105 protein-coding genes, 1 tRNA gene and 2 riboswitches (2 of these 108 only partly in view) are annotated in these 115,343 nt (G+C 52.7%); of the genes, 68 read left to right on the forward strand and 38 right to left on the reverse strand.

The genetic code is table 11. From position 1 onward, the window contains the following. The 4 genes from MHI43_RS03210 to MHI43_RS03225 all read right to left on the reverse strand — a co-directional run. Window positions 1-139: the 5' end (the start) of a Gfo/Idh/MocA family oxidoreductase gene (locus MHI43_RS03210; RefSeq protein WP_009591335.1), read on the reverse strand. Its footprint begins 944 nt before the window's first position; 139 of the gene's 1,083 nt are visible here — the first part of the coding sequence; it begins with the start codon at window positions 137-139; its stop codon lies off the left edge, out of view. Between the two features lie 150 nt (window positions 140-289). Beyond that, window positions 290-1,237, reverse strand: a complete 948-nt coding sequence (locus tag MHI43_RS03215; protein ID WP_036664640.1) for an AraC family transcriptional regulator — start codon at window positions 1,235-1,237, stop codon at window positions 290-292. A gap of 281 nt (window positions 1,238-1,518) precedes the next feature. Beyond that, window positions 1,519-2,103: a TetR/AcrR family transcriptional regulator gene (locus MHI43_RS03220; protein ID WP_009591341.1), complete on the reverse strand. Its 585-nt coding sequence runs from the start codon at window positions 2,101-2,103 to the stop codon at window positions 1,519-1,521. 7 nt (window positions 2,104-2,110) lie between these two features. After that, window positions 2,111-2,860: an alpha/beta hydrolase gene (locus MHI43_RS03225; protein ID WP_036664638.1), complete on the reverse strand. Its 750-nt coding sequence runs from the start codon at window positions 2,858-2,860 to the stop codon at window positions 2,111-2,113. A 221-nt stretch (window positions 2,861-3,081) separates the two neighbouring features. Here MHI43_RS03225 and MHI43_RS03230 point away from each other — a divergent pair, with 221 nt between their 5' ends. The 3 genes from MHI43_RS03230 to MHI43_RS03240 all read left to right on the forward strand — a co-directional run bounded on the left by MHI43_RS03230 (window position 3,082) and on the right by MHI43_RS03240 (window position 7,365). Further along, entirely contained in the window at window positions 3,082-5,061 is a 1,980-nt protein-coding gene (locus tag MHI43_RS03230; protein WP_036664637.1) for a U32 family peptidase, read from the forward strand. Window positions 5,062-5,170: 109 nt separating this feature from the next. Then, the gene (locus MHI43_RS03235) at window positions 5,171-6,469 is read left to right on the forward strand and encodes an aspartate aminotransferase family protein (RefSeq protein ID WP_036664636.1); all 1,299 of its coding nucleotides are present in this window, start codon (window positions 5,171-5,173) and stop codon (window positions 6,467-6,469) included. 20 nt (window positions 6,470-6,489) lie between these two features. Beyond that, window positions 6,490-7,365, forward strand: coding sequence for a UbiA-like polyprenyltransferase (locus tag MHI43_RS03240; protein WP_036664635.1), 876 nt, complete (start codon window positions 6,490-6,492; stop codon window positions 7,363-7,365). Window positions 7,366-7,431: 66 nt separating this feature from the next. Here MHI43_RS03240 and MHI43_RS03245 read toward each other — a convergent pair whose 3' ends face one another. Then, window positions 7,432-9,180: an alpha-glycosidase gene (locus MHI43_RS03245; RefSeq protein ID WP_012818819.1), complete on the reverse strand. Its 1,749-nt coding sequence runs from the start codon at window positions 9,178-9,180 to the stop codon at window positions 7,432-7,434. A 343-nt stretch (window positions 9,181-9,523) separates the two neighbouring features. Between MHI43_RS03245 and MHI43_RS03250 the strand changes: the two genes are divergently transcribed. Both MHI43_RS03250 and MHI43_RS03255 read left to right on the forward strand, forming a co-directional pair. Further along, complete coding sequence (locus MHI43_RS03250; RefSeq protein WP_012818820.1) at window positions 9,524-9,784, forward strand: metal-sensitive transcriptional regulator; 261 nt, start codon at window positions 9,524-9,526, stop codon at window positions 9,782-9,784. A gap of 96 nt (window positions 9,785-9,880) precedes the next feature. Beyond that, entirely contained in the window at window positions 9,881-10,894 is a 1,014-nt protein-coding gene (locus MHI43_RS03255; RefSeq protein ID WP_012818821.1) for an NADP-dependent oxidoreductase, read from the forward strand. A 170-nt stretch (window positions 10,895-11,064) separates the two neighbouring features. Here MHI43_RS03255 and MHI43_RS03260 read toward each other — a convergent pair whose 3' ends face one another. The 3 genes from MHI43_RS03260 to MHI43_RS03270 all read right to left on the reverse strand — a co-directional run bounded on the left by MHI43_RS03260 (window position 11,065) and on the right by MHI43_RS03270 (window position 12,957). Continuing rightward, a complete protein-coding gene (locus tag MHI43_RS03260) occupies window positions 11,065-11,556 on the reverse strand; it encodes a cytochrome c biogenesis protein CcdC (RefSeq protein WP_009595968.1) in 492 nt (163 codons plus the stop codon). A 109-nt stretch (window positions 11,557-11,665) separates the two neighbouring features. Further along, window positions 11,666-12,241, reverse strand: coding sequence for a TetR/AcrR family transcriptional regulator (locus tag MHI43_RS03265; RefSeq protein ID WP_036664634.1), 576 nt, complete (start codon window positions 12,239-12,241; stop codon window positions 11,666-11,668). Next, window positions 12,238-12,957 (reverse strand): MBL fold metallo-hydrolase, encoded by a 720-nt coding sequence (locus MHI43_RS03270; protein ID WP_036664633.1) that lies wholly within the window; start codon window positions 12,955-12,957, stop codon window positions 12,238-12,240. The genes MHI43_RS03265 and MHI43_RS03270 overlap by 4 nt, the downstream gene beginning before the upstream one ends. Before the next feature lie 227 nt (window positions 12,958-13,184). Between MHI43_RS03270 and MHI43_RS03275 the strand changes: the two genes are divergently transcribed. The 3 genes from MHI43_RS03275 (at window position 13,185) to MHI43_RS03285 (ending at window position 15,439) form a co-directional block, all read left to right on the forward strand. Further along, window positions 13,185-13,376: a hypothetical protein gene (locus MHI43_RS03275; protein ID WP_009595964.1), complete on the forward strand. Its 192-nt coding sequence runs from the start codon at window positions 13,185-13,187 to the stop codon at window positions 13,374-13,376. 142 nt (window positions 13,377-13,518) lie between these two features. Next, window positions 13,519-14,049 carry a sigma-70 family RNA polymerase sigma factor gene (locus MHI43_RS03280; RefSeq protein ID WP_012818824.1) on the forward strand — a complete coding sequence of 177 codons (531 nt, stop codon included), beginning with the start codon at window positions 13,519-13,521 and terminating at the stop codon, window positions 14,047-14,049. Beyond that, window positions 14,042-15,439, forward strand: coding sequence for a DUF4179 domain-containing protein (locus MHI43_RS03285; RefSeq protein WP_036664632.1), 1,398 nt, complete (start codon window positions 14,042-14,044; stop codon window positions 15,437-15,439). Before MHI43_RS03280 ends, MHI43_RS03285 begins: the two co-directional genes overlap by 8 nt. A gap of 2 nt (window positions 15,440-15,441) precedes the next feature. Here the strand turns inward: MHI43_RS03285 and MHI43_RS03290 are convergent, their stop codons facing one another. From MHI43_RS03290 to MHI43_RS03305, 4 genes are all read right to left on the reverse strand, one after another. Beyond that, a complete protein-coding gene (locus MHI43_RS03290; protein WP_036664631.1) occupies window positions 15,442-15,651 on the reverse strand; it encodes a hypothetical protein in 210 nt (69 codons plus the stop codon). Window positions 15,652-15,828: 177 nt separating this feature from the next. Then, on the reverse strand, window positions 15,829-16,239 hold the full coding sequence (locus MHI43_RS03295) for a hypothetical protein (protein ID WP_012818827.1): 411 nt from the start codon (window positions 16,237-16,239) through the stop codon (window positions 15,829-15,831). Between the two features lie 137 nt (window positions 16,240-16,376). Then, window positions 16,377-16,763, reverse strand: a complete 387-nt coding sequence (locus MHI43_RS03300; RefSeq protein WP_012818828.1) for a hypothetical protein — start codon at window positions 16,761-16,763, stop codon at window positions 16,377-16,379. 162 nt (window positions 16,764-16,925) lie between these two features. After that, complete coding sequence (locus MHI43_RS03305) at window positions 16,926-18,086, reverse strand: copper amine oxidase N-terminal domain-containing protein (protein WP_012818829.1); 1,161 nt, start codon at window positions 18,084-18,086, stop codon at window positions 16,926-16,928. Window positions 18,087-18,323: 237 nt separating this feature from the next. On the opposite strand from MHI43_RS03305, the gene MHI43_RS03310 reads away from it, so the two are divergent. After that, entirely contained in the window at window positions 18,324-19,397 is a 1,074-nt protein-coding gene (locus MHI43_RS03310; protein WP_012818830.1) for a lactonase family protein, read from the forward strand. A gap of 156 nt (window positions 19,398-19,553) precedes the next feature. On the opposite strand, the gene sleB is transcribed toward MHI43_RS03310, so the two are convergent. Then, window positions 19,554-20,213 carry a spore cortex-lytic enzyme gene (gene sleB, locus MHI43_RS03315; RefSeq protein ID WP_081746344.1) on the reverse strand — a complete coding sequence of 220 codons (660 nt, stop codon included), beginning with the start codon at window positions 20,211-20,213 and terminating at the stop codon, window positions 19,554-19,556. A gap of 360 nt (window positions 20,214-20,573) precedes the next feature. Between sleB and MHI43_RS03320 the strand changes: the two genes are divergently transcribed. The 4 genes from MHI43_RS03320 (at window position 20,574) to MHI43_RS03335 (ending at window position 23,785) form a co-directional block, all read left to right on the forward strand. Beyond that, a complete protein-coding gene (locus tag MHI43_RS03320) occupies window positions 20,574-21,650 on the forward strand; it encodes a sulfate ABC transporter substrate-binding protein (protein WP_036664629.1) in 1,077 nt (358 codons plus the stop codon). Window positions 21,651-21,688: 38 nt separating this feature from the next. Next, entirely contained in the window at window positions 21,689-22,537 is an 849-nt protein-coding gene (gene cysT / locus MHI43_RS03325) for a sulfate ABC transporter permease subunit CysT (protein WP_012818833.1), read from the forward strand. A gap of 14 nt (window positions 22,538-22,551) precedes the next feature. Next, the gene (gene cysW, locus MHI43_RS03330) at window positions 22,552-23,418 is read left to right on the forward strand and encodes a sulfate ABC transporter permease subunit CysW (protein ID WP_036664627.1); all 867 of its coding nucleotides are present in this window, start codon (window positions 22,552-22,554) and stop codon (window positions 23,416-23,418) included. Window positions 23,419-23,563: 145 nt separating this feature from the next. Continuing rightward, window positions 23,564-23,785: a YezD family protein gene (locus tag MHI43_RS03335; protein WP_009595967.1), complete on the forward strand. Its 222-nt coding sequence runs from the start codon at window positions 23,564-23,566 to the stop codon at window positions 23,783-23,785. A 237-nt stretch (window positions 23,786-24,022) separates the two neighbouring features. On the opposite strand, the gene MHI43_RS03340 is transcribed toward MHI43_RS03335, so the two are convergent. Then, the gene (locus MHI43_RS03340; protein ID WP_036664625.1) at window positions 24,023-24,934 is read right to left on the reverse strand and encodes a hypothetical protein; all 912 of its coding nucleotides are present in this window, start codon (window positions 24,932-24,934) and stop codon (window positions 24,023-24,025) included. Window positions 24,935-25,082: 148 nt separating this feature from the next. Between MHI43_RS03340 and MHI43_RS03345 the strand changes: the two genes are divergently transcribed. Continuing rightward, the gene (locus tag MHI43_RS03345; protein ID WP_036664622.1) at window positions 25,083-26,066 is read left to right on the forward strand and encodes an alpha/beta hydrolase; all 984 of its coding nucleotides are present in this window, start codon (window positions 25,083-25,085) and stop codon (window positions 26,064-26,066) included. A 21-nt stretch (window positions 26,067-26,087) separates the two neighbouring features. Continuing rightward, entirely contained in the window at window positions 26,088-26,840 is a 753-nt protein-coding gene (locus MHI43_RS03350) for a MerR family transcriptional regulator (protein ID WP_036664619.1), read from the forward strand. A gap of 382 nt (window positions 26,841-27,222) precedes the next feature. On the opposite strand, the gene MHI43_RS03355 is transcribed toward MHI43_RS03350, so the two are convergent. After that, the gene (locus tag MHI43_RS03355; protein WP_012818838.1) at window positions 27,223-28,116 is read right to left on the reverse strand and encodes a hypothetical protein; all 894 of its coding nucleotides are present in this window, start codon (window positions 28,114-28,116) and stop codon (window positions 27,223-27,225) included. Window positions 28,117-28,481: 365 nt separating this feature from the next. Between MHI43_RS03355 and MHI43_RS03360 the strand changes: the two genes are divergently transcribed. Further along, window positions 28,482-29,114: an NAD(P)-dependent oxidoreductase gene (locus tag MHI43_RS03360; protein WP_012818839.1), complete on the forward strand. Its 633-nt coding sequence runs from the start codon at window positions 28,482-28,484 to the stop codon at window positions 29,112-29,114. A gap of 69 nt (window positions 29,115-29,183) precedes the next feature. Beyond that, the gene (locus tag MHI43_RS03365; protein WP_036664616.1) at window positions 29,184-30,932 is read left to right on the forward strand and encodes a bifunctional ADP-dependent NAD(P)H-hydrate dehydratase/NAD(P)H-hydrate epimerase; all 1,749 of its coding nucleotides are present in this window, start codon (window positions 29,184-29,186) and stop codon (window positions 30,930-30,932) included. A 67-nt stretch (window positions 30,933-30,999) separates the two neighbouring features. On the opposite strand, the gene MHI43_RS03370 is transcribed toward MHI43_RS03365, so the two are convergent. Next, complete coding sequence (locus MHI43_RS03370; RefSeq protein ID WP_036664614.1) at window positions 31,000-31,455, reverse strand: hypothetical protein; 456 nt, start codon at window positions 31,453-31,455, stop codon at window positions 31,000-31,002. A gap of 56 nt (window positions 31,456-31,511) precedes the next feature. After that, entirely contained in the window at window positions 31,512-32,420 is a 909-nt protein-coding gene (locus MHI43_RS03375; RefSeq protein ID WP_036664611.1) for an SDR family oxidoreductase, read from the reverse strand. Window positions 32,421-32,631: 211 nt separating this feature from the next. Between MHI43_RS03375 and MHI43_RS03380 the strand changes: the two genes are divergently transcribed. The 9 genes from MHI43_RS03380 to MHI43_RS03420 all read left to right on the forward strand — a co-directional run bounded on the left by MHI43_RS03380 (window position 32,632) and on the right by MHI43_RS03420 (window position 40,731). After that, window positions 32,632-33,447: a VanW family protein gene (locus tag MHI43_RS03380; protein WP_012818843.1), complete on the forward strand. Its 816-nt coding sequence runs from the start codon at window positions 32,632-32,634 to the stop codon at window positions 33,445-33,447. A gap of 356 nt (window positions 33,448-33,803) precedes the next feature. Beyond that, entirely contained in the window at window positions 33,804-34,349 is a 546-nt protein-coding gene (ssuE, locus tag MHI43_RS03385) for an NADPH-dependent FMN reductase (RefSeq protein WP_012818844.1), read from the forward strand. Between the two features lie 60 nt (window positions 34,350-34,409). After that, window positions 34,410-35,000 (forward strand): AAA family ATPase, encoded by a 591-nt coding sequence (locus MHI43_RS03390; RefSeq protein ID WP_012818845.1) that lies wholly within the window; start codon window positions 34,410-34,412, stop codon window positions 34,998-35,000. Between the two features lie 283 nt (window positions 35,001-35,283). Next, on the forward strand, window positions 35,284-36,027 hold the full coding sequence (locus MHI43_RS03395) for an AAA family ATPase (protein ID WP_012818846.1): 744 nt from the start codon (window positions 35,284-35,286) through the stop codon (window positions 36,025-36,027). Window positions 36,028-36,403: 376 nt separating this feature from the next. After that, entirely contained in the window at window positions 36,404-36,775 is a 372-nt protein-coding gene (locus MHI43_RS03400) for a MarR family transcriptional regulator (RefSeq protein WP_341283282.1), read from the forward strand. Window positions 36,776-36,858: 83 nt separating this feature from the next. Next, a complete protein-coding gene (locus MHI43_RS03405; protein ID WP_012818848.1) occupies window positions 36,859-38,277 on the forward strand; it encodes an MDR family MFS transporter in 1,419 nt (472 codons plus the stop codon). 306 nt (window positions 38,278-38,583) lie between these two features. After that, a complete protein-coding gene (locus MHI43_RS03410) occupies window positions 38,584-39,381 on the forward strand; it encodes a DUF817 domain-containing protein (RefSeq protein ID WP_012818849.1) in 798 nt (265 codons plus the stop codon). Between the two features lie 139 nt (window positions 39,382-39,520). Beyond that, the gene (locus MHI43_RS03415) at window positions 39,521-39,655 is read left to right on the forward strand and encodes a hypothetical protein (protein WP_012818850.1); all 135 of its coding nucleotides are present in this window, start codon (window positions 39,521-39,523) and stop codon (window positions 39,653-39,655) included. 134 nt (window positions 39,656-39,789) lie between these two features. Then, complete coding sequence (locus MHI43_RS03420; protein WP_036664608.1) at window positions 39,790-40,731, forward strand: GNAT family N-acetyltransferase; 942 nt, start codon at window positions 39,790-39,792, stop codon at window positions 40,729-40,731. Between the two features lie 105 nt (window positions 40,732-40,836). Here MHI43_RS03420 and MHI43_RS03425 read toward each other — a convergent pair whose 3' ends face one another. Together MHI43_RS03425 and MHI43_RS03430 are read right to left on the reverse strand one after the other, a co-directional pair. Next, window positions 40,837-41,868 carry a ribonucleotide-diphosphate reductase subunit beta gene (locus tag MHI43_RS03425; RefSeq protein ID WP_012818852.1) on the reverse strand — a complete coding sequence of 344 codons (1,032 nt, stop codon included), beginning with the start codon at window positions 41,866-41,868 and terminating at the stop codon, window positions 40,837-40,839. A 633-nt stretch (window positions 41,869-42,501) separates the two neighbouring features. Next, on the reverse strand, window positions 42,502-44,835 hold the full coding sequence (locus tag MHI43_RS03430; protein WP_012818853.1) for a ribonucleoside-diphosphate reductase subunit alpha: 2,334 nt from the start codon (window positions 44,833-44,835) through the stop codon (window positions 42,502-42,504). 192 nt (window positions 44,836-45,027) lie between these two features. Next, window positions 45,028-45,261: riboswitch (cobalamin riboswitch) on the reverse strand. A 361-nt stretch (window positions 45,262-45,622) separates the two neighbouring features. Between MHI43_RS03430 and MHI43_RS03435 the strand changes: the two genes are divergently transcribed. Together MHI43_RS03435 and MHI43_RS03440 are read left to right on the forward strand one after the other, a co-directional pair. Next, window positions 45,623-45,928: an MTH1187 family thiamine-binding protein gene (locus MHI43_RS03435; protein WP_036664605.1), complete on the forward strand. Its 306-nt coding sequence runs from the start codon at window positions 45,623-45,625 to the stop codon at window positions 45,926-45,928. Between the two features lie 108 nt (window positions 45,929-46,036). Then, window positions 46,037-46,108, forward strand: a tRNA-Thr gene (locus MHI43_RS03440). Window positions 46,109-46,190: 82 nt separating this feature from the next. Here MHI43_RS03440 and MHI43_RS03445 read toward each other — a convergent pair. Further along, on the reverse strand, window positions 46,191-46,748 hold the full coding sequence (locus MHI43_RS03445) for a dihydrofolate reductase family protein (protein ID WP_036664601.1): 558 nt from the start codon (window positions 46,746-46,748) through the stop codon (window positions 46,191-46,193). A 167-nt stretch (window positions 46,749-46,915) separates the two neighbouring features. On the opposite strand from MHI43_RS03445, the gene MHI43_RS03450 reads away from it, so the two are divergent. Beyond that, window positions 46,916-47,140, forward strand: coding sequence for a hypothetical protein (locus tag MHI43_RS03450; protein ID WP_036664598.1), 225 nt, complete (start codon window positions 46,916-46,918; stop codon window positions 47,138-47,140). A gap of 544 nt (window positions 47,141-47,684) precedes the next feature. On the opposite strand, the gene MHI43_RS03455 is transcribed toward MHI43_RS03450, so the two are convergent. Further along, entirely contained in the window at window positions 47,685-48,230 is a 546-nt protein-coding gene (locus MHI43_RS03455; protein ID WP_012818864.1) for a cupin domain-containing protein, read from the reverse strand. Between the two features lie 551 nt (window positions 48,231-48,781). Here MHI43_RS03455 and MHI43_RS03460 point away from each other — a divergent pair. From MHI43_RS03460 to MHI43_RS03470, 3 genes are all read left to right on the forward strand, one after another. Further along, window positions 48,782-49,744, forward strand: coding sequence for a bile acid:sodium symporter (locus MHI43_RS03460; RefSeq protein WP_012818866.1), 963 nt, complete (start codon window positions 48,782-48,784; stop codon window positions 49,742-49,744). A 168-nt stretch (window positions 49,745-49,912) separates the two neighbouring features. Continuing rightward, the gene (locus MHI43_RS03465; protein WP_012818867.1) at window positions 49,913-50,008 is read left to right on the forward strand and encodes a hypothetical protein; all 96 of its coding nucleotides are present in this window, start codon (window positions 49,913-49,915) and stop codon (window positions 50,006-50,008) included. A gap of 675 nt (window positions 50,009-50,683) precedes the next feature. Further along, on the forward strand, window positions 50,684-51,412 hold the full coding sequence (locus MHI43_RS03470; protein ID WP_012818869.1) for an N-acetylmuramoyl-L-alanine amidase: 729 nt from the start codon (window positions 50,684-50,686) through the stop codon (window positions 51,410-51,412). 255 nt (window positions 51,413-51,667) lie between these two features. On the opposite strand, the gene MHI43_RS03475 is transcribed toward MHI43_RS03470, so the two are convergent. Continuing rightward, window positions 51,668-52,000, reverse strand: coding sequence for a hypothetical protein (locus MHI43_RS03475; protein ID WP_009591801.1), 333 nt, complete (start codon window positions 51,998-52,000; stop codon window positions 51,668-51,670). Window positions 52,001-52,342: 342 nt separating this feature from the next. Between MHI43_RS03475 and MHI43_RS03480 the strand changes: the two genes are divergently transcribed. From MHI43_RS03480 to MHI43_RS03505, 6 genes are all read left to right on the forward strand, one after another. Beyond that, the gene (locus MHI43_RS03480; RefSeq protein WP_036664595.1) at window positions 52,343-54,088 is read left to right on the forward strand and encodes an ABC transporter ATP-binding protein; all 1,746 of its coding nucleotides are present in this window, start codon (window positions 52,343-52,345) and stop codon (window positions 54,086-54,088) included. Then, window positions 54,085-55,881 carry an ABC transporter ATP-binding protein gene (locus tag MHI43_RS03485; RefSeq protein ID WP_036664594.1) on the forward strand — a complete coding sequence of 599 codons (1,797 nt, stop codon included), beginning with the start codon at window positions 54,085-54,087 and terminating at the stop codon, window positions 55,879-55,881. Before MHI43_RS03480 ends, MHI43_RS03485 begins: the two co-directional genes overlap by 4 nt. Before the next feature lie 142 nt (window positions 55,882-56,023). After that, window positions 56,024-56,581, forward strand: a complete 558-nt coding sequence (locus MHI43_RS03490; RefSeq protein WP_036664962.1) for a hypothetical protein — start codon at window positions 56,024-56,026, stop codon at window positions 56,579-56,581. 207 nt (window positions 56,582-56,788) lie between these two features. After that, window positions 56,789-57,064, forward strand: a complete 276-nt coding sequence (locus MHI43_RS03495; RefSeq protein WP_119850149.1) for a phage holin family protein — start codon at window positions 56,789-56,791, stop codon at window positions 57,062-57,064. Between the two features lie 108 nt (window positions 57,065-57,172). Next, complete coding sequence (locus tag MHI43_RS03500) at window positions 57,173-57,700, forward strand: DinB family protein (protein WP_235201857.1); 528 nt, start codon at window positions 57,173-57,175, stop codon at window positions 57,698-57,700. A 192-nt stretch (window positions 57,701-57,892) separates the two neighbouring features. Next, window positions 57,893-58,048 (forward strand): hypothetical protein, encoded by a 156-nt coding sequence (locus MHI43_RS03505; RefSeq protein ID WP_006208027.1) that lies wholly within the window; start codon window positions 57,893-57,895, stop codon window positions 58,046-58,048. Between the two features lie 54 nt (window positions 58,049-58,102). On the opposite strand, the gene MHI43_RS03510 is transcribed toward MHI43_RS03505, so the two are convergent. Beyond that, the gene (locus tag MHI43_RS03510) at window positions 58,103-58,333 is read right to left on the reverse strand and encodes a hypothetical protein (protein WP_009591802.1); all 231 of its coding nucleotides are present in this window, start codon (window positions 58,331-58,333) and stop codon (window positions 58,103-58,105) included. Next, window positions 58,330-58,905, reverse strand: coding sequence for a hypothetical protein (locus MHI43_RS03515; protein ID WP_012818875.1), 576 nt, complete (start codon window positions 58,903-58,905; stop codon window positions 58,330-58,332). The genes MHI43_RS03510 and MHI43_RS03515 overlap by 4 nt, the downstream gene beginning before the upstream one ends. Window positions 58,906-59,193: 288 nt before the next feature. Here MHI43_RS03515 and MHI43_RS03520 point away from each other — a divergent pair, with 288 nt between their 5' ends. From MHI43_RS03520 to MHI43_RS03530, 3 genes are all read left to right on the forward strand, one after another. After that, a complete protein-coding gene (locus MHI43_RS03520; RefSeq protein WP_036664589.1) occupies window positions 59,194-61,446 on the forward strand; it encodes an excinuclease ABC subunit UvrA in 2,253 nt (750 codons plus the stop codon). A gap of 198 nt (window positions 61,447-61,644) precedes the next feature. Beyond that, entirely contained in the window at window positions 61,645-63,321 is a 1,677-nt protein-coding gene (locus tag MHI43_RS03525) for an alpha-glucosidase (RefSeq protein ID WP_012818877.1), read from the forward strand. Between the two features lie 39 nt (window positions 63,322-63,360). Then, window positions 63,361-64,422, forward strand: a complete 1,062-nt coding sequence (locus tag MHI43_RS03530; RefSeq protein ID WP_012818878.1) for an NAD(P)-dependent alcohol dehydrogenase — start codon at window positions 63,361-63,363, stop codon at window positions 64,420-64,422. A gap of 117 nt (window positions 64,423-64,539) precedes the next feature. On the opposite strand, the gene MHI43_RS03535 is transcribed toward MHI43_RS03530, so the two are convergent. Then, window positions 64,540-65,388 carry a hypothetical protein gene (locus tag MHI43_RS03535; protein WP_012818879.1) on the reverse strand — a complete coding sequence of 283 codons (849 nt, stop codon included), beginning with the start codon at window positions 65,386-65,388 and terminating at the stop codon, window positions 64,540-64,542. Beyond that, a complete protein-coding gene (locus MHI43_RS03540; RefSeq protein WP_012818880.1) occupies window positions 65,385-65,903 on the reverse strand; it encodes a sigma-70 family RNA polymerase sigma factor in 519 nt (172 codons plus the stop codon). The genes MHI43_RS03535 and MHI43_RS03540 overlap by 4 nt, the downstream gene beginning before the upstream one ends. Window positions 65,904-66,263: 360 nt before the next feature. On the opposite strand from MHI43_RS03540, the gene MHI43_RS03545 reads away from it, so the two are divergent. After that, window positions 66,264-67,514, forward strand: a complete 1,251-nt coding sequence (locus MHI43_RS03545; protein WP_036664587.1) for an MFS transporter — start codon at window positions 66,264-66,266, stop codon at window positions 67,512-67,514. A gap of 332 nt (window positions 67,515-67,846) precedes the next feature. Here MHI43_RS03545 and MHI43_RS03550 read toward each other — a convergent pair whose 3' ends face one another. Next, entirely contained in the window at window positions 67,847-74,629 is a 6,783-nt protein-coding gene (locus MHI43_RS03550; RefSeq protein ID WP_341283225.1) for a WIAG-tail domain, read from the reverse strand. 88 nt (window positions 74,630-74,717) lie between these two features. Between MHI43_RS03550 and MHI43_RS03555 the strand changes: the two genes are divergently transcribed. Both MHI43_RS03555 and MHI43_RS03560 read left to right on the forward strand, forming a co-directional pair. Beyond that, the gene (locus MHI43_RS03555) at window positions 74,718-75,437 is read left to right on the forward strand and encodes a hypothetical protein (RefSeq protein ID WP_144374197.1); all 720 of its coding nucleotides are present in this window, start codon (window positions 74,718-74,720) and stop codon (window positions 75,435-75,437) included. 329 nt (window positions 75,438-75,766) lie between these two features. Continuing rightward, complete coding sequence (locus MHI43_RS03560) at window positions 75,767-77,272, forward strand: HD domain-containing phosphohydrolase (protein WP_012818883.1); 1,506 nt, start codon at window positions 75,767-75,769, stop codon at window positions 77,270-77,272. Window positions 77,273-77,454: 182 nt separating this feature from the next. Here the strand turns inward: MHI43_RS03560 and tatC are convergent, their stop codons facing one another. Further along, a complete protein-coding gene (gene tatC, locus MHI43_RS03565; RefSeq protein WP_012818885.1) occupies window positions 77,455-78,225 on the reverse strand; it encodes a twin-arginine translocase subunit TatC in 771 nt (256 codons plus the stop codon). Between the two features lie 23 nt (window positions 78,226-78,248). After that, window positions 78,249-78,500 carry a MerR family transcriptional regulator gene (locus MHI43_RS03570; protein WP_012818886.1) on the reverse strand — a complete coding sequence of 84 codons (252 nt, stop codon included), beginning with the start codon at window positions 78,498-78,500 and terminating at the stop codon, window positions 78,249-78,251. A 284-nt stretch (window positions 78,501-78,784) separates the two neighbouring features. On the opposite strand from MHI43_RS03570, the gene MHI43_RS03575 reads away from it, so the two are divergent. The 8 genes from MHI43_RS03575 to MHI43_RS03610 all read left to right on the forward strand — a co-directional run bounded on the left by MHI43_RS03575 (window position 78,785) and on the right by MHI43_RS03610 (window position 84,654). After that, complete coding sequence (locus MHI43_RS03575) at window positions 78,785-80,389, forward strand: flavin monoamine oxidase family protein (RefSeq protein ID WP_081746343.1); 1,605 nt, start codon at window positions 78,785-78,787, stop codon at window positions 80,387-80,389. 22 nt (window positions 80,390-80,411) lie between these two features. Continuing rightward, complete coding sequence (locus tag MHI43_RS03580) at window positions 80,412-80,963, forward strand: RidA family protein (protein ID WP_009593031.1); 552 nt, start codon at window positions 80,412-80,414, stop codon at window positions 80,961-80,963. A gap of 86 nt (window positions 80,964-81,049) precedes the next feature. Further along, on the forward strand, window positions 81,050-81,271 hold the full coding sequence (locus MHI43_RS03585) for a twin-arginine translocase TatA/TatE family subunit (protein ID WP_036664551.1): 222 nt from the start codon (window positions 81,050-81,052) through the stop codon (window positions 81,269-81,271). Window positions 81,272-81,514: 243 nt separating this feature from the next. After that, complete coding sequence (locus MHI43_RS03590; protein ID WP_009593042.1) at window positions 81,515-81,718, forward strand: CsbD family protein; 204 nt, start codon at window positions 81,515-81,517, stop codon at window positions 81,716-81,718. Between the two features lie 32 nt (window positions 81,719-81,750). Continuing rightward, window positions 81,751-82,026 (forward strand): hypothetical protein, encoded by a 276-nt coding sequence (locus MHI43_RS03595; protein WP_036664548.1) that lies wholly within the window; start codon window positions 81,751-81,753, stop codon window positions 82,024-82,026. Window positions 82,027-82,172: 146 nt separating this feature from the next. After that, entirely contained in the window at window positions 82,173-83,459 is a 1,287-nt protein-coding gene (locus MHI43_RS03600; protein ID WP_036664546.1) for an MFS transporter, read from the forward strand. Window positions 83,460-83,530: 71 nt separating this feature from the next. Continuing rightward, complete coding sequence (locus MHI43_RS03605; RefSeq protein WP_036664543.1) at window positions 83,531-84,205, forward strand: NAD(P)H-binding protein; 675 nt, start codon at window positions 83,531-83,533, stop codon at window positions 84,203-84,205. A 68-nt stretch (window positions 84,206-84,273) separates the two neighbouring features. Further along, on the forward strand, window positions 84,274-84,654 hold the full coding sequence (locus MHI43_RS03610; protein ID WP_036664541.1) for a RidA family protein: 381 nt from the start codon (window positions 84,274-84,276) through the stop codon (window positions 84,652-84,654). Between the two features lie 106 nt (window positions 84,655-84,760). Here the strand turns inward: MHI43_RS03610 and MHI43_RS03615 are convergent, their stop codons facing one another. The 3 genes from MHI43_RS03615 to MHI43_RS03625 form a co-directional block, all read right to left on the reverse strand. Next, window positions 84,761-85,525, reverse strand: a complete 765-nt coding sequence (locus tag MHI43_RS03615) for a tryptophan-rich sensory protein (protein WP_012818893.1) — start codon at window positions 85,523-85,525, stop codon at window positions 84,761-84,763. Window positions 85,526-85,622: 97 nt separating this feature from the next. Further along, entirely contained in the window at window positions 85,623-87,239 is a 1,617-nt protein-coding gene (locus MHI43_RS03620) for a response regulator (protein ID WP_012818894.1), read from the reverse strand. Between the two features lies 1 nt (window position 87,240). After that, window positions 87,241-89,025 carry a histidine kinase gene (locus tag MHI43_RS03625; RefSeq protein WP_036664540.1) on the reverse strand — a complete coding sequence of 595 codons (1,785 nt, stop codon included), beginning with the start codon at window positions 89,023-89,025 and terminating at the stop codon, window positions 87,241-87,243. Between the two features lie 153 nt (window positions 89,026-89,178). Here MHI43_RS03625 and MHI43_RS03630 point away from each other — a divergent pair, with 153 nt between their 5' ends. From MHI43_RS03630 to MHI43_RS03640, 3 genes are all read left to right on the forward strand, one after another. Next, window positions 89,179-90,060, forward strand: coding sequence for a sugar ABC transporter permease (locus MHI43_RS03630; protein WP_009593034.1), 882 nt, complete (start codon window positions 89,179-89,181; stop codon window positions 90,058-90,060). Further along, window positions 90,060-90,896 carry a carbohydrate ABC transporter permease gene (locus tag MHI43_RS03635; protein ID WP_012818896.1) on the forward strand — a complete coding sequence of 279 codons (837 nt, stop codon included), beginning with the start codon at window positions 90,060-90,062 and terminating at the stop codon, window positions 90,894-90,896. Before MHI43_RS03630 ends, MHI43_RS03635 begins: the two co-directional genes overlap by 1 nt. A gap of 139 nt (window positions 90,897-91,035) precedes the next feature. Continuing rightward, the gene (locus MHI43_RS03640; RefSeq protein WP_012818897.1) at window positions 91,036-92,325 is read left to right on the forward strand and encodes an ABC transporter substrate-binding protein; all 1,290 of its coding nucleotides are present in this window, start codon (window positions 91,036-91,038) and stop codon (window positions 92,323-92,325) included. Between the two features lie 91 nt (window positions 92,326-92,416). Here MHI43_RS03640 and MHI43_RS03645 read toward each other — a convergent pair whose 3' ends face one another. After that, window positions 92,417-92,629, reverse strand: a complete 213-nt coding sequence (locus tag MHI43_RS03645) for a PLDc N-terminal domain-containing protein (RefSeq protein ID WP_012818898.1) — start codon at window positions 92,627-92,629, stop codon at window positions 92,417-92,419. Window positions 92,630-92,950: 321 nt separating this feature from the next. Here MHI43_RS03645 and MHI43_RS03650 point away from each other — a divergent pair, with 321 nt between their 5' ends. The 3 genes from MHI43_RS03650 (at window position 92,951) to MHI43_RS03660 (ending at window position 97,940) form a co-directional block, all read left to right on the forward strand. Further along, complete coding sequence (locus tag MHI43_RS03650) at window positions 92,951-96,052, forward strand: DEAD/DEAH box helicase (protein ID WP_036664539.1); 3,102 nt, start codon at window positions 92,951-92,953, stop codon at window positions 96,050-96,052. Window positions 96,053-96,131: 79 nt separating this feature from the next. Beyond that, the gene (locus MHI43_RS03655) at window positions 96,132-96,875 is read left to right on the forward strand and encodes a hypothetical protein (RefSeq protein WP_036664538.1); all 744 of its coding nucleotides are present in this window, start codon (window positions 96,132-96,134) and stop codon (window positions 96,873-96,875) included. Between the two features lie 186 nt (window positions 96,876-97,061). After that, window positions 97,062-97,940 carry a M15 family metallopeptidase gene (locus MHI43_RS03660; protein WP_036664536.1) on the forward strand — a complete coding sequence of 293 codons (879 nt, stop codon included), beginning with the start codon at window positions 97,062-97,064 and terminating at the stop codon, window positions 97,938-97,940. Between the two features lie 171 nt (window positions 97,941-98,111). Here the strand turns inward: MHI43_RS03660 and MHI43_RS03665 are convergent, their stop codons facing one another. After that, window positions 98,112-98,480, reverse strand: coding sequence for a hypothetical protein (locus tag MHI43_RS03665; protein WP_012818902.1), 369 nt, complete (start codon window positions 98,478-98,480; stop codon window positions 98,112-98,114). A 376-nt stretch (window positions 98,481-98,856) separates the two neighbouring features. On the opposite strand from MHI43_RS03665, the gene MHI43_RS03670 reads away from it, so the two are divergent. The 7 genes from MHI43_RS03670 to MHI43_RS03700 all read left to right on the forward strand — a co-directional run bounded on the left by MHI43_RS03670 (window position 98,857) and on the right by MHI43_RS03700 (window position 108,810). Continuing rightward, window positions 98,857-99,687: a zinc ribbon domain-containing protein gene (locus MHI43_RS03670; protein WP_036664534.1), complete on the forward strand. Its 831-nt coding sequence runs from the start codon at window positions 98,857-98,859 to the stop codon at window positions 99,685-99,687. A 97-nt stretch (window positions 99,688-99,784) separates the two neighbouring features. Further along, window positions 99,785-100,696, forward strand: coding sequence for a TrmB family transcriptional regulator (locus MHI43_RS03675; RefSeq protein ID WP_012818904.1), 912 nt, complete (start codon window positions 99,785-99,787; stop codon window positions 100,694-100,696). A gap of 223 nt (window positions 100,697-100,919) precedes the next feature. Further along, window positions 100,920-101,231 carry a hypothetical protein gene (locus MHI43_RS03680; RefSeq protein WP_009593441.1) on the forward strand — a complete coding sequence of 104 codons (312 nt, stop codon included), beginning with the start codon at window positions 100,920-100,922 and terminating at the stop codon, window positions 101,229-101,231. A 115-nt stretch (window positions 101,232-101,346) separates the two neighbouring features. After that, window positions 101,347-102,444 (forward strand): metallophosphoesterase, encoded by a 1,098-nt coding sequence (locus tag MHI43_RS03685; RefSeq protein WP_186326545.1) that lies wholly within the window; start codon window positions 101,347-101,349, stop codon window positions 102,442-102,444. Between the two features lie 228 nt (window positions 102,445-102,672). Further along, window positions 102,673-106,428: a stalk domain-containing protein gene (locus MHI43_RS03690; RefSeq protein WP_235201853.1), complete on the forward strand. Its 3,756-nt coding sequence runs from the start codon at window positions 102,673-102,675 to the stop codon at window positions 106,426-106,428. Window positions 106,429-106,592: 164 nt separating this feature from the next. Next, window positions 106,593-106,693, forward strand: a riboswitch (purine riboswitch). A gap of 146 nt (window positions 106,694-106,839) precedes the next feature. Next, entirely contained in the window at window positions 106,840-107,409 is a 570-nt protein-coding gene (locus tag MHI43_RS03695; protein ID WP_009593434.1) for a xanthine phosphoribosyltransferase, read from the forward strand. A gap of 39 nt (window positions 107,410-107,448) precedes the next feature. After that, window positions 107,449-108,810 (forward strand): nucleobase:cation symporter-2 family protein, encoded by a 1,362-nt coding sequence (locus MHI43_RS03700; RefSeq protein WP_012818907.1) that lies wholly within the window; start codon window positions 107,449-107,451, stop codon window positions 108,808-108,810. Between the two features lie 126 nt (window positions 108,811-108,936). On the opposite strand, the gene MHI43_RS03705 is transcribed toward MHI43_RS03700, so the two are convergent. From MHI43_RS03705 to MHI43_RS03720, 4 genes are all read right to left on the reverse strand, one after another. Beyond that, on the reverse strand, window positions 108,937-109,275 hold the full coding sequence (locus tag MHI43_RS03705; protein WP_009593435.1) for a hypothetical protein: 339 nt from the start codon (window positions 109,273-109,275) through the stop codon (window positions 108,937-108,939). 99 nt (window positions 109,276-109,374) lie between these two features. Then, window positions 109,375-111,339 (reverse strand): hypothetical protein, encoded by a 1,965-nt coding sequence (locus tag MHI43_RS03710; protein ID WP_036664529.1) that lies wholly within the window; start codon window positions 111,337-111,339, stop codon window positions 109,375-109,377. A 63-nt stretch (window positions 111,340-111,402) separates the two neighbouring features. Beyond that, window positions 111,403-111,681 (reverse strand): hypothetical protein, encoded by a 279-nt coding sequence (locus MHI43_RS03715; RefSeq protein WP_009590511.1) that lies wholly within the window; start codon window positions 111,679-111,681, stop codon window positions 111,403-111,405. Window positions 111,682-111,846: 165 nt separating this feature from the next. Next, the gene (locus MHI43_RS03720) at window positions 111,847-112,884 is read right to left on the reverse strand and encodes a serine hydrolase (protein ID WP_036664526.1); all 1,038 of its coding nucleotides are present in this window, start codon (window positions 112,882-112,884) and stop codon (window positions 111,847-111,849) included. A gap of 377 nt (window positions 112,885-113,261) precedes the next feature. On the opposite strand from MHI43_RS03720, the gene MHI43_RS03725 reads away from it, so the two are divergent. From MHI43_RS03725 to coxB, 3 genes are all read left to right on the forward strand, one after another. Then, entirely contained in the window at window positions 113,262-113,450 is a 189-nt protein-coding gene (locus MHI43_RS03725) for a hypothetical protein (RefSeq protein ID WP_006208082.1), read from the forward strand. Between the two features lie 257 nt (window positions 113,451-113,707). Continuing rightward, window positions 113,708-114,457: a type I methionyl aminopeptidase gene (map, locus tag MHI43_RS03730; protein ID WP_036664524.1), complete on the forward strand. Its 750-nt coding sequence runs from the start codon at window positions 113,708-113,710 to the stop codon at window positions 114,455-114,457. Window positions 114,458-114,892: 435 nt separating this feature from the next. Continuing rightward, window positions 114,893-115,343 carry the 5' end (the start) of a cytochrome c oxidase subunit II gene (gene coxB, locus MHI43_RS03735; protein WP_036664519.1) on the forward strand. It continues 599 nt past the right edge of the window, so only the first 451 of its 1,050 coding nucleotides appear in the window; it begins with the start codon at window positions 114,893-114,895; the stop codon falls past the right edge of the window.

The raw sequence follows: 115,343 nt of genomic DNA on the forward strand, positions 1-115,343 counted from the left end.
CGACGGCGGCATCGGCCCGGTCCTTCAAGATATCGCAGAAATATTTGATCTCGGCATCTTCGTTGGCCATGTAGGCGGGGATATGGGCACTGTTCGCAATCGTGCCGCAGCCAATCACGGCAATTGTAATTTTGTTCATCGGTTCTCCTCCAAAATCGTGGATTGATGATGCAGTGATGACATGAGCCTGTCGCTTGATTCTTCGTTATTGCTTGCCCCGAGTATAGCATGTGAGCGATCGCTTCGATTTCACTATCGTGTTTATTTATTGGATTATCGTACCGAGGCGCTAGTCCACGGTTTTAAAAGCGTTCTTCTTATAGTAAGCGGGGGTCGTGCCCGTGTATTTCTTGAAAATGCGGCAGAAGTATGGAAGCTCGTTAAACCCTACCTTGAAGCACACGTCGGTTACCGTCAGCTCGGGCTCCGTCAGCAGCCGCATCGCCATTCGTATCCGGTAGTTGGCCAAGTACTGGCTGAAGGTCCAGCCTGTCACTTCCTTGAAACGTCGGCAAAAGCTCGTCCGGGACATCATCGTCCGCGCGCAGAGATCCTCCAGCCACAGGGGCTGATCGAAGTGGTCGTGGATATATTGAACGGATTCCAATATGGGCTCTCGATACGGGGCGCTGCCCGCGGTTACCGATATATGCTTGCTTTGCTCGGCATGCTCGCGGTTCACGATCGCCAGCAGCTTCAGCAGATTGGCCTTCAGCAGAATATCGAAGAAGGGGCCCCGGCCTCCGAACTCGTTCAGCATTTCGGTCAGGAGTTCCTTAACGACTAGGTCACTGCCGCCGGTCAAGGTGATTTTGAGCGGGACGCGGTCTTCGGTCGTGACAAAAGGCTTGATGAAGGAAATGTCGAACAGCTGCGGCTCGTCCGGCATCCCCTCCAATCGTTCGTTAATGAAGGCCGGCATGAATTCGCACCCGAGCACCTCCAGTTCTTTCCCGGGGACCATCTCCACGCGATGGACGCTGTAAGGAGGGAGCACGAATATATTGCCCTGGACCATCCGGTATTTTTGGCCATAGAGCGTATGGATGAATTCGCCTTTGCTGACATACCAGATTTGAAGATAGTCATGCATATGATCGGATAAACTCCCGAACTTCTCGGTAATGCGGTACATTTTGCAGGGCAGGCCATTCGCCATCTCCAGCTCCGACGTAAAGTAGGCGATTCCTCTTCGGGTGCATTCGGCGATATCCGGTTCCAGCCAGTGAATAGCCATCGTTTCTTTCCTCCTCGTACGTTTCGATCCTGTTATTCATAGCATAACTGATTAAGGACATGAAGGAAGAGAAAAAGTTGAAAAAAGTGAGCTGTTTATGCGCATTCCGTCCATGATGATGTGATGAGGAGTCCCAGGGTAAGAGTACGGCAAGAGGAACGTTAGACAGTACGAAGAAAGTGGAGGCATTATTTATAAATATCCAACAGTATGCATGGACAGCGTGCAGCGTAAAGAGCCGAGGTATCCTGAAACACAGGATTAACCTCGGCTTTTTTGCGTTACGGGCAAAACTCCTTCAGCATCTGCTCCTTCACTTCTTCAATGGGGAAGTGCAGGGGATAGGTGGATATCATCAGCATGATGCCCTGAAGGGTAGAAGAAAAGTACAAGGAGCGCTTGCGCGGCTCGGGTACTCCGAGACTTTCGAATATGCGGCATTGAATCTCAAATTGCCGTGCAGCCTCTTCCACAAGACGCTTGCTGTAGGGAAACAGCTCTTGATCCGCTTCAGGTTGTGTTTGAAGATGCAAGTAAAAACGGAATACTTCCGGCTGCTGATAGACGTTGTCGATGGCTTGCTCCAAAATATATTTCAGCTGATCCGCAGGTGCTTGGAGTGAAGCGGAATTCTCCATGACTTCGGCAACGCTTGCGATTCGCTCCTCGACCATAGCGGCAAGCAGTCCTTCCTTGCCTGAAAAATAATTATAGAGCAGCCCTTTGGATGTGCCGGCTTTCTTGGCTACATCGCTAATGGAAGTGGCATGGTACCCCTGATGGATAAACAAATCCATGGCGGTTTCCAAAATCTTCTCTTTCGCCATCTGGCGTATGCGTTCGTTCTCGCTAGGTGAGCGTGGCATGAAATCTTCATTCCTTTACGAATGGGGTGATATGAAGGGATAACTCCTCCGGATGCGTTAGCGTGACCATGTGATCCGCTCCCGCGATGGTGGCAAATCGAATGCCCGGAACCCTTCGAAATTGTTCTCCTACCTGCTGGTTATCGGTCAGTTCATGATCTCCTATGATGAACAGCGTTCTGGCCGAGATATCCTGTAATCGGTCCATCGCCGGCGGCTCCGGCCAAACCGAGTCAAAGGTGGACCAGGTAAACGTCCGCTCGAAATGGTGGCGAAGCATTTGGACCATCAGCTCCCGCTCGGCGCGGTTCCTTGTAATTTCATAAGAAGGCGGCTCAATGCACAGCTCGATCATTTTCTCGATATCAGGGGCAGCGGCGCTTACCCCGAGCATGTAAGTTTGCATTTCCTCAGAATAAGGAAAACCGGACAGGGCGGGTGCAATGACAATCAGTTCCGATACTCTATCAGGATAATGGATCGCGAACTCCGTGGCAATCCGGCCGCCCATAGAATGACCGACAATCGCAGCTTGCGAAATATCCAGATGATCAAGAAGAGATAACAAATCTTCAACATAATTCGGCGGCTGAGCGGGAGAGGGAGAGCGCCCGGCTCCGCGACCGTCAAAGGCTATGACGCAAAAATGCTCCGCTAAAAGAGGGACAAGATAACTCCAGTCCCGCAGATCGGCTCCACCGCTGTGAACAAGGACGATAGGCTTACCGTTTCCATGAACTTCATAGTGCAGATCCAATAGAATACCTCCATTCGATTATCAATGATGTGCAGCGCTTGATGAACATTATTTTATTATTGAATGAACGTTTGGTCAATATAAAATCGACTCGTATCTTGATTTTCTTTTCAAAGCTGGGATCCTACTGTGAATATCGCTGTGAATTAATTCACTAATCTTATTTGTGAATTATGTTACAATCGAAAAAAATATATTTTTGGGAGTAGGGGGAACGGACTGTGGCTCGTTATTTTAACGGTAAAGAAGTGGAACTGTTGGCTCCAGCCGGAACATTCGAGATATTCAAGACCGTCATTGACGCAAACTGCGATGCCGTATATTTCGGGGGGCCATCGCTGAACATGCGCATGATGCGCAAGGGATACAACTTAAGTTATGAGGAGGTCGGCGAGGCCGTCCAATTGGCGCATGACCGCGGGAAACGTGCCTACATTACAGTGAACAACCTGATGAATGAAGAGGACTTGGAGGAAGCGAAGCGCTACTTCGCCTTTCTGAACGAGATCGGCCCGGATGCCATTATCGCGCAGGACCTGGCCGTGTTTCCCCTGATCCAAGAGATGAATTACACGAATATTCCGGTTCACTCCTCGGTCATGATGAACGTGCACAACCTGGAAATGATCGAAGCGCTCAAAGCATTGGGCGTTTCCCGCATCGTGGCTTCCCGCGAAATGGACCTGAAAACGGCAGAGGTGCTGCAGGCCAGGAGCGGGATGGAGTTCGAATATTTTGTGCACGGCGACATGTGCACGGTTCACGGGGCCAACTGCCTGTACAGCTCGATGCTGTTCGGCAACAGCTCCAACCGCGGGCGCTGCATGAAGCCTTGCCGCTGGGATTACCGGGTGAAGAAGGACGGCTATCTCTATCCGACCGAGTATCCGCTCGCGGCGAAGGATATGTACATGTACGAGAGCATTCCTGAGCTGATCAAGTCCGGCATCACCAGCTTCAAAATTGAAGGACGCATGAGAGACACCGAGTTTTTGCTGATGGTCGTGAATTCGTACGGAGACGCCATCGATCGTTATATTGCGGATCCGCTGGGCTACAATCGCGAGGCGGGGGCGGACACGCTGCATAAACATCGCAAGCGCGATTTCACGACGGCTTATGCCTTCGGCAAGCCGGGACTGGGCTTCATTAATCGCCGCTATGAGGGAACAGGCAAGTTTTACAGTACGGGGAAGGTGTTCAGTACGCCTACCGCCGAACGCGAGACGAAGGAGGAACGGGTGCTCCAGGTGAAGGAATCGCTTCGCCATGCGAAGCGGGAACGGCCGGACACGTCGATTCCGCAAATTACGGTGCATGTCAACACGGTAGAGCAGGCCCGTGCGGCATTAGAAGAAGGAGCAGGCGTCATTTACCTGACGGGGGACGTATTCCAGCCGGATCGTCCGTTTGGCCGCGAAGACATCGAAGCCTTGACGGCGGATAAAGGGGACGCGGAGATTGTCCTTGGCATGCCCCGCATGATGAATGAGCTTCAGATGGAGCAGTACCATCAGTTTCTCAGCGCAGGCAAGGAGTTTAACCATTATGGTCTTGACGGCCTGCTTGCAACCAACATCGGCGCGATGCACAAGTTTCAATCCATCGGGCTGCCGCTGATCGCCGATTTCAGCCTGAACATCTACAACCATATGGCGGCTTCGTTTTATCAGGACCATTTTGGCATATCCCGAATCAATCCGTCCCTTGAGCTTCAGCTCCATGATTTGACGAAATTGCTGCGTCATCCGGGGATTCCCCTTGAGATCATCGTTCACGGCTCGCCAATCGTCATGTATCTGGAGCATGATTTATACGCCAATGCCGCAGAGTTCGAGCCCATAGCGGAAGAGGACAACCGTTTCGTGGATAACCGCCATCTCGTGCTGCTTACGGATAAAGGGGAGAACCCCGTTTACCGGGACGCCGCAGGGCGCAACCACTTGGCGCTGGCGAAGGAGCTGTGCTACATGCCGATCCTGAAGGAGCTGTATGAAGCCGGCGTCGATCATTTCCGCATCGAAGGAAAAACGTATACGACCGAGCAGCTTCGCAGCCTGGTGCGGTTATATCGTCAAGCTGCGTCGAACCTGGATGCGTGCGGCAGGCTGTATCAAAGCATGGCACCGGTATACGCCGGGTTCACGCTCGGTTCGCTCCAGTTCGGCCATTCCCTGGAACTTGAGCTGACGGAAGCATGAGATCCCTTAGAGACGGGGCAGGAAGATGATCCGATGCGAGGCACCGTTTTCCTCAGTCTCTATCACGGAACATGGAAAAACGGAAATAATCGAAAGAGGGGGAGCATCCATGAAACATGATGGCCATAACCATATCGGTCCGGAAGCCGTCGCTGCCAAGCGCCGGCGGTACGGCTATCCTTGCACGGCGCATTTCTACAGCGAACCGCCCCAGATCGTCGGCGGCAAGATGCATACGCTTTACGGCCATGACGGCAAAGCTTATGTCGACTTCTTCACGGGCGTGTCGGTCGTTGCCTGCGGCCATTGCAATGAAGCCATTACGGCGAGAACGATCGAACAGCTGCAGACGCTGCAGCATACGTCAACCATTTACCTTACCCAGCCGATGGTGGACCTGGCGGAGCGGTTGGCGAACGGCGTTTTGCCCGGCAACTTAAAGCGAACGTTCTTTGTGAACAGCGGCTCCGAGGCGAATGAAGGCGCGCTGCTCGCCGCGCGTCTGCACACGAAACGCCGCAGCTTCCTGGCGCTGGAATACGGCCTTCATGGGCGCACCTTCCTGACCATGAACGTGACCGGCATCCCGATGTGGCGTGCCGACGATTTCCTGGATGAAGACGTGGCTGCGTTTATTCCACGACCTTATGATCCTGGCATGGATCAGGATGCCGCTGCCCGCCGCTCCCTGGACGCCTTGGCGAGCGTGCTCGCTGCGAAGGGAGACAGCTTTGCTGCCATGATCGTAGAGCCGATCCAAGGCAACGGGGGAATGATCGCGCCGCCGGATTGGTATTTCCGCGAGCTGAAGGCGATGCTGGAGGAGCACGGCATTCTCCTGATTGCCGACGAAATCCAGACAGGCTGCGGCCGCACCGGACGCATGTTCGCGATCGAGCATTACGGCATCGTGCCCGATATTCTCACCATGGCGAAGGCCTTGGGCAATGGCGTGCCGATCGGCGCGTTCTGCACGACGGATGAGATCGCCGCCAGTCTGAATCGGCCTTCGGCTTCGACCTTTGGCGGCAATCCGGTGTCATCGGCGACGGCGCTTGCCGTATTGGATTACATCGAGCAGGAAGGCTTGGTCGAACGTTCTCTGCGCGTTGGCGGGCGGCTCATCGAAGGCTTGAGGGAGCTGCAGGGCCGGTACGAGCTTATCGCTGATGTCCGAGGCAAAGGGTTTATGGCCGGAGCCGAAATCCGGGGTGCGACCGACGAGGAGAGCGCAGCATGGACGGATATTATTCTGGAGCGCATGAAGGATGAGGGCTTTATTATCGGCAAAAATGGGGTGGGCCGAAACGTGCTGGCCTTTCAGCCCGCCATGATCATCCCGGAGGAAGAGATCGAAGCGATGCTCCGTGCCTTGGATAAGGTGCTGGCAGGGTTATCGCAAACATAAACGAATGAGGTTGGATCCGGATGCAGATGATGTATAAAGTCGTTCATAAGACCAAAATGTTCGGAGAACTGGTGATGTTCTCCCACACGCTGTTCTCGCTGCCCTTTGCGATCATATCCATGGTCTGGGCCGCCGGCGGCGTGCCGTCATGGCATGTCATGCTGTGGTCGTTGATTGCGCTGGTGGCCGCCCGCAACGGGGCCAATGCCTTCAATCGCGTCGTCGATTTGAAGTTCGACGCGGCCAACCCGAGAACGGCGGACCGCCATATGCCAAGAAAGCTTCTGCTGCCTCGCGAGGTGTACGTATTTGTGGTCGTTAACTTTGCCGTCTTTATTCTCGCGGCAGGCATGCTGAATCCGCTCTGCTTGGGGCTATCACCGGCAGCGATTGTGCTGATCTGCACGTACTCGTACACCAAGCGCTTCACCTGGCTGTGCCATCTGTACCTGGGCTTTACGATCGCTTCGGCTCCGATCGGGGCATGGTTTGCCGTAACGGGGGAGTTGGCCTTCATTCCGTTTATCATCGGCACGGTCGTGATGCTGTGGATTGCGGGATTTGATATCATCTACGCCACGCAGGATATCGAATTCGATCGCAGCACCGGCTTATGGAGCATTCCCCGCGCGTTTGGATTCGAAGGCGGACTGCTCATTTCCAGAATGCTGCACGGGATTATGGTCATGCTGCTGCTTTCCCTTTACTTTATCCAAGGTTTGGACTGGCTCTACTTGACGGGAATTGCCATCTCGGTGCTGCTGCTGGCCGTGGAGCATCGCATGATCAAGCCTTCCAGCCGCAGACGGATGCAGCTTGCCTCCTACAATCTGAATCAGGTGATTAGTCTGACGATTCTGCTGTTTACTTTGGCGGATCAGTTTTTGCTCGGATAAAAAAGACTCCCTTCGACTGCCGGCCCGCATACTCGGGCTCGATGGCATTCAAAGGGAGTTTCGTGTTTATTGCCCGGCTTTCAAGATCGCAAAGCCGTAAGCAGGCAGCTTCACGGTCAGCTGGCCTTGCTTCGCGCTGAGGCCTTCGCCGTTCCACAGGTTCGTCCACTGGCGGTCCAGCACAGGGAGGGTCATCGTGTTGCCCGCCTTGTCGTTGTTGACGGCAATGAGGATCGTTTCATTGTCGTCCTCGCGCAGGTAAGCGATTTTGCCCCCGTTCTTCTCGGCCTTCAAAAATTTGAAGGTTCCCGTGCGGAGAGCGGAATGCTCTTTGCGGAGCTTAATGAGCGTTTGGTAGAAATGGAAGAGGTCTTTGTCGTGTTTCGACTCGTCCCACTCCATGCATTTGCGGCAGCCCGGATCGTGCCCGCCGTCCATGCCGATTTCGTCGCCGTAATAGATGCAAGGCGTGCCGAAGTACGTGAACTGGAACATGGCGGCCAGCTTCATCAGGCGTTTGTCGCCGTTCGCCTGCGTTAACAGTCTTGCGGTGTCATGGCTGTCCAGCAGGTTGAACATCACTTCGCTGGCCTGTCTTGGATAGCCGGCAAGCTGCTTGCCGAGCATGAAGGAGAACTTCTCGGCATCGGCGGTACGGTTGATGAAGAAATCCAGTACGGCATTCGTGAACGGGTAGTTCATGACGGCGTCGAACTGGTCGCCTTCCAGCCAGATGGAGGATTCATGCCACACTTCGCCAAGGATGTAAGCATCCGGGTTGGCTTTTTTTACGACTTGGCGGAATTCGCGCCAGAAGCTGTGTCCCACCTCGTTGGCTACATCCAGGCGCCAGCCGTCGATGCCCGTTTCCTTGATCCAGTACTCCGCCGCCTTGAGCAGATAAGCCCGGACTTCCGGATTCTCCGTATTCAGCTTCGGCATCAGCGGCTCGAACGCAAACGTATCGTAAGTCGGAATGCCGTCCACCACTTCCAGCGGCAAGGAGCGGACGTAGAACCAATCCTTGTATTTGGAGTTCAAACCGTTCTTCTGCACGTCGACGAACGGGGCAAACGTTCTGCCGGAATGATTGAAGACCGCATCCAGCAGAACGCGGATTCCGCGCGCGTGGCACAGATCAACGAGTTTCTTCAGCGTGTCCTTGTCGCCGAACTGCGGATCGATTTCCATATAGTCTTCGGTATCGTATTTATGGTTTGTCGTTGCCGTGAACAGCGGCGTGAAATAAATCGCATTGACGCCGAGCTCGCTTAAATGGTCGAGATGGTCGATAACCCCTTGCAGGTCACCGCCAAAGAAGTTCTTCGGCGTCGGTTCGGCGCTGCCCCAAGGCAAGGCGCCTTCCGGGTCATTGCTCGTGTCCCCGTTCGCGAAGCGTTCCGGGAAAATTTGATAGAAAATCGCGTCTTTGACCCATGCCGGCGGATGAAAAACGTCATCCGGATTGATGAACGGGTATTCGAACAGGCGGTCCGGATTGGCCGGCGGCTCCGTCAGGAAATCATATTCGGTCATCCAGCGCTTCTCGTCGCCCTGCTGCAGCAGGAAGCCGTATTTCAAGCGGCGGTATGGAGGAGTTGCCTCACACTCCCAATAGTCGAACATTTCATCCGAGGACAGCTTGGTCATCGGAATGTATTCCATCGTTTGATCCCACAGGTACTTGTCGCCTGCAAGGGCATACACTTCGGTAAGATCGTCCTTTTTGGTGCGGATTCTGAGATGGATGGTCGTGCCGTTATAAGCGTAAGACCAGTTTTTGCGCGGGCGGTGATAGATGGCTTCCAGAAACATCGATAATTCCTCCTTAAATAGTAAAATAAAAAAAAGGCACAGCCAGGACTATGAATAGCCGAGGTTGTACCTTTGTAAGATAACATTGCCTTTAAATTATGAGGTTTGAATCGGGTTGCTTATGAATTCATTAGCTGATTAAAAATATACCACGCGCTCTGAGCGTATTCAAGCCCTAAGTACAAGCGGCAGATCTCCATGCTGCATCGAAGCCGGAACGACCAGGTTCTCAGCGAGATCTTGCCGGGAGGGGCAGTCAAGAGGAAAGAGCCGGCGTTTGTTGTATAATAAAGGGATAAGGGCAAGCCTGACAAGCAGATACGCAATGAGGAGGACAACATATATGCAATACGACGATCAGATGAAAAACCGGATCAAGCGGATTGAAGGACAGCTTCGCGGCATTTTGAAGATGATGGAGGAAAACAAGGACTGCAGGGAGGTCATCACGCAATTATCCGCTTCGCGTACGGCAATCGACCGGACCATTGGCGTTGTCGTAAGCTCCAATCTGGTGGACTGCGTGCGCAAGGCCGAAGCGAACGGCGAGGATACGGAGAAGCTTGTGCAGGATGCCGTTAATTTGCTCGTAAAGAGCAGGTAGGGGATGAAGGACGGGCGCGGCAAAGGCTAGGAAATTGGTAAACGGACAAAATGGGTAAAGATAAGATGACGGCTTTACTAAAAGGAGGGTACTCAGATGTCCGTGAATGAACGAATTTTACTAGCCAAGCGGCCGCAAGGCATGCCGGAGGAGTCGGATTTTACGTTTGAGGAGCAGCCTTTGCCCGTACCTCAAGCCGGAGAAGTCCTTGTACGGACCGTGTATTTATCGGTAGACCCGTATATGAGGGGCAGAATGAGCGATGCCAAGAGTTATGCCAAGCCATATGAGGTAGGGCAGGTTATCGCCGGAGGCGCAGTAGGGCAGGTCATGGAATCGACGGATCCGACCTATCGGGAGGGCGATTTTGTTGCAGGCACCTGGGGCTGGCAGCGCTTTGCCGCCGTACGCACCGGGACGCTGCGCAAGGTCAACCCGGATCTGGCACCCGTCTCGACCGCGCTGGGCGTGTTGGGGATGACCGGTTTGACGGCTTATTTCGGACTCCTGGATATCGGTCAGCCGAAGGAAGGGGAGACAGTGGTTGTATCGGGCGCCGCTGGCGCCGTTGGCATGATTGTCGGGCAGATTGCCAAGATCAAGGGAGCCCGGGTGGTCGGTATTGCCGGTTCTGACGAAAAGACCGGATACCTGACCGGGAAGCTCGGCTTTGACGTTGCGATCAATTACCGGACCGAAGATGTGGCTTCGGCTTTGGCGGAAGCTTGTCCGGGCGGGGTTGACGTCTATTTTGACAATGTCGGCGGCGAGGTGTCGGATGCGGTTCTGCGCCTGATCAACAAAAATGCGCGGATCCCGATTTGCGGCCAAATCGCGCTCTATAACCTGGAGAAGCCGGATACGGGCCCAAGAATCCAGAGCCTGCTGCTGACCAATACGGCACTGATGAAGGGCTTTCTGGTCGGCGATTACGCCAGCAGGTACAATGAGGCACTGCAGGAGCTGGCCGAATGGCTAAGGGATGGCAAGATTCAGTACACCGAGAATATCGCCGACGGCTTCGACAAGACGATTGAGGCGTTTCTGGGGCTGTTCTCCGGAGAAAATCTCGGGAAACAGCTGGTGAAGGTAAGCGAAGAACAAAGCTGATCCTTTGACATACAAAAAATAAAAGAGTGTCGATTTCACGACTTCGCAAGTCTCCTCTGAGGGAGCTTTGCGGCCGGAAGGGCAATTGCCTCCCGGATGGCGTGATCATCGGCACTCTTCTTTTTGCGCTTAACTAAGTTTCATGACTGGTTTACGTTGGAACATGTCCGCTATATCGCCGCCTCCGGCGTCATGAACTGCTGATACTGGCGGTACATCGAAATGCGCCAATGGACAATCATGCCGTAAGCGAGCATGAAAAACAGCGCCGCGGTCTGCGGAATGGAAATATGCTGTTCAATATATCCATGGAGCAGGAGCCTGACGGCCAGCAGGCCAAGCAGAATATACACGAAGCTTTTCGATCTCTGCATGAAGATCTGGCCGTCGACCTTCTCGAATTTGGTGCTGCGGATCAGTGGGTACGAGAAGATGAACCAGCCTACCAAAAAGGCGATTCCCGCCCACCATAAGGGGATGCGTACCTGCGGCTCAACGAACATCAGGAATCCGGTGCTCATCGCTACGGGAGGGATGATAATCTTCTTGACGGTTACGGGACGGTTGCTCGCTTTCATTCGAATGAAAATAACGGCCAACGCCATAACCAGCATCGCGATCGTAGAGCCTATCTGAAGAATTGGGGAATCGAAATTAACCACAATTCAGACCTCTTTCCATAAATAAAATGACATCACAATGTGCTGCCTTATGATTATAGCACATTCTGATGCCAGGCAAAATCAGGCAGGCGCAGGAGGTACGGCCCTTCTAGCGCCGTCCGTCTTGTAGATGGAGCCCGGTGACGAAACTCCGGATCATGAAATCCAGGCTGTCGTCAACACTCAGATCCATGGCGAATTGGCCTGCGCGTTCCAGGGAAGAGAAGCCGTGGCATAGGCTGCGAAGGGTCCGTACGGCATGCAACGCTTCCGCCTCGCTGAGCTGGTAAGGGGCCAGGATTTGAAGCAGCAGCTCGACAATCTGATTCCCTACTTGCTGCGTTTCCTGCTCTTCGGGACGGACCGGCTGCAAGGCGGCTTCGTACAATCCGGGGTGTGTTCGAGCAAAGTCGACATAAGTAAGGCATACAAGGCGCAGGGCATCTTCGCCCGACCGGCCGGCGGCAGCCTTCAGCAGTTGGTCATGGAGCGTCTGGAGGCCATGCCGCATCAGGGCGGCATGCAGACCGGAAAGCCCGTCTACGTGGTTATACAGGGAAGGGGAGCGAACGCCCAGCTTGGCTGCAAGCGCAGCCAGGGTCACCGCGTGAAGTCCCTCCCGATCCGCTAATTCGGCAGCGGTTTGAAGCAGTTGAAGCCGATCGATGCCTGGTCTTGGACTCATCGTGCATTCCTCCTCAACGTTGATTCGGCTTCCGCAACGGCCTGCTGCATGGCACCCGCCGGATTTCTCAGCATCCGTCCATGGCCGACAGCCAGAACGGCGGGCTTGAGCGCGGTAAGCATTCCGGCGCTTTCCAAGGCCTGCTCCTTGCTCCAGGTGGCCATGGCAGGGAACGGAAACCATGGTTTCATGACGCCCGATACGGCCAATCCGCCACGCGTCTGCCAAGCATCGCCGGCGATCAGGATGCCGCTGCGCTCATCGAGAAACGCCATATGCCCCGGCGTGTGGCCTGGAGTCGCGATGACCTTGAGGGAACCAATGGAGTCCCCGTCCTCCAGAAGAACGTCCGGAACGGTGGTAATGTTCTTCGGGATATCCCCGCGTATCGGCGTTTGCGGCTCTCCGGGCTGGAGCTCGGCATTTCCTTTCAACAGCAGCGCATCGCGCCTCGAGATGCAGACCGAGGCATTCGGAAGCTCCTTCTTTAACCCGTCGAGCGCACCGACATGGTCGCCGTGGGCATGGGTCAACACGATCCGTTTAATGGGTTTTCCGATATCGGCCGCAGCCTGCAGGATTCCCTTTTGGGAAAATGACATCCCCGCATCGATGAGGGAAAACCCGTCGCTTTCTTCTACAAGGTAAACATTGATCGGAAAAAGGCGAGGAAGAAAAGAAATTTGAGTCACCTGTTCAATCGTCGTTCTTAACATAAAGCCGTACCCCTTTCGCCTAAAACTAATGTTATTAGTATAATAACTAATGATATTAGTTTTAGCAAGCCTGATTTTAACATTTTCATGAATAGAGCCTTTGAACCACTAAAATTTTTATATATTTACCAAATTTTGAGTGCAATTTTCGTCGGTTTGCGTTACCATAAAGATAGATATACGGAAAAAAATGTAGGTTGTTTAGATAAGGGTGAGGAGCGGACGATATGGATATGTTCAAACGCATCGTACTTCTGATGGTGATGTATGCCTTCTCCGCAGTTCTGTTATACGTAGCCAGCCAGCACACGCCATATCTGCTTCCTGTCATCTGGATCTCCGCTCTGATGCTGCTGTTATGCGGCATCGGTTATCTGGGATACCATTATTTCTTTAAAGGACGCAGAAGACGAAGTTAATTGGGACTGACATACAAGTCTGCCTTGCCCGGGCGGGCTTTTTTTGTGCATAAAAATAAAAAAACCGTTTGATTGGCTTCGCAGTCTTTATATAGAGTGAAGTAAACAGCGAGGCAGGTCGAACGAGGGGAAGGTATATCGGATGTTGGAAACTAAAGAGCTGGCGGCTGCGGCATGCAGGGGAGACGAGGAAGCGTTCTATGCACTCGTCACGGAGCATCGGAGGCGCCTATATGGAATTGCGTACAGTTATCTGCATAACGAGAGCGACGCTTTGGAGGCATTGCAGGAGACGGTATGCCGGGCGTGGATGAAATGCCGGAAGCTGAAGCATCCGGAGGCGTTCGTCCCTTGGCTCATTCGGATATTGATTAACTGCTGCGTGGATGAACAGAAACGGAAAAAGCGCATGCTTCCCGTAGAAGAAGTGCGCAGCCGGGAGACGGCTGCGGAGATGGTCAGCGACAGCAAGCTGGATCTGGAGCGCGCGCTGAGCCGCATGAAGCCCAAATATCGCCATGTGCTGATCTTGAAATATTACCAGGACATGACGATCAGCGATATCGCGCATATTCTCGATGTACCGGAGGGAACGGTCAAAACCCGGCTGCATCAAGGATTAAAGCTGCTTCGGCAAAAAATCGAGCCAGGAGGTGCCGTATTCCATGTTTGAGAAGGAAGAGCGGATGCTGAACGAGATGAATAGGGATGCGGGGATCTACACGGCGGTTGTGTCCGATGAAGCATTGGATGCGGCCGTTCGAAGCGGAATGCGGAGAGGACGGCGCATGCAGCGGAGCCGGAAGCGGATGGCTGCCTTTTCTGCCGTGATCGCCACCGTAGCTGCCGCACTGCTGTTCGTGGTATGGGGCGGAGATGGAGGCATCGTGGAGCCGAAGGAGCAAATGGCGGCGCAAGGGCCGTACCCGCCATTGACCGGGTTTGATCTCGGAGAAGATATTACGCTGAATACGGCTAACCAACACGGCATGATCCAGCCGGTGAATCAATCGGTGACCCGGGGGGATTATACGGTAACGCTGAACGGGATACTTGTCGGCTCCCAGCAGATGGAGGTGTTTTATACGATCCAAAACGATGCGGAGTATCACGCGGACCTAAAGCGGGTCGAGATGAAACGTAAGGGCTCCAGCCAGTCGCTGCCATACAGCATCGGGTCGTCGGGTGGAACCCAGATTAAGCCCGGCCAAACATTCCGTTCCCGATCGGACATTCATATGGGCGAGAACCAATCCGTGCCCGAAGAAATGACGTTATCTTTTAGCATCGCCCCCTATTCAACGAATACGGTGCATCAATCCTCGGCAGAGGGCGAGCAGGTTCTCGATATCGACGTATCCGTTGATATGGAGACCGTCCAAAAGTTTACCCGCACGATTCCGCTCAACAAAATGCTGCAGATTGAGAGTCAAAGGTTCTATTTGAAGGAAGCCGTGTTATCCCCTGCCGGCATCGTCTTGAAAGCGAACATCCCTTCGACCAATACGATGAAGGTATCCGGTTTATGGGACGTGTATTTGGAAACTGTGGTTAACGGCGAGCAGATCCGATTGAACAGCGATTCCGCATTTTTGCCTGGTGCGGGAGGAGGGGACATGACGTACTTCTTCGACAGCAATATATTGGAGAATCCGGATTCGATCACGCTGAAAGCGAGCGGATTCCAAGCGGTGGACCCCTCCGAGATGAAACTGGTGATCGATACGGATAAGAAGGAGATTCTCCGTGCACCGGACGGCGATCTTCGGTTCGGAGCATACACGGGACATACGCTGACAGTGGAATACGAGGAGCGGGCTGACCGGCATATGGGCAGCGTATCGATTGAGCCGGAGTTCGTGGACGGGGAAGGGAACAAGCATACGATCAACGAGGACGCAGGGGGACTCAGTTCCTCGTCCCGATCTTCTACGGATACCGGAATAAGCCTCATCACGCAGTATATCCACCTTAAACCCGGGGATTACCCGCAGCCGCTCACGTTTACGTTAAGCAGCTACCCTGGCGTTATGGAGCATGCATTCGAGGTACCGATTCGATGAGATTAGAGATGCTGAAAGCTCATCAGAATGACCAATGCGCCGAACGCCAAGGTTACTGTACCCATAAGTTTTAAGTACCATATTCTCAGATCGCTGGGTTCCGTGTCATCTCTCGTTCTTCTGAACCACCAAGAGTACGGGTTGCGGATGGCATATAGGCCGATCCCGATGAGTGCCAGACCCATGAGCAGCACAGAAATGAAATCGAACATTTGATCAGCCCCTCTCTTAAGAGTTACTACGAATGGATTAAGCAGTAAGTTCCGTTACATGAAAAATAGGATGGTCCGAAATTTAGGACACGAAAAAGGAACCGTCCCCGACCATGAAGGCCGGAGGACGGTTCCTTTTTCTCTTTTATATAAATCCTGGATCATGGGTCGATGCCGCTATTCCCTGCGCTCGGTAGGGGAGCTTCCTGCCGGTCCTTTAGCATCCAGCAGCTCGATCAGAGCTTTGGGCACGCCGTTGAGGATCAGCCATTGGCGAAGCGTTTCGATGGCACGGATATGGCCGTTGCCTTCATCCCGCCAGGTCAGCAGCTCGACGACCTTAATGACGAGGAGCATCAGCTCCATTTTGTCATGCTCGGTTTGGTCTGCGCGGACTTTTTGGAATACGGCTTCTTTCTCCCAATCAAGCAATATCTCTTCCCCGATGGTCGGTCGCATGAGTGAATAGCTGTAATCGCACTGCGGGCAGTGAACCGTGGTGAACTGTTCGGATGTGAACGTAACCCCGATTTCCGTTTGACACTGGCGGCAGTGGAATTGGACTTGAATTGCCGAGTTCGTTTCCATGTCTATGTTGCCTCCTTCAAAGAGAAAGGTATCTACTTTTACCCAATAGTCGGTAACTGTGACCCATCTTCCCTTAAGGAGCAGTTTGAAACATGAAAAAGAATCGTCCTCAATAGGCGATTCTTTAAGGAAAAAAGTCAGCGTTTCCTTCTACTCTGCGAGCTCTTCACATGGGTGAACACATTATAGAGGAAAGCGAGAACGCCCAGCGTTACCAGAACGCCTCCCACGGCAATGACCGGCTCTACCGATTCGATGCCGCTCATCAGCAGGGCAAGACCGATCATCATGACGGGAAGACCGATATTGTGCAGCCAGAAATGCACTTTGCCGGCAGTGGACTCCCCGGCAGCCGGGAACAGAACATAAATAACGCCTGCAAGAGCCAGGGACGCCCAGCCCAGAAGATTGACGTGTGCGTGAACCGAGGCGTAATCGTAGCTGTGGGTGATCGACATGTACATGCCGAGCAGCACCCCGAGCACAAAGTAAACAGCAGCGATTTTGATTAATTTAATCCCCATAAAACCCCTCCTTTATGGATTACTATTATGATATATGTCACCTGGGGCGAAGTAGACCTAGACGGAGGAGGATTTAATTAAAGAAGATGCAAAAAAAGAAACCGCGAATTTCCCTTGCCGGGAATTCACGGTTATTTCGTAAGCTTTCATGATATCCGCAATCTATTCAAGCTCCAGCACGTCATAGATCAGCCATTTGCCTTCGGTTTTCTTGAGCCAGTAGAGCGACGTCGAATAAATCGTTTCGCCGTCCGCATCATCGCTTTCTTCGGCATAAACGACGGCGTCTTCACCTTGGAAGAAGACCGTCCGGAGCTCCTCCGATTTGAGGTTGAAATTCACCTCATCGAAGATGCCTTCCTCAATGCTGGTTTGGAACATCTCGTGGAAGACCGAGTCCGGGTGAATGACGGACATGAGCAGCGGGCCATTCTCCTCATTGAAGCCCTTGTACTGAATGTCGATAGACTCCAGGATGGCTTTCAGCTCCGCTTCCGGCACTACGGGACGAGCTTCAAGCAGTTTGTCTCCGAGGAAATATTCTGTCTCGTACAGGTTCAAATCATAGATTTTCCATGCGCCCGACGCATCCTTCTTCAGGAGATTCTCGTAATGGAGCGTAACATCCCATGCAAACGGCCCGCCGATGCGGTCTAGGCTCACACTGGTGTAGGCGTGGATCGACGTTCCGGCTACCGCTACATCCCATACGTCCGCGGATACATGTTTATCGTTCTTGAATTGATCCTGATAGTTTTGCTTAACCTCCGCAAGAACGGGAGATTCGGGGTGGAATACGCTCATAACTTCGTCCAGTTTCTTGGCGCTTCCAGCCTCTTCAATGATATGGTAAAGCTTCTTCACCTCGTCTTCGGCTTTGGCGGTCGCACCCTCGCGGTCAATCTTGACGGTACGCGCCTTGGAATCCCACTTTACCGGGAGTCCAGTGGCCTCAGCCACAAAACGAAGGGGAACCAGCGTATTGCCGCCTTGAGTGAAAGGAGCGATCTGCAGCGTGGTTTTTGCGCCATTGACATAGGCGGTCTTCTGCCCGATCGTCATCTGCAGCTTCTGATCGAGATATGTACCCGTCACCTGCTTGTTCGCGCCGTTCCAATGGACCTTATAATCCAGGGCTTGGAACAAAGGGCGGAATTGAACGAAAGTGACTCCGTTCTTCATGATCGGCGCCGCCGCAAATTGAATTTCCTGGTTATCGAGATAGACCCGGATTTTCCCTTGATCCTTTGCCGGAGCGGCTTGGGCCGCGCTTGCGAACAAGAACAAGAAAGCGATAGCCAGTAGGCTGATTTTTTTCTTCAATGTGCTGTCATCTCCTTCAACGAATGATAGAATAGAGAGGTAATTGTGGTAATCGTACATGATAAAACCAATGGTAGCAATACATTTCTTTGCGTGCAGTAATTGGTAGAGACAGCGCGGTGACGGCTTGCCGGAACGACTTGAAAAAAGGCGGTAGGCATGGGGCTCCGATGGGTAATACATAGTAAGAATCAGGCCGGGCCACCGGATCATTCATCAGACAAAGGAGTGGATCACATGACAGCAGGACAGGAACTGATATTTTACATAGGAACCTATGGTTCGGAAGAAGAGAATCGCATTCATTGGGGGGCGATGGATCGGGCTACCGGGGAGCTGCGCCTGTTAGGCGGTACGGCAGGCATCGAGAACCCGACCTATCTGGATTTCGATGACTCGATTTCCGTATTGTATGCAGCGAGCGAGAAGGGCGAAAGCGATGTGTCGGCTTATTCGGCCAATCTGGTCACCGGCGAATTGACGCTGCTGAATGTTCAGTCTACCGGCTCGTCCGGCGCGTGTCATGTATCCCGCACAACGGACGGGAAGCATCTGCTTACGACAGGGTACGGCGATGGACAGATTTCGGTGCTGGCATTGGAGCAGGACGGACGGGTCGGCGAGCTGGCCTCCAAGATCAAGCACAGCGGACGCGGCCTTCGCGATGACCGACAATCGGAGGCGCATCCCCATTCGATATTCCAAGACCCGGTCAACAAGTATATCCTGGTCAGTGACCTGGGGATGGATGACGTGATTGTGTACCGGCTGGAAGACGGAAAGCTGGTGACCCACCGCGAGATCAGCCTGCCGCCAGGCTCCGGCCCGAGGCATGTGGCTTTTCATCCGTCTGGCAAGTGGGTATACGGCACAAACGAGCTGAACAGCACGGTAACGGCATACGCGAACGACGCAACGTTCGGGGATCTGAAAATATTGCAGCATATCTCGACCTTGCCGGAGGACGTCGTGATGGATAGCAATACATCGGCCCATCTGCTGGTATCTCCTTGCGGCCGTTACCTGTATGCCTCAAATCGGGGACATGACAGCATCGTCCAATATGTAATCGACCAGGAAGCCGGTACGCTCCGTGCCGTCAACTGGGTGTCTTCCGGCGGCAAAACGCCGCGCCACTTCAATATACTGCCGGATGGCTTCCTGCTTACGGCGAATCAGGATAACGGATTGATCGCAAGCTTCCGGATCGACCCGGATACGGGGAATCTGGTCTCTACGGGCTATACGTTGGAAGTCACGCGCCCGGTGTGCATTTGTCCCGTGGAGAAGGCAAAAGCAAACAAACGTTAACTTATATGAAAGAAGAAGCAGCTTGAAGACCCGGGAAGGGAATCAAGCTGCTTCTTTTATGCGTCTCTCCTTGCCCGCAGCGACGGACAAGGAACAAGGCGTCGAAAATTCTGTCTTCGTTTGTTTCAGCTAATGAAAGATTAACTGAATGAATCCTTAATGAGCAAAAATATGATTGCCGATCTGCAGCACTTGCGGCCTGGACCAGATCCAGTCGCTGGTCGCGGTTTTAGGATTGAAATAATACAGGGATTCGTAAGTCGGATCCCAGCCGCGAACGGCATCCAATGCGGCAAGATAGGCGGAACGGTTCGGCGTCAGCCAGTATTGTCCGTCATCCACGGCCGTAAAAGCCCCTTTTTGAAAGACGACGCCCCGAATGTCATTCGGAAATTCGCTGGATTGAATGCGGTTCATGACAACGGCCCCGACCGCAACCTGCCCTTTGTACGGCTCACCGCGGGCTTCGCTGTAAATGACTTTGGCCATGACGTCCATTTCGGATTGATTCAACGTATATTTTTTCAGCTGTCTCCAGGTTTGCGCACCGGTAATTCCATCGGCTGGCACGCCGTATTCTTTTTGAAAACGGCTAACGGCTGCTTTCGTGTTTGCGCCATATTTGCCATCCAGCGGCTGCGTGTAGAAGTCCAGCGTTTTCAGGCGATATTGAAGGTCCCAGACATCCCCGTTTTCACTGCCGGGCTTTAACGTCGGAGCGGCCTCCGTCGTTTGGGCGAATGTCGGCAGGATCAGAAGAACACTAAGGAAAAAAGCGGTTATGATTTTCCGTATTGGCTTTCTTATCGTGATCAACTCCTTTGGGGTAGAATTATAAGGTTGGAAACGGGTTCATACAACCATCAGTAAATGGAAAACCGCGCCGTGACTGCGTTTGTTGTACCAAAAATGGTTCTATGGTCCGAATGGTCCTAAACTTGAAATTTTTTGAAAAAAAGGTTTGACAGCAGAAGGGGGACTTATTACAATAGCAACATAACATACTAAACAGGTAGGAATTATAATATATTGTTCTCACCGTATCGACGGAGGAACGCTCGAAGAACAAGGGCAGGCACGGTTGCAAACCGGCTTGACTCTGTTCCGATGAGCCTTCCTCCGTCTTTTTTTGCCATGGGGCCTGTTTAGTAGAGAAGAATAGGGGGAGTGATCCATATGAAAAAGGTGTTGAAGCAAGGGGTTCTCATCGGATTAACAGTCATGCTGACGGCGGCGCTTACGGCTTGCGGCTCACAGAAAACAGAAACGGCCGCAACCGCCGGCGAAGCAACGCCTGCTTCGGGTTCAAGCAAGCCGAGTGTGGAACTGCTTAATGTTTCTTACGATCCGACCCGGGAGTTATACGATCAGTACAACAAGGCATTCGCGGCGCATTGGGAGAAGGAACAAGGCCAGAAGGTGACGTTTAAGCAATCGCACGGAGGTTCGGGCAAGCAAAGCCGTTCGGTTATCGACGGTTTGGAGGCGGATGTGGTGACACTGGCCCTCGGATACGATATCGATGCGATCCGTCAAGCCGGATTGATCAATGAAGGCTGGGAGAGCAAGTTTGAGCATAACAGCGCGCCTTACACCTCGACCATCGTTTTCCTCGTCCGCAAAGGAAACCCGAAAGGCATCCAGGATTGGCCGGATCTGATTAAGGAGGGCGTGGAGGTCATCACGCCGAACCCGCAGACCTCCGGCGGTGCACGGTGGAACTATCTGGCGGCATGGGGTTATGCACTCAAGGTTAACAACAACGACGAAGCGAAAGCACAGGAATTCGTGAAAGAGCTGTTCACCCATGTGCCGGTGCTGGACAGCGGCGCACGGGGAGCGACAACCACCTTTGTGGAACGCGGAATCGGGGACGTGCTGCTGGCTTGGGAGAATGAAGCCTATCTCTCGATTAACGAGCTGGGACCGGATAAATTCGAAATCGTGAACCCGTCCGTCAGCATTTTGGCAGAACCGCCGGTTGCCGTCGTGGATAAGAACGTTGACAAGCGCGGCACCCGGGAGGTGGCCGAAGCCTATCTGGAATACCTGTACAGCGAAGAGGGGCAGACGATTGCGGCGGAGAACTACTACCGTCCGACGCTTGCCAGCGTAGCCGACAAATACAAGGAGAAATTCCCGGCCATTGAATTGTTTACGCTCAAGGACGTGTTTGGAACATGGGAAGAGACGCAAACCAAGCATTTTAATGACGGCGGCATCTTTAATCAGATTTACGTGCCAGGCAGCTGATCGGCATAACCGCCGAAGGCAGGAAAGGATGAGTGGATATGACGGTACTCCCCGTACGGAAGCAAGGCAGAAATCATCGCAGGGTGCTCCCGGGTTTTGGAGTCGGCATGGGACTGACTGTCCTTTATATGAGTTTAGTTGTGCTCGTGCCGCTGTCGGCGCTGCTTCTTAATCAAACCGGATTGACCTGGGAGAAGTTCTGGTCGGTTGCAACCGATCCGAGGGTTCTGGCATCCTACCGGGTTAGTCTGACGACGGCGGCGCTGGCCGCATTGGCGGATACGATACTGGGGCTGCTGCTGGCCTGGGTGCTGGTGCGGTATGATTTTCCGGGCAAAAAATGGTGGGATGCCCTGATCGACCTGCCCTTCGCCCTGCCAACGGCCGTGGCGGGGGTGGCATTAACCGCGATCTATTCCGCGAATGGCTGGATCGGATCGCTGCTGGAGCCGCTTGGCATTAAGGCGGCGTTCTCTTCCTTGGGCATCACGCTGGCCCTAATGTTCATCGGCATACCGTTCGTCGTGCGGACGGTACAGCCGGTGCTGGAGGACGCGGAGCGGGACACGGAAGAGGCGGCAGCCACGCTAGGGGCAGGCCGGTGGCGCACGTTCCGCACCATCATTCTGCCGACTCTGATTCCGCCGCTGCTGACCGGGTTTGCGCTCGCTTTTGCCCGGGGGATCGGAGAATACGGCTCCGTCGTCTTCATATCGGGAAATATGCCGATGAAGACGGAGATTGCGCCGCTGTTGATCATGACGAAGCTGGAGCAGTTTGATTATGCCGGCGCTACGGCGGTTGCCTTGATTCTGCTGCTCATTTCTTTCGCGCTGCTGCTCGGAATCAATCTATTACAACACTGGACGCGGAAAACCGCGCGCTAGGGAGGGGGAACTATATGGCTGGAACCGTACCCACTGCCGTCCCGGCAGGGAAACGAGGTACATCGCCCTCTCCGGCTGCAGCGGAGAAAACCTGGGTGAAATGGACCTTCATTAGTTTGGCTGGCCTTGTGCTTCTGTGGCTTATTGTGCTGCCGCTCGTTACGGTGCTGTCCGAAGCGCTAAAGAAGGGATGGGAGGTTTATATCGCGGCCTTGTCCGATCCCGATGCCTTGTCCGCGCTGCGGTTGACCTTACTGGTGGCGGCGATTGCGGTACCGCTGAATTCGATATTCGGCGTCATCGCGGCTTGGACCATAACGAAGTTCCGCTTTAAAGGCAAAAATCTGCTGATTACGCTGCTGGATTTACCGTTCGCGGTATCGCCGGTTATCGGAGGCCTCATCTTCGTGCTTATTTTCGGCCGTCAGGGTTGGTTCGGCCCTTGGCTCGAAAGCCATGATATCAAGATCATATTTGCCGTGCCCGGCATCGTTCTGGCTACGTTATTCGTTACGTTTCCTTTTGTGGCCAAGGAGCTGATTCCGCTGATGGAGGACCAAGGGACGAAGGAAGAGGAGGCGGCTGTAACGCTCGGCGCCAAGGGCTGGCAAATCTTCTGGCGGGTCACCCTGCCCAATATCAAATGGGGACTGCTGTACGGCATCATTCTGTGCAATGCCAGGGCCATGGGCGAGTTTGGGGCCGTGTCCGTCGTATCCGGCCATATCCGCGGAGAGACCAATACGCTGCCCCTTCATGTCGAGATTTTGTACAATGAGTATCAGTTTTCGGCATCGTTCGCGGTGGCCTCCTTATTGCTGTTGTTAGCCGTGATTACGCTGCTGCTTAAAAATTGGTTTACGCGAAAAAATGCCCATTGACAGTCGTTTCCAACCCATGCTAAGGTTAATTCATACTATATAGGTTGGAAAAGAATGAATAATGATCGTTTAGATTGTGAATGTGTCTTCGGCTGATGAAGATGAGTGAATAAATGAGGGCTTTGCCCGGTGAGGAGGCGTATCCATGGCTAAACCATTAAAAGTGGATGAAATGTGGCTCGAGCGCATAGCAAGCCTGCTGAACGACATGGAATTCGGTTCGCTGCAAATCGTAGTGCATGAGGGTCAAATCGTTCAGATGGAACGAACGGAGCGCAAGCGTTTCGAGAATACGGCCTCCGGAGCGGTCAAGACGTCAGGATCGTCCCGGGCATCCGGCCAACAGCGAAGAACGAATACAAGATGATCAAGCAAAAGCTATCAGGTACCTTAAAAAGAACTTCCGCCAGATAACGTGAAGTGCAGCCTGTCCAGTCGACATGGAAAAGACACCAGGGGTGTTGACCAAGTAGACTAGGGGAACGCGCTTCGGTCATCATGCGGGAGTTCTTTTCTATTAGAGATAGAGTATATGAATAATACAAACAGCCCGGCCGTTGAATCGGCCGGGCTGTTTGTCAATCGTATTCAAGTCGCAGGCATCTTATCGCGACCGGAGCGGGCTGCTGCCGATCTCCGGCTCGCCTGAGCCTGTTGTTTCGCTTAGAGGATCGTGATCCCCAGCAGGATGAAGGAACTGCTCCATCAGCTCCGGATGGCCGGCGTAGGGCCGCTCACGCCGCTTACGGGTGGCCGTTACCCGGAAACCCGCCAGATAGAGCAAGCATTGGGTAGCCAGAACGTAAGGCGAGGCTTCGCCGCCGATCAGATTAAATAAGGCCGAAGCCACAATCAGCAGATGCAGCACGCTATAAATCATGCCATGCGTTTTTCTTCTCGAATCCATCAATAAACGGTAGAAAGAGATCGTGGCAATGATATTGGAGAGCCATAAACACCAAACCTCGGGGCTTGCCCAGGCCGATGTTTGCCTGAGTTCCTCCGCAAGGACCGCCGTCCATAGGAGTGCGGCACCCAGTGAAAGGGCAGGTACGGCAGGTTTTAGGAGCAGCCACAAGCCCATCCCCCAGCCGGGCTTCTCCAGCCGTCCAACCAGCTCGTCGCGCTCCTTCATGAGTCTGTTGATCTCGCGTTCCAGCAGCTTGTGAAGCGTCGCCAATCGGGATTCATCGCGATCGCTTAGAAAGATATCCATTTGTTCGTGGAGCTCACGCGTCAACAGGTCAGCGGATTTGCATTCCTGCAGAAGCCGGATCAGCAGATCCTCGGGGACGGCCGTCCGGGTCGGTCGATGGATCAGCGTGCCGAGAAGCCCTGCCAGCCTGGTGTAGACCGTCAAGGTCTGACGAATGCGAGCGAGCGAATCCTTTCGTGCACCGAGCAGCCGGGACGCACTGTATATGTACAGGCCCGCAAATACCGCAGTGGCAAGAAGCGCGGCCACGAGCCCGTCCAGCGAGCCAAAGATATCAACCATCCATTCCGTAAGGGACAAGCGGATCCCTCCTTCAATATTCTACCTTTCACTATTGCACAAGAAGGAAGGGATTTCAAGCCGATTCGGTAACAGGCAGCTATAGAGCGCATGGGGGTTGCGTATAACGTTACGTCATAGCTTATAGTCGCCTTAGGAGGGGATTAAAGTGAAACGAAGAAAAGGATGGATTATCTTGGGTAGCATTCTCATTGCGATACTAGCTATACTGACGGTAGTAGGCTTTCTATTAAGAGATGACGGGTCGTTAAGCGGTTTTGTTACAGAGGATGGAAAGAAGGAATATGCGGCGGCTTATGAGGAGGCGATGAGTCACTTGCCAGAACCGGTTGAGTCGATCAAGGTTCATACCGATTTTGGCGTGGTTCAGCTCTACAAGTTCCAGGGGAGCGATACACCGCACAAAACGCCTTTGTTGCTGCTTCCCGGAAAGGGATCTGCTACACCCATGTGGGAGGCCAATCTTAGCGGCTTTTTAGAACACCGGCCTGTATACACCGTTGATTTGATAGGAGAACCGGGTTTAAGCACAGAAACCAGACGGATTGAAACCGCTGCGGACCAAGCAGCATGGTTAGGGCAAGTATTGGATCAGCTGCCGGAATCAGAGATCCACCTATTAGGGCTGTCGTTCGGCGGGTGGAGTGCGGCGAATCTGGCGCTCAAGCATCCGGAGAAGATTCACTCGCTCTTATTGCTGGACCCTGTCTATGTGTTCGGCCCCATCCCATTGAACATGATACTGGCCTCCATTCCGGCGACTGTGCCCATGGTGCCCAAACCGATCCGGGAGAAAATGCTCAGCTATATATCCGGCGGGGCTGAAGTCGATGACAGCGATCCGACCGCCAAATTAATCGAAACCGGTATGCGGACATTCAAGAGCAAGCTGCCCATGCCGGAAGCCATCCAGCCGGAACAATTAGCTGAGCTGACGATACCGGTGCTCGGTATTTTAGCTGGACAATCGACGATGCACCATGCTGAAAAGTCGTATCAAACGGGGATGGATGCCTTGAAAGACCCTAATAGCGAGATGGTTTTATTTGAAGAGGCCTCGCATGCGATTAACGGGGAATACCCTGAAGAGTTACTGGAAACGATAGAAGCTTTTTTAGCGAAAATCGAGTAAGGGACAGGAAGGGATGGGTTCATGGGGGAAAAATATTCCGTAAAAGAAATCAGCCAATTGTCGGGAATAACACCGCGAACCATTCAGTACTACGATAATGAAGGGATTCTTAAAGCGGAGCGAGATGAGCTGGGGCATAGAGTATATTATGATAAACAGCTGTATGTACTTGAGCAGATTATGTTCTATAGAGCCATCGGTTTCTCTTTAAAAAAGATCAAAGAACAATTGATTGTGGGCACCGAGGAGCAGGATATCGAGAACATTCTAGATTACCAGGCATCGGTCCTTTATTCACAGAAAGAGAGCATCCAAGCCAAGCTTGACGGATTGCATGTGGCAAAGGAAATGATGAAAGAAGGGTACAACGTACCCTGGGAGCTGTTAGCCCTTCTTATGCGTTCGTTGAATGAGGTCGATATGTCGGCTTGGAAAGAATACGAATTTTCGGAGGAAGACGCGCGGCTGTTTCAAAAAGTATTTGACTCTGAGCAGGCGGTATTGGATTTTTACAATACGTTCAGAAAAATATCGCTGCAAGCTGCAGCTTATAAGGCCTCAAACGTCCCCATCGAGTCCCGTTTAGCCGGGGCCTTAGCCCAAGAATGGCAACAGATGGTTCAACGTGTGACCCATGGCGACGAACGGATTCATGCTGCTTTTTTAGCGGTCGATAACAATCGGGATCAATGGAACGCCGGAGAGCGTCAGCTTGTAATGGAAGCAGAACAATATTTGCAGGACGTCATAGAGCACTATGCTGATCGTAAATGAGCCGCATGCTGCCCGGGTTCGCTTCCAGAGCAGGAAGCTTGATCGTATGCTACTGTTCACATGACGGATCGGTTTTTCTCTTGGTAAACAATGTTTCCTCGAGGTAACATAAGGGGCCGAGCCGCATATAGTATATGAATAAGACATCGAAGAGAGGGAGGGGCCGGGGTGATGGAAGTGCAGGTAAAAAAAGCGCCGCTTCAACGCGCGAAAATGACGGTCGGTTATGTACTGCTTCTCATGTTGACGGTTTGAAAGCGATCAGGCCTTTTACCCAAAGGATAGGATAAGTTCCTTCATTAAACATAAAAGATGGCGCCAGAGGACACACCCTCTTGAAACGCCATCTTTTTTTTAATGCCATAATGTAAGGATCGCAACGTTATCGATCGGAGTCATAAAGTTCCTTCCAGTACCTGTAGTCGTGAATGCCGAACCCGGAGAAGGAAGGGTGCTTTTCCGCCTTGGTGCATACCTTGCTCAGCTGTTCCTCCATATAGGACGTGCCTTCCTCGAAAAAGGTAATGTAAGCCCCCTCATTGCTGGACTTGGTCTCCACGGCAATCAGGGCCTCCTTGCCGAGTTCGTCGGCTTCCTTTAGCTCGGTTGCGGCGAGGTTGTATATGTTATCCGCTTGATCGCGATAGGCCATAATGACGATCTGGTCGAACTGCTTGATCATCCAGCGGCTGATCGACATCGACTGATCCGGCAGCTGGTAGGTATGCAGCCAGAAGGTCATGTCGGAGCCGATCGGCAGATTCAGCTTGTGCGCTTCATCGACCAGATAACGGACGCTCGCTTGCCACTGCTTAACGACCGAGGACTGGTTCGTTTTCCATTCGGCCAACACATGCGGCTCGATATCGACATGGATGCCGGTGAAGCGCTCATTCGGGGCAGCGGACGCTTGATATTCGGCGGTCCATTGAATAAACGTCTCCAGCCGGTGACGTTCCGATTCCAGCGCCCAGTTCGGCGCCCCGCCGAGGACGTGAACCTCGATCCCTTGCACTCCTGCCTGGCGGATAAAGCTGCGGTAATACTCGGGACGGACGTCGCGGTTCATCTGCAGGTAGAGCACGTTCACTCCCTGGCTGCCGGCAAAGCTCAGAATGTCATCGGCGGAGTCTTTGATTTGCGGGGTATCCCAGAACCAGGTTGCCTTCTGGCTGGGTTTCGCTTCCGCGGCATCAGGATGAAGCGACAAACTGCTTAGCAGCAGCAGGCCGCCAGCGAGACAGAGAGCCAGCAAGCGGACATATTGTTTTTTCATAGGATGGATGTTCTCCTTTTCATTACGATTTAAACATAAGCATTAGGACAATCTTCGACAAGCGTATACCATTAGTATTGCGTTAGAAGTCATTACGCCAAATATATATTTTCATAAATGTGCACTTATGTATTCTATCGGTGAAAACAATATCTTGTTTCATAGGTCTAAAGATCTAATGTTTTGAGGAAAAATGAATAAGTGGAGTTTGAAGAGGTCTGCAAGGGGATAAGTAAATAGGAGGTGCGATCGGCCAAGTATGGCTATACGCGGCACCGGGTGTTCATACTACTACTTAAGATATAAGAGAACCCTTCCCCATCCTGGGTGATGTAGTATAATTTTTAAACGAAGGAGCGATGAACATGAAGGTAGCATTGATTGGAGCAAGCGGGACGATCGGGAAACGCATTACGGAAGAAGCGCTGCGCCGGGGACACGAGGTAACGGCGGTGCTGCGTAATCCGGATCGCCTTGAAGCGGAGCATGAGCGATTACAGAAAGTCAAAGCGGATGTGATGGATCCTTCGTCATTGGAAGAGGCTGTTCAGGGACACGATGCCGTGATCAGCGCTTTCGGTCCGAAGTTCGGACAAGAAGAGGAGCTTGTAGCAGCCGCGCGGACCATTGTGGAGGGAACGAGACGCGGCGGCGTAACCCGCCTGTTGATCGTTGGCGGCGCAGGCAGCCTGATCGCCGACAGCGGGGTACCGCTTATGGAAACCCCGGAATTTCCGGAAGAGATCAGACCGCTTGCCCGTGCGCATGCGGATGCTTACGATCTTTATAAGGAAAGCGATTTGGAATGGACGTATATCAGTCCGGCGGCTATCATCGAGCCGGGGAAACGTACCGGACAATTCCGGATCGGCATGGACCGCCTGGTGACGGATGAGAGTGGAAGCAGCCGGATCTCGGTTGAAGATTTTGCGGTAGCCGTGATTGATGAGCTGGACGATCCGCAGTTCATTCAGTCCCGTTTTACCGTTGCTTATTAATCGACAGGCATCAAGCGAAGTCGTCAGAGCGTTTGGGTAGGATATATCGAAGCAAAGGGGAGAGCTTGGATGTATGTTGTGACGTCCGAACAGATGAGGGCACTCGATAACTACACGATTCGCCGCATCGGCATTCCGGCCATCGCGCTTATGGAAAATGCGGGTAAAGCGATTGCCGAGGAAGTCCTGAAATTATGCCTGGAGCGTAATGGCGCGAGCCAGTTACCGTCCACGGCGGTCGCTCGGACATCAGGGAGCGATCAAGCCTACTTGCCGGAGGATGAGAGGTGCGACCGGCCGACTTCCTTATTGGGATATTCGGCAGCGTCAGAGGGCCCTTTCACCGGAAATGAGCGGGTTATCGAGATGAGCCGCCCGTCGCCTGTCATCGATGGAGACGCTCGATTGCCCACCGCGCTGGCGGCGCAGGAACGCTGGCTCATTCTGGTGGGCAAAGGCAATAACGGCGGCGACGGCGTGGTCGCCGCACGGCATTTGCGTGACGCCGGCATAAGCGTCACGCTGCTCTACGCCGCCGAGCCGTCCGCGCTGGCCGGCGAGGCGACGGTGCAGCGGGATGCCGCGGCAGCGCTCGGCATCCCGGCTCTGGTCCACGGCCGTGCCGCCGTGGACTACGGCGCGTACACCGGCATCGTGGACGCGCTGCTCGGGACGGGCGCGACGGGCGCGCCCCGCGGCGCTTACGCCGCGCTGATCCAGGCCGCGAACGACAGCGGCCTGCCGATTGTGTCCGCCGATATTCCGAGCGGACTGGACGCCGATACCGGCGCGCGGCACGAGCCGTGCATTTCGGCCGCGGTGACGGTATGCCTCGCCTTCCTGAAGCGAGGCTTGGTGCAGTACCCCGGCGCCGGGGCCGCGGGCCGGGTGGTGGTCCGCTCCATCGGCATTCCGGCATCGCTGTGCCGGGAGCAGGGCGTCAGCACGCATCTGCTTACCCCGCATGTCCTTCGGACAGAGCTGGGCGCCGACGTATCGCGCCGCCGGGCGCCGGACGGACATAAGGGCACCTACGGCCACGTCCTGACCGTAGGAGGCAGCCGCACGATGAGCGGCGCAGGCCTGCTCGCTTCCCGGGCGGCGCTCCGCGCGGGCTGCGGCCTGGTAACCTGGGCGCTCCCTGCCAGTCTGGTGCTGCCGCTGAGCGGAGCCGCGCCCGAAGTGATGCTCGCCCCTGCGACAGAGGAGGAGAGCGGCGGCTACTGGAATGAGGCCTCCGCGGAGCAGGTCCTGGCCCTCGCCAAGTCCCGCGATGTGCTGGCCGTAGGTCCGGGGCTTGGCCGCTTTGAAGGAGACGCCAGGTGGCTCCGCCGGCTGTGGGAAGAATGGGAAGGGCCGCTGGTGGTGGATGCCGACGCGCTGAATATGCTGTCTGCGGCTGGCGATTTCAGCGCCTGGAAGCCGCGTGCCGCGGCCACGGTGCTGACCCCGCATCCCGGGGAGATGTCCCGGCTGCTGGGCATTCCTACTGCCGAGCTGCAGCGGGACCGGATCGGTGCCGCCGCAGGGTTCGCGACCGGGCACGGGGTTACCCTCGTGCTCAAGGGGGCGCATACCGTCGTGGCTTCGCCGGACGGACAAACCTACATCAATACGACCGGCACCTCCGGCATGGCGACCGGAGGCACCGGAGACGTGCTGACCGGCATCATTGCCGGCCTGCTGGCGCAAGGGCATGCCGGTCCGTCTGCAGCCGCGCTTGGCGTGTGGCTGCACGGCCGTGCCGGCGAGCGGGCGGCGCGGCATCGGGGGCATCCCGCCTCGGTCATCGCCGGGGATGTCATCGAAGCGCTTTGAAACAACGAGCCAAGGGCCCTCATCAGAGGGCCCTTTTTCCATAGGAAAGAGGCTATAGGCTCTTGAATCAGATCAACCAGCACAGCAGGGGAACGGCCAGGGCAAAGAACGGGGTGGCCAGCGAATTGCTGGAGAATGCATGCTTTCCCCACAAGAACAGAAGCAGCGTCAGGGTTCCGGCAGCGGCACGGAGCCAGAGCTGCTCCGGATGACCGCCCGTGAACAAGGCGAAGAACAGGAAACCGACCGCTCCATACACGGCAGCCTGTTTCCCCTTATGCAGCGAAGGCAGGAACGCGAGTATGGCATCGGCCGCGAGAGAGGCCGTCAGCGCGTAACCGTACACCCAGTGTTCTTGCGGCATGTAAAGGCCTAACCACTCCGAGGCCTGATCCGCGCCGGACGGCCACGCCCAATCCAGCAGACTCAGCAGCAGCACGACGATACCGGCGCTGGCCAGCTTGTTTAATGCATAAAACCCCATGTCCATCCGGGCGGACCGTTTGGGAATTCCGGTGTTCATTGTACACATCCTCTGCACGTTATTCGTGGAATCCTCGGATGCTTGCGGCATCCATGCTAGCTGGTTACCATCTGCCCTCCGTTGACGTGAATAGCCTGACCCGTGACAAAAGAAGAAGTGATGGACGATGCCAGGTAAACATAAGCGGGTGCCAGCTCATAAGGCTGTGCGGCTCGCTTCATCGGCGAATTCGTTCCGAATACGGCAACCTCATCGGCGGAGAAGCTGGAAGGGATGAGCGGCGTCCAGACCGAGCCTGGCGCGACGGAGTTGACGCGGATGCCCTGATCGACCAGCGAAAGGGCCAGGGATCGGGTAAGGGAAACGATGGCGCCTTTGGTTGAGGAATAGTCGATGAGCTCCTTTAAACCGTCATAGGCCGTAATAGAGGCCGTGTTGATGATCGATGCCCCTGCTTTCATATGGGGCAGCGAAGCCTGGATCATGAAGAAGAACGGAAAGATATTCGTCTGATAGGTGTGATGCAGCTGTTCTTCCGTAATGTCCAGAATGCTGCGCTGCACATACTGGACGGCATGGTTGTTCACGAGAACATCCACTCTGCCGAAGCAGGCGATCGTCTCGTTAACCACGGCTTCGCAGTTTTTTTTGTAGCGCAGATCGATCTTCATTAAGAGGCATCGTCTGCCGAGTGATTCAATCCGCTGCTTCGTCACTTCCGCATCCGAAGTCTCATATAAGTATGGGATGACCAGATCGGCACCTTCCTTGGCGAAGGCAATGGCGGCCGCTTTGCCGATACCGCTGTCCCCCCCGGTCACAATGGCGATTTTGCCATCCAGTTTACCGCTGCCCCGGTAGGCGGGATCTTCGCTGATCGGACGCGGCGACATTAGGCTTTCAAGGCCCGGCTGGCAGTTTTGATGCTGGGGAGGGAAAGCGATGGGCTGCTCTTTGCATTCGGTTTTGGAGCCTACGTATGGAATGGGCTGTTGGGGATTCATTTCATTCCTCCTTTGGTATACGGGATGTTATTCATGGAACGTCGATGCTTTATCTCTATGCATTCGCCCAGTCCAGGGTGCCGGTTGTGAACAGAATAGGTGAAAGGTCGTGCGCAAATGCGCGGGTTACGGATTTTTAACGATGTCCTTTGGGCTATTGTGGTAAAATATTTCCAATTACATCAATACGGCCAAGGGGGAACGGTCACGGATGAAACCCGTCAAGCGTTCAAAATTCCGCCTGTGGGCAGGCAAGCAGTATTTTACGTACCGGCGTTATTGGGAATGGATGAAGAAGGGAGGCGGCATCGCCCGTACGCAAAGTCCTGAGCCGCTGCGATATTCGGTGTTCACACACCAAACCCCGCTGAAACGCCAGCTCAAGGACGTTGATATGTGGTATCAGCATCATAAGGTGATCAACCTGCGTCTGGCCGTGCGCCATCTGGATGGATTGCTGGTTCGTCCGGGAGAGACGCTGTCCTATTGGAGGAGCATTGGACGCCCGACCCGCAGGAAAGGGTATGTCGACGGCATGGTCCTGTTCTATGGAGGCTTTAAGGCCGGCGTGGGTGGAGGGCTGTGCCAGCTGTCCAACCTCATATACTGGATGACGCTGCACACCCCTCTGGAAGTGAAAGAACGGCATCGGCACAGCTATGACGTATTTCCGGATGCGAACCGGACCCAGCCGTTCGGGAGCGGCGCTACGTGCGCCTATAATTATTTGGACCTTCAGATTTATAATCCGACGAACGATACATACCAGCTGTCGGTATATGTATCAGAGGAGGATTTGATCGGGGAATGGCGATCCAGCGCCGCTCCGCTGCATCGCTATGAAGTATATGAGCGGGACCATCGCATTACCCAGGAAGTTTGGGGAGGATATGCGAGGCATAACGTCATTGGCCGCAAAGTGTTCAACAGGGAAGGCGAACGGATTCGGGATGAGTGGATTACCGAGAACCATGCGCTCATGATGTACTCGCCGCTGCTTGCCGAACAAGGAAGCGGGACGTCCTGATCAAGGGAGGGACTTGGTGTCGATCTTAAACCTTATTCGCTTGGGGGACCTGGTTCGTGATCGGTTATATGATGCGAGCAATAAGGAAACGTCGGTTTGACGCGTCTGCCGCATTGACAAAAGCGCGGACACATTGATACGATGATACTAATTCTGACAAGTTTGCTCTGATTTATGCTGATTGACGTCGGATGTTAGAGCGACTGCTGACCGGAAGACTTTGCCGTATCCTGTAAAGTCTTTTTTTTCTGAGATACAGGCTATGGCGGTCTGACTCTATATCGAGAGGACCCTACATAGCGATCTGAAGCATGCATGAAATGGTGACATTATAAGATAAGCTGAGGTGAATGATTATGGCGAAAGCTGTTATTATTAATGGGAGCCCTACAGCCGGATCCCGATTGAATGCGGTTATGGATTTTGCGGAGCAGGCACTAGCTGCGGCCAATTTCGAGGTGAGCCGGATCGACGTGGCCGGGCTGCCCCCTGAGGATTTGATTCATACGAAGTTTGAGAGCGAACATATCGTCAAAGCCAACGGGCTTGTGGCTGAGGCCGATGCCGTGATTGTGGCAAGTCCGGTTTATAAAGCTTCGTTTACCGGCGTGCTTAAGACGTTTTTGGACCTGATTCCGCAAAAAGGCTTGGCTGGCAAAATCGTGCTTCCGATGTTCATTGGCGGCAGTCTCGCGCATTTGCTGGCGATTGATTATTCGCTCAAGCCCGTGCTGTCCTCGATCGGGGCCCGGCATATTCTGGGCGGCGTGTACGCCGTGGATGCCCAGGTGGCGCGTACCGAGGATGGCGGGTTTGACGTAGCGGAAGTGCTTCAGGAGCGTTTGGCCTCCGCGATGGAGGAATTGATTGAAGAAACCCGTTACCGGACAGAACGCGCATAGGGATAGCGTGAGTGACGGCAGGGGTGTTCTAGCGATATAGATCATATGGAGGGATACCATTTGCAAAAGCTAGTGTTTTTTGTCGGCGTGGCCGGCACAGGCAAGACAACCGTAGCGAAGAAGCTTGCAGTCCGCATACCGGCTGCATTCCTCGACCGTGATACGGTGGGGGGACGGTTTGTCGAGAAGTTCCTGGAGAGCAACGGACTGGATCCGAACGACCGCGATTCTTCCTTCTATAAAGAGAATCTGCGCGATCTGGAATATGATACGACCAAGGATATTTGCATCGAGAACCTGGGTGCCGGGCAAAATGTCTTTATGATCTCGCCGTTCACGGCGGAGCTCAAGAACCGCGAATGGATTGAAGAGGTCATCGCATCCGCGGGATTAACGAAGAACGACGTTGACGTGAAGGTCATCGTGGTTGCGCTCAAGGACATGGATTTGCAGAAGGAACGGATCATTGACAGACAGACCGAGCGGGATCAGTGGAAGCTGGATCATTGGGACGACTTCAAGAAGCGCGTCGATTTCGTTCCGGAAGTGAACTGGGATATTCCGCAAACGTCCATCAAGGTGTTTGATAACAGCGGCGATCTGACGGAAGAGAAGGTCGAGGAGCTCTATGAATTTATCGTAAGCGAATAGCATATCGTACCAACTGATTCAATATCGGATGAAAAAAGTGCGTCATTCCAGGTGCCGGCATGCCCTGTGATGGCGCATTTTTTTGAATATCAGGGCATCCACTGCGTGAAGGAGCTTCCTACCTGTTATCGACAGAGCAGCAGGGCTTCCCGGGTTCATTCCTTCAGGAATGCGTCGTAGAATGCAGCCTGCATCGGGCGATGATCCTGAATTGGAACCGAAGCTGGAATGTTATATAGTAGACTATAACTATAGGGTTCCGTATATCAAGGAGGGAAAGCGCTTGGATCACACGGCTATGCTTGCCTATCTTCGCAGCGTTGCGTTGATGAGGGATCGTGTTCCGACATTTCATGAATATCCTTTTAATTTGCCGGCCGTAGCAGCTATGGACGGTCTTCATTTTCATCCCAAGGTTACTTATATCGTAGGCGAGAATGGCATGGGCAAATCCACGCTGCTGGAGGCGATTGCCGCGGCCCTCGGGTTTAATCCGGAAGGAGGCACCATCAATTTCTCTTTTTCTACGGCGGAGACGCATTCTGTGCTGTATCAATATATCCGTACGGTTCGAGGAGTCCGGAAGCCGCGGGACGGCTTCTTTTTCAGGGCGGAAAGCTATTATAATGTGGCCTCCGAGGTCGATTCGCTGGGGCTTTGGCAGTCTTATGGCGGAAAGTCGCTGCATCATCAATCCCATGGGGAATCCTTCTTTGCGACGTTTCTGCACCGCTTCGGCGGCAACGGGTTGTACATCATGGACGAGCCGGAAGCGGCCTTGTCGCCATTTCGCCAAATGGCGCTGCTGAGACGCATCCATGACCTGGTTCATGAAGACTCGCAGTTTATTATTTCCACGCATTCGCCGATTGTCATGGCTTATCCGGATTCGATCATCTACAAGCTGACATCCGAAGGCGTGGAAGAGACGAGCCTGGAGGAAACGGATCATTACATGATCACGAAGGAATTCGTGAATCGCCGGGAAGCCATGCTTCATGAATTGTTTGCAGATGATGAGGAATAAACGGGAAGGATAAGGGCTCGCGGATCGCTAGATCTTGCGAGTCCTTTTTGCATTTGTCCTACCTATTATTGTACTGAACGTTTTTTGCTAAGGAATGAATGAGAGATTTTTCTCCTTAGATGCTTCTGATTTTAAGAATTAGAATGGTTCAATTTCTCGAAATAAACTTTGAACGATTTAAGTAATTATTCAGTTACACCTCTATAATTGGGATGAATTAGAATGAAAATCATGAAAATGGTGTTTACAAGTTAGAATGATTGAACTAAAATAGGAAACGAGGTGAAAAACTCTGGAGAACGGAAGAGAAGCAAGCGTGGAGAGACTCATGGACATGTATCGTGAGTTATCGGATAAAATGACGAGGCATCGTGTCGTGTCTTTCTTGAGTCATTTGAGAAAGAACGATTTGACGATGAATCAGTATAAAATCCTAAGTTTGATCGAGCAGGAGGGACCGTGGCTCCCCAACCGGTTGGCTGAACACATGGAGCTTAAAGCTGCAACGATTACCTATTTGGTCGATGCATTGGAACAGCGGGGATTGGTGATTCGAACGCCGAATCCGAAAGACGGACGCAGCCACTATGTCAATTTTACGGCAGAAGGGCGGCAGCTGGTACTCGACGCGCGCAGCGAGGGGGACTATGCCGTTATGGAATCCTTCAAGCAGCTGGATGAGGACGAGGCGGATAACCTGTATATTTTGCTGCGATTGCTTGGCCGAAAGTTATTTCCAACGGAGTAAATGATAATATTATGTTTAAGTAATCCTGCCACCAGTTCTGTTCATCAGATCCGGGCGGGGTTACTTTGTTTAGGAGGCTTCTTGTGAACACAGACGAAAAATCTTCATTTTGGCTAATTATGAGCGCCGTGTTTTTCGGCAATTTTCTCGCGGTGCTGAGCATTACCACTATCAACGTAGCCTTTCCGGTGGTGATGGAACAGTTTCATGCCACGCTGAGCACAACCCAATGGCTGATGGCCGGGTATTTGCTGGCAACGGGGATCGTGGCCCCCATCGTAGGCTACATGGGGGACCAGTTAAGTTATAAAAGGCTGTTCGTACTTGCATTGACGGGGTTTACCCTCTCGTCGCTGCTATGCGTTGTCGCCTGGAACATCGAAACATTGATCGCATTCCGGATCACGCAAGGCGTTTTCGGCGGGATGATCATCCCGATTACGATGACGATCATCTACCAGGTGTTTCCGCGCGAGCGGCAGGCCTATGCCATGGGCCTGTGGAGCCTGGCTTCCATGCTGGCGCCGGTGATCGGGCCGACCCTGGGCGGATGGCTGGTGCAATACTTCGGGTGGAAATCGATCTTCATCCTGAATGTCCCTATCGGCCTGATATCGATCGTCATCGTAAGCAAATTCATTCCTTTTTATCGACTGACCGGGAAGAAGACTTTCGATCTCCTCGGCTTCTTGACGGTGGTGGCGGGCAGCTCCTGTTTGCTGCTCTCCTTCAGCCATGGCAACGATTGGGGCTGGGGATCCTGGAAGACGATCTCCTTGCTCGTCGCCGGAATTCTGCTGCTGCTGTTCTTCATTAAGTGGGAGCTGCGTATTTCGTCCCCGCTATTGCAGCTGAAGGTCTTCAAATTTCCCCGATTCCGGTACAGCTTGATCTTGAACTGTATCGTGACGATCTCCCTCTATACGGGAACCTTGCTAGTGCCGCTCTATTTGCAGACCGTGCTGAAGCTGTCCCCGATGGATACCGGATTGATCATGCTGCCGGGCGCGATCGTCATGGCGGCGGCATCGCCGATTATCGGCAAATTTTATGACCGGATCGGTCCGTTCCGGCTGGTCATCACGGGTGTCCTTATCATTGTGGCCGCTACGCTGGCTTTCAGCGGGATCGGCACGAATACGTCGGTTCTGTACATTTCCATGCTGCAGCTGGTTCGCTGCCTCGGCATAGCGCTGTGCAACATGCCGTTAACGAACGCCGCGATGAGCGCGGTGTCCAGCGAGTACTCAGGCCATGCATCGTCCATTACGAACTGGGCGCGCCAGGGACTGGCTTCGTTATCCATCGGCATTTTCAGTGCGCTGGTGGTAACCAGAACATCCTATTACATGGGCGCCGGAACTGTGACTCCGCGTGCGGCAACAACCATGGGCATTGATGACGTGTTCATGATCGGCACGATGGTGGCGGTGGTAGCCATACCTCTTACATTTTTGTTACGGGTCAAAAAGAAAAAATCGACTCGCCATGTCGCTCTCTGACCGGGCATGCCCCGGCTGTATGAAGAGGATGAGCCTTCAGGCTGTTGAGACCGGCGCAAGATGCCGGGAACCCGAATATAATCTAGCGATTGAACAGGGTTGAACCTAAGAGCATGCATGACGCATGTATAACCTTAAGGATCGTCGGATAGGCCGTTAACCGATGAGAGAGCAGCTGTAGGGGCTGCTCTCTTATTTTGTTTATCCGCTCCATGGCTTGGATGAAATATGACAAAGCTGTTCTTTTATTCAATTCGCGGTCTGTGGTAGGGTGAAGTATACGATTGTAGGGGCTAGGAGGAGCTTATGGAATTTATACGGAAGCTGTGGGTTTTCGGTTATCAGCAGGCTTTGTCCTGCCTATTTCCGGTGATTATCTTCGGCGCGCTGGGACTGACCAAGGTGGTTGAGATTCCGGGTTTGCCGCGGTATGATCTCATTCTTCTCATCTGCGTCTTGGCGCAAATCGGGATGCTGGTGAGCAAGTTGGAGACATGGGATGAACTGAAGGTTATCTGTGTCTTTCACGTCATCGGATTGATGCTGGAGCTGTATAAAGTGCATATGGGCTCATGGTCTTACCCGGAGGAGGGCTGGAGCAAAATCGGCGGCGTTCCGCTGTACAGCGGCTTTATGTATGCGAGCGTAGCCAGTTATATCTGCCAGGCTTGGCGGCGAATGAATTTGCGCATCACCGGCTGGCCGCTGCCTGTGCTGACCGTGCTGATCAGCGCGGCGATCTACGCCAATTTCTTTACCCATCACTACGTATGGGATGCGCGCTGGCTCCTGACCGCATTGTTGTTCGTGGTGTTTGGCAGAACCATGGTGTATTTCGACGTTGACGGAAAAACCTTGCGCATGCCGCTGGTGCTGTCGTTCCTGTTGATTGGTTTTTTTATTTGGATCGCTGAGAATATCTCCACGTTTCTCGGGGCCTGGACCTATCCGGGACAGGAACGGACATGGAGTCTGGTGCATATCGGAAAAATCAGCTCGTGGTTCCTGCTGGTGGTCATCAGCGTCATCATTGTGGCCCAGCTGAAGCATATCAAGCAGGGGAGAGGCCCGTCCAAAGGCAATCCGAAGGGAACGGTCATGTGAATGTAGCTTAGCGGATTTGATCCTTCATGCAGATTCATGTATCCTATGGGTAATCGAGACGATGGAATTAGCGAGCCATAAGGCAAGATACTTGTTATGAACATAGATGGTTGAAATCTTGGCAGGGAGGAGTATTCACATGAAAAAAAGATCATTGGCGTCGTTGTCCAAAGGCATGGGATACTCCACCGCTGTTTTCTTTGATCGGTCCGATGACGGGAGAAGTCTGTCCAAAATCGGATATTCGGCGATCAAGGATCCTTCATGCTATTGACTGAAATGAGGGAGCAGTGGAATTAAAAACACCACAGGTCGCTGGCTTGTGGTTGCATAGATCGGCATGTACACCACAGGTACGCTGTGGTGTTTTTTGCGTTTCTAATGATACGAGCAAAGGAGAGGTAGACCATGTTCATGCAAGGAAAACAGATCTATGTCAAGTCGGTAGAGGAATCGGATGCGGAAGCGCTATGGAAGCTCGAGGTGGATAACCGGGATTTTTTCCAACGGTTCACGGGCTTAAGGGACGACGAATTCTATACCTTTGAGGGACAACTCGAACGGATTCGAAAGGCCCGGGAATCCAGCAAGGCGGATCAGGCGTATCTCTATATGATTGGACTGCGGGATACCGAAACGATCATCGGCGAGATCATGCTGACGGAAGTGGTGCGGGGGAATTTGCAGAGCTGCTGGATCGGTTATTTTCTGGACCGGGACCATAACGGAAAGGGGTACATGACCGAGGCCGTTCAAATGGTGGTGAGGTTTGCCTTTCAGGAATTGAAGTTTCACCGGATTGAAGCGGGCGTGATGCCGCATAATTTAGGCTCGATCCGAGTGCTCCTGAAATCCGGCTTCCATAAAGAAGGCATCGCCAGGAAAAACGTGAAGATTAACGGGAAGTGGGAGGACCATCAGATACTGGCTTTGTTGAATGAAGAGGATGAGGAGGCCTCGCCCCCGATTCAGCGGTTCAATCCGACCGTCATCGCCCCGCCGATCGGTCCGTATACCCATGTAACCAAGGTTGCGAGAGGGGCGGAGCTGCTGGTGTTCTCCGGCCAGGTGGGGACCGACAGGGAGGGGAATCTGCCGGCGGATATGAAGGAGCAAGTAGAGAACACCTTGGCGAATATTCAGCGGGTATTGGCTTCGGAAACCATGTCGGCGGATCATATCGTCAAAATCAACATTTGGGCGGTTCAGGAGGTCGACTGGGATCATTTCCACCGGGTATGGGAGAAATTCCACGGGGGAAAGGCGCCGTCCATGACGATGGCCTACGTGCCCGCGCTGGCGATGCCGTCCCTTCAGGTGGAGATTGAGGTCTGGGCCGCGAGGGGGTAACGCTTGATGTAGAGGAACGGATTGCAGCCGTCATATAAAGGCATAAAAAAACCTCCGGGATCCCTGTTTAGGGGACCTCGGAGGTTTTGTGTATATGAAGGAAACTTATAGATCGTCAAAGCCGTTGTCGTCGCCCACTTTGCCGTAGTTACGGGATTTGGCTTCGAAGAAGTCGGTTTTCGTTGCGTTGAGGGCTTCGTCGGAGAAAGGCTTGATCCATGGCATGCAGTTGACGTCCACGCCTTCGTAAGCTTTTTCCAGACCCATCATGGTGATGCGACGGTTCGCGATGTACTTGATGTAATCGCTCAACTCGTTCAGATCGATGCCGCGCACATTGCTGAGCGTGTAGTGGGCCCAGTTGGTTTCGAGCTCGACGGCACGGTCAATGGTGCGGTACAGGTAGTCGATGTTCTCTTTAGTGTTCAGCTCAGGGAAATCCTTGAGCAGCTGCTTGAACACTTCGGCGAAGAAGTAGCAGTGCTGGTTCTCGTCACGCTGAATATAGGAGATCATCTGGCTGGTTGCCATCATCTTCTGGTCACGGGCCAGGTTGTAGAAGAAGGCAAACGTGCTGTAGAAGAAAATCCCTTCCAGGATCAGGTCGGCGACCATGGCTTCGAAGAAGGATTGCGGCGACGGATTGTCGCGGAAATTCTGGTAAATGTTCGAGATGAACTGGTTGCGCTCCAGAAGTACCGGATCATGCTTCCAGTATTCGAAGATTTCCTTCTGCTCCTGCTCCGACACGATGGAGGAAAGCACGTAGGAATAGGATTGGTTGTGAACCACCTCTTGCTGACCGATGATGGCCGAGATGGCTTCGAGCGACGAGTCGGTGAAGTAACGCTTCACATCGCTGACAAACATCGTCTGCATGGAATCGAGCACAGCCAGCAGGGAGATGTTGATTTTGAAGGTGCGCTGCTCTTCAGGGTCCAGGCGCGGGAACTGCTGCGCATCCTTGGACATCGGGATTTCATCCGCGATCCAGTGGTTCAGCAGCAGAACCTTATACAATTTATACATATGAGGCATCCGAATGTCGTTCCAGTTCAGGATCCCGGAGCATTCACCTTCAATGACGCGAGTGGAGCGGTTGGGTGCTTCGGTGTTAAATATCTTTTGCATTTGCATGCCGATTTTCTCTCCTTGTATTTCATAATAGGGCGGCGCAGAGGCGAAGCCGAGGGAAACCTCCCAGCATATTCATGGGACGGGTATTCACACCGGGACGGGTATCCATCTCCAGCCGCTGTTGTCCGCCCTTTGCCTGAATGTATTGTAAAGGTTGCAAAGGGCTCCCAAAGGCGGACGTAAACTCTTCCGATTGGATACCCTTACCCTTGTAGTCTTTTAGTTAGAAAGCTAATTCCCGCCTGCAATGCGTGAACCCCCGCATGCAGCTGTTCGATGCTTGTATTGAACCAAGCCTCCAGCGATTCCCGTAGGGAAAGCGCTCCTAGCAAGATGTAACTCAACAAACGCTCGAAGTAACTCAATGGTCCCCGCACCGCATGAAAAGCGATTCCCAAGGGGAGAGCGGTCCCAGCAGACAGTAACTCAACAAATGGCACGAAGTAACTCAGAAGTCCCCGCGCCGCATTCCAGCGTTCCCGCAGGGAGAAAGCGCTCCTAGCCACTAAAGTAACTTAAGAAGCGCCTCATTCACATCTTACCCACCTTGCGGGTGTCCAGAGGGCAGAGCCCTTGGGGCCCTCCCTTGGAAGGGAGGGTTTGGGTGGGTTCGAAAAAGGTTAATCTAAACTCTTAGCTTGCGCACGACTCACACTCTTCAATCGTTAACGCACGGCTGCGTACATAGTACGTGGATTTGATACCGGCTTTCCAGGCATGCAGATGCAGCTCCAGGAATTCCGAAGCCCGGATATCAGGGCGGACGTACAGGTTAAAGCTTTGCGCTTGGTCAACGTGACGCTGACGTGCGGCAGCCATTTTGATGGACCAATGCTGGTCGATCAAGAAAGCCGTTTTATAGTACCAGATCGTTTTCTCGGACAGATCCGGAGCAGGGTTCGCCACTTTATAAGTGGTTTTTTCTTCATAAGACAGAAGTTCGTACAATGGATCGATGCTCGCCGTGGAACCCGCGATGATCGAAGTGGAGCCGTTCGGCGCGATGGCAAACAGCCATGCGTTACGGACGCCGTTCGCTTGCACTTCCTGCTGCAATTCACGCCACTGTTCGGTGGTCACGAACTTGCCTTCATGCTCGCCGTCGGTATAACCGCGGAACGTGAAGTACTCGCCGCTCTCCCAGTCGGAGCCTTTGAATTTCGGATAGTGGCCTTTTTCCTTGGCCAGCTCCATGCTGGATTTGACGAGCAGGTAGTTGATGTGTTCGTACAGATTGTCATTATAGGCAACGGCTTCGTCGGATTCCCAGCGGATGCCTTCCAGCGCCAGCAAGTGGTGCAGACCGAAGGTGCCGAGACCGACCGCGCGATATTGGCTGTTGGTGTATTGAGCTTGCAGAACTTCAATATTGTTAATGTCGATGACGTTATCCAGCATGCGAACCTGGATCGGAACGAGACGCTCCAGCACACCGGCAGGTACGGCACGAGCCAAGTGGATGGAGTTCAGGTTGCAGACAACGAAATCGCCAGGGATTTTGGAAATCACGATCCGGGTTTGGCCGTCTTTCGTAACCAGCTCCTCTTGCTCAACGACCGTCGGAGATTGGTTCTGCATGATCTCCGTGCACAGGTTGGAAGAGTAGATCATGCCATGAGCCGAGTTCGGGTTCGCACGGTTGACCGTGTCGCGGTAGAACATGTACGGCGTACCGGTTTCAAGCTGGGACTTCATGATGCGCTTCATAATGTCGATGGCTTGTACGGTAATGCGCGGCAGCAGCGGGTTCGCTACGGCTTCCGCGTATTTTTGGCGGAATTCGCCTTCGCCTTGAGTATGGTCATAGAAGTCCTCCAGACCTAGCGGACGGCCGTTCTCGTCTTTCCAGCCCATGATTTTCTTCACTTCATGCGGACAGAACAGGCTCCACTCTTCACGAGCTTCGACAGCCTCCATGAACAGGTCGGGCAGACATACGCCATGGAACACGTCATGCGCTCTCATGCGCTCGTCGCCGTTGTTCAGCTTCAGATCCAGGAAGGACAGGATGTCTTTGTGGAACACATCCAGATAAACCGCGATGGCACCTTTACGAGTTCCCAATTGGTCAACGCTAACAGCGGTGTTGTTCAGCTGGCGAATCCAAGGGATGACGCCGGAACTGGTATTCTTGTGACCACGGATGTCAGAGCCGCGTGCACGGACTTTACCGAGGTATACCCCGATGCCGCCGCCCATTTTGCTGAGACGGGCGATGTCCGTATTGGAATCGAAGATTCCTTCCAGGGAGTCGTCCACGGTATCGATGAAGCAGCTGGACAGCTGGCCGGCTACTTTTTTACCTGCATTGGACATGGTCGGCGTAGCCGCCGTCATGTACAGGTTACTCATGGCCCAGTAGGCTTCCTTGACAAGGTCAAGACGCTTGTCGGCAGGCTCGTTATGCATGAGGAACATCGCGATGACCATGTAGCGTTCTTGCGGAAGTTCCATGACGCGACCGTCAAAGTCGTTTGCCAGGTAACGCTCAGCCAGCGTCAACAGACCGATGTAATCAAACAGCAGATCGCGGCTTGGATCGATGCATTCGCCGAGTTCTTCGATTTGTTCTTTGGTGTAGCTGGTCAGAAGGTCCTCGCGATAGATGCCTTTCTGTACAAGCTCCGTAATGAGCGGGTAGAAGGCACCGTATGGTTCTTCCGGGTATGCTTTGTATCGGCGGTTGGTAGCCGCTTTTTTATATAAAGAGGTCAGAAACGAACGCGCAGCCGCAAACTTCCAATTCGGCTCCTCTTTGGTTACAAGCTCAAGGGCGGACATCGTGAAGGCGCTGCTGATTTCTTCGCCGGTAACTTGCTCACCGCGCAATTTGGCATTGACGCCGCGAAGCAGACGCTCCTTATCGAGCATGTCCAATCCTTTCAGAGTCCGGTCGGCATAGACGGAGAGGCGAATTTCATCAAAGGCGAGCTGACGGTTGTTCGGTTTAACTACGAGCTGGGGCATGAATAAATTCCTCGCTTTCTTCGGGGGAAATATGAAAAAGGACATCAAAAAAACATTTTCTAAAACCCGCGGGCAGGCTTGAAAATGTCCGTGCGCTGTGATCGGAAATGACGTTTGACATAAGCCCTTGAACGGGCATGATGTTATGTACAGACGCAAGTTTAACGAACACTTACCTAAAGCCCCGTAGGTTGGTGTCTGCTGTATATAGGCAGGTCTCTGACTCGGGCTTCTGCCTTCCGGCGGTACCTTCCGAAAACCTTGATCCGATTCTTCGGTGGCTATGCCGTATGAGGAAGGCTGAAAAAATGATGAACAGCCTAAGAGCCCTTACAGTGGCGGGACCGTGATGGATTTACACCATGCTTCCCTATTAAGCCGGACTGCCTTATGGGTTGATCCGGCACCTATATACACTATATTTGGTTGTTGTTAATCTAATTTAACCCAATATATTGTGTTTGTAAACCATATTCTTAAAATTGAACGCAAAAAGAATTATAGCAAACGAGCGGTCATTGTGCCAGTTAAGAAACTGTCAAAAGGCGATAAGATTTCCTGGATTGTGACCAAATGCGACCTTTTCTGCGCAGATACCGCGTATATTCTCGTTTTGACAAAATAGGATATTACCGTATGGATGAGGCGGGCAGGATACACTATATCTTGTGTGAAGCTAAAATTGAAGGGCTTTGATATGGCGGACCGAAATTGGTATGATATCCGTATCCGGCATTGGAATTGAAGGGTCTTACATGATTGAGATATGACGAGGGAGGTTGTTCAGATGGCAATAGCAGAGGTAACGGTGATTCCGATCGGAACCGCAACCACGAGTTTAAGCGCTTATGTCGCCGAGATGCAGCGAATATTGAAACAGCAGGACGGGATTTCCTATGAGCTGACATCGATGAGCACGATCATCGAGGGGGAGCTTAACATGATCTGGCGGGCGATTGAGGCTTTGCATGAAGCGCCTTTTCTGTCCGGGGCAAAGCGCGTATCGACTTCCGTTAAAATTGACGACCGCAGGGACCAGGTCTCCTCGAGCAAACAGAAGATCCAATCCGTTCAGGAGAAGTTAGGCGGGTAATGCCACCAAATTCGGTGGATATTCCCGTTAGAATAGGACTTGCATTTTGCTGCCGAAGTATTATAATAATTTTTGTTGTTTCGAGAGGAATATCATCGAACCACATGTGCTGGTGTAGCTCAGGGGTAGAGCAACGCACTCGTAATGCGTAGGTCGGGGGTTCAATTCCCTTCACCAGCATCTTCATAAAGTCAATAACGGCGCGGCTTTCCGTCATTCGGGAACCGGGCCGTTATTTGTACGTGTTGGCGAATGCACAATATTATTCGTTCCCATCAAAATGATAAATTAGTTGCACAACGCCTGAGGAGAACGTTCTTGTATTCACCATTTTTAAATTCAACCTCTGTTTTATATCGACAAACAGCGGTTTTCCTTCTCCCAAAACGACAGGGTGAACGGATAATCGATATTCATCAACAAGCCCTAAATTGATAAAAGTCGTAATAAGACTTGCTCCACCGTACAGCCAGATGTCTTTACCAGGCTTATTCTTTAATTTATTTACTTCTTCAAGAATGCTATCATTTATGAATATTGCGTTATGATCAGTCCCCTTTTGCGTCCTGGAAAATACATACTTTTCTTTGCTGTGAACCAATTCCCAAAATTCTTTTTCAGAATCCGTATGTCCAATTTCCGGAGTGAATTGCCCCCATAAATCATAGCTTTTTCTTCCATATAGAATGGTGTCGATTTGATTTAAAAAATGATTAAACCCCATCTCAGAGTCCATAATGCACCAATCAACTTCACCATGTTTCCCTTCAATAAAACCATCCAAAGTAACCGCTAAATCTAAAATTATTCTTCGTGTCATGATGTATTGCTCCTTTCGTTACGTTTATCTACATCCAGTATAGACCTCAAATACGTCACCTTATGTCATAATCTGCCCAACCTCGTTAAAATGGCCTTGTTCTTCCTCTCTAGTAAGTACGATGCTCTTAAAGAGCGAAAAAATAAAAGAAATATTTAGGAGGTTTCATGAACAAACTAAAAATTGTTATTGGTTGTATTTTGTCATTTTTGATTATGATTTTATGCTTAAGGGCAGGTTATTTAAGTCTCAATCCGCCTATTCCGGAGACTGGACCAGTAGGTGAGAATCTACCGATACCTAATGGAGGAAATGCCTTTTTATATTTTCTAGCTTCTGGGCTTTCATTAATTGCATTGATCATTGGTATTTATAGATTCCTTAAGAAGTAGAATACTCAAAATAATTTGCAAGTAGCTATCTGTAAGTTAATATAACAAGCTATAGCTAAGTCTTTTCATGAGCACTGTGCCGTTACCTTAAGGCTGTTTGATGAGTATAAAGAATATAGAGTTAACAGATATTGTCGTACTGATCGGCAAGTCCAGACGTGAGATTAAAGTGTCTACTGGAGAAGGTGAATGCAACTTTTTCTTAGGTGATATTTTGGGCGATAGACCATTTAAAGCTTTGAGATATATATTCACGTGGATAGCTTTTATTTTTGTTATATGCGTTTGGTTCAGTTCTCACAAAACGTTATATTTAGGGTTTGTAACTCTGTCTGTAAGTGCCGGATACCTAATGCACATTGTAGGAGTGAAAAGAGGGGAAAGTGAAGATAGCAAACTGTTCTTATCCATCATTTCGTGTTGTTTATGTTTTTTTGTCTCGTTATATATTTTTAGTATAACACTTTAGCCCGCCAGCATTAAGCTGACGGGCTTCAGTTTTCTAACGGCATATAAATTTGCAAAATCCTAAGAATAACAAATTCTAATCAGCAGACATGGCCTCTGCTTTTGTTTCGTGGACCGTGCCAAATGGATGCTCTGGAGGGGCATATATCACGTATATTTTTAGCGGTACGCTGCCCATATTGGTTACATTGTGCCATTTTCCAGCAGGTATCATGATGGCATAGCCATTATAGGCCATTTGTTGAAAATCTAAATTATGTTTGCTATCGCCCATTTGAACAAGCCCTTGACCTTGTTCAATGTGTATGAATTGGTCGGTTGTGGGGTGAACCTCTAATCCAATGTCATCTCCAACATGAATGCTCATTAGGGTCACTTGTAAGTGCTTCCCAGTCCATAAGGCGGTTCGGTACGTATTGTTTTGTTTCGCAGCTTGATCAATATTCAGTACAAGTGGTCCTCGCCCATAATCCGTTATTTGAATATCTTCATCATCACGATTCCAACGGGCATCATACCAACTGAAATAATGAGGATTCAAGTTATGAAGCCGGTTGTAATCGTTCCAGTATGGATATCTTGGATCAAACACTTGATAAGGGTAACATAGATCGCGGTACATGTTCATTCTCCTTTTATCGTTTCATCATTTTCCGATTATCCTATGCTGCTGCCTAATTAAACGATTCGAAAATGGGCTAGGGCCTATAACTTAAGACAAGCGGTAAGCTAAGACATGGATATCGTCTTGGACTGCCGCTTTCAGATTTTAAGTTACCTTGCGCCTGAAATGGAAACAGAAATATAGCTGAAAACAAAATGGATGAATCGCCACTAACAACGCCTAACAACAAATAAGCCAATATTATGGTTAGGACGCCTTTAATCCCTTTCAGATTAAACCTCTTATAAATGGCGCTATCAATCATAGGTGATAGTATCAGACCTAATATGATAAAAATAAAAAAGTTTGGTACGAAATTGAACGCAAAGATGCCGCTATAAGAAGAATAATCAACGTAAGGAACCCTTTCAGAGATGGGTGTGTATATTCTCCAAGAGCTAAATAGGGTATATGCAATGACTGAGAGCAGCGCTGCCCCCAAAGCGGTATTTAGCCGTACCGTGCTGGTCCCGTGATATAATTCGGATAAAAAAGCGGAGCGTGGGCAGATGCTTAGACTGGAGAGTGTAGAGAAGAATCAAATAGGCGTTTATGCAGCAGCCTTGATATCAGGTGCAGTAATGGGCTTATTAAGCCCCGCCATAGGCATGTTTGTTGAGCCTGCCATATCATTCATGATTGCGATTCTTCTTTTCAGCATGTTTTGTCAAATTCCATTTCTTAAGCTGAGGGAGGCTTTAACCAACGGGCGTTTTATGGGGGCTTTATTGCTTGTGAATTTTGTTCTAACACCGGTTCTCGTCTATATTCTAACCTCGGTATTTCCTCAACCGGCTCCCGTTTTACTTGGTGTTTGCCTTGTGCTTCTGACGCCATGCATTGATTATGTTATTGTTTTTACACAGTTAGGAAAAGGGAATGAGCGATTGATTCTTGCGTCCACACCGATCCTTTTTGTAGTACAAATGATTATGCTTCCGTTTTACTTGTGGCTTTTCCTTGGCTCGGAAGCAGCAGAAATGGTCAAGGTGGGCCCATTTGTCGAGGCATTTATCTTCTTGATTATCGTCCCGTTGCTTCTTGCTTTGGCTGCACAGTTCTGGGCCAAGAAAAGTGCTAAGGGTTCAAAATCGTTGCAATTAACCGCATGGCTCCCAGTACCCTTTATGGCGTTTGTTCTTTTTGTAGTCATTGCTTCACAAATCGGGAGGGTGTATGAAGACCTTAGCGTTATCATAGCGGTTGTTCCCATTTATGTTCTATTCCATATCATGACGCCGTTTATTTCACGGGCGACTTCGGCGTTTTTTCGAATCGGACCCAAGGATGGGAGAGCGCTTATATTTAGTGCAGGGACACGGAATTCATTAGTCGTGCTTCCTTTAGCACTTACCCTGCCTGAGGAAATGGCTACGATTGCAGCAGCGGTAATCGTCACTCAAACCGTGATAGAGCTAATTGCCGAGCTTGTTTATATACGTATCGTGCCAAATTTGATTTACCGGGATTGAAAATAAGTTACCGCCTGACTGAACAGGAAATATCGTCGCTGAATGACACTTCGGTCGCCGACAGAGGCTGGTTGGGTTATTTTTTTGTCTATGAGCAGTACGTGCGCCCTGACACTTCATGAATTATTGAATACGTTATATCGTATCGTAAGCAAAGGAGGGAATCTCATGGGCGAAGTTGGATACGGCGGGTATAACTCTGTCGGAGCGATTCTTGTTCTCTTCATCTTGTTGGTCATCATTACTGCTTCTTTCTGGGTATAATTTCGTTTCTTTCGCGTAACAAAAAGCCCTGCCGACTCATGTCGGCAGGGCTTTTTAAATCCTAAAGGGATGATCGGTAATGGGGCTCAAAATATAACCATCAGGATCCCGAATACGAGTACGATCGATCCCAGAACCACCAGAAGAATCCCGCTGGATTTTATATAGCGAATGTAGTCGGAATCAGGCTCCGACCCATACTTTATGTTCCACATTTTATATAAGGACCCCCATGTGGGTTTGCGTATCCTCATGACACCACGAATGATAAAAGCTGCAGCGAACACGATAAGTACAAATCCAGACATATAACCCGTCTCCGATCGGTTAGAATAGAAGTAACACGGATGAAATCACCGCCTTGCCAAACATGAAGGCAATCTCCGGGAAAGTTCCATTGTATGCATAATATCAGGGATTCCGGATGAAATGAAGCTTGGGCCTGGGGCACAAGAGGTCAGCTCAAAACCGTAACCGGGCCATTCGATATAGGCTCCAGCAAACACCGACCGTACCCCATTGGAGTATCTTATATATTATACTCGTCCTTGCAGTAGGATCTATAGTTGCCTTGCCTAGTAAACGTGGAAGCATGAGCGGAAGGAAGGGACGCGGCCCACTTCGCTGTATTTAGCCACCAGGCTATTCAACAACCTACAAAGGCGGTGAATGATCGTGAAAAAGGTTTGGATTGACGCAGGACATGGCGGAAAGGATGCCGGAGCCACCGGAAACGGGCTGCAGGAAAAGGATATCGTATTAGCGCTGTCCCTAGCCGTGAAAAAACGATTGGAAGCCGAATACGACGGCGTTCAGGTAAACCTCTCCCGATCTTCCGATGTGTTTCTGGAATTGGCGGAACGGACCAATAAGGCAAACGCCGCCGGTGCCGATATCCTGGTAAGCATCCACTGTAACGCAGGCGGCGGTGCAGGGGGCTTCGAGTCATATCGATATACCTCCCCAAGCCCTGGTTCGGTAAAACTCCAGAGTGTTATTCATTCGGAGGTCATGAGCGCGATTACATCCTACGGAGTAAGCGATCGAGGACAGAAGGCGGCTAACCTGCATATGGTCCGTGAATCTAAAATGCCTGCGGTGTTGACCGAGAACCTGTTTATCGATGTGGCAGCGGATGCAGCCAAGCTGAAACGGCCGGACGTGCTGGACGCTCTGGCGAGAGGCCATGTCAACGGCATTGCCAAATACCTGGGACTTCAGAAGAAAGAGGGGGCTGCTGCGGTGAGCGATAAGGTCAATGTCATTGTAAACGGTAAGCAGATCGAAGATGGCAAGCTGGAGAATGGCGTGACCTATGTACCGCTCCGGGCCATCGGTGAGGCATTAGGCGCCAAGGTGGAATGGGATAACAAGACCAAGACGGCTACGGTGACGACCGAATAGACTCAAGTCCGGTGACTTTTAGATGAAGTGCCTTCCTCGCCGTACCTTGATGCAGATGCACAAGGATGCGTTCATGTTGAACAATTTATGTCTCTTTAATCGTAATTTAAGCTCCCCTTAATATTTCGGGCATAAGATAAAAGCACCCCTTTTAAAAAAATATATCAGAAGCCCCTCTAACATCGGTTAGAGGGGCTTCTTTGGTTGTCTTCCCTTATTAGAGGAAAGACCCGGGGTACGGTACTGATGGAATATTTACAATCCCAGCCATTTCGTAATATAAGCGGATACGGCTAATTCCTGAAAATCCTGCCAGCTGCGAAATGGGGTATGCTCAACGATAAACGGGTTAATCGTGCGACCTTGTATGAATTCGTCAAAATCTTCATCGGTGCTTCCCTCGTATCCAGCGGCCTTCAGCAAGTGATCGATGGAAGAAAACTTCGTATGTCTTTGAATGAATGATTCCGAGAACAGTTCTTCCACGGGCACCTCTTGTTTCATGTCCGAGAGCCTTGCGGCATTTTCGCGAATTTCTGATAGCTTCTCTTCATCCAGTCCGTCTAATCCACTGATCCCAGTATTCATTATGCCCACCTCCAAAAAGTTGCACGTCACTCTATTATACATATACGAGTATGCTGAATTATCGGATTCGCTTTTTTTTGAAGCGGGTATTGACTCGCTAGATTTATATAGAAAGAAAAGACGGAAGCGGCTCCTTCAATTGTATATAATCGCAGAGAGGCCGTGCAGTTGTGCGGTTTATTCTTTATGCACTTAAGAATAAACGATCATCACATTATAATTATTCTTTACCTAGGAATGATCGGGGTTTTCATGTAGACTGGTAATGATTTACTGCCGGGCATGCCTGTGTTTGGGGAATGACGGTCCGTACATACTTGCTTGCATATGGGGGTGGGCACTGTGCCCAAAAAAGAAAAGGTATCCATGTCATGGCTGCTGCGGTATTTGAAGCCGGTAAAAGGACGGCTGATCCTGCTGCTGGCCATGCTGCTGACGTCGACCGGCTTGCAGCTGCTGAATCCGCAGATTGTCAAACGCTTTATCGACACGGCAGCCGGCGGAGGCGTGATAGCCACGCTGATCCAGCTTGCGGGATTATTCCTGGTCGTGGCTGTGTTGAACCAGCTGATTACCGTAGCTGTCAGTTATCTGGGGAATGATATTTCATGGCGCGCGACGAACCGGCTCCGCGGCGATCTTTTGAAGCATTGCTTACGGCTGGATATGCGGTTTCATAATGTGAAAACGCCCGGCGAGATGATTGAGCGGATTGACGGAGACGTGACGAATATCTCGAATTTCTTTGCGATGTTCATCGTGCAGGTGATCGGCAGCTTCGTGCTGCTTGCCGGCATATTGGGATTTATGTTTACGGTCAATTTGCCCATCGCGATCGTTATGACGGTGTTCACGCTGCTGTCCATTCTGTTCATGGTGTTCATCCGGAATATGGGCGTCAATTCCTCCAAGAACGAACGGGAAGCCAGCGCTTCGCTGTTCGGATTGATTGAGGAACGCATCGCCGGCATCGAGGATGTTCAGGCGAACGGCAACGTGCCGTACGTCATGAACCGGTTTCACCGCTTGATGCGCAGCGTGTTCCTGAAGGGGAGAAAAGCCTGGATGCTCCGCGTCGTACCCTGGAACACCACGGTGATCCTGTTTGCCCTAGCGGTTACCGCAGTCCTGTTACTGGGGGTACGCTATTATTTGATCGATGAAATTACGCTGGGAACCCTGTTCCTGATCTATCAATATACGCAGATGTTAAACGATCCGATCGAGATGCTGGGCGACCAAGTGCAGGAGTTCCAGAAAGCGAAATCCGGCATGCTGCGTTCCAGAGAGCTGCTGTCCAACAAGAGCGAGATCGTGGACGGGGAGCAGGAAGAGCTGCCCGAAGGCGCGCTCGGTTTGGAGTTTGAGGGCGTCAACTTCAGTTACAACGCGGATAAACCGGTATTAAAGGACATTAACTTCGAAGTGAAGCCGGGTGAACGCCTGGGGATCATCGGACGTACCGGCAGCGGGAAGTCGAGTCTCAGCCGCATTCTGCTTCGACTGTATAACATCGACAGCGGGGTCATCCGCGTCGGAGGCACGGATATCACGAAGCTGAAGCTGCCCGCGCTTTATCGCCGGGTGGGGATGGTTACGCAGGATGTGCAGCTGTTCGACGGCTCGCTGCGCGACAACCTGACGCTGTTCGATCACGGCGTGTCGGACGAATTCATCCTGGAAACGACGGAGCGTCTCGGGCTTCGGCAGTGGATCGATGCGCAGCCGGAAGGTCTGGATACGCATCTGACCACCGGCGGGGCCTCGTTGTCCGCCGGGGAAGCGCAGCTGTTTGCGTTAACCCGGGTATTTTTGACGCAGCCGAGCCTGGTGATTCTGGATGAACCCTCTTCACGCTTGGACGCCGCAACGGAGACCATGCTGCAGGCAGCCGTCGATCAGCTGATGAGCAGTTGTACGGGCATCATCATCGCGCATCGGCTGGCTACCCTGGAGCAGGTGGATAAAATCATGGTGCTGGGTGACGGACGGATTCTGGAATTCGGCGCACGGGAAGCACTTGCGTTAGATCCGGCATCGCATTATGCGAGACTGCTGAGCACAGGCAGAGAGGAGGAGCTGGCGTGACCATCACGGGTTTTATAGGGCGGCTGTTTCGATTTAGGCCCTCATTATTTTTAATCAACGGTTTATTGTGGTGCATCTTTCATTCGCTACCGTTATTGATCGGGCTCGGAATGCAGTGGTTTTTCGACCGGGCCACATCGAATTCCACGGATTATGTATGGCTGGCCGTTCCTTTGATTTTTATTGCCGTTGTAAGGGTCGCGCGGGTGGGGACGTTCTTTGCAGCCTTCTATCAATGGGTAACGTATATTTATCATATCCAGGCTATCTTGCGCACTAACATGCTGGCGGGGATCATGCGCTGGCCGGGACGGAATTTGCCGGCTTCTCCAGGGGAGGCGATGAGCCGCTTCCGCGATGACGTGGATGAAGTTGTGGAATACGTGGAGTCCTGGGTGGATTTTTGGGGACGTCTTGTTTTTGCGCTCGTATCCGTTGTCATCATGGCAAGCATTAACTGGAAAATCATGCTGGTGGCCGTGCTGCCGCTCGTGGTGGTCACGCTCCTGAACAATTTATCCGGCAACCGCGCACGGCGTTACGGCCTGAAGAACCGGGAAGCTACGGGGCGCATCACCAGCTTCATTGCCGAAACCTTCGGCGCGGTTCAAGCCTTGAAGCTCGGGCAGGCCGAAGATCATGTCCATGAACGCTTCACGAAGCTGAACGAGGACCGCCGGCAGGCAGCGCTGAAGGATAATCTGTTCAAACAATGGATGCGGTCCCTGAACCAGCATGTGCTGAGCATTTGTACGGGACTGATCCTGTTGATGTGCGCAACCGAGATGCAGGCCGGGCATTTCACCGTCGGGGATTTCGCGTTGTTTACGACGTACCTGGCCAATATCGGGTTCAGTATTTCCTTGTTCGGATATATGGTGTTTCAGCACAAACGGCTGAAGGTTTCCTTTGACCGTATGCGCTCGCTGTTCCGCCCCGGCGAGGAGGACCGGATTATTGAAGCGAGGGAAACGTATCTGAACGAAGATCCTCCGGAACTGCCTCTCATTCGCAGGGAGCCGGGGGAGAAGCTCAAAGAGCTGGAGGTAAAGAATTTATCCTATCATTATCCGAATTCGGAGAATGGGATATCGAATATCAACCTCCGCCTGGAGCGCGGCAAGTTTCTGGTGGTGACCGGCCGAATCGGGGCCGGGAAGTCGACGCTTGTCCGGACCCTGCTGGGGCTGCTGCCCAAGCAGGCGGGCACGATTCGCTGGAACGGGGAAGAAGTCGATCCGGCTACCTTCCTGATGCCCCCTCGGGCGGCTTATACCCCGCAGGTTCCAAGGCTGTTCAGCGATCCTTTGAGAGAGAACATCGTGCAAGGGAAGAAAGAGCGGGCCGAGGAAGCGCTGGAACGGGCCGTCCGGCTGGCCGTCATGGAGAAGGACATCGAGAATCTGGATCAAGGGTTGGAGACGTTTGTCGGCCCGAGAGGCGTCATGCTGTCGGGGGGACAGATCCAGCGCGCGGCCACGGCGCGCATGCTGATGACCGGCGCGGATCTGTACATCTTCGACGATCTATCCAGCGCGCTGGACGTGGAGACGGAGCAGCTGGTATGGGAGGGAATGTTCAAGGAGCGTGACGTCACCTGCATTGCAGTATCGCACCGCAGGGCGGCTCTGTCCAAGGCCGATCATATCATCGTCATGAAGGATGGACGGATCGAAGCGGAGGGAAGCTTGGCGGAGCTGCTCGCCACGAGCGAAGAGATGCAGCTGTTATGGCAGGGTCAGTCCACGACCGAGGCCGCGGTAGCGGATGAAGCCGAGGTTAGCAAGGTATAACATTCAATGTGGTTTGGAATTGGGGATGCTTGAACAGGTTTAAGAGCAAGGCAGCTTCCGTTGGTGAGGAGGCTGCCTTGTTTTGTATAATGATGGGTGGAATATATTGGAATTATATCGGTCATATAAGGGAGAGTTCCGCATGAAGAATCGCAAGTTCTTGATCACTTTCGGTCATAACCTGGACCATAGCAACATGGATGATCTGGTGTCAGATCGCCTTTCCCGTCATAAGGGTCGGATACAGAAGGATTACTTCGATCCGGTGCTGCGCAAAGGGGCTGCGTTTATTCTAAACTATCAGATCATCGACACGAATGCGGACAGAGTCTCGCAGCGGTATTACTTGGATGACTACCACATAACGGAGGCCCAGCTGCAAGGCTTTCTGTACTCATTGAACAAGCTGAAGGGCACGCATGTGTTGTGCAATCCCAGGAGGCAGGGACATCACTGGACCGTCATCGACGAAATCGAGTACAGCTGTTATGCCTATCAGACATTGGACGGAAGGGATCTTCGTTTTATAGAATACCAAAATGATACCAGGGCGGATGCCGTCATGAAGAAGGGGATACCCCGGATTCCCGAGCATCAGCACTACCTTGCCTTTCCAACGGACTGCAGTCAGGAAGAGAAGGATCGGCGGTTGACCGATTGGATCTGCGGGATCATTGAAGCGGCAGGCAATGACCTTTAGTTTCAACGCCACTTCAAAGAATACCTTCGCGTATTCCCTCCACCCGGGAATACGCGATTGGCGCTTCGTCTGCCCATCCATGAACCTATCATGAATTCCATCGGCAGATTCTATTATTTTGCCTGCGGGAATAAGGATATAAGTACAAGCCGATCGATAGGCTCTAGGAATGGGATGTAGAAAATGAATGGAAAGGGTGGGTTTGTCATGGAATGGAGCGTCATTTTTCAACTGATCGATCCGCGGCTGTTCATGGTCGTTGCCGCTTGTTGGGTGATCGGATACGTGCTGAAGCAAACGCCTAAGGTTCCGAATTGGAGCATCGTATATGTGGTTATGGTCGTATCCATCCTGTTGACAACCGGCTTGATCGGCTGGAGCGTGGAGAATATCATCCAAGGCATCCTTGCGGGGGCGTTCGCCGTATTCGGGCATCAGGCCGTTAAACAAACGGCAGAGGCGATTGCGACCAGAAAGAAGTAAGAACGGCTGCAATGGGCCCCAGGATCATTTTGGTCTAAACCGAACGTTACCTTGTAGCCTGCGTCTCCCGCCTGTTATCCTAAAGTGCATGAGATCATGAGAGGGAGCGTGAAAGACTTGCAAAGGAAAACGTTGACCGTTGAGGCGCTGCCTGGGTTTGAGCCGGAGATCGGCCGCTGGATATGGGGACTCGAGGACGTGCGGCGGACGATATTGAAACGGCTGGCCGGGATCCGATATGAGCATCTGAATCATAAGGCGGCCGGCCGGCAATCCATCGGTTCACTGCTATACCATATTGCCTTAATCGAAGCGGACTGGCTGTACGTCGAGGTGCTTGAATCCGATTGGGACCCGAAAATAAAGGCATGTTTCCCCTGGGATCACCGTACGGAGGATAACCGTCTTTCCGAAGTGCCGGATCAGCCGCTCGCTGAGCATCTCCACCGTATGCACATGGTTCGTCAGGAACTGGTTGCCCATTTCCGAGGCATGGACCTTTCGGACTGGAGAAGACCCAGACAACTGGAGGCGTACGATGTGACGCCCGAATGGGTCATCTATCATCTGATTGAGCATGAGTCCCATCACAGGGGACAGATATTTCAGCTGTTAAGGGAATTGGAGCAAGCGTGAGCATCGTCCCGACGCTGGGAAGCTTCGGCTTCTTCGCGGAGCCGCGCATCGCGGCATTTTAAGCGAATGTGCCTATAATTTTTATAACCACGCAGGGCAGGGAGCATTCCTTGCTCTTTTTGCGCATATCCTGCAACGTTTCATTCCGCCATACGTATAAAGCCAGATAGAATGCGGTTCGGAGGGGATACGATGAATAACGAATTTTACGTGGGATGGGGAACGCTGGCGCTGATCAATGCCGGGCTGGCCCAAGGAAAGAACAGAACTGGATTAAACTGGTTTCTGTTATCACTGTTGTTAGGCCCGCTCGCAACCCTGTTTCTAGTCTTGTCGGCTAAAAGGTAAATCGGGCAATAAAAAGAGCCGCCTCCCGGCAAGGGAAGCGGCTCTTATCGTATTTTACATCCGCTGAAACATCGCGGTATCACGGCTGTAGTGCGTCAAATAACCTGTTTCTTCGTTGCGGATGCGGACGACATCCGGCGTGTAGCATTCAATGTAACCTCGCTCGATCTCCACGTATACGCTTGCGGGGTCTTCCTCCCACACGGAAACCAGCGTTTCCGACAGCGCGGCAGCGAAAAAATGGATGTCTTGCGATAGGTACCGGCTATTGCGGTCTATATTCATTTCATTTCCCCTTGATGATTAGAATCGGATAACATGCGGTCTACTAACTCGTTCATTCCCTTCCAGGAATCCTTCAGAATAAATTCATGCTGAATATGCGCATTCCATGGGCGCGGAATCAGGATGGTCTGTTTTCCGGCTTTTCTCGCAGCAATCGCATTATGGGGACCATCGTCAATCAGAAGGTCAAACTCCACCAGGTCCTTGCGCTTGGCCACGAAAAAATTCTCGAACGGAATAAAAGGCATATGCCTCTGGAGCCATCTCCATTTCTCGGGCACCGAGGAGGGTCGGGCTGCGGTAACGACAATGACATCATAATCATGTGTCATTCTGTGAACCTCGTCAATCGTATATTCGTCAAATAGTTCGAGCTCTTCATACAAACCGGGCTTTCCGAAGAAAAATTCTTCCGAGCATTCAGGATGCCAGATTTGGTGCAGGTTGTAATCGGTAATCTGATCGAGCGTAAGCTGGGGATCCTTGTACTGCAAATTGTGATAATGGATGGCTTTGGGAATCAGATGGCAGATCGTATCATCCATATCGATGGCGACTATTTTTTTGCTCATATCGTCATTACTCTCCTGTAATCATGAAATCTTCGAAAGATGATGTTCCGTAAATTGTAATGGACAGGATGCATATTGGCAAACCAAAATCAAAAATGGAAGGATGTTGCATTTCTTTCCCCTGACTCATTATAAACTAAGTATAACATTAATAGGCCGGCAACCCTTCTGATATTTTCCCGGCGTGGGTTCGACCGGAATCATAGCACCTTTCCTTCATTATGACAGTACATGTCATGAATGCCCTTTTATAATAGGAGCACTACAGGGCACAAAGGAGGAACGGCCATGCCGCAAGAATATATCCGCATTCGCGGTGCCAGGGAGAATAATCTAAAGAATGTTTCGCTCCAAATTCCAAAACGAAAAATCACCGTCTTTACCGGCGTATCCGGCTCGGGCAAATCGTCCATCGTGTTTGATACCATCAGTTCCGAGGCCCAGCGATTGCTGAACGAGACGTTCACCGCTTTTGTCCGGAACCGGCTTCCCCGGCATAGCCGCCCGGACGTGGACTCGCTCGAGAATTTGTCGACCGCCATCGTCATCGACCAGAAGCGGCTGGGAGGGAACTCGCGTTCCACGCTCGGCACGATCACCGATCTGTACGCCGTTCTTCGACTGCTGTTTTCGAGGGTGGGGCAGCCATTCGTGGGTTACTCCAATGCATTTTCTTTTAACGATCCGCAGGGCATGTGTCCGGAATGCCAGGGAATCGGGAAGAAGGTGGAGCTGGATCTGACAAAGCTGCTGGATACGACCAAATCCTTGAATGAGGGAGCGGTCCGGTTTCCGATTTTCTCGGTGGACAGCTGGTATATGAAGAACTACACCATGTCCGGTTTCTTTGATAACGACAAGAAGCTGGCCGATTATTCCGAAGCGGAATGGAATCTCTTCCTGTACGGCAAGGAGGGGAAAGTGACCTTCCCGTCCAAAGGCGGACCGGTGCAGTCCGACTTCGAAGGCCTCGTGCTGAAATTTAACCGGCTGTATATTCAGCGAGACAGCAGCGAATTGTCCGAACGAACCTTCAATCACGTGAAAAATTTCATTACGCACGGCACATGCCCGTTATGCGAGGGGACACGGCTCAGCCAAGCTGCGTTAAGCTGCAGGATCAACGGATTCAACATCGCCGAGTGTGCGGCCATGGAGATCGGGGACCTAAGAGCGTTCATCCTGGATATCAAGGAGCCGATCGCTGCCGGCATGGTAGCCAGCTTAGCGGAGCGGCTGCAGCATTTGATGGATATGGGACTGGATTACCTGACACTGAACCGGGAGACGACCACGCTCTCCGGAGGCGAGTCGCAGCGGGTCAAGATGGTCCGGCATCTGGGCAGCAGCCTGACGGACATGATGTATGTTTTTGATGAGCCGAGCGTGGGCTTGCATCCGCGGGATGTTCACCGTCTGAACGGCATGCTGAGGAAGCTTCGCGACAAGGGCAACACCGTGCTGGTCGTGGAGCATGACCGTGACGTGATTGAAATTGCCGACCATGTGGTGGATGTGGGGCCGAATGCCGGTACCCGGGGAGGGGAAATTGTCTTCGAAGGGACGGTCGAGCAGCTGTGCGACCAAGCTTCCACCTTAACCGGGCGGTATATGAAGCGGTGGATGCCGATGAAGGAACAGTTTCGCGTACCTACAGGGCATATGCGCATTGCCAATGCGAATCATCATAACCTGAACAATGTGACGGTGGATATCCCGGTAGGCGTATTGACCGTGGTCACGGGCGTAGCGGGATCAGGAAAGAGCTCGCTCATACACCATGCCTTCCTGTCCCAGCATCCCGAGGCTGTTGTCATCGACCAGTCCGCCGTCAGCGCCTCGATCCGTTCCAACCCTGCCACCTACACGGGGATCATGGATGACATCCGGAGCATGTTCGCCAAGGCGAACGGTCAGAGTCCATCCCTGTTCAGCTTCAATTCCAAAGGGGCCTGCCCCGACTGCCACGGGCTCGGTTTCATCTATACGGACCTGGCTTTCATGGAAGGCATCAAGTCGCCGTGCGATACCTGTGACGGCAGACGTTTTAAGGATGATGTGCTCCAGTACAAGCTCCAGGGAAAAATGATCACCGAGGTGCTGGACATGACGGTGCTGCAGGCGCTGGTTTTTTTCGAGAAAAAAGAAATCAAGCGGCGGCTGGAAGCATTGCATGACGTGGGCCTGCACTATCTGACCCTCGGACAGCCGCTGAGCACCCTGTCCGGGGGCGAAAGCCAGCGCATCAAGCTGGCCAGCGAGCTGCACAAGCAGGGTCAGATTTACGTCATGGACGAGCCGACGACGGGGCTGCATATGTCGGATGTCGGGCATCTGCTGGACATGATGAATCGGCTCGTCGATAACGGCAGCTCGGTGATCGTGATCGAGCACAATCTGGACGTGATTCGTCAGGCGGACTGGATCATCGATCTCGGGCCCGAAGGCGGCAGCAGGGGAGGGAGGGTCATATTCGAAGGAACGCCCGCCGAACTGATCGCGGCGGAACACTCCCTGACCGGTAAATACGTGAGAGGATAGACTTAGAATGGCTGTGCCGCATATCCCCGCGGCATGGCCATTCTATGGTTATCAGGCTTATATGATCGTTTAAACGGCAATACTGTATGCTGCCACAGACTGCGGCTTAGGCAGGAGTCGGTTAATAAGAATGTATAAACGACTAATGTCCGTATACCGCGATGGGCAGCATTTTGATTGTAAACGGGGGATCAGGCAATGCGGAAAGCATGGTGGAAAGAAGCCGTTGCGTATGAGATCTATCCGCGCAGTTTCATGGATTCGAATGAAGACGGCATCGGGGATCTGCAAGGGGTGATATCCCGTCTGGATTATTTGAAGGATCTCGGGATTGACGTCATATGGGTATGCCCTATCTATCGATCCTCCAATAACGACAACGGCTATGATATCAGCGATTATCAGGATATTATGACGGAATTCGGCTCGATGGCCGACTTCGACCGGCTGCTGGCCGAAATCCATAAGCGCGGCATGCGCCTTATCATGGATCTGGTGCTTAATCATACCTCGGATGAACATCCGTGGTTTATGGAAGCCCGCTCCTCCCGAACGAATCCGAAGCGGGATTATTACATCTGGCGGGATCCGAGGGACGGGGCCGAGCCGAACAATTGGGAATCGGTGTTCACCGGTTCCGCTTGGGAATACGACGAACTAACGGGTCAATATTATCTCCATCTCTATTCGAAAAAGCAGCCTGATCTAAATATGGAGAATCCGGCGGTCCGGGAAGAGCTGGTGCGGATGATCCGCTGGTGGCTGGATAAAGGGATCGACGGCTTTCGCGTGGACGCGATCACCCATATTAAGAAGCTGCCGGGTTTGCCCGACATGCCGAATCCAAACAACCTTCGATATGTCGATTCAAATCCCGGTCACCGGAATATCGCGGGAATTCATGAATTTCTACAGCAATTCAAACGCGAAGCGTTCGCCGATTATGACATTATGACGGTGGGCGAAGCCAGCGGCATTCCGATCGCCGAAGCAGACCGCTGGATCGGGGAGGAGAACGGGGCGCTGAACATGATTTTTCAATTTGAGCACGTCAATCTCGATTTCGGACTCGAAGGGCGCTGGGATTACGCCGTCTGGGACTTGGCCGAATTGAAGCAGATCATGCATAAATGGCAGACGGGCCTGGAAGGGACAGGCTGGAACGCTCTCTATATGGAGAACCATGATCAGCCGCGCTCCGTATCCCGTTTTGGCGATCCGGTCCACTATCATAAGGAATCGGCCAAGATGCTGGCTACTTTTTTTATGCTGATGCAAGGGACGCCGTTCATTTACCAGGGGCAGGAAATCGGGATGACGAATGTCGAGTTTCCGGAGCTGAGCGATTATCGGGACGTGGAGATCTACAATTATTACCGCGAGCGGCTGTTGGACGGAAAAGACGTGTCCGAGACGATGCGCAGAATCGCGTACCGGGCCCGGGACAATGCAAGAACGCCGATGCAGTGGGATGGCACGCTTTATGGCGGTTTCTCATCCGTCGTGCCGTGGATTCGGTCCAATCCGAATTATCATGAGATCAACGTGGAGCATCAGCTGGCCGATCCGGATTCCATTCTGAATTACTATAAGGCCTTGATCCGTCTGCGCAAGTCCACCGAGGTGCTGATCTACGGAAAATACGAAGCCGTGCTGGAGGAGCATCCGGAGATCTTCGCTTATTCCAGATCATTAGGGAACGAGGTATATCTGATCGTATTGAACTTTTACGGCAGGACGCCGGAGTTTCAGTTTCCAGCGGAATGGAGCGGCCGTCATCCGGAAGTGGTGCTCACCAATTACGAGCGGTCGGACCGGAGTTTCGGCCAATTCACCTTAAACCCTTATGAAGCGATAGTTTATCGTGTAAACTAAGTGGGTAAGCGATTTCTTGAAATGAGAGGTGAATGCAGCTTGTCGCAGCCTAATTTGATGTCTGCCGCCGTTCTTGATCGTCCTTTATCCATTGGGGTGAAGCAGGTGCCCATTCCGGAGCCGAAGCCAGATGAAGCCTTGATTCAGGTGTATTGCATCGGCATCTGCGGTTCGGACGTGCATTATTATGAGCATGGACGGATCGGAAGGTATGAGGTGAAAGAGCCGTTGATTCTGGGACATGAGCTGGCTGGAGTCGTTGTGAAAACGGGGGAGAAGGTGACGAATGTCTCCGTCGGTGACCGCGTGGCCGTGGAGCCGGGCGTTACGTGCGGGCAATGCGCCTATTGCAAAAGCGGACGCTACAACCTGTGCCCGGACGTGGTGTTCATGGCGACTCCTCCGGTTGACGGTGCCTGGGCCGAATACGTTGCGGTTCGCAGCGACTTCCTGTTCCGGCTGCCGGATGAAATGTCCTTCGAGGAGGGCGCATTGCTTGAGCCGCTGTCCGTTGGCCTTCATGCCGTACGCCGCGGGCGTATCCGGCCGGAGGACCGGGTGCTGGTGCTCGGTTTGGGCCCGATCGGCCTGCTTGCCATGGAGGCAGCCAAAATGTCCGGAGCTTCACAGGTATTCGGCAGCGACGTCGTGGATTACCGGCGCAATCTGGCCCTTCAGATGGGAGCCTCCGGCGTGATCAATCCCATGGACGAATCCGTGCCCCAGCGATTGGTCGAACTTACGGGCGGCAAGGGAATCGATCTCATCATCGAAACATCGGGCAATGCCGGGGCCATCGCGGATTCCATCGGTTATGTGAACCGCGGGGGCCGCATCGTGTTTGTAGGCTTGCCTGCAAAGGATGCCATTCCGGTGGATATCGGCGCTTTGGTTGACGCCGAGCTGGATGTATACGGTGTGTTCCGCTATGCGAATACGTATCCGGCCGCTATTCAGATGCTGCAGAACAAGGGCAGCCGCATACGGGACATCATCACCCACCAGTATTCTTTGGATCAGATCGAGGAAGCCGTGGAGCTTGCCCGCACGCAAAAGGACACCAGCGTCAAAGTCATGATCTATCCTCATCAAAACGCATAACGTTTCTTCGCGGCAGGAAGAGCTGCTTCCGGAGCTGGCGGTACAATCGAACCTGAATAATATGATATCAAAAAGCACCGCTCCAACACTTGTCGGAGCGGTGCTTTTTTCAACCGGTTAGTCCGGGCGCTCATTGCTCATCCAGCTGTCGATGCGAAGATCATCGCCGTAGGTCTCGCGCGACGAAATTTCGCCGAGCTTCTGCTCGGCAGCCTCGCGGGTATCGAATCCGCCGATGACCGCGATAAAGTCCCCGCCGGCCGCCTTAATGAAGGTCACGTCGTCTTCCAAGTAAATCTCTTCAAGAATGGCAAGGGATTCCCCTTGCGGCATCGTCTCACTGCGGATATAGAAGACTTCGCGCGGAGTTACCGGCTCGCCGGTGGAAGTAAGCCTCAGCTCCAAATAGCCGGGATCTTTATATTCCGATACGGAATGCTTCACGCCGTCCTTCAGCTCAACGACAAAACGCATGGCCGAATCGTCCAGAATCACATTTTCATAAACATCCTTCACCAGCGGAAGCGCCAGCATGTCTTTCTTGATGGTATCATAGTCAAAATATCGAACCCCGTTAAACGTGAAAATAAGGCGGTTCGGGGCATCTCTATGGTCGACGGTATAGGCAGGCACGCTGGAAACGGACTCGCCTTCCTGATCAAAATGAATCTTGAATACATCCTCGGAAGCTTCCGTTCCTACGGTAACGCCGTCGGTCCGCTCGCCGCCGCCCCCGAATTGCAGCACCTGAACGATGCTGCCCACCACGGGTACTTTGGATAAGGCATTGGCTACCGTTGGGATATTGACCACGAAGAGCAGGGCAGCGGCCGCTGCAACAACGGAAGAATACCTCATCATGCGTTTGGATCGTTTACGGATGGCCGCCTTTTTCTGCGCAGCATCTATGACGCCTGTTAACTGAGCGGGAATTTCAATGTGTTCGTAGCGTTCTTTTCCTGTCATAGGCTATCGACCTCTCCCTCGATTAAATAAGATTTCAATTTTCCGATAATGCGATAAAACCTGGTTTTGACGGTGTTCTCGGACAATGACAGCACATCCGCCATTTCCCTAAAGCGCAGGTCCTCAAAAAACTTCAAAATCATGTAGGTTTTCTCCTCCGGCGGCAGTTTGTCCAGCGCATCGTACAGATCCATTTTCTCCTCCAGCGGGACCGCATGCTCTGCAGCCGCGTAGTCCTGAGCCTGGTCTTCCATATAGGTAAACCGCTTCTTGCGACCGAGATGGTCGATGGCAGTGTTAATGACGATCCGGGTCATCCAAGAATCAAAATACTGCGGCGCGTTCATCCGCTCATAAGCGAGGTATCCCTTATAGGTCGCTTCCGAGACGATGTCCAGTGCCTCCTGCTCGTTTTTGACATAGCAATAGGCCACCCGGTATAACTTGTTCTTGCATTTCTCGATATGTTCACTGAACTGTTGTTGCTTCGATTCTTTCGCTCTCAGTTCACTCACTCCTAACTACTAGCACTAGTATACATGTCATGGCACGAATTCGTTGATCTGTTCATTCATTGGCCGGATTGATGGGATCAACTCAAGTACTTGAGTGCGCTTGACTGATCATTAGACCGTGGAGAGGGCCAAATAGTTTTAGCCCGGGATAAAAAATAGACGAATGGAGGGATATACCAGGCCGATTACGCCGTATGTGCGAATCCAAGGCTGAAATGAGGAGGGATTGAAAAATACCGAGCAGCTTAACAGAAGACATGAAGGATGTTACTATATGAGTCATATGAAGTGAACGGAGGCCAGAACATGTAGGTTTTTCTACCCAACCCGCACAACTAAATACAGAATTGGGGTAGAAAGATGAAACGGAAATCCTTTCGATATCTCTGGATAGGCCAGGCGCTCGCCAATAGCGGCGATTTATTTTACATTGTCGGCCTGATGGCTATGATCCATGGGATTACGGGATCCGCCATGTTGATGGCCATGATCCCTTTCATTACGACGACGACACGGTTTATAAGCGGGAGCTTTGCGCCCGTTTTAATGGACAAATACAGCCTCAAGTCGCTGCTTGTTTCGTCTCAGATCGGAAAAACGGTCGTGCTGTTCCTGTTGATGGTAACCTGCTATGCACTGGGAGAGCAGGAGGCGACGGTCTATGTGATTCTCGGATTCGTATTTCTCATCTCCTTGCTCGATGGCTGGGCTGCACCTGCCAGCCATGCCATGCTGCCGCGTCTGGTGGATGCCGCCGAGTTAACGAAAGCAAACAGCTTTGTTGCCATCGTGGATCAGATGATCCAACTGGGAGGCTGGGCGGTTGGGGGACTGCTGGTCGCAGTCTTGGGCGGAAGCAGCGTGATAGGACTGACCTTTGCGCTGTCCCTGGCAGCGGCAGTCTTCATGAAACTTATAGAGGATCGGCATGAAGCCGCCCCGGAACCGAAAGAGAAGACGCGCGTTTCGAAAGGGCGCTCCATTCAAGAAGGCTGGGCACTCATTTGGAAGCAGCCTTCCCTTCGGGCGATTCATGTGATTTATGTATTGGAGACGATGGCAGGCGTGATCTGGATCGCAGCGATCATCTACGTGTACGTGGCTGATGCGCTGCACAGGGAGGAGGCGTGGTGGGGATATATCAACGCAAGCTTTTTCCTGGGACTCATGCTGGGCGGACTGTTTGGAATGAGAGGCGGGGGGCTGATCGACCGCAATATTCGCAAGTTCGTCATCTGCTCTTCCTTCGGCATCAGTCTGATGACGCTCGGTTTTGGATTGACCTCGGTGCCTTGGCTGGCCCTTATGTACTCGGCAGGCTTCGGCGTTTTTGAACAGCTGAAATCCGTCTCGCTGCAGACCACTCTGCAGCGGAGCGTATCCGTTCATCTGTTGCCGAAGGTGTACGCGGCTCAAAGCGCGATGGTTTCGCTGGTATTTGGCCTATCCACGCTGCTGTTCGGGTTCATCACCGACGAATACGGCGTCCGGACTACGTATATCATTGCAGCTGCGGTGTTGTTCATCTCGGGCTGTTACGCTGCAATCATACGAACGAGGTGGCCGGGGGCAGGGGAAAGCGCAGCACAAGGAGGAGGACGCGCGGTATAATTGGCATATAGGTTAATCCTCCCGCCGGACTTGATGACTGCAAGTTTCATACATGCAGACAATTTCGAAAATAAAAAAGGCGAGCGTTAAGCTCGTCTTTTTTATTTTTGAATACTACGGGGACTCGCGTTATGAACAGGCGTTTCATCCATATCCTTATGCAAGGCTTTAATTTCGTAAGCCGTATTTGAAACAATCCACGCCCTTTTCCTTCGGAAACATAGGCTGGTAGAGCATACGATTCATTAGAATTAGAATGACGATGGCATGAATAACGTGTAAGCGGCTCTCCTATCGCTATAGGAGAGCCGTTTTTGGGCTTGATATTCTGGTTACAGTGAAGGGCCAAGGGCAATCCAGGACACGAAGCCGTAGGAAAGGCTGCAATTCGGCTGGCGGATCACTTCCAGAACTGCTGCATCCTCGCGCTGGGATTTCAGTGAGATCTGGAAACCAGGATTGTTGCTCATCCCCACGATAACATAGTTAATGCCGGCATAAGGTTCATCGAATAGGACGGTTACCTCGGTCTGAGTGCCGGCCCCTGTCAATACAAAGGGGGTCATTCCAAATTGCTGAAGTTTCGGCTTCCCGCTTGAGCTGCGCACCGGCGTGAAGGCCAGATGCTGTGCAGTGACTGCTGATTCAGCCAATTGCTGGCCGGTAACAGCCCCGTCGGAAATATGAACGCTAGCGACAGCCGACTTGCCTAATTTGTCGCCGTCAATGCTGCCGTCAGCGAGTGTAAAGGTATCAAAAGCGTCCGGTCTAAGATGTCTTCTCTCGATGGTCCCGTCAGCGATTTGGTTTCCGGTAACAGCCCCCTCGGCCAAGGTGAAGGTATCAAAAGCATCCGGTCCAAGGTGTTTACTCTCAATGGAACCTTCGGCGATCAGGGAACCGTTTAAAGATCCCTCAGCCACGTTCGCGCCAGTGATAGTACCTTCAGCGATCTGGCTTCCTGTAACAGAACCGTCAGCTAGGGTAAAGTTATCAAAGGCATCCGGTGCGAGGTGTTTACTCTCAATGGATCCCTCGGCCAAGATGAAGTTATCAAAGGCATTCGGACCAAGGTGCCGGCTCTCGATGGATCCCTCTGCTATCTGTGAGCCGTTCAAGGACCCGTCGGCCACGTTCGCGCCGGTGATAGTACCTTCAGCAATTTGGCTTCCTGTTACTGAACCATCGGCCAGGGTGAAGTTGTCAAAGGCATCGGGTGCGAGGTGTTTGCTCTCAATGGACCCCTCGGCCAAGGTGAAGTTATCAAAAGCATCCGGTCCAAGGTGCCGGCTCTCGATGGAACCTTCGGCGATCTGGGAGCCGTTCAAGGATCCCTCGGCCACGTTCGCGCCAGTGATAGTCCCTTCAGCGATCTGGCTTCCTGTTACTGAACCATCGGCCAAGGTGAAGTTATCAAAAGCATCCGGTCCAAGGTGTTTACTCTCGATGGATCCCTCGGCGATTTGTGAGCCGTTCAAGGACCCGTCGGCTACGTTCGCGCCGGTGATAGTACCTTCAGCAATTTGGCATCCTGTTACTGAACCATCGGCCAGGGTGAAGTTGTCAAAGGCATTGGGTGCGAGGTGTTTGCTCTCAATGGACCCCTCGGCCAAGGTGAAGTTATCAAAAGCATCCGGTCCAAGGTGCCGGCTCTCGATGGAACCTTCGGCGATCAGGGAGCCGTTCAAGGATCCCTCGGCCACGTTCGCGCCAGTGATAGTACCTTCAGCAATTTGGCTTCCTGTTACTGAACCATCGGCCAAGGTGAAGTTATCAAAAGCATCCGGTCCAAGGTGCCGGCTCTCGATGGAACCTTCCGCGATCTGGGAGCCGTTCAAGGACCCGTCGGCTACGTTCGCGCCAGTGATAGTGCCTTCAGCAATTTGGCTTCCGGTAACAGAGCCGTCAGCCAAGGTGAAGTTATCAAAAGCATCCGGTCCAAGGTGTTTACTCTCGATGGATCCTTCGGCGATTTGTGAGCCGTTCAAGGACCTGTCGGCCACGTTCGCGCCAGTGATAGTCCCTTCAGCGATTTGGCTTCCGGTAACAGAGCCGTCAGCCAAGGTGAAGTTATCAAAGGCATCGGGTGCGAGGTGTTTGCTCTCAATGGATCCCTCGGCGATCAGGGAACCGTTCAAGGATCCCTCGGCCACGTTCGTGCCGGTGATGGTGCCTTCAGCGATTTGGCTTCCGGTAACAGAGCCGTCAGCCAAGGTGAAGTTATCAAAGGCATCGGGTGCGAGGTGTTTGCTCTCAATGGATCCCTCGGCCACGTTCGTGCCGGTGATAGTACCTTCAGCGATTTGATTTCCGGTAACAGAGCTGTCAGCCAGGGTGAAGTTATCAAAGGCATCCGGTGCAAGGTGTTTGCTCTCAATGGATTCCTCGGCGATCAGGGAACCGTTCAAAGATCCCTCGGCCACGTTCGCGCCAGTGATAGTACCTTCAGCGATCTGGCTTCCTGTTACTGAACCATCGGCCAGGGTGAAGTTATCAAAGGCATCCGGTGCGAGGTGTTTACTCTCGATGGAGCCTTCAGCAATTTGGGAACCATTCAAAGACCCGTCGGCCACATTCGTGCCAGTGATGGTCCCCTCAGCGATTTGGTTTCCTGTTATTGAACCATCGGCCAGGGTGAAGTTATCAAAGGCATCCGGTGCAAGGTGTTTGCTCTCAATGGATCCCTCGGCGATCAGGGAACCGTTCAAGGATCCCTCGGCCACGTTCGCGCCGGTGATGGTACCTTCAGCGATCTGGCTTCCTGTAACAGAGCCGTCAGCCAGGGTGAAGTTATTAAAGGCATCCGGTGCAAGGTGTTTGCTCTCAATGGATCCCTCGGCGATCAGGGAACCGTTCAAAGATCCCTCGGCCACGTTCGCGCCAGTGATAGTACCTTCAGCGATCTGGCTTCCTGTTACTGAACCATCGGCCAGGGTGAAGTTGTCAAAGGCATCCGGTGCGAGGTGTTTACTCTCGATGGAGCCTTCAGCAATTTGGGAACCATTCAAGGACCCCTCGGCCACGTTCGCGCCAGTGATAGTACCTTCAGCGATCTGATTTCCTGAAACAGAGCCCTCGGCCAGAATGAAGTTGTCAAAAGCATCCGGTGCGAGGTGTTTACTCTCAATGGATCCTTCGGCGATCAGGGAACCGTTCAAAGATCCCTCGGCCACGTTCGCGCCGGTGATGGTCCCCTCAGCGATTTGGCCTCCTGAAACAGAGCCCTCGGCCAGAATGAAGTTATCAAAAGCATCCGGTCCAAGGTGTTTACTCTCAATGGATCCCTCGGCGATCAGGGAACCGTTCAAAGATCCCTCGGCCACGTTCGCGCCGGTGATGGTTCCCTCAGCGATTTGATTTCCCGTAACAGAGCCCTCGTCTAAGGTGAAGTTGTCAAAAGCATTCGGTGCAAGGTGTTTGCTTTCGATGGAGCCCTCGGCAATCTGCTCCCCGTTCAGTGAGCCGTCGGCTACGTTCGCGCCAGTGATGGTTCCCTTAGCGATTTGTCTTCCGGATACAGATCCGCCGGCCAGGGTGAAGTTAGCAAAAGCGTCGGGTCCAAGGTGCTTGCTTTCGATGGAGCCCTCGGCAATCTGCGCCCCGTTCAAGGAGCCGTCGGCTACGTTCGCGCCGGTGATGGTTCCCTCAGCGATTTGATTTCCCGTAACAGAGCCCTCGTCTAAGGTGAAGTTGTCAAAAGCATTCGGTGCAAGGTGCTTGCTTTCGATGGAGCCCTCAGCAATCTGTGCCCCGTTCAAGGAACCGTCGGCGACGTTCGAGCCGGTGATGGTTCCCTCAGCGATTTGATTTCCCGTAACAGAGCCCTCGTCTAAGGTGAAGTTGTCAAAAGCATTCGGTGCAAGGTGCTTGCTTTCGATGGAGCCCTCGGCAATCTGCGCCCCGTTCAAGGAGCCGTCGGCTACGTTCGCGCCAGTGATGGTCCCCTTAGCGATTTGCCTTCCGGATACAGATCCGCCGGCCAGGGTGAAGTTATCAAAAGCGTCCGGACCGAGGTGGCGGCTTTCAATGGAGCCTTCGGCGATCTTCGAACCTTTCAGGGACCCATCGGCGACGTTCGCGCCCGTGATGGTACCTTCAGCAATTTGACTTCCCGTAACAGAACCCTTTCCTAAGGTGAAGTTGTCGAAAGCATCCGGTGCGAGGTGCTTGCTCTCGATGGAGCCTTCGGCAATCTGCGATCCGTCTAAGGAGCCTTCGGCGATGTTCGCGCCGGTGATGGTTCCCCCAGCAATTTGACTTCCTGTTACGGAGTTTTCGGCTAAAGTGAAGTTATCAAAAGCGTCCGGTGCGAGGTGCTTGCTCTCGATAGAGCCCTTGGCAATCTGGGACCCGTTCAAAGCACCAGCCGCAATGTTCGCACCCGTGATGGTTTCCTTGGCGATTTGGCTCCCCGTAACGGAGCCGTTAGCCAGGTTGAAGTTATCAAAGGCGTCCGGACCGAGATGCCGGCTTTCAATAGAGCCCTCGGCTATTTTCGAGCCGTTCAGAGAACCTGCCGCAATGTTTGAGCCGGTGATCGTTCCATGGGCAATTTTTGCTCCTGTAACCCCGTGATCCTGAATAAGCTCCGTTGTAATCGCACCGGCTTCAATATGCTTCGTGTTGATGCTGTGCGTCTGCAAATGATGGGGAAGCACGGCACCTTCTGCCAATTGTCTTGATTTGACGGACCCAGGCTGCAGCTGATCGACTCCCACACTATCCGGTTGCAAGTGGACATGGCCGACAGACTGATCCGCCAGATGGGCCATGTTGACGGAGTAAGGGGCGAGATGGTGACTTTGAATAGAGAATAATTCTATATGCTTGGATGCCACAGCCCCTTCACTGAGATGGTTTCCATGGATCGATTCTCCGGCAATATGCTCGGAAAGAACGGCACCGTTCTCGATGTGCGACGATTCAATGCTTTCGTTCTGGATATGCTTTGCGCTGATCGAGCCTGACGCAATATGCCGATCGGTTACAGCGATATCCTCAATATGCTGTGATTTGACCACTTCCAAACCAAGATGGTCCGAAAGGACGCTCGCTTCTTGCAGATGCACTGCCGAGATGGAGAGCGGTTTGATTTTTTCTCCGCTAACGGCGTTTGTTTTCAATACGGTCCCCGACACAGATGAAGGGGTAAGGTGGTCTTCCGTAATCGATTGCGATTCAAGCTTCGCTCCTGGAATGCTTCCGTCGGCAAACAGCATATCGGGCGATCGGCTCTCGTCAGCCAAATGGTTTAGCGTGATGGATTTCTTTTTCAAATGGTAGCCGTGGATTGCTTCCTGAGTGATATGTTTGCCCAAGATGGATTCCAGTCCAAGATGCACTCCCTCAACCGACTGCTGGGCAATTTTGTCTGAGGTAACGGCTCCATTCTGAATGGCTTCCTTGGCGACGGAATGGGTTGACAGGTGGGTGGAACGAATGGCTTGGGATGCTATTTTGTCACCAGTGATGCTGCCTTCGGCAAGTTTGGACGACGTAACGGAAAGATCCGCCAGCTTGTCGGTCGACACGCTTTCCGGTGACAGTTTCAGGGACGTTACAGCATGGTCTGCCAGATGCCGAGGTGCAATAACGCCTTCACCGATAGAAGATTCGATTACGCTGCCTTCGGCAATTTTGTCGCTTGTTACCGCTCCGCGTCCAAGCGCTTCTGTCCCTACGCTCTCGGTCTGTAAATGGCAGCTGGCAACCGAGCCGTTGGTCAAATGCGATGATTGGATCGCCCCGTCTTGTATTGCATGTGCTCCGACGCTGTCCGCAGCCAGATGCTGCTGCAGAATGGATTGGCTTGCGATATTGCTGGAAGTCACGCCACTCTGCCTAATGATGCTGCCGCCAACCGAGCCCAACGCCAGCTTGCTGCCCGTTACACTTTCGGGTGCAAGCTGTTCTTCCCCAACCGATTCTCGCTGAAGATGCTGTCTCGCGATGGAACGGTCCGCCATGTGCTGCTCTCCAATCGTTCTGGAATGGATTGCCGCACCGAGCACGCTTTCAGGAGCAAAGTGCTGTGGCAAGATGCTGCCGATTGCGATATGTTTTGCTTTCACTGCATCTTGAGAGAGATGCCGGGCTTGAACAGCCTCCGAAGCGATTTGGGATGATTCTACGGCCCCTTTAGCCAAATGACGGGTTTGTACAGCTTCATTGGCAATCTTACTCGGGAGAACACTCTGATCAGCAATTTTTGAGGCCGTAACAGCCTGCTCGACCAGTTTGGCTGTATGGACTGACTGATCGGCAAGTTTGGAGCTCGTTATACTGGAATCGCTCAAGTGCCGGGTGGACACGGCGCTGACGTCGATCTGTTCGGGACCGATGGAACCAGGCTGAATTTGATCAGGCCCTATTGCACCGTCTTCCAGATGGCGGGCGCCCAGCGATCCATTCTGAATATGGTCGGCGCCAATGCCTCTAACAGCAATTTGGTCGGGGCCGATGCTTCCCTTGGCAATATGCTCCGATGTCACGGCCCTGCTGACGAGATGGTCGCTGTTAATGGATTTCTGCTGTATATGGGAGCCGTCTACGGCGCTATCCGCTATTTTGTTTCCGGTGATGGCGCCATCGCGAATTTTGGATGACGTGACGGCATTGTCGGCAAGCTTGGAAGTGTGAATCGCCTCATTGGATATATGCCGGGTTTCTACGGCGCTTGATGCGATTTTTTCTCCAATGACAGATTGGTCGTCCAGCAGCTCCGTCGATACGAGCAGCTGCTCGAGGTGCCTTGCTGTAATAGCTCCGTCGGCTATTTTCTTCCCTTCAACGGCATGGTCCGCCAGCTTTTGGGTGGTTATGCTGCCATCCTTGATTTTGCTTGCGTTGACCGAGCCGTCCCTGAATTTGCGCGTCGATAAAATTCCATCCATGAGATGCTCGCCCGTGACTGACAATGGAGCAATTTTGCTTGAGGTCACGGCTTCGTCTGCAAGATGAAGGCTGGAAACGCTATAGTCTTGCAGTGCTTCGGGACCGACCGCTCCACGAGCAAGCTTGGAAGCCGTAACCGACTTGGAGGCGATCCGGTTCTCGGTTATGGCATATTCACCTATGTCCTCTGTAAATATAAATGCTCCCTTAATTTCTGGCATTTCCTTTTCAAGAATCAACTGCTCCGGCTCGATTTCCGTGTTAGGCAGAGGATCGGAAGATAGCGTCAAATGGTCAGAAGACAGTGTCATGGAAGAATCTGCAGAAGACAGTGTCACGGAATCCGTAGAAGATAATGTTGTGGAGTCAGTTGCTGCCGCGGCGGAGTCGGAATTTACCGTCACGGCATCAGAAAATGCAGTAGCCTCTGTTGATACAGAAATAGCTTCGTCTGATATTACGGGTTTGATGACTTCTTCTCTTTCTTGCTGCCTTAATTCGAAAATGCCGATGAGATCCTCTTCCGGATCCGCGAGAGGTAATGTTGAAAGAATGCGGGCTTCTTTTTCTTGTTCTGTTTCTGTTTCTTTTTCTTTTTCAGGACTGCGTCCATTACCGCGCCCCAACAGGTCGAGTTCCCTGGTACTAGGGTCGACTCTGAAGGGTTGGTTAGAAGATGTTGACGAGTTTTTTTTCTTTTTCTTCAAAACTGCACGCTCCTTCCGAATACTGATCGTCTCCGGTATCATATGCAGCCGTTTAGGCGGCTGTCACTGGTCTTTTGGGATTCGAAGAATCGAAATGGCGGCGCATCCATGGAAAAAGGACCCGGCAAAGGCCGAGTCCTTCATTGTGCGCTTAATAGCGCTTATAAAATTTAACCCCTGGCGCCTTTACGGCTGCACAGTCGGTTCCGTATTTGAAGTTTCTTCAAGAATCTTTGCTTCTAAAACGACAAAAGCCCTGCCTCTCTTTCGTCCTTGCGGCTCCGATGACCGCTCCAGTGTGAATCAGAAAACCGTTCCATAAAACTCATACTTTTAGGGTCATAAAATAGGAATTTGCACTTCAACAGAGATGTAAATAACCATGTTTCGAGGAACTTACGGGGTTAAACTTCGTGTAACAATTACTAATTATAGCACAGCTGCATGTAATAAGCAAAGATATTCAAACGAATATTAGAATGAGATGCAAAAACGCTTGATTTTTTCCTGAAATCCTACGATATTCATATTAACAGTTTTTTCTTGCGAATTCTGCTGCCGAGCTCTTAAACTTGTAGCATCATGTCGAATACGTTCGGATTGCATATGCCTTGCCGATATTTATTATCCGTTAATGAAAGTAGGCGTTCCATGCAACTGTATAAGTCTTTTCTTAAGCAGCTAATCCGGAACTATATGATCGGGTCCATTGCAGCTGTGCTTGTTGTGGGTGGCGTATTAATGGTAACGACCCTCGAGATTCCCACCTCTGAAGGCGTGCGTCTAATGCTCATATTGGCCATTTCGTTCATGGTAATGGTCGCATCGGAGCTGACGGTCTTTCTTCGCCATTTACGGCCGATTCACGCGGGATTTAATGAAGGCCATACGGATTTGGAAACGTTGGAAAAAGCGTATTTGAGCATTCACCGTATGCCGCGTTTGGCGGTATATCGCATATTCGGACCGCATCTGCTCGGTTTATCGCTTCCGGCCATTCTGCTTACCGTTTGGATGATGGAGCAGGGGAAGCTGAATTTCCCGCCGTTCTACATATGGCTGGCTTGCCTGGGGGCGGTCCTGCTGGCCAGCTGTCATGCCATGATCGAATTTTTCCTGACCATAGCCGCCATTCGCCCTTTGATCAAGGAAGTTCGGCGGCAGGCGCTGTCGCGTTATGGCGTGGATTTCTCTCTTGAGGGCCATGTGTTCATGGCGATTCGGACGAAATTTCTGCTGAGTACGATGCTGATCGGCACCTTTCCGCTATTTCTGTTCAGTTTGGCTGTGCAGATCCGGTTGGAGGGGCTTAGTCAGATTGTAGCTCAGCAGTATTGGGGCTGGGCCGGATTTATATTGCTGCTTGGGGTCGGATTTGCTTATATCGGCGCCTGGCTCTTGACCCAGGATTTGCAGCGCCCCATCCGTCAGCTGTACCGGGCGATGAATGAGATCAAGGAGGGCCGTCTGATTCAGACCTCCAATCTCTACTCCGATGAATTTTCCAATTTGATCGCGGGTTTTAATATGATGGTCCGCGGGCTGCAGGTGCGCGAGGAACGGAACCGCAAGCTGCTGGACAGTTATTTTGCCGCTTTGGCGGCGGCGCTGGATGCCAGAGATCCATACACGGCCGGCCATTCGCTTCGAGTAGCGGAATATTCGGTGTTGATCGGCCGTCTGGCCGGACTAAGCGAAGAGCAGGTTGATCTTTTGCATAAGACGGCATTGCTGCATGATATCGGCAAGATCGGGGTCAGGGACAACATTTTGCTGAAGGAAGGGAAACTGACGGCAGAGGAGTTCGATCAGGTAAAGGCTCATCCGGCGCAAGGGGAGAACATTCTGCTGCAAATCGAGCCTGCCGATGCGATGGCTCCTTACCTGGAGGGGGTGCGATCCCACCATGAGCGCTATGACGGAGGCGGGTACCCTGACGGGCTGAAGGGAAAGGAAATTCCGCTGTTCGGCAGGATTATTGCGGTGGCCGATGCCTATGATGCCATGACGTCGGATCGGCCGTACCGCAGCGGCATGAAATCCGCGGATGCGTTGAGCATATTGGAAGCCGGTAGGGGAACCCAGTGGGATCCCGATTATGCGGGCATGTTCGTGAAATACATGAAAGCGGAGAAGAAGGTCATTACGATCCGTTAGCGGGGGACCGGCCAAGGAACGCAGCTGCACGGATTCTTTGATGAGCAAGTAAGAGGCCGTACCTGTGCAGGTATACGGCCTCTTTTTTGTGGGGATGTCGTCTACATGCTGCCAAATGCTCCAGTCCAGCACGTTTATCATGCTGATTCATTACAGGAGCCGACAGGAAAAAAACAAGGATATCAGATCATCTGGTGAGCCGTATCGATTTCCGTACCTTCTTCATGCTCTGCATGCTTCCCCTTGCGATGCATCCAGCCTGCCAGCCATGTGCTGATTTCATATAGACCGATGAGCGGGACGGCAACCATTAGGTGCGATACGAGGTCAGGCGGCGAGATCAGCGCCGCAACGATAACCAAAACGACGTAGGCGTAGCGCCTCATGGTATGCAGGATAGCCGGGCTTAATATTCCTATTCGCGTCAGAAACAGGACGATGACAGGCAGCTCGAAGGCAAGAGACAGCGGGATGATGATATTGAACATGAAACCGAAGTACTGGGCGACGCCGTACGTCTCGACGAGGTCCATCTGACTGTTGATCCCCGTCGTAAAAGCGAGGCTCATCGGAAAAACGACAAAGTACGCAAACGCGACCCCTATGAGAAAACATAACGCAGAGAAGGGGATAAACCGAAGGGCTGCTTTCTGCTCGCGGCCGTTCAGTCCCTGATTGACAAACAGCCAGATTTGATGCAGGGCGAACGGCAAGGTAGGAAGCAGAGACAATACGATGCTGATGCTCATATAGATGCGGAGACCGTCCCAGGGCGAGAATACGTTCCAGGTTACCTGAAAGGCCGGCGAATGATGCTTTAACATGGATAACACATGGGGTGCGGCGAACAGGCCTGCCGCCATGCTTAGGAGAAAGACGGCGGCTACCAGAAGGATTCGCTTTCTAAGTTCGGCGATGTGCTCGAGCAGCGTCATGGTATTCTTGAACTCCATAGACTTCGTCACTCCTTTGGTCATCATCGGAAGATCGGCGTGCAGCGCTGTTTTTTCGATTTATTCAATTCCTTCAGTTCAAACGTATTAAATCCCTCCTGCATTTTTTGATGGATTTCCTGAATGCTCTTCACATCCTCAAAGGAATATCTGCGGTTTCCTCCCTTCGTTCGCTCCGGAAATATGAGCTTGCGTTCCTCGTAATACCGGATTTGCCTTTCCGTCAATCCGGTCAGTTCGCAAACAACCCCAATACTCATCACCTTACTCTCCATGCTCTTTACCTCCTATGTAAGTATTGTTAACCCTGAGCTTTTGTTAATGGCTTGGGATTAAAACCAAAGAAGATAAAACGGTAATAATTTGGGTGGGTTCATTCCTTTTTGGAAGGATTTATGACATGATTTTATGAAAAAGAAAGTGAAAAAGCAATCATTTTTCAAAAAATAAAAAAAATGTGTGAGGAATTCTAACAAGGTTTAAGTCAAACTTTGTTTTCTCTGCTAAGATCGGCTCATGAATCCAATCCAATCCCAAACTAGCGAAGGAGTGAACGAGGGTGGCTACAAAAGAACAACCAAAAGAGATGACCCGGAGACAATTTCTGACGACCGTTGGCAAGGTGGGCGGATCTGTCGCCGTCTTCAGCTTGATGGGTACGATGGGGCTCCTTACGCCGGAAACGTTGAAAGCCGCGGAATATACTCCACCCGGAAAGAATGATCTGCATCTCAGCGGCCGGGGCGGCAAGAAGATTGTTATTCTCGGCGCAGGGATCGCGGGCCTGACGGCAGCGTATGAGCTTGGTCTGGCAGGTTACGACTGCACGATATTGGAGGCAAAAAGCTTTGCCGGCGGGCGTAACTGGACGATCCGCAAAGGAACCTCCGTGTCGGAGATCGGATCCGGCCGTCAGACTTCCCGTTTTGATAACGGACTGTATTTCAATGCAGGCCCGATGCGGATTCCGCAGTTTCACGTCACGCTGGATTATTGCAAGAAGTTTGGCGTAGCCATCGAGCCCTTCAACAACGTGAACGAGAGCGGCTATTACTATAACGAGAACGTGGGGGCTTTGTCCGGACAGCGCGTCCCCAAGCGTGCAGCCAAAGCCGACGTACGCGGTTACGTGGCCGAGATGATGGCCAAAGCCGTGAATCAAAATGCGCTGGATCTGCCGCTGACGGCGGAAGAGAAGCTGAAGCTGGTGGATTATCTGAAGGCCGAAGGAGATCTGAATCCGGACCTGTTCTACAAGGGATCGGAGCGCGGCGGGTATAAGGATGAACCGGGAAGCCGCCTGGATGCCGGCGTGCTCCGCGATCCGTTCGATTTAAAGGCCATCATCAATTCCGGCTTCGGCAAATATTTCAGCAACGAATACGGTTACGACCAGCAGATGATGATGTTTCACCCCGTAGGCGGCATGGACGCCATCATCAAGGCATTCGAGAAACGGGTAGGCAGCCGAATCAAGTACCGGGCCGAGGTGAAGGAAATTCGCCAGTCCTCCTCCGGCGTGCGAATTGTGTATGTGGACGGCCATTCCGGCAGAGAGCAGGAACTCCGCGGCGATTACTGCATCTGCACCATACCGCTGACGGTACTGAAGAAGATCCCCGCCGACTTCTCGCCGGAGATGTCCAAAGCCATCGGCAGCGTGGGCTACGCCTCCGCAGGTAAAATCGGTTTGCAGTTCAAGCGCCGTTTCTGGGAAGAGGACGAGTATCTGTACGGCGGCAGCAGCTTGACGAATATGGACATTACGCAAATCTACTATCCGCCGACAGACTATTTCGGGAAGAAGGGGATCCTGCTCGGCTATTATGCGTACGGGGGCATCGCCGATAAACTCGGCGGCATGTCGTATGCCGAGCGCGAGAAACTGGCATTGACGCAGGGGGCCAAGATCCATCCGCAGTATCCGAAGGAGTTCGAGGCCTCCTTCTCGATCGACTGGAAGAAGACCAAATACCAGGAGGGAGGCTGGGTATCCTATTCCGCCAATGATAGGAAAACCTACTACCCGACCCTCTGCAAGCCGGATAACCGCATTTACCTGGCAGGGGAGCATATCAGCTACATTACGGCCTGGCAGGCAGGCGCCATCGAATCCGCCCGCGAGGTCGTAACCGATATCCATCAACGCGTCATGAAATCATAATGGAGAAGGGAGTCCATAATCCATGAAAAATAAACTGAAGACGTTCCTGGCACTCGCCATGCTGTTCAGTGCCGTAAGCGTAACCGCATATGCCGACGGTGCTTCTGCCCATAAGAAGCCGGCCAAAGCTTTGCCGGCCCCCAAATTTTACGGCAGTCCTACATCCTCGATCTCCAGCGGGGTAGTCGTGCCGGAGGGTTCCTCTTATCTCTATACGAGCGGGACGGTTCCGCCATTGTTGAACAAGGACGGCAAAACGGTGTATGAACGCTATGGGGATACGAAAACCCAGGGGATCGGCATCCTGAAGGAAATCGAGAAGCAGCTGAAGGAGCAGGGATTGACGATGAAGGATGTCGTCTATTTGAGAGTATACCTGACCCCGGATGCAGCGAAGAACGGGACCTTTGATTATACCGGCTGGTTTGACGCATACGCCCAATTCTTTAATACGAAGGAGAATCCGGTTAAGCCTGCGCGTTCCACCGTGGGAGTTGCCGGTCTTGTGAATGCCGATTGGTTGATTGAGATTGAGGCCGTAGCCGTATACCCGAATAAGGAAAAGAAAAAGTAAGTTGTTCTCGTTCGCAGCGGTGGATCGAATGGCCGCTGGCTTTCAACATGAACCGTTACCATCACATATTAAAGGAGTTGGGTTCTATGTTCCAAAATGTCGGTTTTGTCGGATTGATGATGATCTTGATTGTCGTGCTCATTCTGTTCGGACCTTCCAAGCTGCCCGAGCTCGGCCGGGCGGTGGGCCGCACATTGTCCGAATTCAAAGCCTCCGCCAGAGAGCTGGTTGGCGAGGATAAAGAGGAGGAGAAGGATAAGGAGAGGGAGAGGGAAAGGGAGGGAGCCGTCATCAAACTGAAAGGCTGATAGGGAAGTTTAATTTCTCCCTTATGCTATGAAAATGGATATCTCTATACAATCCAAGCTGCTGCCACGGATGATTGAAGTCCACGGCGGCAGCTTTTTGCATGCGGCGCTTGAGGTATGGTTCGAGAGCGGAACTCCCCGTTGTCATCGTTTGCCAGGATTCAGAGAAACTCCTGACGGGTATACACAAGTACAGGCAATGATACAATTCATCATCCATTACGCTAAGAGGAGCTGATACTTATGGATAGCAACGTATTTAAAGGGAAATGGAAGCAGATGAAGGGTGAAGCGAAGAAGCAATGGGGCAAATTGACGGATGACGATCTTGATGTGATCGACGGCGAGAAAGATAAATTGGTTGGCAAGCTGCAGGAACGCTACGGGCATACGAAGGATGCGGCAGAGCGCGAATATACGGATTGGAGTGCAAGATACCGCGACTAGTCCACAAGACGATAAGGGAGGCAGTACGAATCATGTTGGAATCCCGTGTTGTGACCGGCAAGGTGATCGATATTCGTGACGGCAAGGTGTTTACCTTACACGGAGATATGGTCAGCACCTATCATTTGGGATACTACGAGATGACGAACGAGGAGATTCTCCCTGTCACGGACAGTCAGCAGGCGGCAGCGCCCGCCGCGGGCTTCATGGCGGAAGAATCTTCCGTGTCCTCCGGCTGGCTCGGCAGGGAATGGAAACCGCTGGCCAGTTTCATAACCGCATGGAGAAAGAGTGCAAATCGAGCCTGATTTGCGCTCTTTTTTTGACTTTTTAAGCCTGTCTGTCCAGGTAATATGCAATGAGAAATTCATGTGAGTTTTATATTTCAAAAGTCATATTGACTTGGGTCCGATGCGGTGTAGAATGAGGTCAAAAGGAAGTTTGATCAGCCCATTTGAAGACATCGAAGGAGTGTATCAACATCAAGGCTGTCCAGGTTATTCACAAGCCGCGCAAACAGGTTTCGCATCAACGCAAACATTTGATGACGGCCACATGGGAAGGGGTTCCGGCGATCATTTTGCAGACGCTGCTGGGCGGTCCCTTCTTGACAGGATACTTATTGTACTTAGGCGCGGAATCCAGTGAGGTTGGTTTTGTTCTGGCCGTCACCACGCTGTTCAACGTGCTTCAGATTCTGGTTGCGTACCTGATCCAGCGCTTGCAGTACCGCAAGAAAGCAATGATTGTGTTTACCTTTATGCACCGCATGTTGTGGGGGGCTACGGGCCTGATCCCGTTTATTTTTCCGGAACGATGGTGGGTTCCGGTGTTTATGATCCTTTATATGGGCGCCTTTATTGCCAATACCGTATCCGGCATGCTGTGGACCTCGCTGATTAGCGACATGGTGCCGGCCAAAGTGCGGGGGCGTTATTTCGGCATACGCAATACCATCCTGAATGCGCTCGGAGCCCTGACCCTGTTTGTTGGCGGGATCATCCTGGACCGTTATCCCGGCGGCGGGGGCTTCCTGATTCTGTTTATGATTTCTTGGATTGCCATCGCTGCGAACTTATCCATGTTCTTCTTGTATCCTGATCCTCCCTTCGAGCATTCGAGCGAGCGTCAGTTTAGGGCGATGATCCGCAAGCCGCTGTCGGATACGACGTTTATCAAATCTACGCTGTTTCTGGCTGGTTGGCTCTTTCTGCAGACGTTGATTGTTCCGCTCTATTCGTACGCCATGCTGGACGTTCTGCATATTTCGTATTCGATCGTATCCATCATGACCGTTGCGCAGACCGTGATCATGATGACCGGTTTCTACGTATGGGGAAATTTGAATGCGCGTTTCAGCAACAGAACCTTGCTCTATTGGACATTGCCGCTGATTGCGGGGTCGTGCTTGACATGGGGCTTGCTGTCCGTCCTGCCCGTAATTCCGGTGCTGCTGTTATCGCATATGCTGCTTGGTGCCGGCGTAGGCGGCTTTAACCAGCTTGCCTTTAACTTCATGATCGGAGATACGCCGAAAAGCGAACGGCCGATGTTCATTGCCGTATACTCCTCCATCACGGGGTTTGCCTCTTTTCTCGGTCCCATGCTGGGCGGTCTCATATTCAAAGGGATTGCACATGCGCCCGACTGGGTATCCCGATATGGTTTTCAAACCGCGGTGGGCGTGTTGATGGTACTGATTGCTTTGACGGTGGGGCGGAGAGTGCTTCGTTCCGCTTAGAAGAACGGCAGGCAGCCGATGTCTTTCATGTCATGGATATTTCATATGATGAACGAAAAGGAGGGGTTTCGTTGGGAAAGGTTGCACTCGTAGTCGGGGCCACGGGGCTTGTGGGGCGTTCGGTAACCGACGAGCTGCTGGGCCGCGGGGAGCTTGATGAGGTGCGCGTGCTGGTGCGAAGACTCCCGGAGGTCACGCATCCCAAGCTGCTGCCCATCCTGGTGGAGTGGGATCAGCTGGAACGATACGGCGACGCTTTTTCCGGCGTCCATAGCGTGTATTGCTGTCTGGGGACCACAATCAGGAAAGCGGGGTCCCAGCAGCAGTTCCGTAAAGTGGATGTGGACTATGTCATCAAGACGGCAGAGCTGGCCAAGCAGAACGGAGTGAGGCAATTTATGGCGGTCAGCTCCGTAGGCGCCAATCCGAAGGTTCGTAATTTCTATCTTCGCACCAAGGGAGAGGTTGAAGAACGATTGGCCGGAATCGGTTTCCGAGGACTGCATCTGTTCAGACCGTCGTTATTGCTGGGGGATAGGCCCGAACGGCGGTTTGGGGAGCGGGCGGCTTCGCTTCTAATGACTTCCCTCGACTTTGCATTCAGGGGTCCGAAGCTTGCCCCATACCGGGCCATTCCGGCGCAGAAGGTCGCCAGGTCCATGGTGAACATCGGTCTAACGGATATGAAAGGCCATCATGTATACACCAATGAAGTGATGCATGTTCTAGGCGAGGCCGCTGATTAAATTTGCCAGAGAACCCGCGGCGGATTACAATGTACACATATAGGAATACATAGAAAGGGTGATATATCATGAGTAAACATATCATATCGACCGACAAAGCCCCGGGAGCCATCGGACCATACAGCCAAGCTGTAGAAATCAACGGATTCGTATATACTTCAGGCCAGCTGGGATTGAATCCGGAAACAGGAGAATTCGGTGAAGGGGTCCAGGAACAAGCGAAGCTTTCGCTCAGCAATGTCAAGGCAATCCTTGAAGCTGCCGGGACAAGCCTGGATCAAGTGGTTAAAACCACGGTATTCCTGAAGGATATGAACGATTTCACGGCGGTGAACGAAGTGTACGGCAGTTTCTTCTCCGAGCCGTATCCTGCGCGCAGTGCCGTGGAGGTTGCTCGTCTGCCGAAGGACGGATTGGTAGAGATCGAGGTTATAGCCGTTAAGAATTAAACGATATGAACGTAAAAGGAGCTTTGCCTGCGTCGGCAAAGCTCCTTTTGCTTGTTCTAAATCCTTTCGATGAAAATTCTGAAGAACGAGCCGATGAATCCGCGCTTTAATACCGGGATCGTCTCCGATTGCGCGTGAAGAAGAGCCATACGGCAAATACAAACAAGATGATCGAGAGCACGAAGGCGGTCATTAAAATACTGTCGGTCTCCCGATGCTCGGCGGCGATGGCGATGTAAGCCCAGGTGAAGACCAGCGGCACGATGCCGTCCCGGTATCGCAGTCCGATCAGGATGGCGAGTAAAGCGCCTACGCAGAGCAGGGCGATACCCAAAGCGGACTCGCGCAGCCCGAAGAGGCTCCAGCCATTCTTTTGGAACACGATCCCGACATTAACGATAAAGGCAGGGCACACCCAGCCGATATATAGGCTGAACGGCAGCTTCAGGCAGAATCTCTCGCCGGGCGTCGGATAGTCTATCGCATGCGTGCGCACATATAGAACCCATAGGGTCAGCAGCAGCAATAACATCACAACGACAGACCATTCAATATACAAATAGTGCCATAGTACAAGCCATGCCATATTGAATACGCAGCTGAGAATAAACCATGGACCGATGGATTTGACGGAATCCCGGTTTCCGGAGTCGCGGCGCAGCTGGTAGATGACAAAAAAGAGCAGCAGCACATAGATGACGGACCATATGGAAAAGGCATACCCTGCGGGAGTGATCGCCGTATAATACATATCCGATATCTCCCCGGTCGTTCTGCCGCCCAGCGGCAGCATGCCCGATAACACGTTCACGGTGATAACCCCGAGGAAGAACAGCAGATTCCACCAGCGGTACGGGTTCGTGCGGTACATACAATCTCCTCCTGATATCAGTCTGGACTATATAGAATATACCCAAAAGAATGGATAACGAGCCAGCAGCCAAAAGAAAGGGGGGGGTATAGTTTCCTTAATTCATATGCTTCTTGCGATATTCGTTCGGCGTGAAACCCTCCATCTTCTTGAACACTTTGCTAAAATATTTCTCGTCCTGGTAACCGACCATCTCCGCGATCTGGGCAATCCGAATTTGGGGATTGAGCAGCAGCGTTTTGGCTTTCTCGATTCGAATCCGACCGAGGAAATCCGATAACGTCACGCCGAATTCCTGCTTGAATTTACGGGAAATGTACTCCCTGCTAAGAAAGAACTTGCCTGCGATCTGCTGCAGCGAAATCTCATCATGATAGTGCTGCTCCAAATATTGGGCTATGTCATGAATGATGTGATTGTCCTTCGAATGGATCTGGGTAAGGACCCGGGATGCCGCATAGAGCCTTCCGCTGATCTGTTCGCGCCAGCGGTCCCAGCAAATCATGCCATCCTCGCTGTAAGGGAGGGCGGAGGGAAGGTCCTGCGAAATTTCAGCGTCCTCAACGGGCTCCTGCGTGCTTTTCACTTCATTTTCCGTCCAATGATACTGGATCCAGTCCCATTCCGAATTCCACCTCATCAGATGCTCGGGAGAAACAAGATCCCTCTCGCGAACCTCCTGCAGCCACTCTGCCGTGGCCGCCTCGATGCGCTCCTTGCTCCCGCTGAGCGCGGCCAGCTTGAATTCCTCCTCGTAGGAGGAGAGCCGCAAGGTGCGCGAGCCCTCGCTTTCGACGGCGCGCTCACGATGGATGTGGCACTTGCCGGTCAATAGATTACGGCTGCACAGCGCTTGGACTGCAGTCGAATAAGCCTTGGGCAGATCTTGGGGAAAAGCGCCCGCTTCGGCGGCGCCGAAATGGCTCCGCCTGCGAAGGGTGGAGAAGAACCCGTCATTGATTCGATCCAGCAGGTCGTTAAAGGGAAGACGTGGATTCCAACAGAGCAGGATGATTTCTCCGGGCTTGTCGATATGCCGGAAGGCTATTCCGCGATCCTTCAACAGCTCATTACAAATGTTGATGAGGGTGAAGGACAGCAGATGCCGCCTATTGCGGAATTTGGACAGCAAAGCTTCGTCAAATTGATCGTCGCGGAGCACGGCAACGTTGCAAGCCATGCCGGTTTCGGGCAGCGTCATCCGTTTCCGCAATTGAGAGACGACGCTTTCCCTGCTGCCGTAGCCGTTCACGAGATCCGAGAGCAGGCGGTCCATATAGAATGGGGTCATCTGATTCATTTCAATATTTTGATTGGTCATATGCCGCCGTTTCTCTTCCTCAAGCCGCCAGGTTTCAACCGCTTTGGCCAGCGCCTCGTTCAAGCTGTCCGGATCCACGGGCTTGAGAATATAATCGATGCCTCCCGAACGGATGGTATGGCGCACATATTCAAAATCATCGTATCCGCTGATGACAAGCACTTTAATATCCGGTTTCGTGGCATGCAGCCAGGTCAGCAGCTCAAGTCCGTTTTTGCGGGGCATCCGCATGTCGGTCAGGACAATCTGCGGTTTCTTCTCCTCGATTAGCCTTACCGCTTCCTCGCCGTCGGCGGCCTGGTCGATCTCCGTTATGCCATGCCGTTCCCAGTCTGCCAGAAGCCCTATAGCTTCCCGAACGTGCTGTTCGTCATCTACGATCAATACTCTCATTCTAGTGTTCACTCTCCCGTGGTTTAATATCGAGCGTAACCTTGACGCCGTGGGGCTCTGCATTCTCTATGGTTAATTCAGCATGATTGTTGGAGTACAGGTTCAACCGCATGTATACGTTCAACAGCCCGATAGAATCTTCGCCGGCATCGTTTCGGTCAGGGTGATGAAAGGCCGTCTCAAGTTTGCCGCGGATCGAGGCGAGCTCCGCCTTCTCGATGGAAGCCCCGTTATTCTCAATGACAACGATCAAGCGGCCATCCTCCGCGATGCGGGTGGAGATGGAGATGCGGCCGACGCTGGCGTGCGTGTTCATGCCATGCTTGAAATAATTCTCAACGATCGGCTGCAGGATCATCTTCGGAACCGGGGTCGTGAGGCTTTCCGGATCCACATCCCAGATGATTTCCAGCTGATCGCGGAACCGCTGTTTCTGCAGCTCAAGGTACAGCCGCACATGGTTGATCTCATCCTGAAGCGTCACTTTGCCCTCGCTGTTGCGCATATTGTAGCGCATCATATTCGCCAGCGAAGAGAGCAGGGAATAGATCCTCGGCACGTTGTGCTGCAGGGCCAAGGTGCCGATGGACTGGAGCGTATTGTATAGAAAATGCGGATCGATCTGGGCCTGTAGCGCCTTCAGTTGGTTGGTTTTATTGGCGATTTCCAACCGGTACTCGCGCAGGATCAGGTTGTTGATGGTATCCATCATCGTTCGGAAGCGTCGGGACAGAATTCCGATCTCATCCGGGCTTGTCACGTCAATATTCACGTCGAGCCGCCCGGTTTTCACCTGATTCATATAGGTTGTGAGCTGTTTAATGGGTTTTGTGATTCGAATCGATATCCATAATGTGCCGAATATGACAATGAATAGCGCTAAAATCGCAATAATCGCGTTAATGCTCGTTAATTCCGTCGAATGTTTGTACAGCGTTTGGTGCGGAATTTGCTTGACGAGCGTCCAGGGTGCGTAAGGCAAATCGAGCTTCTCATAGACAATCATCGCATCCTCGCCGTCATAATATCCTCTTTCCGCTTGAGCGATGACGTCCATAAGCTCAGGATCGTCCAGTGCTTGACCTCTCTGCTGCGGATCCGGACCGTATATGATGCTGCCGCTGCTATCAATCAAGTATAGCGCCTCTTCCCCTTTAGCATACAGCTGATCGCATATGGCCAAGATACTGTCGAGTTTCACGTCAATGGCCATGAGGGCATATTGGTCCGGCGCAGGCACGTTGGTGATGGATCGGTAGAAGGTGATCACCTCAAAATCCAGGATGTCCGCGGGCCGCGGAGGGAACCCGTAACTATGCACCTGATGGACGGGCTCGATGGCTGTATTGCCTTCGCCGAACTCTTCTATTTTGCGGTACGGAGCCTGCCGGAATTCCCTTCTTGGCAGATTGCTGGATATCTGGGTGGATTGTCCCGTCAATTGATTGTGCAGATAAATCTGGTGAACGTCCTGCGTGCCCGTTTGGATGGCCTGCAAGGTTGCATACAGCTCGGCTACGACCCGGTGGTTATCGGGATCCAGGGCAAGGTTGCGCAAAAAATGGGGATCCGAATAAACGGACAGCGACGCGCGGTCGATGCCGCGCAGATAGTTCATCAGATTGGTCGCTCCTTGATAGATCAGCCGCACATTTTCGTTCACCGTCTGCTCCTTCACGGACTCCCGCGTATGCGTAAACGTGATGATTAACGAGAGCAGGAGCGGGATGGTCGTGACGGCGAGCATGAACGTGATCAGCCGGGTCTGGATGCTGCGATATTTCATGAAGGATCACCTCGGAATTATCGAATGGGCATAAGCGCGTATGGTCAATATTTTACACCTAACGGTTCATGATTCTCCGTGTTTATTGTTTACAGGTTACCGCATAATAGCTGTACATCATACAACAACTTAACGAAAAGGGGAGATCAAGGGATGAATCGAAAAAAATCTTCGGCGCTGCTGCAGCAGTTTCTTTTCGTGGGGCCCTCCACCATATTTTTCATCCTCATCATGATCATTCCGTTCCTCCTGGGTCTTTATTATTCCTTCACGAACTGGAATGGCGTGTCAAGCAAAATCGATTTTGTCGGCTTTGATAATTTTGTTACCATCTTTACCAACGATGATAAATTCCGGGATGCTTTCTGGTTTACGACCCGGTTTACGGTGCTTGGCGTCATCCTTACGAATCTTCTAGGATTTATTCTGGCGTACTTTCTGACGAAGCCTTTGAAGACACGAAACGTGCTGCGGACGATCTTCTTCATGCCAAACGTCATCGGCGGCCTGCTGCTCGGTTTCATCTGGCAGTTTATCTTTGTGAAAGGGTTTGCGGCGATCGGCAATGCCACGAACCTCGGATTCTTTAACCTGCCTTGGCTCGGCACGAAGGGAACTGCCTTTTGGGCAATTGTAATCGTTTTCGTATGGCAGACGGCGGGGTACCTGATGGTCATCTATATCTCCTCGCTTAACAATGTGCCAAAGGATATTCTGGAGGCTGCCGAAATCGACGGGGCGAGCAGGGGACAGGTACTGCGGTCCATTATCATCCCGCTTGTCATGCCGGCGGTTACGGTATGTTTGTTCCTGGCGATCTCCTGGTCATTCAAAATGTTCGACCTGAATCTATCCCTGACCAAAGGTGGTCCGTTCGGCTCGACCGAGTCGGTGGCCATGAATATTTACAACGAGGCCTATACGAATAACCGTCTCGGACTCGGAACGGCGAAGGCGGTCATATTCTTCATCGTGGTTGCCATCATAACAAGCCTGCAAGTCCGATTCACGAAGAGCAAGGAGGTTGAAGCCTAATGGAGACTACAAGAAAATACCGGCTGAACACCATGGCCACCGAGATCATCATGGTCATCGTGGCATTGCTCTTCCTAGTCCCGTTCTACTTCCTGTTCGTGAACTCCGTCAAAACCTTCGGCGAGCTGTTAACGGATTCAGCGGGGCTTCCGACTACGTTCGAATGGAGCAACTATTCACGGGCGTGGGACATCACGAACTTCCCGCAGGCGTTCTGGAATTCGCTGGTCGTTACGGTGGCGAGCAACCTGCTGCTGGCGATGTTAAGCGCCATGACCGCTTATCAGATGGTTCGCCGTAACACGCGTTTTAACCAGATCATGTTTGCGCTGTTTGTGGCGGCGATGGTCATTCCGTTCCAATCGATCATGATTCCTCTCGTGAAAGTGACGGCAACGCTCGGCATTAACAACAGCTTGTACGGACTGATTATCTGTTACCTGGGCTTCGGAGTTCCGCTGAGCGTATTCCTGTTCCATGGCTTCGTGAAATCGATCCCGATGGAGATCGAGGAAGCCGCGACCGTGGATGGCTCCAGCGGGTACGGCGTATTCTTCCGGGTGGTTTTCCCGCTGATGAAGCCGATGTTCGTGACGGTGATCATCCTGAACACCTTGTGGATATGGAATGACTACCTGCTGCCGTCCCTGATTCTGCAGTCTGCCGAGCTTCGGACGATTCCAATTGCTACTTTTGCCTTTTTTGGGCAGTATACCAAGCAGTGGGACTTGGCCCTCCCGGCGCTGGTGCTGGGGATTATGCCGGTCATTCTGTTCTTCCTGGCCATGCAGAAGTACATCATTGAGGGAATTACGCAAGGAGCGGTGAAGGGATAACCGCCAAACGGTCAATTCCTTCCCCCTCAAAGATCAATATAATACCTGATCTAACGAAAATAGGTTGATTATACTGAAAAAGTAAACGCTATCAACGCATGCTGGACACGATGTTATAGAAGAAAAGGGAGGTTTTACAATGAAGAAATACGGTAAGCTGCTCCTGGTCATGGTTTTGGCTTTCTCCACGCTGCTTGCAGCCTGCGGCGGCAACAACGAGGACGGCCAAGGTGCTGAAGGCGGTGCCGAGGGCGGAACGAAAACGATTAAGATTTTTCAATTTAAAGTCGAAATCGCCGAGGCTTTGAACAAACTGAAGGCCGAGTACGAAAAAGAGCATCCCGGCATCAAGCTGGATATTCAAACGGTTGGCGGCGGCTCCGATTACGGTGCGGCGCTGAAGGCGAAATTCGCTTCCGGCGATGAGCCCGACATTTTTAACGTCGGCGGATACCGCGATCTGGAGACATGGTTTGAGAATGTCGAGGATCTCTCGGACCAGCCATGGGTGAAGGACGTTGTTGACGTTGCCAAAGAACCCATGACAAAAGACGGTAAACTGTACGGACAACCGATGACCATCGAAGGTTACGGATTCATTTATAACAAAGACTTGTTTGAGCAAGCGGGAATCACCGAACTCCCTAAGACACTCACGGAGCTTGAGGAAGCTGCCAAAAAGCTGCAAGCGGCTGGGATTACGCCATTCGTGAACGGATACCAGGAAACCTGGATTTTGGCCAACCACTTGCTGAACATTCCGTTCGCCCATCAGGAAGATCCCGATGCATTCGTCAAAGGAATGAATGAAGGCACGGAGAAGCTGGTTGGCAACGCGAAGTTCGATGAATGGATGAGACTGTTCGACCTCACCGTCCAATACGGCCAGAAGAACCCGCTGACGACGGATTACAACACGGAAATCACGACCTTTGCCAGCGGTGAAGCGGCCATGACCCAGAACGGGAACTGGACGCAGGTGCAGATCGACGGCATCAACCCGGACTTGAACATCGGCCTTCTGCCGATGCCGATCAATGACAACGCCGAAGAGAACGACAAGCTTCCGGTCGGCGTGCCGAACAACTGGGTCGTGAACAACAAATCGAAGGTGAAGGACGAAGCCAAGGAATTCCTGAACTGGCTCGTCACTTCCGAGACCGGTAAACGCTACATTACGGAAGAGTTCAAATTCATCCCGGCACTGACCAGCATCGAGGCGAACAGCGAGACGCTTGGCGATCTGGGGAACGATGTCATGAAGTACAGCCAAGAGAACAAAGCGCTCAGCTGGGAATTCAACAAATTCCCGGACGGCGGCATGAATGAATTCGGCAGCCAGATGCAGGGTTATGTGGCTGGCAACGTGGACAAAACCCAATTGTTCGAAGGCATTCAGAAATCATGGGACAGCTTAAAGGCGAAGTAATCGCGAGGTCGGCACGAGTGCCATCCGAATGATTATGGACGTCAAAAAAGACGGTGCAGGACGAACCTGCACCGTCTTTTTGTTGTGGAGGCTAATAATTATTGCGAATCAGCAGGTAAATAATAAGACCTACCACAGGGAAGAACAATAAACCCAGCACAACAAGAATCGCGAACTCGGGACTGCGCCCTTTCCGCCGGGCATCGTTATAACCCCATACGCAGACGGCAATGTGAAGAAGAAAGAAGAACAATCCCAGCAATAAAGCCGCAATCCCGAAAATACCAAAGCCTATAAAACCCATAAATGCAAGACCTCCCGAACTCTTAATGTATGATCTACATACGCCGGATCAGCGGAAGGGTCGCATAAAAAATGCAGGCTTCGAAAATTTGGGCGGCAAGAATCAACGGGAGACTGCATAAGAACAAGGATTTTTCATTACTCTATATAATAGAAGAATTCGCTATGCAATACATAGATCATAACGAAATAGTAAATACATGGTATGATAAAGGTTGACGTTATTTTGGCGATGGCCATAATCCGTATCGTTTTGAAATTAGGTTGCTATCGTATAAGATAGTAATAATATCTATAAAGCAGGAAAAGACGGGAGACAACGATGAATCAACCGCTCTATGGCGTATGGTTAGGTGACGTATTCTTTTGTTTTTCCGGTGAGGTTTCGGAGCCCCGAGTGGATGCATGGAGCAGAGTGGTCCGAACCTTTCGCAAACCGGATGGAACCCGTCCCTTCGCTAACGCTTCCCTCCGGCTTGCCGAGCTCAGATATCCGGCCAAAGTCCTCGGATCGAAAAGCGCGCGGCGTCCGGAACGGAAGACGCTTGGCGGACGGACGATGGAAGGGCTTGCGCTGACACCGGGAGACGCATTCTCCATGCTGGTTTCGCTCGATCCCGAGCATACCCAAGCTCAGGGTTTGGCCATCGGCGAAGAAATGGAATATTGGGTGCAAGCGAGCAGATTCGCATTGGAGCTGTTATTGCAGGGGAAGTTTGCACCAGGGACGGCGGAGGTACCTTCCGCCGGAAGGCGCAAAACGTCGATGCACACGATAAAAGCGGTATGGAAACCGCAGCTGAATACCGAGGATACGGCCCGTTTTCTGCAGCTGGCGGCGAATATTCCTCCTATTGCCATCGGGACGCCTGCAGCGCTTGCCGGAACCGATCCTTCCACGCGGGAGGAAGCGGGGGCGATCGTGCTGTATTCTTTCCTGTGCGGCGTGATCGACAGTCAAGCCAGGGCTGCCGTCCGCGAATCGGAGGACAAGCTGAGGGCCTATCTGGCGAACTACCGGCGGGGACAATCCCCGCTTACCGAGCTGTGGTGGAACAGTCTGTTGACGGTCAGTCGGGATATTCCCATTCAAGGAACGGCGGAGGAAGTGGGCGAGCTTGAGGAAGCCGTAGAACGGGTCGGGGGGACCGTGTTCCCTTACGCCGGCGGGGAGGATCAGCCTCCTGAGAACGGAACCCTTGCCCTTGGGCTGCGGCTCGAACCGCCGCTGGAAGAGAGCCGGAAGGACTGGAAGGTAACCTTCTGGGCACGAAGCCAGGAGGATGAAGGCTTATTGATGCCGGTCCGTAGCGTATGGGGAAGTCCGGAATCCGATCAGCTGCTGCGCGGACGGATGTATGCTGGGGCCCAGCTGCAGCTGCTCATGAGGCTTGGAGAAGCCGCGGCGCTTGCTCCCGAGCTGGCGGAAGGCTTGTACGGGCGCGCTCCGGAGAGCGTCAACCTGCCGCTGGAGCGGTTGTCGACGTTCATGAAGGAATCGGTTCCGAGATTAACGGTGAGCGGCGTTACGGTTCAAATGCCGTCTCGCTGGAGCAGGGAAGGACGCCGCCGCGTCGGCTTATCCCTCAAAATGATGCCGGATGCAAGATCGTCAGGCGAAGCACAGTCGACGCCGGTGCTCGGAATGGAGCATCTGGTCAGCTTCCAAATATCCGCTGCGATGGGCGGCCATACCCTGACGCGAGAGGAATTGAAATTTTTGGCCGAACAGAATCTGCCTTACGTCCAGTTCCGCGGGGAATGGGTTGAGGTGGATTTGAAGGAGATCAATCAGGTGCTGCGCTTCATGAAACGCCATGAGAAGGGCGAAATGGAGCTTGCCGAATGGATGCACCTGAGCGCCGAAATGGATGGAGAGCGCCTGTGGAAGGGGCTCTTCATCGAAGAAGTGGAGACAACGGGCCTGCTGTCCTCCCTGCTGGACGGGGAAACGGTGCGCAAGCTGCCGTCCCGCCCGATCCCTTCCTCGCTTCACGGAGAGTTGAGACCGTATCAGGAACGGGGATATCAGTGGCTAAGCGTGATGCGCGATTTGGGATTTGGCGTTTGCCTTGCAGACGATATGGGGCTTGGAAAAACGGTGCAGGTCATCACTTGCCTGCTGGAGCGCCTCAATACCGAAGCCGCGGGAGACCCAGTGCTGATCATTTGCCCGACCTCGCTTCTGGGTAACTGGCAGCGGGAGATTCAGCGATTTGCGCCGGATCTGACCTTGCATGTGCACCACGGCGTCCGTCGTCTGCGCGGAGACGATTTCCTGCAGGAGGCGGCCGATCATGATATCGTGCTGACGACGTATCACTTGGCCGGAAGAGACGGCGGGGACTTATCCGCGATCCAGTGGTCGAGCGTGGTGCTCGATGAAGCCCAGTATATTAAAAATTATCGTACGAAGCAGGCGCAGAGCGTCATGAAATTATCCGCGCCGCACCGCATTGCGATGACGGGGACGCCGGTGGAGAACCGTCTGGCGGAGCTGTGGTCGATCTTCCATTTTCTCAATCCGGGATATCTCGGATCGTTTAACAGCTTCCGTCAGCGCTATGCGCCGGGTGAAGGGCAGCAGGAGAGATTCCGGGAGCTTCACAAGCTGGTTTCTCCATTCATGCTGCGCAGACTCAAGAGCGATCCGGACATCCGCAAGGATCTGCCGGAGAAGCTGGAACTGAAATCGTATTGTCCGCTGACCGAGGTTCAAGGCGCGATGTATCAAGCCGTCGTCGACGAGATGATGGGACAGATCGAGAGTCGGACGGGCATGGCGCGCAAGGGGCTTGTGCTTTCATCCCTCACCAAGCTGAAGCAGATATGCGATCATCCGCAGCTGCTTCGACGCGACGATGGACGCGCTGTGCGTCCCGAGTCCTCCGGCAAGATGGAGCGCATGCTCGAAATTCTGGACAGCATCGCGGATGTGGGAGAATCGGCGCTGATCTTTACCCAGTATGTGGGCATGGGCGAGCTGTTGGTGAGCATGCTTGGACGTAAATACGGAAAACAGCCGTATTTCCTTCATGGAGGGGTGCAAAAACGCGAACGGGATGAGATGGTACGGGCGTTCCAGGCAGGCGAGGGGACGGAGTTCTTTGTCCTGTCGTTGAAAGCCGGGGGCGTAGGCCTGAATTTGACCCGTGCGAACCATGTGCTCCATTATGACCGATGGTGGAACCCGGCGGTCGAGAATCAGGCGACGGACCGCGTATTCCGGATCGGGCAGAACCGCAACGTTCAGGTGCACAAACTGATTTCCCAGGGAACGCTGGAGGAGAGGATCGACGAGCTGATCGAACAGAAGAAGGCGTTGTCCGAGCAGGTGGTCGGGTCGGGCGAAACCTGGCTGACGGAGATGTCGGACGGCGAGCTCCGCCAGCTGATCGAGCTTCAGGAGCAGGATTGGATGTAACCGAAAATGCCGGTCCGCGGATGGCATCATGCCTACCAGGCGTACCGGTACGCGAATGGAATGTAAGGAGGTGCGGGCTATGGAAACTGCGGGATTAGGCGAAGGGATCAGACTCGAGATCGAACCGGGATGGTTGAAGGGAAAAGCGGACGGAGACATCGAATCTTCGGAGACTTATGAGGTCAGCGTGCAGGTGGAGAAATGGGATCCTGCCGCCCGCGAGGCGGTTCTGGCTTATCTGGAGGAAGACCCGCAGGCGCTGTACCGCCTGCTTGCAGGTCAGGGCGCCCCTTGGCTGGATGAACTGGCGCCATCCCCCCTGCGGGGCGGAGAGCTTGCCGCCGAAGCGCGCTGCACATGCGGCCGAGCGGCTTGCGGGCATGCCGCAGCCTTGTTGGCTGCCGCAGCCCGGCGCCTGGCGGCAGAGCCGCTCCAGCTGCTGACGCTGCTGGGGCTGCCGCGGGAAGCGCTGCTGGCCGGCGTCTTCGACGCCTGGGCCAAAGCAGCCCCGCCGCCGGCAGGCGGCTCCGCCGCGGAGTCGGCCGCCCGCGCGAAGGAGAAGGGACCGTCCGGTCCTTCTCCGGGCGAATGGGTGGCCGAAGCGGCGGCCGAGGGCCGCTTGCACCGGCCCGGCCCGCAGCTTAGCGAGCTGGCGGTGCAGCTGTCGCCGCCGCCTCCGGCGGATCAGCTCGGCCCGGCGGGCGACTGGACAGGCTTGCTGCCGGGCGTTCGCGGCGCGTCCAAAGCGCTTGCCCTGATCGCTCGCGGGGCGGCCAAGCAAGCGGACCAGAAGCGCCGCAGCTTGGAGCCGCCTTCGCCATAGCTTGGACATCCATTGCAGAATGGTATGGAATTCGATAAGAGCAGCGCCGTAAATCGAGGCAAGCTGCCGAATACCTGACGTAAACGGTGTAAATCCGTCATGATTCGTCAGCGGCTCGTTTGTCCTGTTTATTCCGAATAAGGTACAATGGGGGCAGGACAAACTGTGGGAAAGGAAGTAGCAGAGATGAATGCATTTTCGGGAAGAGGAATCCGGTTTACAAGCGTAATGCTGTCATCCCTGCTGTTAGCAGGGGCCATTCTGGCGGGATGCCAATCCGACGATGCCGGCTCCGGCAAGGAACAGGGGCAGGAATTGCAGTCGCCGGCCGAGGGCCAGGAAGGCAGCACGCTTCCTGAAGGCGGATCGGAGAACGGGGAAACGGGGGCTGAGAATCAGCCGGCGGATCCGGTCATGGCAAAGCGCAGCGAGAATGCACTCCAGGCCACCATCCAGGAGAGCGGGGGCAAGCAGGTCGTGACCAATGCGGAGGCCGTGACGGTAGTCGTGAACAAGCAGCGCAGCTTGCCGGACGGTTATGAGCCGAGCGATCTTGTAGAGCCGGATGTTCCGTTTTCTTTTGATGAGCCGCACGAGAAACGGCACCTGAGACAAGAAGCGGCGGACGCGCTCGAGGAATTGTTCGACGCGGCCAAAGCGGACGGCATCGAGCTTCGGGCCGTATCGGGATACCGTTCTTATGCCCGCCAAAAAACCATATATGAGAACAATGTTCGTACCAAGGGGGAAGCCGAGGCTAACCGCGTAAGCGCTGTGCCGGGTACGAGCGAGCATCAAACCGGCCTGACCATCGACGTATCCAGCCCTAGCGCGGGCAATGCGCTGGAGGAAACGTTCGGCCATACGGAGGAAGGACAGTGGCTGGCGAGCCGCGCGCCGGAATTCGGCTTTATCATTCGTTATCCGGAAGGGGCCGAGGATATTACCGGCTATGTATACGAGCCTTGGCATATCCGTTACGTAGGAAAGGATTTGGCACCGGATATCGCCGACAGCGGCCTGACGCTGGAGGAGTATTTCGACGAAGCGAACATTAAACTGTAAGCTGTGCTAATAGTCGTAGGATAAACGGGACTTTTTATCCTTGTACCGCGGCTTGCGAATCTATAAAGTAGAACAGGACCTGCGCAAGACCGGGCGATGTTCTAGTTATACAAAGGAATCCCGGAGCGGCTCGCTCCGGGATTCCTTTGTTTTTGGACTGAAGCATTCGGATTACTTATTCAGCGGCGAGTCTTCATAACCGGGATCATCGTAGCCGGTATCGTTCAGCTTGCCGATGATGTTCATATCCTCGATGGTTTTGCGGGTGCGTTCATCCCCATGTTCATGGAGAAAGGTGTAAAGATTAATCGTCCGTTCATCGTATTCCTCGGCGGCATCGTCATGATCTGCCGATTTATATGGGACGAACGTCCGTTTAAAAGCATACCGGTCGCTGCTGCTGACCTCATGGAGCAGCCCCCTCAGCTTCGAGACCTCTTCATCATCCATATATACGACATATTCGTTCGTATCGTTCGGTACATCCTGGATCAGGTTGTGATTGACTGAAACATAATACGTCTTTTTATCGTTTGTCATGATAAATCCCTCCAGACTTCGGCAGCTCAAGGCTGCACGGAATAGGATACGGGGTTTAAACCGGCCGCCGCCCCTTACTGTGCATTTTTCTAATCATATACACGTACGGGGGCCGGATGAATCAGAAGCGAAGTTGGAAGGGGCTTCCTTTTTCACATGGGGCAAGGAATTTGGTATGATAGAATCACCATGACGGCAGTATACTGGACGATGAGGATCATATCATGACACATGAGCAAATCTGCGAACTGCAAAGAAACATGGGGCAGCCGGTTTATGGCTGGCTACAAATCGTTTATAACCTTGATGAAGAGATATGACAATGTGCCGGCCGACCGCCGGTGAATCGGGATATGAGAAAGAGGAGGATTCATAAATGAAGATTTTACAGAAGCTCAAGGATGGAGCTAACCGTGCAACGGAAAAGGCGCAGCACGTGGTCGAAGTGAATAAGCTCAACAGCCAAATTTCCGAAATCGAACAGCAGAAGAACTCGTATTACCTGCAGATGGGTAAAGTATTCTATGAGGGCTACCGTCAGCAGGATATGACGATTGCGGAAAAGGAAATGGTCGAGCTCGCGCAAACCTGCGATGGATTGCAGGAGCAAATCGAAGCGATACGGAACCGCATCGCGGTGCTCAAGAATGAACGGGTCTGCGAATGCGGACGCGTGGTCGCGCTGGACGCGAATTTCTGCCCGTATTGCGGAAACAAGCTTGCCAATTTGATTGACCCTGAGGAGTCAGCGCCGGAAGAGCCGCGGGAGCCCGAGCGCAAGAGCATGTTCGATAAACGCGAATATGCGGCGGCTGAAGAAATCCAGGAGGAACAGGACGATGTCCAGACCTATGATTATCGTCCGAATCCGGATCCGTACGAGCCCGACCTCTATGATCCTGAACCGGAACGCCAGCGCGAGGAGATCATCGAGCGGTCGTCTGAACCGGAGGTTGATCCTGAACGGCTGCGCCTCGAGCAGGAGGAGCAGGAGAGGGACCGCCGCCATTGGGAAGAGCTCGAGCGCGAGCGGGAGAGACAGCTGGAGTTGGACCGCCGCATTCGTTTCTGGCAGGAAAATAATCAAAGTCAAGACTACGTCGGAGACGATGAAGCGACCCGCGACATGGTGAAGTGCCAAATTTGCAGCGTCGACCTGCCGAAAGGCTCGAAATGGTGTCCGCGCTGCGGAGCTGAACAGATTTAAGAGATAGGGATTCGGACGATCATGCCCTTGCGCGATGAATAAAGGACAGTGTGAATGATAGAGCAAGCGTTCGAGCATCTATGGGAGGACTAATATTATGGAACAATTGCTGCATCATTTGCGCAATTTGGGATTTACGGAAATTGAGTCGAAGATTATGGTGGACCTTGCCGAGCATGGGCCTGCAGGCGGGTATGAGGTAGCTAAACGTTTGGGCGCTTCGCGTTCCAACGTCTATGCGGCCATGCAGCGTCTGGAGCGGCAGGGAGCGCTTGAGCGAATGGACGGGGAACCTGTCCGTTACCGTTCGCTGAAGCCGGAGGAATTGACGCGGATGATATCCGGGCGCGTGGAGGCATCCCTCGCTTTTGTTGAGAAGAGCCTGCCGCGGAGCAGCGGCACGGCCGCTCCCTTCCTTAGCATGGAGGGGGATCAGGCGGTGCTTGATGTGCTTGTACGGGAGCTGAAGCGGGCGAAACGGGAGATCGTCGTTGACGTCTGGCGCGAGGAAGCGTCGCTGCTCCGTGAGCCGCTGGCGGAAGCGGAGGCAAGAGGAGTGAAAGTGCTGTGGGCTTGCGACGGTCCGGATCAGGGACTCTCAAGAACTTTGGCGTGGCCTGGGTGGAGCGACCTTGCGGAGCGAAGGGCCGGTGGCCGGAAGTTCTCGTTTGTCGTCGATCGGCAATGGTGCATCTTAGGGATGCGCGGCGGGGACTATGATACGGGAGCGGTCATCACGGAGCATCCGGTCATGGCAGAGCTGCTCTTGCACCATTTTACGCAGGAGATGGTATTGTTCCAGTTGGAACAGGACATGGGCGAACAGCTGGAAGCGCGTTACGGAGAACACTTTGGCCTGATCCAAAGCGAGTATCTAAATGCTGAGCCGGAGACTGAAGAGCAGGAAGAGCAGGAAGACCTGGCTGCGTCATCGATAACCCGCCCGCTGGCGGGGCATGAAGGCGATCCCGAAGAAGTGAACGGGGACTCCAATCGTAATACGGCCTAGGGGCACGTTGTAGATCATTGCCTTTCCGGAAGTGACTTTTGTCACAGTTAAGCATCATGTTTCATCGTAGAATGGAATAGACATAATGATTAGGAACGCCGGGATTCATCTTGGCGTTTATTTGCTTAAGACCGGCAACCCGCGTGAATGAAGGCCGAGATGGCAGGAGAACATGAATGAGACGGGTGTGAACGGATAACATAACAACCAAGAAGGGAGATGGATGAGCATGGAATGCATCGTTCATTTTACAGTCGGACATAAAGAAGGCCCCAAGAAGCTGCGGGGATTGATTTTTGTTGATAAGGGAGAGACTCCTACAGGTGAGCAGCTGCTCGATATGTTTCATGAAATGGAGTATCGGGTGGTGCCTGACCCGCATGATGAACTTCTCTTTAAACCGGAGAACGGCGCCGAAAGCTATACGTATATACGCGTGAATGAATTGGATATGGGGCAGGAGCGATATACGGAAGACCGTAATTTGAAGGCGCTGCTGAACGAGCTGCTGCCGAAACAACGCACGGGTTTGTAACGGCTTCTTGATGCTATTAGAACCATGCGAAGATCATAACCCTCCGCCTTCCGCCAACGTCCGCTGGGATTTGTAAAATCCGCTTGCTATAATGGATGTACGGAAGGGGATGGCGATGTTTATTATTGCAGGAATCGTGGCGCTTTTGATATACGGCTTGCTGGTTTATTATATTGGCCGAAGCGTATGGAGCTGGTTGAGGCCGGGGCCGTCCATGGCGCTCAAATGGGTATACATAGTCGTGCTGACCGTGGTATCGACATCGTTTATATCAGGACGGTTTTTCGGTAATCCAACCGTGCTGAATATTATAGGATCGTATTGGATGGCTATTTTTTATGTGCTGATTATCCTTCTACCGTTGATGCACATCGTGTTATGGCTGCTGAGGATGACGGCATTGCGAAGAGACGGGCTGGAGAAGGCGGCGGTATCCGTCGTGCTGGTGCTGATGGTGATCGCGATCGGTTTCGGCTCCTTTAACGCTTATAGTCCAACCGTACGTGCTTACGATATTCAGGTGGACAAGGATGCGGGTACCATGGAGAAGCTGAATATCGTCATGGCGTCCGATATGCATTTCGGCGTCCTTTCTGGCAAGGCGCACGCTGAGCGCATGGTGAAGGAGATCAACGGCTTGAAGCCGGATCTGGTGCTGTTTCCAGGCGATATTATTGATGATGATCTGGATGCTTATTTAAGTCAGGGGATAGATCGGATTTTGACCGGTATCCAGGCGACCTATGGCGTATATGCTTCGCTTGGCAATCATGACCGATTCGAAGGGGAGATTACGGAGCTGATATCGGCTCTCGAGGACAGCGGCATGACCGTGCTGTATGACGAGAAACTGACGGTGGAGGGCTTGACGCTGGTAGGCAGGCGGGATAAACAGGATCAGGACCGCGCAGATTTGTCCATGATCATGGAAGGGGCGGATTTATCCAAGCCGGTTTTTCTGCTCGATCATCAGCCGAATGCGCTGGACGAAGCACAGCAGCAGGGCGTTGATCTGATCGTGTCGGGGCATACGCACCGCGGTCAGGTATTCCCGGCGCATTTGATTACGAGGGCCCTGTTCGAGAACGATTGGGGATATCTGCAAAAAGGCCGGATGCATTCCATCGTGTCCTCGGGCTACGGCTTCTGGGGACCGCCGATTCGGCTGGGCTCCCGTTCCGAGATCGTGCAGATCCATGTTACGTTTCAATAGATGAAATTGTCGGAGAAAGCTACCGTTGAGGTGGCTTTTTTTTGATGTCAGATATATTAGGAAAATTATGTATCCAGATAGGACCGGATTATTGTATGATTTTTGCTAGAAATATCACTTAGGTATAGGGGGGTTAAGGGTTTGGGTTTGATTAGGTTTAGAAAGATGGGCATGATGGCATTAGCCGCTGTCCTTGCGGGGAGTGTATTTGGGGGAGCAAGCGACGCCATGGCAGCATCAACTGCGCCTCTTCCAAGCAAAGAGAGGCTCGTCGCCGGCAATGGATTACCTTTAGGTCAATCGACTACGATTGCAGGGGGGCCGGGGCATGCAGCCGGGCTATCCTCGTCACTGGCTTCGGAAGGATTGCGACAACCGGGCAGTGTGGCTTGGCTGCGTGACGGCTCCGTTATCGTATCCGATACGGAGAACCATGTGATTCGCAAAATAAAGGACGGGAAGAGCAGCATTCTCGCAGGCGCCTCCTTGTCCTACAAGCGGGACGGCGGGGGACTTCCGATCGGCGGGCTCCTGGATGGCCAGGGCGAGCTTGCGTTTTTGAATCGGCCGTCCGGGATTGCCGTTGACGGAAAAGGTCAAGTGTACATAGCCGATTCAGGCAACCATGCCATTCGTAAAATCGATCAAGCGGGCAGAGTAACCACCATAGCGGGCAACGGACGGATTGGGCTGAAGGACGGGAAGGCTCAAGATGCCTTGTTCCACGAGCCGCAGGACGTTGCGGTTACCGAGGACGGCATTCTGTATGTGGCGGATACGCTGAACCACGTCATTAGGCGGATCTCTCCGGATGGGGAAGTAACGACGATTGGCAGCCCGTCGACGCGTGCTGTCCAGGTTCGCGCCGGAGTCATCGCTTTGGCAGGGGACTACAAGAACGGATCGCTTGCTGAAGCGCAATTTAACGAGCCGGCAGGTCTTGCGCTTGACGGTAAAGGCAATTTGTATGTCAGCGATTCGGGCAATCACGCGATCCGCTATATCGATTTCGGGAAAGGGACCGTTTCGACGGCCGCCGGCAGCGGTCCGTCATCCGATGGCTACACCAAGGACGCGTTATACGCAGACCCTGGCTATCTGGACGGAGCTGCGGGTGCAGCCCGCTTCAACTCGCCTCGGGGATTGGCATGGAGCGTGGAGGATGGACTTCTCATTGCAGATTCCCATAATCATGCCGTGCGTCAACTGAAAGACGAACGCGTATCCACCATGGCCGGCGGAACCAGAGGTTACGCGGATGGAATTGAAAGCGAGGTCCGATTCAACGCGCCGGCGGATATTGGGGTCGCTTCGGATAGTGGGGAGCTGTTCATCGCGGACCAACGCAATGGGGCCGTCCGGGCATGGTCCAGCTATAAGACGCCTGATGCTTGGCAACCAGGCCAAGGGATCGCCGCAGCTTACGGAGATCAGGTGGCCCAACTGGGCGACTTGGCCGTTATGAAACAGGGCCAGATCGTGGTGCCTGTCAGAACGTTAGGCACGCTGCTCGGAACCCGTTTGAGTTATGATGCCAAGAATAAGGAAATGACTTTAACCCTTGGCGAGGATGTCATCACGCTGCAAGCCGGAGATCCCTATATGACCCGGGATCAGGCGGGCAAAGAAGTTTCCCGAGCGGCGACGGAAGTTGAGCCGTATATCGCCAACGGCCAGATGATGGCTCCGCTGCGAGCGGTGGCCGAACTGATGGGCAAGGATGTCCAATGGAACGCCAGTACAAAGCTGGTTATCATCCGGGATTTGGCTGAACGGGAAACGAAGCCGGGGAATGTTAGCTTCAGCACTTCGAACTTTACGCCGAGACGCATGCAGGTCGTGGAAATCACCGGTTCGGCCAAGCTCCGTTACGGCGGGTATGCGCAGGTGGACGCCTACAAGGGGATGATGCTGGGTGAAGACGATGAAATGGTTACCGGCTCCGGCACGGGAGGCGCCAAGCTTCGGATCCTGGATACGGAAGATGTCATTACGTTAGGCAACGACACGACGTTGGTGGTCGAGCAGCTTCGCAAGATTGGCATCTCCAACGTAACTCGGCTGAATCTGGAGGCTGGGCAGGCTTATTATGATGTTACCGACCTGGCCCGGTCGACGGATCGTTTCGACGTGCGGACCGGTTATGCGGACAATAGCGTACAAGGCACGCATTTTATAATCACCGTCAACCCTTTAACAGGAATGACAAACGTAGTGACCGCTAGCGGGAAAGTCAGCTCTTCGCTGGTGCCGACGGGCACAGAAGGTTCCTTGCTGCCATCCGGCCCGGTCACGATCAGTCCCACGCAACAAATATCGCTAGGCGGTTCACAGGAGGGACGACCCCCTGTACAATTCATCGATATTGAGGATTTGATGGGGAACGCTTCGCCGGGAATCATTGCTCAGATAATTAAGAATAAGAACGACATCGACCGGGAGAACGAGGAATTTCTCGAGAAGACGCGGCAAGAACTACAGTCCGGAGAAAGCGGAACCGGCACTCAAGACTTGATTATGAAATCGCCGGACGATTTGGCAAAAGTCGCGGATAATTTGAATAACCTCATCGGAAATATCGCGAAAGAGGCGCTTGATAAGAAAAAAGCCAGCCAAGAAGAATTAGATAAACTGATGAAAGAAGCAAACCCGGATTCGGGGAAGATATTTGATCTTGGCCAAGTGAAAGATTTGGATAAACAAGCCGGCCTCGACCCTGCTCTGGAGCAGGCGCGCTTGGAAGCACTGAAGCGCAAGCAGGAAGAGGTACAGAAGAAGCAAGATCAACAGCAGAATCAGCTGGATCAGCTGCAGGAGAAACTAGGCGATATGCTGGCTAAGATCGAGCAGCAGAAGAAGCAGCAGGATGAAGCGAACCGAAAAGCACAGGAGGAAATGAAGAAGAAGGCCGAAGAGCAGCTTCTTCAATCCTTAAATGCAGAGGAGAAGGCACGCTTTCTCCAGGGCAAGAAAGAAGCGGAGCAGGAGAAAGGCGTTCGCCAGCCGCCGCCGGTTAGTCCTGGCGGCGGCTCGGGATCAGGAGGCAGCGTATCGCCGCCTGTAACCGGTCCGCCTGTGACCGAACCCCCAGTGACTGAGCCTCCGGTAACGGAACCTCCTACGACGGAGCCGCCTGTGACCGACCCTTTCGTGAAGGTTATATATAGCGATGATATGAGGAGTGAACTGTCGGCCCGCCCAGACAATTATTTTGGATCCATTCATTTCGAGACGAAAGGCTATGACGATGACATGGAAGTTCAAGTCAGGGTGACGCTGACAAGGGATGGAATTCCGGTCGAGGGTCTGCCTGTCCGTCATGGCGAGCAGACGGTGGAATCCAACACAGAGGGAAGCTTTGCGCTGCAGTCTGTTGATGGTACCGGCTTTAAGTTAAGCGAGGTTGCTTCGCCGGATACTCCGCTGGAGTTCTATGCCGAGCTGCTGGAGCCGGGCGGCTATACGGAGAAGATCGAGCTGCTCGAGATCAAAGAAGGCCAATTGACTGTGCTTGGAGAAGGCGTCCGTTCCATCCAGGTCAGTCCCTTCTCGCAATTCGAATTCATTGGCGAAGGGCCGTTTCCGGCAGCCCTTGATATGTATTGGGGGTTTTCTTCCAAAGCGTACGGACTGAGCGAGGATACCCGGGTTGGCTACGAATTGACGATACTCGATGACCATGGTCAGCCGGTAAGTCTGGGCGTACTCGGATTCCGGATGAAGCCGCATGAGCCGGGAACGATTCCGACGGAGGGGTATGAGATCGCAACTCCGGATCGTGAAGGGGTATACCGAGTGAATGCAGGGTTAACGGCTGGGGACATGGATCTGGGAGGGAATGGGAGCGATATCCTGTTCCGCTGGCAGCAAGCTCATGTCGGGACTTATACGCTCCGTATCCAGCTGGTTGATATAAACAGCGATATGTCGGTGCCCATCGGTGAGCCCCTGGAATGGATAATCGAAGTGATACCTACAAGTTGATGCAAGGGAAGGCTGTCCCATTAATCGTATGGGGCAGCCTTTTTTCTCTTTAATTGACCAGTAGTTTATTATTTCCGTAAATTTTCACTTTATTTTTTCATAGGGAATGCGTTATACTTCATTCATTCGGAAATATATCATTTATACGTAAGCATTCTAAGGAATTCGGATATCATACATTTTCTCGTATAGGTGCAGGAATCGGCCTGCATGTCTCTACCCGATCACCGGAAATGATTGGACTACGGGTTATAGCAGCAGCGGACAAGCCAGGTCAATTCCGTTTGATCGGACGGCTAACGGTGCGTTTTTGCTGCTTATGCCCACTTGTTTCTTTCCCGGCGATTCGGTGAAGGGAGGAAGTGGGCTTTTTTGCTTGGAATGCGGACAACAAATTTAAGGGGGAGCATCATGCAATTACTGCAGAACAAAGTGAAAGAGGAAGGCATTGTATTAAGCGGACAGGTACTGAAGGTGGATTCGTTCCTGAATCACCAGATGGATCCGGTATTGATGAAAGAGGTGGGAAAGGAATTTACGCGATTGTTCAAGGAAGCGAACGTGACTCGCGTATTGACCATCGAATCCTCCGGCATCGCACCGGGCATCATGACCGCGCTTGAGATGGAAGTGCCTCTCATCTTTGCACGGAAGCAGAAATCGCTGACGCTCCGTGAGGATATATTCGTGGAGAAGGTGTACTCCTTCACGAAGCAGGAGACCAACGAAATTACGGTCGCTAAGAAATTCATCAAGCCGGGCGATAAAGTACTGATCGTGGATGACTTCCTTGCCAACGGCGAGGCGGCATTCGGGCTTGCCCGAATCGTCGAGCAGGCGGGTGCCGAAGTGGTAGGCATCGGGATCGTCATTGAAAAGGCTTTTCAACCGGGAGGACGCCTGCTGGCCGAAGCGGGCTACCGGGTAGAATCGCTCGTACGGATTGCATCGCTTGAAGACGGCGTAGTGACATTCGCATAGAACGAAAGCTAATAATTTATTGGGGGGAATCAAGAAGCCATGGAACAACAGAAACAAGCGGTGCAAGAACCGATTTTCGATAAAAATCGGAGTCCGGGCAAAACCTTTTCGCTGGGTTTGCAGCATGTATTGGCAATGTACGCAGGGGCAATCATCGTACCGCTTATCGTCGGTGGCGCACTCGGTTTAACGACGGAGCAGCTGACGTATCTCATCGCCATCGACCTGCTGGCATGCGGAGTCGCTACTTTGCTGCAGGTGTTCGGCAACAAGTATTTCGGTATCGGTCTTCCAGTCATGCTCGGCTGCGCATTCCAGGCGGTAGGCCCGATGATCATTATCGGACAGCAGCATGGCATGTCGGCTATTTATGGAGCGATTATCGCTTCCGGTTTGTTTGTCATTCTGTTCTCCGGTTTATTCGGTAAGCTGATTAAGGTATTCCCGCCTGTCGTTACAGGCAGCGTAGTCACCATTATCGGTCTGACGCTGATCCCCGTAGCTTTGAACGACCTTGGGGGCGGTCAAGGCAGTGAGGATTTTGGCAGCGCACTGAACATTTCCCTTGGTTTCGGCGTTCTTGCTTTCATAATCATCATGAATCGTTTTGCCAAAGGCTTCTTGCGTTCGATTTCCGTTCTTTTGGGTCTCATTCTCGGCACCCTGGTTGCCGCGTTATACGGCGGGGTTGATCTCACCCCATTGCGCGAAGCCGGCTGGTTCCGCGCGCCGCAGCCTTTCTTTTTTGGCACGCCGGAGTTTAAAATCGTTCCGATCATGACGATGATTCTGGTAGCGATCGTCAGCGTTGCCGAATCGACGGGCGTATTTATGGCGCTTGGCAAAATCGTGGATCGCGATATCACCTCCAAGGACTTGTCCCGAGGTTACCGCGCGGAGGGTCTTGCGATTGTGGTAGGCGGTATTTTCAACTCGTTCCCTTATACCACGTACTCCCAAAACGTTGGCTTGATTCAGATGAGCCGCGTGAAGACGCGCGACGTCATCGTAGTGGCAGGCGGTTTGCTTGTATTGATCGGATTCGTGCCGAAGATTGCCGCCATGACGCAGCTTGTGCCGACGTCGGTTCTGGGCGGGGCGATGGTTGCCCTGTTCGGCATGGTGGTGTCTTCCGGCATTCGGATGTTAGGGGATCAAGTAGACCTTAACCGTCATGAGAATCTGTTCATTATCGCGTGTTCCGTCGGCATGGGTCTTGGCGTCACAACCGTGCCGGGCCTGTTCGCCAGCCTGCCCGACAACCTGCGCATTCTTGCCGATAACGGCATCGTGGCCGGCAGCTTGACCGCGATTGTGCTGAATCTGATCTTTAACGGCTTGAAATATACGAAGCCGACCCGCACTGAGCGGGGTGAAACGGCAGAAGGGCACGCAGCTTAAAATAATCTTCGATAGCAGCCGGATCCGTTCCGGCTGCTTTTTTTGATCCTGTTCGGTTCTCGGCTAAAGCCCAAAAAAACGGCTTCCTCCTAATATGGGGAGGAAGCCGTTTTTGCATGACCTAGCTTAGATGCGCTGCATTTGTTTCTCCGCAAAATTGCCGATCCATGGTAGCTTGAACCATTTTCCTTGAATGGCGTTAAACATAAGCACCAGCCACATCAGCACGCCGACCAGCGCCAGGAGGGCGGAGGCCAGAAGGCCGATGATGGGCACCGCGCTCGACAGCAGGTGGGCGACGGCCAGGAGGCCGAAGGCCAGCAAGGACTGCAGCGCATGGAATATGACATATCGGCTTCTCTTTTCTAATGAAAGAAACAGAATTCCTCCGACCATGGGAAGAAGATAGCACAGCGTCGCGGCCAGATTCTCGGGAAGTCCTGTGGACGATTTGAAAGGGGACATCTCATCAACTCCTTGTCTTAGACCGGTTCTGGGGTAGGGCAAGCTATATACCTTACCTTATGAGCCGATGGGACAAAGTATGATGGTTATATCCCGGACTTATTTCATTTTCAATTGGAGCAGATATTTGACGAGCGCATCCTGCTGCTCCTGCGTGAACCCGCTGCTTTCGTCGACCCAATACTCATGTCCCTGACCGGTGACGTGGGTATCCCTGAGTCTCGAATCCTTGCGGTTCGCCTCAACGACCCGCAGCCTCAACTTGCGGTCGATCAGGGCTTTCAGGCTGTTGTAGGGATCCGGGTGAATGCCCTTCATAAGCGTTGCCGGCACTCCGGCTTGCGACAGCTCCGGCCCGACCGCGACGCCCCCGTCGTGCAAATACGGTGCCGACCAGCGGAGGCCGATCAATCCTTTGACCTTATAACCGCCGCCCGATTTATGGCCGAAGCCCAGCCGAATCTGCTCCGGATCTATTCCATCCAGCGGGACTTTAGTCGCCTTGGCGTCCGGAGGAATCGGGACAGGCGTGTCGGGCGGGTAGAACTCCGCCTCGCCAAAAGCGTTCTGCGTAAAATGGAAGGCCTTCGCCCTTGCAGGCTCGGTGCCGATTTCTGCCGCACGCAGAATGCGGTTGTTGGTAAAATAGTCGCCTGCGTGGCAAGTGATGCACTGCGCTTTTTTGAAAACTTCCGCCCCGAGGCTGAGGGTCTTGGCATCGGAGGTTTCAGCCTTATCGGTTTCAGGCGGACGGACGGTATTCTGATAAGCGGACATGGCATTAACCTGCTCCCCGGCCTTAAAACCCGGCGAACTGATATACAGCCCATTCGGCGCTATGGCCGAAACCTTGGGGAAGTTCGGAATCTTGATGACCTCATTAACGCCGGGGGTTCCGGGATTCGGGTCCAGGCGGTCGAAGAATTCGGTCGGCTTCAGCCCGCTGCTTGGATCATAGCGAAACTTGCGATGGGCCGCATTTTGCAGGATGGTGCCCACATAAATCTCTTTGTCGATCCCCATTAGCGGCTCGCTGACCTCGGTTTGGCTCAAGGTATCCGTATTTTGGGCGTGAACATTGTTGCTGAAGGTGCTGAGTCCGTTGAAGGGACCCGCGATGGCGAAGCCGCTCCAGCTGTACGGATGGTCGCCCTTTGTAAACATATCGGGAATTTGGGTCACGTCGCTGACCTTATCGACGGTGGTATCGAAATTGCCGGGCGCCCATTTGATCAGATTGTCGTCAACGGCTTTTTCCAGCAGGGCGGGATCCGGGAGGGCTTCGGCTTGCCCTTTGGAATTTATGACGGTACGCTGCCCGTTCTTGACATAATCCACGAGGTTCGCAACGTCCGTGTGGGTGAAATACGCTGCGCTATTCGGGGCCAACGCCAGCATTAAACCGAGGTTCAGATCGGAATTGGGCGCGCCCTCCACGACCCTTCCCGTATCACGGTTCACGGTGGCATGGCAGGCCATGCAGCTAACGCCGATGCGGGTTTTGCCTTCGGCATATTTGAACGTTACGCCAATGGGGGAATAAGCTCCTTTGGCTACGTCAAAGCCGGTATCGATTTTATCCCCCTTGCGGAAGGTTTTGCCGCCGATGGTCACATCCTGATCAAGCTCGACGCGCAAATTGGTGGTTCCCCGTCCTTTCAGCTCGGCAAGGGCTTTAGCAACGTTTTTGAGCTTCATCGGACCGTCGACGATTCCCAAAATATCGGTCAAGAACACCTCATTGCCAAAGGATTCCTCATACATCGTGCGGCGCCCCAGGGCAAGCAGCTCTTTGTTAACCTCAACTGCGCCATTGGCCGCTGTCAAACGGGGGTGCTGATCCTGCAAAGCGGTTCCCGGGACCGTAAGCGTCTTGCCCCACAGGTCATACTGGCGAATGACATCGGTTTGCCGGGCTTGGATTTGCGTGGAATTGGAATTTTCCAATTTATGCGCAGGCGGTACATAGGCATACTCCGGTTCCACGACATTAGCTATGAGCCATAAGGCTGCCACTATGGCGATTGGGATCAGCCACAGCAGAAGCCGCTTCGATTTTCGCATATCAAATCACCCTTTTATTAGCAGGTCTGATGAATCATCTCTTCGCTGCCGTATGCAAGGGCTTTAATCTACTTCCACGTCATGGCGGAGCGGAGATTCGGCATTCACCTGTTTATCCGGACCTTTTTCTTTCGGAACCAGACGCTCGTCTGTTCTGCCTTGATGGTGGTTGTCGAAGTCATACTCCGCCAGCCGCCACTCCGTGGAGCCCATCTGCGGATCGAACGGGAATTCCTCTCCTCGCTTCAGGTACTCCTCCCGTCCCCATTCATTCGTGTACGTTCCGTCCACGTCAACCCCTTCTCTCGAAATCGGGTGAAGATTCTTGTCTTTACCGGACATGTCGCATGCTCCTCTCAGCTTGATTTTAAGAAATGATTCATATGGCATAAAGTAACCAGAAAGAGGGGGGACTATCCGCCGAAATTTGCATGTTAGCCAGTGAATGGGCTTGGAAAAGGCACAAACGCTTCTTGCGAAGAAAGAACGAGGTTTGCGATTTGCCAGCTATTCGGCGGAAGCCGCTGCGGATTTCAGGGTCTCGAGGATATGGCGTTCCAGCAGTACCCGCGGGTTCTTCCAGCGGCTGACCTTGCTGTCGGCCGTAAATACGACGACCGCATCCAACTGGGGAAAAAGGTAGATTTGCTGTCCTCCATGGCCGTGGGCGAGCGCATAAACCGATCCGTTCTGAATGCCGGTCCACCATTGGAACCCGTAATCGCCGAAAGCCGGATAGCCTTTCACCTGCGGAGTGAGCGCCTGCTTAAGCCAGGTTTCAGGAATGACGGGCTTGCCTTGCCACAGTCCCCCGTCCAGGCAGCATTGACCGAATATGGCCATGTCGCGGGAGGTAAGATACAGGCCGATATGACCCATGCTGTGGCCCTCGGGGCTCGGGGACCAGGCGGCATGGCGAATGCCGAGCGGCTCGAACAGATATTTCCGGGCATAGGTGTAGGCGTCCATTCCCGTGGCCTCGCTAATCGCAACGGAGAGCAGGTGGGAATCGGTGCTCCGGTATTGGAATCGGCCCATTTCCTGTTCGACGACAGGGAGGGATAGGGCGAAGCTCGTCCATTTCCGGTTGCGGTGGAAACGGTGGATGAGCGGTTCCCCGAGCTTTTTACCGGTTTGCCACGCAAAGCCCGAGGTCATCGTCAGCAGATGATGAAGGGACACGTTGCGCAATAACGGATGAGCGCGTTCGGGAACATATCGCTGAAAGATATCGGTCACGGAGGCTTTCAGTTCAGGCAGTTCGCCGCGTGAGAGGGCGATGCCGCAAAGCGCAGACGTAAAGCTCTTGGTGGCCGACCTTAAATCATTCAGCGAGGATATGCCGTGGCCGCCGTAATAGCGTTCGTAGATAAGTTTGCCGGCATGAAGGAGGAGAAAGCTCCGCATTTTCGGATATTGCTTCTGTATGATCAGGTCTACCCGATCGAGCGCGTCGCGCCGAAGGCCTGCGTCTTCAGGCTCCGCAACGGGAATAGGCGGGCTTGAGGCAACGGGGGAATGCAGGATAGTCTGTGACTTCACCATGATATAACGGCCTCCTTGTATCTCATCTTCTCAATCTTTGATTCCGGTGACGGCATTCGCCGCTTGCAGCCGGCAGGATCGTTTAAAAGTATCTTAACCAATTCTGTGCGCAACCGATGACGCGGCGAAAAAACATAGTACAGAAAAACAATTTTTGGGAAAGATGAAACAAACAGAGGAATATGATATAATATATTAATGATTCAGTTGCATGCTGTTAGGGTATGTATAGTGTCAGGTGCATTGGTAAGTTGCTGAATATCAACCTAATGGTCACCGTAAGAACTGCAATATGGCTTCAACTTAATGAGGTAGATCTTTTCGGCATTCTCTTTAAACGGAGTAATTTATTCCACACGTTTTGGGAGGGATCCATCATGGCAACGAAAGGTCACAATGAGGTTAAGGAAAGTCTGCGGGAAATGACACGAATTTTCCGGCCTAAAGATCCGAAAAAATTTGTAAAGGAGTATGTCCGGAAGTACCATATTATGGGGGGCTACGAAGAAGAGCTTACTCTTGTTGTTGAGCATGAACTTGGCAAGCTGAATTCCTCCGTTTCGTAACCTGTAACAGCACCTGGTCTATAGAAATATCACAGACACGCATCGCATCTTCACCTTGTTAACGACTAATGACATGAACCATTTTAGCGCCTATGGTTAAACCGTTTTTGGGACAAATGTCCCGAAAGCGGTTTTTTTGCGTTTAGCCATTTTGTCTTCGTGTTACGCGGAAAGTCTGCTTCTCGGGGCATTTTGCATCGGTCCCTACATATATTGTTAGCAATCGATCCGATAAGGATATAAGGGAGTGGACAGATGTGAGGATACAGCTTAGACGGAAGGAAGAGATCGGACATATCCGCGAGGCGGGGCGCATATTGGCCGCCTGTCACCGTGAAATAGCCAAAGTCATCAAACCGGGGATCACGACCAGCGAGATCGATGCCAGGGTCGAGAAGTTTCTGGAGAAGAACGGGGCCTTCCCGGAGCAAAAAGGATACAAAGGTTTTCCTTACGCCACTTGCGCATCGGTCAACGAGGTGGTGTGTCATGGCTTTCCCGACCAGCGTCCGCTGCAATCCGGGGATGTCGTCACCATTGATATGGTGGTGAACAAGAACGGCTGGCTGGCCGACTCCGGCTGGACTTACGCGGTGGATCAGGTTTCCCCGGAAGTAAGGCAGCTGATGAAGCATACGCACGAAGCTCTGTTTAAAGGGATCGAGGCCGCGCGGCACGGCGCAACCTTGGGTGACGTCGGCCATGCGATCGAGCGGGTTGCCGAAAGAGAAGGCTATGGGATCGTCAAACCGCTGGTCGGTCATGGCATCGGCCGCGCCATCCACGAGCCGCCCGATGTGCCGAACTATGGAAATCCCGGAAGGGGCCTCAAACTCAAAGCAGGCATGGTCATTACCATCGAACCGGTATTTACCCTGGGCCGTTCAGGGGCGGTGTTCTGGGGGGATGACGGCTGGACCATCTCCAGCGCGGATGGATCGGTGGGCGTCCAGTATGAGCATACGATTGCCATTACGCGTGGAGATGCTGTTATTCTGACGGATTAAGATGCCGAAAATATACCATAATAATAGGAGGCGTTCTTTGCAGGCCCGGTTGCGGCTTTCGAGGAACACCTCCTTCATCATGTTTGTCCGGGTTGATAGGGGAACGGCTGCATACAGATTCAAAAAGGCGGAAATGACTGTATATATAGCTATGAAGGCTGTCGTTGACGGGATGTGAAGAATGTCGAATGCGGGGTCGCGGGGTGGAAGGTGCGCTTTGAAAGCGATTGCAAAATCAGTAACGGCGCGACTTTGACGACTTTTCGAACAATTTGTGAACTCCCTGTGAATGATTGACAAAAGCAACCCATGAACTTATATTTAATAAGTGATTGCTTTAATTGACAGGATTACTTCATCCGTGATTGTGCAGGTAGATTACCGCTGTTTGCGCCGGATGGTAGTCTACGAAAATCGGAAAAGTGGGGTAGATCAATGATGAAACGGTGGCAGGCTGTAAAGCGTCTTCTTCCTTTGATGGCCATGTTTGCTTTGGTGTTATCCGGCTGCGGCCGAGAGGATTTGTCGGTCTTAAGACCACAAGGTCCGGTAGCACAAGGTCAACTGGATTTAATTAAGCTCTCCATTTCGATTATGATCGTCGTAATGGTTGTGGTATTTGGAATTGCCGCATACGTGCTTGTTAAATTCCGTAGAAAAAAGGGACAAGATGAAATTCCTGAGCAAGTGGAAGGTAACCATAAGCTTGAGATCATTTGGACGGCGATTCCGCTGCTCTTGGTGCTCGTGCTTGCAGTTCCTACTATTCAAAAGGTATTTGCTTACGGAGAGAACGACTGGAACAATCCAGATGCAGTTAAGGTGGAAGTTACTTCTCACCAGTTCTGGTGGGAGTTCAATTATCCAGACTACGGCGTAAGAACGG

It is taken from the genome of Paenibacillus sp. FSL H8-0457, assembly GCF_038051935.1.
Taxonomy (GTDB): domain Bacteria; phylum Bacillota; class Bacilli; order Paenibacillales; family Paenibacillaceae; genus Paenibacillus_AQ; species Paenibacillus_AQ lautus_A.

What these genes read in the sequence shown, in the direction of transcription:
- MHI43_RS03515 (WP_012818875.1), bottom strand. Translation starts at nt 58,905, where the DNA reads ATGAGCAAAAAAATAGTCGCCATCGATATGGATGATACGATCTGCCAT.
- MHI43_RS03650 (WP_036664539.1), top strand. Translation starts at nt 92,951, where the DNA reads ATGAATCAACCGCTCTATGGCGTATGGTTAGGTGACGTATTCTTTTGT.
- MHI43_RS03465 (WP_012818867.1), top strand. Translation starts at nt 49,913, where the DNA reads ATGGGCGAAGTTGGATACGGCGGGTATAACTCTGTCGGAGCGATTCTT.
- MHI43_RS03620 (WP_012818894.1), bottom strand. Translation starts at nt 87,239, where the DNA reads ATGAGAGTATTGATCGTAGATGACGAACAGCACGTTCGGGAAGCTATA.
- MHI43_RS03720 (WP_036664526.1), bottom strand. Translation starts at nt 112,884, where the DNA reads ATGGTGAAGTCACAGACTATCCTGCATTCCCCCGTTGCCTCAAGCCCG.
- MHI43_RS03415 (WP_012818850.1), top strand. Translation starts at nt 39,521, where the DNA reads ATGAAAAAAAGATCATTGGCGTCGTTGTCCAAAGGCATGGGATACTCC.
- MHI43_RS03425 (WP_012818852.1), bottom strand. Translation starts at nt 41,868, where the DNA reads ATGCAAATGCAAAAGATATTTAACACCGAAGCACCCAACCGCTCCACT.
- MHI43_RS03240 (WP_036664635.1), top strand. Translation starts at nt 6,490, where the DNA reads ATGCAGATGATGTATAAAGTCGTTCATAAGACCAAAATGTTCGGAGAA.
- MHI43_RS03250 (WP_012818820.1), top strand. Translation starts at nt 9,524, where the DNA reads ATGCAATACGACGATCAGATGAAAAACCGGATCAAGCGGATTGAAGGA.
- MHI43_RS03550 (WP_341283225.1), bottom strand. Translation starts at nt 74,629, where the DNA reads ATGCCAGAAATTAAGGGAGCATTTATATTTACAGAGGACATAGGTGAA.
- MHI43_RS03630 (WP_009593034.1), top strand. Translation starts at nt 89,179, where the DNA reads ATGAATCGAAAAAAATCTTCGGCGCTGCTGCAGCAGTTTCTTTTCGTG.
- MHI43_RS03295 (WP_012818827.1), bottom strand. Translation starts at nt 16,239, where the DNA reads ATGGAAACGAACTCGGCAATTCAAGTCCAATTCCACTGCCGCCAGTGT.
- MHI43_RS03310 (WP_012818830.1), top strand. Translation starts at nt 18,324, where the DNA reads ATGACAGCAGGACAGGAACTGATATTTTACATAGGAACCTATGGTTCG.
- MHI43_RS03435 (WP_036664605.1), top strand. Translation starts at nt 45,623, where the DNA reads ATGGCAATAGCAGAGGTAACGGTGATTCCGATCGGAACCGCAACCACG.
- MHI43_RS03255 (WP_012818821.1), top strand. Translation starts at nt 9,881, where the DNA reads ATGTCCGTGAATGAACGAATTTTACTAGCCAAGCGGCCGCAAGGCATG.
- MHI43_RS03560 (WP_012818883.1), top strand. Translation starts at nt 75,767, where the DNA reads ATGCAACTGTATAAGTCTTTTCTTAAGCAGCTAATCCGGAACTATATG.
- MHI43_RS03430 (WP_012818853.1), bottom strand. Translation starts at nt 44,835, where the DNA reads ATGCCCCAGCTCGTAGTTAAACCGAACAACCGTCAGCTCGCCTTTGAT.
- MHI43_RS03420 (WP_036664608.1), top strand. Translation starts at nt 39,790, where the DNA reads ATGTTCATGCAAGGAAAACAGATCTATGTCAAGTCGGTAGAGGAATCG.
- MHI43_RS03370 (WP_036664614.1), bottom strand. Translation starts at nt 31,455, where the DNA reads ATGAACACCGGAATTCCCAAACGGTCCGCCCGGATGGACATGGGGTTT.
- MHI43_RS03645 (WP_012818898.1), bottom strand. Translation starts at nt 92,629, where the DNA reads ATGGGTTTTATAGGCTTTGGTATTTTCGGGATTGCGGCTTTATTGCTG.
- MHI43_RS03580 (WP_009593031.1), top strand. Translation starts at nt 80,412, where the DNA reads ATGAAAAATAAACTGAAGACGTTCCTGGCACTCGCCATGCTGTTCAGT.
- MHI43_RS03375 (WP_036664611.1), bottom strand. Translation starts at nt 32,420, where the DNA reads ATGAATCCCCAACAGCCCATTCCATACGTAGGCTCCAAAACCGAATGC.
- MHI43_RS03715 (WP_009590511.1), bottom strand. Translation starts at nt 111,681, where the DNA reads ATGTCCGGTAAAGACAAGAATCTTCACCCGATTTCGAGAGAAGGGGTT.
- MHI43_RS03545 (WP_036664587.1), top strand. Translation starts at nt 66,264, where the DNA reads ATGAAACGGAAATCCTTTCGATATCTCTGGATAGGCCAGGCGCTCGCC.
- MHI43_RS03235 (WP_036664636.1), top strand. Translation starts at nt 5,171, where the DNA reads ATGAAACATGATGGCCATAACCATATCGGTCCGGAAGCCGTCGCTGCC.
- MHI43_RS03450 (WP_036664598.1), top strand. Translation starts at nt 46,916, where the DNA reads ATGAACAAACTAAAAATTGTTATTGGTTGTATTTTGTCATTTTTGATT.
- cysT (WP_012818833.1), top strand. Translation starts at nt 21,689, where the DNA reads ATGACGGTACTCCCCGTACGGAAGCAAGGCAGAAATCATCGCAGGGTG.
- MHI43_RS03700 (WP_012818907.1), top strand. Translation starts at nt 107,449, where the DNA reads ATGGAACAACAGAAACAAGCGGTGCAAGAACCGATTTTCGATAAAAAT.
- MHI43_RS03675 (WP_012818904.1), top strand. Translation starts at nt 99,785, where the DNA reads ATGGAACAATTGCTGCATCATTTGCGCAATTTGGGATTTACGGAAATT.
- MHI43_RS03380 (WP_012818843.1), top strand. Translation starts at nt 32,632, where the DNA reads ATGAAACCCGTCAAGCGTTCAAAATTCCGCCTGTGGGCAGGCAAGCAG.
- MHI43_RS03595 (WP_036664548.1), top strand. Translation starts at nt 81,751, where the DNA reads ATGTTGGAATCCCGTGTTGTGACCGGCAAGGTGATCGATATTCGTGAC.
- MHI43_RS03270 (WP_036664633.1), bottom strand. Translation starts at nt 12,957, where the DNA reads ATGTTAAGAACGACGATTGAACAGGTGACTCAAATTTCTTTTCTTCCT.
- MHI43_RS03365 (WP_036664616.1), top strand. Translation starts at nt 29,184, where the DNA reads ATGTATGTTGTGACGTCCGAACAGATGAGGGCACTCGATAACTACACG.
- MHI43_RS03360 (WP_012818839.1), top strand. Translation starts at nt 28,482, where the DNA reads ATGAAGGTAGCATTGATTGGAGCAAGCGGGACGATCGGGAAACGCATT.
- MHI43_RS03615 (WP_012818893.1), bottom strand. Translation starts at nt 85,525, where the DNA reads ATGTACCGCACGAACCCGTACCGCTGGTGGAATCTGCTGTTCTTCCTC.
- MHI43_RS03640 (WP_012818897.1), top strand. Translation starts at nt 91,036, where the DNA reads ATGAAGAAATACGGTAAGCTGCTCCTGGTCATGGTTTTGGCTTTCTCC.
- MHI43_RS03665 (WP_012818902.1), bottom strand. Translation starts at nt 98,480, where the DNA reads ATGACAAACGATAAAAAGACGTATTATGTTTCAGTCAATCACAACCTG.
- MHI43_RS03455 (WP_012818864.1), bottom strand. Translation starts at nt 48,230, where the DNA reads ATGTACCGCGATCTATGTTACCCTTATCAAGTGTTTGATCCAAGATAT.
- MHI43_RS03710 (WP_036664529.1), bottom strand. Translation starts at nt 111,339, where the DNA reads ATGCGAAAATCGAAGCGGCTTCTGCTGTGGCTGATCCCAATCGCCATA.
- MHI43_RS03570 (WP_012818886.1), bottom strand. Translation starts at nt 78,500, where the DNA reads ATGGAGAGTAAGGTGATGAGTATTGGGGTTGTTTGCGAACTGACCGGA.
- MHI43_RS03525 (WP_012818877.1), top strand. Translation starts at nt 61,645, where the DNA reads ATGCGGAAAGCATGGTGGAAAGAAGCCGTTGCGTATGAGATCTATCCG.
- MHI43_RS03350 (WP_036664619.1), top strand. Translation starts at nt 26,088, where the DNA reads ATGGGGGAAAAATATTCCGTAAAAGAAATCAGCCAATTGTCGGGAATA.
- MHI43_RS03215 (WP_036664640.1), bottom strand. Translation starts at nt 1,237, where the DNA reads ATGGCTATTCACTGGCTGGAACCGGATATCGCCGAATGCACCCGAAGA.
- MHI43_RS03505 (WP_006208027.1), top strand. Translation starts at nt 57,893, where the DNA reads ATGAATAACGAATTTTACGTGGGATGGGGAACGCTGGCGCTGATCAAT.
- MHI43_RS03445 (WP_036664601.1), bottom strand. Translation starts at nt 46,748, where the DNA reads ATGACACGAAGAATAATTTTAGATTTAGCGGTTACTTTGGATGGTTTT.
- MHI43_RS03585 (WP_036664551.1), top strand. Translation starts at nt 81,050, where the DNA reads ATGTTCCAAAATGTCGGTTTTGTCGGATTGATGATGATCTTGATTGTC.
- MHI43_RS03220 (WP_009591341.1), bottom strand. Translation starts at nt 2,103, where the DNA reads ATGCCACGCTCACCTAGCGAGAACGAACGCATACGCCAGATGGCGAAA.
- MHI43_RS03660 (WP_036664536.1), top strand. Translation starts at nt 97,062, where the DNA reads ATGAATGCATTTTCGGGAAGAGGAATCCGGTTTACAAGCGTAATGCTG.
- MHI43_RS03290 (WP_036664631.1), bottom strand. Translation starts at nt 15,651, where the DNA reads ATGTTCGATTTCATTTCTGTGCTGCTCATGGGTCTGGCACTCATCGGG.
- MHI43_RS03695 (WP_009593434.1), top strand. Translation starts at nt 106,840, where the DNA reads ATGCAATTACTGCAGAACAAAGTGAAAGAGGAAGGCATTGTATTAAGC.
- MHI43_RS03725 (WP_006208082.1), top strand. Translation starts at nt 113,262, where the DNA reads ATGGCAACGAAAGGTCACAATGAGGTTAAGGAAAGTCTGCGGGAAATG.
- MHI43_RS03655 (WP_036664538.1), top strand. Translation starts at nt 96,132, where the DNA reads ATGGAAACTGCGGGATTAGGCGAAGGGATCAGACTCGAGATCGAACCG.
- MHI43_RS03275 (WP_009595964.1), top strand. Translation starts at nt 13,185, where the DNA reads ATGGATATGTTCAAACGCATCGTACTTCTGATGGTGATGTATGCCTTC.
- MHI43_RS03355 (WP_012818838.1), bottom strand. Translation starts at nt 28,116, where the DNA reads ATGAAAAAACAATATGTCCGCTTGCTGGCTCTCTGTCTCGCTGGCGGC.
- MHI43_RS03495 (WP_119850149.1), top strand. Translation starts at nt 56,789, where the DNA reads ATGGAATGGAGCGTCATTTTTCAACTGATCGATCCGCGGCTGTTCATG.
- MHI43_RS03670 (WP_036664534.1), top strand. Translation starts at nt 98,857, where the DNA reads ATGAAGATTTTACAGAAGCTCAAGGATGGAGCTAACCGTGCAACGGAA.
- MHI43_RS03535 (WP_012818879.1), bottom strand. Translation starts at nt 65,388, where the DNA reads ATGACAGGAAAAGAACGCTACGAACACATTGAAATTCCCGCTCAGTTA.
- MHI43_RS03635 (WP_012818896.1), top strand. Translation starts at nt 90,060, where the DNA reads ATGGAGACTACAAGAAAATACCGGCTGAACACCATGGCCACCGAGATC.
- MHI43_RS03265 (WP_036664634.1), bottom strand. Translation starts at nt 12,241, where the DNA reads ATGAGTCCAAGACCAGGCATCGATCGGCTTCAACTGCTTCAAACCGCT.
- ssuE (WP_012818844.1), top strand. Translation starts at nt 33,804, where the DNA reads ATGGCGAAAGCTGTTATTATTAATGGGAGCCCTACAGCCGGATCCCGA.
- MHI43_RS03680 (WP_009593441.1), top strand. Translation starts at nt 100,920, where the DNA reads ATGAGCATGGAATGCATCGTTCATTTTACAGTCGGACATAAAGAAGGC.
- MHI43_RS03625 (WP_036664540.1), bottom strand. Translation starts at nt 89,025, where the DNA reads ATGAAATATCGCAGCATCCAGACCCGGCTGATCACGTTCATGCTCGCC.
- MHI43_RS03245 (WP_012818819.1), bottom strand. Translation starts at nt 9,180, where the DNA reads ATGTTTCTGGAAGCCATCTATCACCGCCCGCGCAAAAACTGGTCTTAC.
- MHI43_RS03460 (WP_012818866.1), top strand. Translation starts at nt 48,782, where the DNA reads ATGCTTAGACTGGAGAGTGTAGAGAAGAATCAAATAGGCGTTTATGCA.
- tatC (WP_012818885.1), bottom strand. Translation starts at nt 78,225, where the DNA reads ATGGAGTTCAAGAATACCATGACGCTGCTCGAGCACATCGCCGAACTT.
- MHI43_RS03410 (WP_012818849.1), top strand. Translation starts at nt 38,584, where the DNA reads ATGGAATTTATACGGAAGCTGTGGGTTTTCGGTTATCAGCAGGCTTTG.
- MHI43_RS03285 (WP_036664632.1), top strand. Translation starts at nt 14,042, where the DNA reads ATGTTTGAGAAGGAAGAGCGGATGCTGAACGAGATGAATAGGGATGCG.
- MHI43_RS03705 (WP_009593435.1), bottom strand. Translation starts at nt 109,275, where the DNA reads ATGTCCCCTTTCAAATCGTCCACAGGACTTCCCGAGAATCTGGCCGCG.
- MHI43_RS03280 (WP_012818824.1), top strand. Translation starts at nt 13,519, where the DNA reads ATGTTGGAAACTAAAGAGCTGGCGGCTGCGGCATGCAGGGGAGACGAG.
- MHI43_RS03690 (WP_235201853.1), top strand. Translation starts at nt 102,673, where the DNA reads ATGGCAGCATCAACTGCGCCTCTTCCAAGCAAAGAGAGGCTCGTCGCC.
- MHI43_RS03520 (WP_036664589.1), top strand. Translation starts at nt 59,194, where the DNA reads ATGCCGCAAGAATATATCCGCATTCGCGGTGCCAGGGAGAATAATCTA.
- MHI43_RS03320 (WP_036664629.1), top strand. Translation starts at nt 20,574, where the DNA reads ATGAAAAAGGTGTTGAAGCAAGGGGTTCTCATCGGATTAACAGTCATG.
- MHI43_RS03555 (WP_144374197.1), top strand. Translation starts at nt 74,718, where the DNA reads ATGGAAGAATCTGCAGAAGACAGTGTCACGGAATCCGTAGAAGATAAT.
- MHI43_RS03510 (WP_009591802.1), bottom strand. Translation starts at nt 58,333, where the DNA reads ATGAATATAGACCGCAATAGCCGGTACCTATCGCAAGACATCCATTTT.
- MHI43_RS03490 (WP_036664962.1), top strand. Translation starts at nt 56,024, where the DNA reads ATGAAGAATCGCAAGTTCTTGATCACTTTCGGTCATAACCTGGACCAT.
- MHI43_RS03300 (WP_012818828.1), bottom strand. Translation starts at nt 16,763, where the DNA reads ATGGGGATTAAATTAATCAAAATCGCTGCTGTTTACTTTGTGCTCGGG.
- MHI43_RS03475 (WP_009591801.1), bottom strand. Translation starts at nt 52,000, where the DNA reads ATGAATACTGGGATCAGTGGATTAGACGGACTGGATGAAGAGAAGCTA.
- MHI43_RS03685 (WP_186326545.1), top strand. Translation starts at nt 101,347, where the DNA reads ATGTTTATTATTGCAGGAATCGTGGCGCTTTTGATATACGGCTTGCTG.
- MHI43_RS03610 (WP_036664541.1), top strand. Translation starts at nt 84,274, where the DNA reads ATGAGTAAACATATCATATCGACCGACAAAGCCCCGGGAGCCATCGGA.
- MHI43_RS03590 (WP_009593042.1), top strand. Translation starts at nt 81,515, where the DNA reads ATGGATAGCAACGTATTTAAAGGGAAATGGAAGCAGATGAAGGGTGAA.
- MHI43_RS03335 (WP_009595967.1), top strand. Translation starts at nt 23,564, where the DNA reads ATGGCTAAACCATTAAAAGTGGATGAAATGTGGCTCGAGCGCATAGCA.
- cysW (WP_036664627.1), top strand. Translation starts at nt 22,552, where the DNA reads ATGGCTGGAACCGTACCCACTGCCGTCCCGGCAGGGAAACGAGGTACA.